The 110,950-nt window shown below is 68.1% G+C and carries 114 protein-coding genes and 2 tRNA genes (2 of these 116 cut by a window edge); 60 read left to right on the plus strand and 56 right to left on the minus strand.

Features of this window, described 5'->3' with window-relative positions; translation table 11 throughout:
- Positions 1-905: the beginning of a helicase-related protein gene (locus J7346_RS04730; protein WP_209118284.1), read on the minus strand. Its footprint begins 1,600 nt before the window's first position; only the first 905 of its 2,505 coding nucleotides appear in the window; its start codon is at positions 903-905; the stop codon falls past the left edge of the window.
- Positions 906-1,199: 294 nt separating this feature from the next.
- Here J7346_RS04730 and J7346_RS04735 point away from each other — a divergent pair.
- The 4 genes from J7346_RS04735 to J7346_RS04750 all read left to right on the plus strand — a co-directional run bounded on the left by J7346_RS04735 (position 1,200) and on the right by J7346_RS04750 (position 4,364).
- Positions 1,200-1,276: transfer RNA gene (locus tag J7346_RS04735), tRNA-Arg, on the plus strand.
- 124 nt (positions 1,277-1,400) lie between these two features.
- Positions 1,401-2,123: a hypothetical protein gene (locus J7346_RS04740; protein ID WP_209118286.1), complete on the plus strand. Its 723-nt coding sequence runs from the start codon at positions 1,401-1,403 to the stop codon at positions 2,121-2,123.
- A 402-nt stretch (positions 2,124-2,525) separates the two neighbouring features.
- A complete protein-coding gene (locus J7346_RS04745) occupies positions 2,526-3,614 on the plus strand; it encodes a PA0069 family radical SAM protein (RefSeq protein ID WP_209118288.1) in 1,089 nt (362 codons plus the stop codon).
- A gap of 27 nt (positions 3,615-3,641) precedes the next feature.
- Positions 3,642-4,364 carry a DUF805 domain-containing protein gene (locus J7346_RS04750; RefSeq protein WP_245157658.1) on the plus strand — a complete coding sequence of 241 codons (723 nt, stop codon included), beginning with the start codon at positions 3,642-3,644 and terminating at the stop codon, positions 4,362-4,364.
- Between the two features lie 3 nt (positions 4,365-4,367).
- Here J7346_RS04750 and J7346_RS04755 read toward each other — a convergent pair whose 3' ends face one another.
- The gene (locus J7346_RS04755) at positions 4,368-5,603 is read right to left on the minus strand and encodes a class I SAM-dependent RNA methyltransferase (RefSeq protein WP_209118292.1); all 1,236 of its coding nucleotides are present in this window, start codon (positions 5,601-5,603) and stop codon (positions 4,368-4,370) included.
- A gap of 148 nt (positions 5,604-5,751) precedes the next feature.
- Here J7346_RS04755 and J7346_RS04760 point away from each other — a divergent pair, with 148 nt between their 5' ends.
- Complete coding sequence (locus tag J7346_RS04760; protein ID WP_209118294.1) at positions 5,752-6,405, plus strand: hypothetical protein; 654 nt, start codon at positions 5,752-5,754, stop codon at positions 6,403-6,405.
- A gap of 90 nt (positions 6,406-6,495) precedes the next feature.
- Here J7346_RS04760 and J7346_RS04765 read toward each other — a convergent pair whose 3' ends face one another.
- The 6 genes from J7346_RS04765 to J7346_RS04790 all read right to left on the minus strand — a co-directional run bounded on the left by J7346_RS04765 (position 6,496) and on the right by J7346_RS04790 (position 13,664).
- Complete coding sequence (locus J7346_RS04765; RefSeq protein ID WP_209118296.1) at positions 6,496-7,224, minus strand: TlyA family RNA methyltransferase; 729 nt, start codon at positions 7,222-7,224, stop codon at positions 6,496-6,498.
- Positions 7,225-7,419: 195 nt separating this feature from the next.
- Positions 7,420-10,131, minus strand: coding sequence for a valine--tRNA ligase (locus tag J7346_RS04770; RefSeq protein WP_209118298.1), 2,712 nt, complete (start codon positions 10,129-10,131; stop codon positions 7,420-7,422).
- A gap of 12 nt (positions 10,132-10,143) precedes the next feature.
- The gene (locus J7346_RS04775; protein WP_209118300.1) at positions 10,144-10,443 is read right to left on the minus strand and encodes a hypothetical protein; all 300 of its coding nucleotides are present in this window, start codon (positions 10,441-10,443) and stop codon (positions 10,144-10,146) included.
- An 82-nt stretch (positions 10,444-10,525) separates the two neighbouring features.
- Positions 10,526-11,215, minus strand: coding sequence for a DUF2497 domain-containing protein (locus J7346_RS04780; RefSeq protein ID WP_209118302.1), 690 nt, complete (start codon positions 11,213-11,215; stop codon positions 10,526-10,528).
- A gap of 142 nt (positions 11,216-11,357) precedes the next feature.
- On the minus strand, positions 11,358-12,899 hold the full coding sequence (locus J7346_RS04785; protein ID WP_209118304.1) for a TolC family outer membrane protein: 1,542 nt from the start codon (positions 12,897-12,899) through the stop codon (positions 11,358-11,360).
- 135 nt (positions 12,900-13,034) lie between these two features.
- On the minus strand, positions 13,035-13,664 hold the full coding sequence (locus J7346_RS04790) for a protein-L-isoaspartate O-methyltransferase (protein WP_209118305.1): 630 nt from the start codon (positions 13,662-13,664) through the stop codon (positions 13,035-13,037).
- 129 nt (positions 13,665-13,793) lie between these two features.
- Between J7346_RS04790 and J7346_RS04795 the strand changes: the two genes are divergently transcribed.
- A tRNA-Cys gene (locus tag J7346_RS04795) sits at positions 13,794-13,867 on the plus strand.
- Between the two features lie 22 nt (positions 13,868-13,889).
- On the opposite strand, the gene J7346_RS04800 is transcribed toward J7346_RS04795, so the two are convergent.
- Entirely contained in the window at positions 13,890-14,324 is a 435-nt protein-coding gene (locus J7346_RS04800; protein ID WP_348521452.1) for a DUF983 domain-containing protein, read from the minus strand.
- A 136-nt stretch (positions 14,325-14,460) separates the two neighbouring features.
- Between J7346_RS04800 and J7346_RS04805 the strand changes: the two genes are divergently transcribed.
- Positions 14,461-17,316, plus strand: coding sequence for a hypothetical protein (locus J7346_RS04805; RefSeq protein WP_209118307.1), 2,856 nt, complete (start codon positions 14,461-14,463; stop codon positions 17,314-17,316).
- 18 nt (positions 17,317-17,334) lie between these two features.
- On the opposite strand, the gene J7346_RS04810 is transcribed toward J7346_RS04805, so the two are convergent.
- From J7346_RS04810 to J7346_RS04820, 3 genes are all read right to left on the minus strand, one after another.
- Positions 17,335-17,613 carry an HU family DNA-binding protein gene (locus tag J7346_RS04810; RefSeq protein WP_209118309.1) on the minus strand — a complete coding sequence of 93 codons (279 nt, stop codon included), beginning with the start codon at positions 17,611-17,613 and terminating at the stop codon, positions 17,335-17,337.
- 112 nt (positions 17,614-17,725) lie between these two features.
- Positions 17,726-18,523: a flagellar type III secretion system pore protein FliP gene (gene fliP, locus J7346_RS04815; RefSeq protein WP_209118605.1), complete on the minus strand. Its 798-nt coding sequence runs from the start codon at positions 18,521-18,523 to the stop codon at positions 17,726-17,728.
- Positions 18,524-18,546: 23 nt separating this feature from the next.
- Positions 18,547-18,837, minus strand: a complete 291-nt coding sequence (locus J7346_RS04820) for a flagellar biosynthetic protein FliO (RefSeq protein ID WP_209118311.1) — start codon at positions 18,835-18,837, stop codon at positions 18,547-18,549.
- Positions 18,838-18,993: 156 nt separating this feature from the next.
- Here J7346_RS04820 and J7346_RS04825 point away from each other — a divergent pair, with 156 nt between their 5' ends.
- Genes J7346_RS04825 through fliE form a run of 3 tightly spaced genes read left to right on the plus strand, consistent with a single transcriptional unit; the run spans position 18,994 to position 20,159 of the window.
- Entirely contained in the window at positions 18,994-19,395 is a 402-nt protein-coding gene (locus J7346_RS04825; protein ID WP_209118607.1) for a flagellar basal body protein, read from the plus strand.
- A gap of 58 nt (positions 19,396-19,453) precedes the next feature.
- Positions 19,454-19,840, plus strand: a complete 387-nt coding sequence (gene flgC / locus J7346_RS04830; protein WP_209118609.1) for a flagellar basal body rod protein FlgC — start codon at positions 19,454-19,456, stop codon at positions 19,838-19,840.
- Positions 19,841-19,853: 13 nt separating this feature from the next.
- Positions 19,854-20,159 carry a flagellar hook-basal body complex protein FliE gene (gene fliE, locus J7346_RS04835; RefSeq protein ID WP_209118313.1) on the plus strand — a complete coding sequence of 102 codons (306 nt, stop codon included), beginning with the start codon at positions 19,854-19,856 and terminating at the stop codon, positions 20,157-20,159.
- Here fliE and J7346_RS04840 read toward each other — a convergent pair.
- Positions 20,140-21,279: an acyltransferase gene (locus J7346_RS04840; protein WP_209118315.1), complete on the minus strand. Its 1,140-nt coding sequence runs from the start codon at positions 21,277-21,279 to the stop codon at positions 20,140-20,142. The two genes, fliE and J7346_RS04840, sit on opposite strands and share 20 nt — an antisense overlap.
- Positions 21,280-21,409: 130 nt before the next feature.
- Here J7346_RS04840 and fliQ point away from each other — a divergent pair, with 130 nt between their 5' ends.
- The 5 genes from fliQ (at position 21,410) to J7346_RS04865 (ending at position 27,550) form a co-directional block, all read left to right on the plus strand.
- Positions 21,410-21,673 (plus strand): flagellar biosynthesis protein FliQ, encoded by a 264-nt coding sequence (gene fliQ / locus J7346_RS04845; RefSeq protein ID WP_209118317.1) that lies wholly within the window; start codon positions 21,410-21,412, stop codon positions 21,671-21,673.
- A 4-nt stretch (positions 21,674-21,677) separates the two neighbouring features.
- On the plus strand, positions 21,678-22,448 hold the full coding sequence (fliR, locus tag J7346_RS04850; RefSeq protein ID WP_209118319.1) for a flagellar biosynthetic protein FliR: 771 nt from the start codon (positions 21,678-21,680) through the stop codon (positions 22,446-22,448).
- Positions 22,441-23,514 (plus strand): flagellar biosynthesis protein FlhB, encoded by a 1,074-nt coding sequence (gene flhB, locus J7346_RS04855; RefSeq protein WP_209118321.1) that lies wholly within the window; start codon positions 22,441-22,443, stop codon positions 23,512-23,514. Before fliR ends, flhB begins: the two co-directional genes overlap by 8 nt.
- A gap of 70 nt (positions 23,515-23,584) precedes the next feature.
- Entirely contained in the window at positions 23,585-25,657 is a 2,073-nt protein-coding gene (locus J7346_RS04860) for an ATP-binding protein (protein ID WP_209118323.1), read from the plus strand.
- A 69-nt stretch (positions 25,658-25,726) separates the two neighbouring features.
- Entirely contained in the window at positions 25,727-27,550 is a 1,824-nt protein-coding gene (locus J7346_RS04865) for a DUF885 family protein (protein ID WP_209118325.1), read from the plus strand.
- 6 nt (positions 27,551-27,556) lie between these two features.
- On the opposite strand, the gene J7346_RS04870 is transcribed toward J7346_RS04865, so the two are convergent.
- The 3 genes from J7346_RS04870 to J7346_RS04880 all read right to left on the minus strand — a co-directional run bounded on the left by J7346_RS04870 (position 27,557) and on the right by J7346_RS04880 (position 29,387).
- Positions 27,557-27,904 (minus strand): hypothetical protein, encoded by a 348-nt coding sequence (locus J7346_RS04870; protein ID WP_209118327.1) that lies wholly within the window; start codon positions 27,902-27,904, stop codon positions 27,557-27,559.
- Between the two features lie 13 nt (positions 27,905-27,917).
- Positions 27,918-28,211 carry a hypothetical protein gene (locus J7346_RS04875; protein ID WP_209118329.1) on the minus strand — a complete coding sequence of 98 codons (294 nt, stop codon included), beginning with the start codon at positions 28,209-28,211 and terminating at the stop codon, positions 27,918-27,920.
- 72 nt (positions 28,212-28,283) lie between these two features.
- On the minus strand, positions 28,284-29,387 hold the full coding sequence (locus J7346_RS04880; protein WP_209118331.1) for a DUF1176 domain-containing protein: 1,104 nt from the start codon (positions 29,385-29,387) through the stop codon (positions 28,284-28,286).
- Between the two features lie 134 nt (positions 29,388-29,521).
- On the opposite strand from J7346_RS04880, the gene J7346_RS04885 reads away from it, so the two are divergent.
- The 5 genes from J7346_RS04885 (at position 29,522) to J7346_RS04905 (ending at position 33,196) form a co-directional block, all read left to right on the plus strand.
- Positions 29,522-30,733 carry an NADP-dependent isocitrate dehydrogenase gene (locus J7346_RS04885; RefSeq protein WP_209118333.1) on the plus strand — a complete coding sequence of 404 codons (1,212 nt, stop codon included), beginning with the start codon at positions 29,522-29,524 and terminating at the stop codon, positions 30,731-30,733.
- A gap of 193 nt (positions 30,734-30,926) precedes the next feature.
- A complete protein-coding gene (locus J7346_RS04890) occupies positions 30,927-31,508 on the plus strand; it encodes a DUF2939 domain-containing protein (protein ID WP_209118334.1) in 582 nt (193 codons plus the stop codon).
- 101 nt (positions 31,509-31,609) lie between these two features.
- Positions 31,610-32,158, plus strand: coding sequence for a DUF2939 domain-containing protein (locus tag J7346_RS04895; protein ID WP_209118336.1), 549 nt, complete (start codon positions 31,610-31,612; stop codon positions 32,156-32,158).
- 72 nt (positions 32,159-32,230) lie between these two features.
- Positions 32,231-32,584, plus strand: coding sequence for a hypothetical protein (locus J7346_RS04900; protein ID WP_209118338.1), 354 nt, complete (start codon positions 32,231-32,233; stop codon positions 32,582-32,584).
- An 81-nt stretch (positions 32,585-32,665) separates the two neighbouring features.
- Complete coding sequence (locus J7346_RS04905) at positions 32,666-33,196, plus strand: hypothetical protein (protein WP_209118340.1); 531 nt, start codon at positions 32,666-32,668, stop codon at positions 33,194-33,196.
- Between the two features lie 24 nt (positions 33,197-33,220).
- Here the strand turns inward: J7346_RS04905 and J7346_RS04910 are convergent, their stop codons facing one another.
- The 3 genes from J7346_RS04910 to alaS all read right to left on the minus strand — a co-directional run bounded on the left by J7346_RS04910 (position 33,221) and on the right by alaS (position 38,307).
- The gene (locus J7346_RS04910) at positions 33,221-33,859 is read right to left on the minus strand and encodes a hypothetical protein (RefSeq protein ID WP_209118342.1); all 639 of its coding nucleotides are present in this window, start codon (positions 33,857-33,859) and stop codon (positions 33,221-33,223) included.
- Positions 33,860-34,159: 300 nt separating this feature from the next.
- Positions 34,160-35,557, minus strand: a complete 1,398-nt coding sequence (locus tag J7346_RS04915) for a WG repeat-containing protein (protein WP_209118344.1) — start codon at positions 35,555-35,557, stop codon at positions 34,160-34,162.
- 101 nt (positions 35,558-35,658) lie between these two features.
- A complete protein-coding gene (gene alaS / locus J7346_RS04920; protein WP_209118345.1) occupies positions 35,659-38,307 on the minus strand; it encodes an alanine--tRNA ligase in 2,649 nt (882 codons plus the stop codon).
- Between the two features lie 148 nt (positions 38,308-38,455).
- Here alaS and J7346_RS04925 point away from each other — a divergent pair, with 148 nt between their 5' ends.
- Positions 38,456-38,806: a DUF393 domain-containing protein gene (locus J7346_RS04925; RefSeq protein ID WP_209118347.1), complete on the plus strand. Its 351-nt coding sequence runs from the start codon at positions 38,456-38,458 to the stop codon at positions 38,804-38,806.
- A 139-nt stretch (positions 38,807-38,945) separates the two neighbouring features.
- Here J7346_RS04925 and recA read toward each other — a convergent pair whose 3' ends face one another.
- Positions 38,946-40,025 (minus strand): recombinase RecA, encoded by a 1,080-nt coding sequence (gene recA, locus J7346_RS04930; protein WP_209118349.1) that lies wholly within the window; start codon positions 40,023-40,025, stop codon positions 38,946-38,948.
- Positions 40,026-40,892: 867 nt separating this feature from the next.
- Positions 40,893-41,066 carry a DUF1328 domain-containing protein gene (locus tag J7346_RS04935; protein WP_209118351.1) on the minus strand — a complete coding sequence of 58 codons (174 nt, stop codon included), beginning with the start codon at positions 41,064-41,066 and terminating at the stop codon, positions 40,893-40,895.
- Positions 41,067-41,225: 159 nt separating this feature from the next.
- Between J7346_RS04935 and J7346_RS04940 the strand changes: the two genes are divergently transcribed.
- A complete protein-coding gene (locus J7346_RS04940) occupies positions 41,226-42,773 on the plus strand; it encodes a bifunctional GNAT family N-acetyltransferase/carbon-nitrogen hydrolase family protein (protein WP_245157659.1) in 1,548 nt (515 codons plus the stop codon).
- 2 nt (positions 42,774-42,775) lie between these two features.
- On the opposite strand, the gene J7346_RS04945 is transcribed toward J7346_RS04940, so the two are convergent.
- The 4 genes from J7346_RS04945 to J7346_RS04960 all read right to left on the minus strand — a co-directional run bounded on the left by J7346_RS04945 (position 42,776) and on the right by J7346_RS04960 (position 46,779).
- A complete protein-coding gene (locus tag J7346_RS04945) occupies positions 42,776-44,698 on the minus strand; it encodes a M20/M25/M40 family metallo-hydrolase (RefSeq protein WP_209118355.1) in 1,923 nt (640 codons plus the stop codon).
- 64 nt (positions 44,699-44,762) lie between these two features.
- Complete coding sequence (locus J7346_RS04950; protein ID WP_209118357.1) at positions 44,763-45,587, minus strand: protein-glutamate O-methyltransferase CheR; 825 nt, start codon at positions 45,585-45,587, stop codon at positions 44,763-44,765.
- Positions 45,588-45,620: 33 nt separating this feature from the next.
- Positions 45,621-45,992 carry a response regulator gene (locus J7346_RS04955; protein WP_209118359.1) on the minus strand — a complete coding sequence of 124 codons (372 nt, stop codon included), beginning with the start codon at positions 45,990-45,992 and terminating at the stop codon, positions 45,621-45,623.
- A 91-nt stretch (positions 45,993-46,083) separates the two neighbouring features.
- Entirely contained in the window at positions 46,084-46,779 is a 696-nt protein-coding gene (locus J7346_RS04960) for a histidine phosphotransferase family protein (protein WP_209118361.1), read from the minus strand.
- Positions 46,780-46,868: 89 nt separating this feature from the next.
- Here J7346_RS04960 and cysQ point away from each other — a divergent pair, with 89 nt between their 5' ends.
- The gene (gene cysQ / locus J7346_RS04965) at positions 46,869-47,648 is read left to right on the plus strand and encodes a 3'(2'),5'-bisphosphate nucleotidase CysQ (RefSeq protein WP_209118363.1); all 780 of its coding nucleotides are present in this window, start codon (positions 46,869-46,871) and stop codon (positions 47,646-47,648) included.
- Here cysQ and J7346_RS04970 read toward each other — a convergent pair.
- Positions 47,645-48,904, minus strand: a complete 1,260-nt coding sequence (locus J7346_RS04970) for a hypothetical protein (protein ID WP_209118365.1) — start codon at positions 48,902-48,904, stop codon at positions 47,645-47,647. The genes cysQ and J7346_RS04970 overlap by 4 nt on opposite strands.
- Before the next feature lie 105 nt (positions 48,905-49,009).
- Positions 49,010-49,519, minus strand: a complete 510-nt coding sequence (locus J7346_RS04975) for a YbjN domain-containing protein (protein ID WP_209118367.1) — start codon at positions 49,517-49,519, stop codon at positions 49,010-49,012.
- 250 nt (positions 49,520-49,769) lie between these two features.
- Here J7346_RS04975 and J7346_RS04980 point away from each other — a divergent pair, with 250 nt between their 5' ends.
- The gene (locus J7346_RS04980; protein WP_209118369.1) at positions 49,770-50,237 is read left to right on the plus strand and encodes a hypothetical protein; all 468 of its coding nucleotides are present in this window, start codon (positions 49,770-49,772) and stop codon (positions 50,235-50,237) included.
- A gap of 15 nt (positions 50,238-50,252) precedes the next feature.
- Here J7346_RS04980 and J7346_RS04985 read toward each other — a convergent pair whose 3' ends face one another.
- The 4 genes from J7346_RS04985 to J7346_RS05000 all read right to left on the minus strand — a co-directional run bounded on the left by J7346_RS04985 (position 50,253) and on the right by J7346_RS05000 (position 54,357).
- Positions 50,253-51,896: a peptide chain release factor 3 gene (locus J7346_RS04985; protein WP_209118371.1), complete on the minus strand. Its 1,644-nt coding sequence runs from the start codon at positions 51,894-51,896 to the stop codon at positions 50,253-50,255.
- 44 nt (positions 51,897-51,940) lie between these two features.
- Complete coding sequence (locus J7346_RS04990) at positions 51,941-53,458, minus strand: hypothetical protein (protein ID WP_209118373.1); 1,518 nt, start codon at positions 53,456-53,458, stop codon at positions 51,941-51,943.
- A gap of 77 nt (positions 53,459-53,535) precedes the next feature.
- A complete protein-coding gene (locus J7346_RS04995; RefSeq protein ID WP_245157660.1) occupies positions 53,536-53,943 on the minus strand; it encodes a hypothetical protein in 408 nt (135 codons plus the stop codon).
- 87 nt (positions 53,944-54,030) lie between these two features.
- Positions 54,031-54,357: a DUF1491 family protein gene (locus tag J7346_RS05000; protein WP_209118375.1), complete on the minus strand. Its 327-nt coding sequence runs from the start codon at positions 54,355-54,357 to the stop codon at positions 54,031-54,033.
- A gap of 56 nt (positions 54,358-54,413) precedes the next feature.
- Between J7346_RS05000 and J7346_RS05005 the strand changes: the two genes are divergently transcribed.
- Entirely contained in the window at positions 54,414-55,274 is an 861-nt protein-coding gene (locus J7346_RS05005) for a hypothetical protein (protein WP_209118377.1), read from the plus strand.
- Here the strand turns inward: J7346_RS05005 and J7346_RS05010 are convergent.
- On the minus strand, positions 55,271-56,986 hold the full coding sequence (locus J7346_RS05010; RefSeq protein ID WP_245157661.1) for a HAMP domain-containing sensor histidine kinase: 1,716 nt from the start codon (positions 56,984-56,986) through the stop codon (positions 55,271-55,273). The two genes, J7346_RS05005 and J7346_RS05010, sit on opposite strands and share 4 nt — an antisense overlap.
- Before the next feature lie 203 nt (positions 56,987-57,189).
- Here J7346_RS05010 and J7346_RS05015 point away from each other — a divergent pair, with 203 nt between their 5' ends.
- Complete coding sequence (locus J7346_RS05015) at positions 57,190-57,627, plus strand: SufE family protein (protein ID WP_209118379.1); 438 nt, start codon at positions 57,190-57,192, stop codon at positions 57,625-57,627.
- Positions 57,628-57,713: 86 nt separating this feature from the next.
- Here the strand turns inward: J7346_RS05015 and J7346_RS05020 are convergent, their stop codons facing one another.
- Positions 57,714-58,442: a DUF6456 domain-containing protein gene (locus J7346_RS05020; RefSeq protein ID WP_209118381.1), complete on the minus strand. Its 729-nt coding sequence runs from the start codon at positions 58,440-58,442 to the stop codon at positions 57,714-57,716.
- On the minus strand, positions 58,439-58,795 hold the full coding sequence (locus tag J7346_RS05025) for a chromosomal replication initiator DnaA (protein ID WP_209118383.1): 357 nt from the start codon (positions 58,793-58,795) through the stop codon (positions 58,439-58,441). The genes J7346_RS05020 and J7346_RS05025 overlap by 4 nt, the downstream gene beginning before the upstream one ends.
- A gap of 354 nt (positions 58,796-59,149) precedes the next feature.
- On the opposite strand from J7346_RS05025, the gene J7346_RS05030 reads away from it, so the two are divergent.
- Positions 59,150-59,857, plus strand: coding sequence for a response regulator transcription factor CtrA (locus tag J7346_RS05030; protein WP_209118384.1), 708 nt, complete (start codon positions 59,150-59,152; stop codon positions 59,855-59,857).
- 73 nt (positions 59,858-59,930) lie between these two features.
- Here J7346_RS05030 and J7346_RS05035 read toward each other — a convergent pair whose 3' ends face one another.
- Positions 59,931-60,371: a DUF2141 domain-containing protein gene (locus J7346_RS05035; RefSeq protein WP_209118386.1), complete on the minus strand. Its 441-nt coding sequence runs from the start codon at positions 60,369-60,371 to the stop codon at positions 59,931-59,933.
- A 176-nt stretch (positions 60,372-60,547) separates the two neighbouring features.
- Here J7346_RS05035 and J7346_RS05040 point away from each other — a divergent pair, with 176 nt between their 5' ends.
- Positions 60,548-62,824 (plus strand): glycoside hydrolase family 3 N-terminal domain-containing protein, encoded by a 2,277-nt coding sequence (locus J7346_RS05040; RefSeq protein WP_209118387.1) that lies wholly within the window; start codon positions 60,548-60,550, stop codon positions 62,822-62,824.
- On the opposite strand, the gene J7346_RS05045 is transcribed toward J7346_RS05040, so the two are convergent.
- Genes J7346_RS05045 through fliI form a run of 3 tightly spaced genes read right to left on the minus strand, consistent with a single transcriptional unit; the run spans position 62,816 to position 65,637 of the window.
- Positions 62,816-63,883, minus strand: a complete 1,068-nt coding sequence (locus J7346_RS05045; protein WP_348521453.1) for an endo-1,4-beta-xylanase — start codon at positions 63,881-63,883, stop codon at positions 62,816-62,818. The two genes, J7346_RS05040 and J7346_RS05045, sit on opposite strands and share 9 nt — an antisense overlap.
- On the minus strand, positions 63,876-64,283 hold the full coding sequence (locus J7346_RS05050) for a flagellar FliJ family protein (RefSeq protein ID WP_209118389.1): 408 nt from the start codon (positions 64,281-64,283) through the stop codon (positions 63,876-63,878). Before J7346_RS05050 ends, J7346_RS05045 begins: the two co-directional genes overlap by 8 nt.
- A 4-nt stretch (positions 64,284-64,287) precedes the next feature.
- The gene (gene fliI, locus J7346_RS05055) at positions 64,288-65,637 is read right to left on the minus strand and encodes a flagellar protein export ATPase FliI (protein WP_209118391.1); all 1,350 of its coding nucleotides are present in this window, start codon (positions 65,635-65,637) and stop codon (positions 64,288-64,290) included.
- A gap of 237 nt (positions 65,638-65,874) precedes the next feature.
- Between fliI and cysK the strand changes: the two genes are divergently transcribed.
- Together cysK and J7346_RS05065 are read left to right on the plus strand one after the other, a co-directional pair.
- Entirely contained in the window at positions 65,875-66,834 is a 960-nt protein-coding gene (cysK, locus tag J7346_RS05060) for a cysteine synthase A (RefSeq protein WP_209118617.1), read from the plus strand.
- A gap of 8 nt (positions 66,835-66,842) precedes the next feature.
- Positions 66,843-67,337: an NADAR family protein gene (locus tag J7346_RS05065; RefSeq protein WP_209118393.1), complete on the plus strand. Its 495-nt coding sequence runs from the start codon at positions 66,843-66,845 to the stop codon at positions 67,335-67,337.
- Between the two features lie 15 nt (positions 67,338-67,352).
- Here the strand turns inward: J7346_RS05065 and J7346_RS05070 are convergent, their stop codons facing one another.
- A complete protein-coding gene (locus tag J7346_RS05070) occupies positions 67,353-68,051 on the minus strand; it encodes a hypothetical protein (protein WP_209118395.1) in 699 nt (232 codons plus the stop codon).
- A 107-nt stretch (positions 68,052-68,158) separates the two neighbouring features.
- Between J7346_RS05070 and J7346_RS05075 the strand changes: the two genes are divergently transcribed.
- Together J7346_RS05075 and J7346_RS05080 are read left to right on the plus strand one after the other, a co-directional pair.
- Positions 68,159-69,388: a DUF2336 domain-containing protein gene (locus tag J7346_RS05075; protein WP_209118397.1), complete on the plus strand. Its 1,230-nt coding sequence runs from the start codon at positions 68,159-68,161 to the stop codon at positions 69,386-69,388.
- Positions 69,389-69,547: 159 nt separating this feature from the next.
- Positions 69,548-69,976: a MucR family transcriptional regulator gene (locus J7346_RS05080; RefSeq protein ID WP_209118399.1), complete on the plus strand. Its 429-nt coding sequence runs from the start codon at positions 69,548-69,550 to the stop codon at positions 69,974-69,976.
- Positions 69,977-70,041: 65 nt separating this feature from the next.
- Here J7346_RS05080 and J7346_RS05085 read toward each other — a convergent pair whose 3' ends face one another.
- The 4 genes from J7346_RS05085 to J7346_RS05100 all read right to left on the minus strand — a co-directional run bounded on the left by J7346_RS05085 (position 70,042) and on the right by J7346_RS05100 (position 73,809).
- Positions 70,042-71,148, minus strand: coding sequence for a DUF2336 domain-containing protein (locus tag J7346_RS05085; protein ID WP_209118401.1), 1,107 nt, complete (start codon positions 71,146-71,148; stop codon positions 70,042-70,044).
- Positions 71,145-72,134, minus strand: a complete 990-nt coding sequence (locus tag J7346_RS05090) for a hypothetical protein (RefSeq protein ID WP_209118403.1) — start codon at positions 72,132-72,134, stop codon at positions 71,145-71,147. Before J7346_RS05090 ends, J7346_RS05085 begins: the two co-directional genes overlap by 4 nt.
- Positions 72,135-72,221: 87 nt before the next feature.
- Complete coding sequence (locus tag J7346_RS05095) at positions 72,222-73,253, minus strand: ABC transporter substrate-binding protein (protein WP_209118405.1); 1,032 nt, start codon at positions 73,251-73,253, stop codon at positions 72,222-72,224.
- A 37-nt stretch (positions 73,254-73,290) separates the two neighbouring features.
- Positions 73,291-73,809, minus strand: a complete 519-nt coding sequence (locus tag J7346_RS05100; RefSeq protein WP_209118407.1) for a hypothetical protein — start codon at positions 73,807-73,809, stop codon at positions 73,291-73,293.
- A gap of 900 nt (positions 73,810-74,709) precedes the next feature.
- Between J7346_RS05100 and J7346_RS05105 the strand changes: the two genes are divergently transcribed.
- On the plus strand, positions 74,710-75,210 hold the full coding sequence (locus tag J7346_RS05105) for a hypothetical protein (RefSeq protein ID WP_209118409.1): 501 nt from the start codon (positions 74,710-74,712) through the stop codon (positions 75,208-75,210).
- The gene (locus J7346_RS05110; protein ID WP_209118411.1) at positions 75,207-75,596 is read left to right on the plus strand and encodes an HU family DNA-binding protein; all 390 of its coding nucleotides are present in this window, start codon (positions 75,207-75,209) and stop codon (positions 75,594-75,596) included. The genes J7346_RS05105 and J7346_RS05110 overlap by 4 nt, the downstream gene beginning before the upstream one ends.
- 9 nt (positions 75,597-75,605) lie before the next feature.
- On the opposite strand, the gene J7346_RS05115 is transcribed toward J7346_RS05110, so the two are convergent.
- The gene (locus J7346_RS05115; protein ID WP_209118413.1) at positions 75,606-77,441 is read right to left on the minus strand and encodes an ABC-F family ATP-binding cassette domain-containing protein; all 1,836 of its coding nucleotides are present in this window, start codon (positions 77,439-77,441) and stop codon (positions 75,606-75,608) included.
- Positions 77,442-77,551: 110 nt separating this feature from the next.
- A complete protein-coding gene (locus J7346_RS05120; protein WP_209118415.1) occupies positions 77,552-77,884 on the minus strand; it encodes a DUF559 domain-containing protein in 333 nt (110 codons plus the stop codon).
- A gap of 75 nt (positions 77,885-77,959) precedes the next feature.
- On the opposite strand from J7346_RS05120, the gene J7346_RS05125 reads away from it, so the two are divergent.
- From J7346_RS05125 to J7346_RS05160, 8 genes are all read left to right on the plus strand, one after another.
- Entirely contained in the window at positions 77,960-78,433 is a 474-nt protein-coding gene (locus J7346_RS05125; protein ID WP_209118417.1) for a YcgN family cysteine cluster protein, read from the plus strand.
- Positions 78,434-78,500: 67 nt separating this feature from the next.
- Positions 78,501-80,888, plus strand: a complete 2,388-nt coding sequence (locus J7346_RS05130; RefSeq protein WP_209118419.1) for a PAS domain-containing protein — start codon at positions 78,501-78,503, stop codon at positions 80,886-80,888.
- Between the two features lie 347 nt (positions 80,889-81,235).
- Complete coding sequence (locus J7346_RS05135; protein WP_209118421.1) at positions 81,236-82,564, plus strand: terminase family protein; 1,329 nt, start codon at positions 81,236-81,238, stop codon at positions 82,562-82,564.
- 28 nt (positions 82,565-82,592) lie between these two features.
- Positions 82,593-82,868: a hypothetical protein gene (locus J7346_RS05140; RefSeq protein WP_209118423.1), complete on the plus strand. Its 276-nt coding sequence runs from the start codon at positions 82,593-82,595 to the stop codon at positions 82,866-82,868.
- Positions 82,865-84,097 (plus strand): hypothetical protein, encoded by a 1,233-nt coding sequence (locus tag J7346_RS05145; protein WP_209118425.1) that lies wholly within the window; start codon positions 82,865-82,867, stop codon positions 84,095-84,097. The genes J7346_RS05140 and J7346_RS05145 overlap by 4 nt, the downstream gene beginning before the upstream one ends.
- A 24-nt stretch (positions 84,098-84,121) precedes the next feature.
- Entirely contained in the window at positions 84,122-85,288 is a 1,167-nt protein-coding gene (locus tag J7346_RS05150; protein ID WP_209118427.1) for a phage portal protein, read from the plus strand.
- Between the two features lie 38 nt (positions 85,289-85,326).
- Positions 85,327-85,563 carry a hypothetical protein gene (locus J7346_RS05155; protein ID WP_209118625.1) on the plus strand — a complete coding sequence of 79 codons (237 nt, stop codon included), beginning with the start codon at positions 85,327-85,329 and terminating at the stop codon, positions 85,561-85,563.
- Entirely contained in the window at positions 85,553-86,029 is a 477-nt protein-coding gene (locus J7346_RS05160; protein WP_209118429.1) for an HK97 family phage prohead protease, read from the plus strand. The genes J7346_RS05155 and J7346_RS05160 overlap by 11 nt, the downstream gene beginning before the upstream one ends.
- On the opposite strand, the gene J7346_RS05165 is transcribed toward J7346_RS05160, so the two are convergent.
- Positions 86,010-86,570: a hypothetical protein gene (locus J7346_RS05165; RefSeq protein WP_209118431.1), complete on the minus strand. Its 561-nt coding sequence runs from the start codon at positions 86,568-86,570 to the stop codon at positions 86,010-86,012. The two genes, J7346_RS05160 and J7346_RS05165, sit on opposite strands and share 20 nt — an antisense overlap.
- A gap of 173 nt (positions 86,571-86,743) precedes the next feature.
- On the opposite strand from J7346_RS05165, the gene J7346_RS05170 reads away from it, so the two are divergent.
- A complete protein-coding gene (locus J7346_RS05170) occupies positions 86,744-87,295 on the plus strand; it encodes a hypothetical protein (RefSeq protein ID WP_209118433.1) in 552 nt (183 codons plus the stop codon).
- Here the strand turns inward: J7346_RS05170 and J7346_RS05175 are convergent.
- The gene (locus J7346_RS05175) at positions 87,292-87,843 is read right to left on the minus strand and encodes a hypothetical protein (RefSeq protein WP_209118434.1); all 552 of its coding nucleotides are present in this window, start codon (positions 87,841-87,843) and stop codon (positions 87,292-87,294) included. The two genes, J7346_RS05170 and J7346_RS05175, sit on opposite strands and share 4 nt — an antisense overlap.
- Positions 87,844-87,910: 67 nt before the next feature.
- The gene (locus J7346_RS05180) at positions 87,911-88,600 is read right to left on the minus strand and encodes a hypothetical protein (protein WP_209118436.1); all 690 of its coding nucleotides are present in this window, start codon (positions 88,598-88,600) and stop codon (positions 87,911-87,913) included.
- A 338-nt stretch (positions 88,601-88,938) separates the two neighbouring features.
- Between J7346_RS05180 and J7346_RS05185 the strand changes: the two genes are divergently transcribed.
- The 16 genes from J7346_RS05185 (at position 88,939) to J7346_RS05260 (ending at position 102,584) form a co-directional block, all read left to right on the plus strand.
- A complete protein-coding gene (locus tag J7346_RS05185; RefSeq protein WP_209118438.1) occupies positions 88,939-90,183 on the plus strand; it encodes a phage major capsid protein in 1,245 nt (414 codons plus the stop codon).
- 145 nt (positions 90,184-90,328) lie between these two features.
- Positions 90,329-90,595 (plus strand): head-tail connector protein, encoded by a 267-nt coding sequence (locus tag J7346_RS05190; RefSeq protein WP_209118440.1) that lies wholly within the window; start codon positions 90,329-90,331, stop codon positions 90,593-90,595.
- Complete coding sequence (locus J7346_RS05195) at positions 90,592-90,900, plus strand: phage head-tail adapter protein (RefSeq protein WP_209118442.1); 309 nt, start codon at positions 90,592-90,594, stop codon at positions 90,898-90,900. The genes J7346_RS05190 and J7346_RS05195 overlap by 4 nt, the downstream gene beginning before the upstream one ends.
- On the plus strand, positions 90,897-91,295 hold the full coding sequence (locus tag J7346_RS05200; RefSeq protein ID WP_209118444.1) for a DUF3168 domain-containing protein: 399 nt from the start codon (positions 90,897-90,899) through the stop codon (positions 91,293-91,295). The genes J7346_RS05195 and J7346_RS05200 overlap by 4 nt, the downstream gene beginning before the upstream one ends.
- Positions 91,296-91,320: 25 nt before the next feature.
- Positions 91,321-91,731 (plus strand): phage major tail protein, TP901-1 family, encoded by a 411-nt coding sequence (locus J7346_RS05205; protein ID WP_209118446.1) that lies wholly within the window; start codon positions 91,321-91,323, stop codon positions 91,729-91,731.
- Positions 91,731-92,030 carry a GTA-gp10 family protein gene (locus J7346_RS05210; RefSeq protein ID WP_209118448.1) on the plus strand — a complete coding sequence of 100 codons (300 nt, stop codon included), beginning with the start codon at positions 91,731-91,733 and terminating at the stop codon, positions 92,028-92,030. The genes J7346_RS05205 and J7346_RS05210 overlap by 1 nt, the downstream gene beginning before the upstream one ends.
- The gene (locus tag J7346_RS05215; RefSeq protein ID WP_209118450.1) at positions 92,027-92,215 is read left to right on the plus strand and encodes a phage tail assembly chaperone; all 189 of its coding nucleotides are present in this window, start codon (positions 92,027-92,029) and stop codon (positions 92,213-92,215) included. The genes J7346_RS05210 and J7346_RS05215 overlap by 4 nt, the downstream gene beginning before the upstream one ends.
- The gene (locus tag J7346_RS05220) at positions 92,212-92,742 is read left to right on the plus strand and encodes a phage tail tape measure protein (RefSeq protein WP_209118452.1); all 531 of its coding nucleotides are present in this window, start codon (positions 92,212-92,214) and stop codon (positions 92,740-92,742) included. Before J7346_RS05215 ends, J7346_RS05220 begins: the two co-directional genes overlap by 4 nt.
- Positions 92,743-92,752: 10 nt before the next feature.
- A complete protein-coding gene (locus J7346_RS05225) occupies positions 92,753-93,367 on the plus strand; it encodes a DUF2460 domain-containing protein (RefSeq protein WP_209118454.1) in 615 nt (204 codons plus the stop codon).
- 3 nt (positions 93,368-93,370) lie between these two features.
- Positions 93,371-94,030, plus strand: a complete 660-nt coding sequence (locus tag J7346_RS05230) for a DUF2163 domain-containing protein (protein WP_209118456.1) — start codon at positions 93,371-93,373, stop codon at positions 94,028-94,030.
- Positions 94,027-94,467, plus strand: coding sequence for a peptidase P60 (locus J7346_RS05235; RefSeq protein ID WP_209118458.1), 441 nt, complete (start codon positions 94,027-94,029; stop codon positions 94,465-94,467). Before J7346_RS05230 ends, J7346_RS05235 begins: the two co-directional genes overlap by 4 nt.
- A 15-nt stretch (positions 94,468-94,482) precedes the next feature.
- Positions 94,483-98,244, plus strand: coding sequence for a glycoside hydrolase/phage tail family protein (locus tag J7346_RS05240; protein ID WP_209118460.1), 3,762 nt, complete (start codon positions 94,483-94,485; stop codon positions 98,242-98,244).
- A gap of 36 nt (positions 98,245-98,280) precedes the next feature.
- Positions 98,281-99,186, plus strand: a complete 906-nt coding sequence (locus J7346_RS05245; RefSeq protein ID WP_209118462.1) for a J domain-containing protein — start codon at positions 98,281-98,283, stop codon at positions 99,184-99,186.
- Positions 99,183-100,340, plus strand: a complete 1,158-nt coding sequence (locus J7346_RS05250) for a phosphoserine transaminase (protein ID WP_209118464.1) — start codon at positions 99,183-99,185, stop codon at positions 100,338-100,340. The genes J7346_RS05245 and J7346_RS05250 overlap by 4 nt, the downstream gene beginning before the upstream one ends.
- 74 nt (positions 100,341-100,414) lie before the next feature.
- Complete coding sequence (locus J7346_RS05255; protein WP_209118466.1) at positions 100,415-101,707, plus strand: adenylosuccinate synthase; 1,293 nt, start codon at positions 100,415-100,417, stop codon at positions 101,705-101,707.
- 67 nt (positions 101,708-101,774) lie between these two features.
- Positions 101,775-102,584, plus strand: coding sequence for a response regulator (locus tag J7346_RS05260; protein ID WP_209118468.1), 810 nt, complete (start codon positions 101,775-101,777; stop codon positions 102,582-102,584).
- A gap of 15 nt (positions 102,585-102,599) precedes the next feature.
- Here J7346_RS05260 and rpoH read toward each other — a convergent pair whose 3' ends face one another.
- The 3 genes from rpoH to J7346_RS05275 all read right to left on the minus strand — a co-directional run bounded on the left by rpoH (position 102,600) and on the right by J7346_RS05275 (position 105,071).
- Positions 102,600-103,487, minus strand: a complete 888-nt coding sequence (rpoH, locus tag J7346_RS05265; RefSeq protein ID WP_209118470.1) for an RNA polymerase sigma factor RpoH — start codon at positions 103,485-103,487, stop codon at positions 102,600-102,602.
- A gap of 230 nt (positions 103,488-103,717) precedes the next feature.
- A complete protein-coding gene (locus J7346_RS05270) occupies positions 103,718-103,993 on the minus strand; it encodes a GNAT family N-acetyltransferase (RefSeq protein ID WP_209118472.1) in 276 nt (91 codons plus the stop codon).
- A 70-nt stretch (positions 103,994-104,063) separates the two neighbouring features.
- A complete protein-coding gene (locus J7346_RS05275; RefSeq protein WP_209118474.1) occupies positions 104,064-105,071 on the minus strand; it encodes an RluA family pseudouridine synthase in 1,008 nt (335 codons plus the stop codon).
- 98 nt (positions 105,072-105,169) lie between these two features.
- Between J7346_RS05275 and J7346_RS05280 the strand changes: the two genes are divergently transcribed.
- Positions 105,170-105,805 carry a DUF2799 domain-containing protein gene (locus J7346_RS05280; protein WP_209118476.1) on the plus strand — a complete coding sequence of 212 codons (636 nt, stop codon included), beginning with the start codon at positions 105,170-105,172 and terminating at the stop codon, positions 105,803-105,805.
- Positions 105,806-105,811: 6 nt separating this feature from the next.
- On the opposite strand, the gene fba is transcribed toward J7346_RS05280, so the two are convergent.
- The 5 genes from fba to J7346_RS05305 all read right to left on the minus strand — a co-directional run.
- Entirely contained in the window at positions 105,812-106,897 is a 1,086-nt protein-coding gene (fba, locus tag J7346_RS05285; RefSeq protein WP_209118477.1) for a class II fructose-bisphosphate aldolase, read from the minus strand.
- Between the two features lie 91 nt (positions 106,898-106,988).
- On the minus strand, positions 106,989-107,537 hold the full coding sequence (locus tag J7346_RS05290) for a hypothetical protein (protein WP_209118479.1): 549 nt from the start codon (positions 107,535-107,537) through the stop codon (positions 106,989-106,991).
- Positions 107,534-109,510 carry a hypothetical protein gene (locus J7346_RS05295; protein WP_209118481.1) on the minus strand — a complete coding sequence of 659 codons (1,977 nt, stop codon included), beginning with the start codon at positions 109,508-109,510 and terminating at the stop codon, positions 107,534-107,536. Before J7346_RS05295 ends, J7346_RS05290 begins: the two co-directional genes overlap by 4 nt.
- An 83-nt stretch (positions 109,511-109,593) precedes the next feature.
- Complete coding sequence (locus tag J7346_RS05300) at positions 109,594-110,790, minus strand: phosphoglycerate kinase (RefSeq protein WP_209118483.1); 1,197 nt, start codon at positions 110,788-110,790, stop codon at positions 109,594-109,596.
- A gap of 40 nt (positions 110,791-110,830) precedes the next feature.
- Positions 110,831-110,950, minus strand: the final stretch of a protein-coding gene (locus tag J7346_RS05305) for a hypothetical protein (protein ID WP_209118485.1). Its footprint extends 267 nt past the window's final position; only the last 120 of its 387 coding nucleotides appear in the window; its start codon lies off the right edge, out of view; it ends in the stop codon at positions 110,831-110,833.

Consider the following 110,950-nt stretch of genomic DNA (forward strand, 5'->3'; position numbering starts at 1 on the left):
ACAGGATCGAACCGGTGCTCCACCACCTGTTCGACCAGATCGGGGTCGAGGTCCTGCGCCTGGGCCGTCACGCCAAAGGTGCCGTTCCGCATATGGCGCCCGGCCCGCCCGGCGATCTGGCCGATCTCGTGGGCGTGCAGATGCCGGGTGCGCCGCCCGTCGAACTTCTTCAGCCCGGCAAAGGCCACATGGTCGACATCCATGTTCAGCCCCATGCCGATGGCGTCGGTCGCCACCAGAAAGTCGACCTCGCCCGACTGGAACAGGGCGACCTGGGCGTTGCGGGTGCGGGGGCTGAGCGCGCCCATGACCACGGCCGCCCCGCCCCTCTGGCGTCGCAACAGTTCGGCGATTGCATAGACCTGCTCGGCCGAGAAGGCGACGACGGCCGACCTCTTGGGCAGGCGCGTCAGCTTGGACGGCCCGGCATAGCTCAGCTCTGACAGACGCTCCCGCTCGCGAATCTCGACATCGTCCACCAGCCGCCGGATCAGCGGCGCCATGGTGCCGGCGCCGAGGAACATGGTCTCGAACCGGCCCCGGGCATGCAGCAGCCGGTGGGTGAACAGATGCCCGCGCTCCGGGTCGGCCACCAGCTGGATCTCGTCCACCGCGACAAAGTCCACCGCCCGGTCCATGGGCATGGCCTCGACGGTCGAGACGAAATAGCGCGGCCGCTCGGGGACGATCTTCTCCTCACCCGTGATCAGGGCGACCGAGGCCGCGCCCCTCTGCTTCACGATCCGCTCATACACCTCGCGCGCCAGCAGCCGCAGCGGCAGGCCGATCATGCCCGAGGCATGGCCCAGCATCCGCTCGACCGCCAGATGGGTCTTGCCGGTATTGGTCGGGCCCAGCACCGCCACGACCCGGGCCGCCGACTGACCTGTGGGGCGATCATTCATGACCGGATAAAGGTGGGGCGGGTCGCGGCCGGACTCAACCGGATAATCGCGGCAGGGCCTCGGGGACAGGCGATTAACGCGCGGAGCAGGGCCGGTGGAACAAGCGCGAAACGAATCAGGACCGAATCACTGACACCCCGCGATTCGGGGTTTGTTCACCGCAACATATTGTATCTTAATGCCGATTAACCACAATCGGAAAGCGCCGCTGCCGGTGATCCTGCAGGTTTTTCGATGCCGACATCGTCCGGGCGCTTCCCCTGTTTCGCGCGACCCGCTAGGTCCTCGCCCGACGGCCCCGTAGCTCAGCTGCATAGAGCAAGGCTTTCCTAAAGCCGAGGTCGCAGGTTGGAGTCCTGCCGGGGTCGCCAGTTGCTGCGAAGGTATCGGTATGGCTGACCCGCTCAGGCCCATCCGTTTCTGTGTGCGGGTGTGGCCATGCCATCCTCGACGGTCAGCCGATCGGGACTCCTTGGCGTCGCTGGGAGCGTGGAAATGAGCAGTAGCGACCTTGCAAATCGGGCGATTGAATCCAGCCGACGCCTGATTGGGATAATCGGCAAAACACTGCCGCAAAGACGGCTGGCGCATGACACCAACGGCCTTCTGATGAACTACGGCGGCTGGATGCAGGCTCACATGGAGATCGGTATCAGGCAGTGGCGTTTAGACTTAGATCCACGGCCCGAGTTTGTCGCGGGACTGAACGCGATCGAACAGGGCATTGCTGAGGCAATCGCACTGAACGCCACACCGCGCGACATCGACCAGCTTAATCTCTGGATCGCTCAGCCGATCGCGTATCTGATGGACCGAACGTTGCCAGTGTTGCAGGGGACGACCGGGATCAATCAGGACCTGCCGTCCCGGACCGCCTCTGACCTGCTGGGCGATGCGCTGTTTGATCGACCCTATCGCGACCAACTGCCAGCTCTGATGACCGCATTGGGACGTCGCAAGGCCGAGCATCTGGCCTTGGTCACCGCACAGAACCAGTTCGCCCTCCTGGATGCGGCGGGTGACGAAGCCCGCATCGCCGAACTTGCCGCAGAAGGGGATGCTCTCTACCTGCGCCGCGCCAAGGATGCCTATTTCGAGCCCGCAATCATCCTGGGTGGCGGCGAGGACAATCCGATCATGCTGGACTGGCAGCTGGCGGCCATCCTCAAGAAAGTCGGGTTCAAGAGTCACAGCCCCAATCTCTGGCTCTGGGACTGACAAACCCAGTGCTACCGTAAAGCCCCTCCGCGCTGTGGCTCCCTGACCACAGCTTTCTTCCCGCCCTCCCTGCGGGCTGTGGCAGGATGCGATCTGAGCGACAGGGAGGGCATTTGATCGTTCGGGAGGGTGCGGATAGCAGCTATAGCCTGTTCAGACCGTTCAGACTATTCAGACTATTCAGACGGTAATTTATGGAGTCCACCCTGGTGTACTGCCACCGGACTCCACACCGTCCACCGCCCCGAACCCCAATCCCCGCGCGGCTCTGCTGGGCCTATGGAGAAAGGGGAGTCTGGTTCCGCACACTCTCTCCGCCGCCGGCATTCCAGACGGTTCAGACGGTGTTTTGGCGAAATGCGAGTTCTTGCTTTGTTCCATCTTTCGCCCCATAATCCCGCCATGGTCGAAGCGACAGCCCGCAAGGCGCCCAGGGGCAGGGGCGCGCGTTCCAATGCCACCGGGCGGTATGAGGCCAATACGACCGAGGCCATGGACGACGGCTGGACCGATGATGACGCCGAGGTCGCCCCGCTGCGCACCGAACAGCTGATCGAGCGGCCCAAAACCATCATCTCGAAGAACACCAGCCCGGACGTCGGCTTTGATCGCTCCATCAATCCCTACAAGGGCTGCGAGCACGGCTGCATCTATTGCTACGCCCGGCCGTCCCACGCCTGGATGGGGATGTCGCCGGGGCTGGATTTCGAGAGCCGGATCTTCGTCAAGCCGGATGCCGCCCGCCTGCTGGAGCAGGAGCTGGCCCATCCGAAATATGTCTGCAAACGCATCCATGTGGGCGGCAACACCGACCCCTATCAGCCGGTCGAGGACGAGCGGCAAACGACCCGCAGCCTCCTGCAGGTCATGCAGCGCTTCAACCAGCCCTTCAGCCTGATCACCAAGTCGTTCCGCGTCACCCGCGACCTCGACATCCTCGGCCCCATGGGGCGCGAGAACCTGGCCCAGGTGTTCGTCTCGATCACCACGCTCGACCGGTCGCTGGCCCGGGCGATGGAGCCGCGCGCCTCGACCCCCGAGAAGCGGCTGGAGGCAATCAAACGCCTGTCCGATGCCGGCGTGCCTGTCGGCGTCGGCTTTGCGCCCGTCATCCCGGGTCTGAACGACCATGAGCTGGAAGATGTGCTGAAGGCGGCGGCGAAGGCGGGGGCGACCCGCGCCATGTATGTCACCCTGCGCCTGCCGCTCGAGATCAAGGACCTGTTCCGCGAATGGCTGGAGGATGCCCGGCCGGATCGTGCAAAACGCGTCATGTCGCTGATCCGCCAGACGCGCGGCGGCAAGGACTATGACGCCGACTGGTCCCAGCGGATGAAGGGCACCGGCCCCGTCGCCCAGCTGATCGCCACCCGTTATCGCGCCGCGGCCAAACGCTATGGCCTCGACCAGCCCTATCCCCTGCTGGACCTCAGCCGCTTCAGGGTCCCGCCCGAGTTCCGGCCCCAGATGGACCTGTTCGACGTGGCCTGAGGCCGATTGGCGGGCTAAGCTTCCGCCATGACACCGGAAAGGCCAGCGCTGTTCAGCCTTCAGGGACGGGTGGGCCTTCGTGATCTTCGCCGGGCCCGTATCCGGCTTGTGCTGGCCTTCATCGTCAGCCTTGTCGCCCTGGTCGTGTCGTGGGCGACGCTGGTCACGCTCAATGACAGCCATGGCTGGACCCGGATCACCCCGGAGTGGAGCTTGCTGTCCCTCCTGCCGCTGGCGGTCGTCTTCGCCTCCCACGTCACCCTGATGGTGCGCCGACTGCACGACCATGGACGCTCGGGCTGGTGGCTGCTGCTCATGCCCGCCGCCCTGAGTGTGCCCGCCGTCTTCGGGTGGTTCGCCTATCTGGCCCGGGATGCGGGCTTTCTGGCGGTGGGCCTGGCGTTTGGTGGTTTCGTGATCATGATCCAGGCCTTTTCTCTGGGCGCTGTCTATCTCAGCCATACTGCGGGTCAGGCCTCCGCCAACCGGTTCGGTCCGGCGCTCGGTGAGACCGTCCGCACCCACAACGCCGCCGGGCTGGAGATCTGGTTCAGGCGGTGGCGCGGCTATCCGGTGCACTGGAAGGGCTGGGCGATCATGACGGCGGCTCTGCTGGTGATCCTCCCGGCCTTCTTCGCAGCTGCCTGGCTGACCGGGGCAACAGGGCAGCCGTGGGCGTTTCTGCTCATGATCCCGCTCATGCCGCTGGTGATCTACGGGAACCTCTTCATCCTGTCCCGCTCGGGCTGATCCTCACCGCCGGAAGGTGCCGACCAGTTCGACGTGGGCCGACCACAGGAACTGGTCGACGGGCGTGACCTTTTCGAGCTTAAAGCCCGCGTCGACCAGCACCCGGGCGTCGCGCGCGAAGGTCACCGGATTACAGGACACGCCGACCACGGTGGTGGCCTTCGAGGCCGCGATCTGCTCGACCTGGGCCTGGGCGCCGGCGCGGGGCGGGTCGAACACCACGGTGTCGATGCCCTTCAGGTCATGCGGCGTCAGCGGGCGGCGGAACAGGTCGCGGGCCACGGCCTCGATCGGCGACAGGCCCTTCAGCCCCGCGCGCCCGGCCTTCAGTGCGGCAATGCCGCCCTCGGCGGCGTCGGCGGCCAGTACCGGGGCGACCGACGCCAGCGGGAAGGTGAAGGTGCCCGCCCCGCAGAACAGGTCGGCGATGCGTTTCGCGCCCTTCACCCCGTCCAGCACCCGCTCGACCATGGCGGCCTCGGCCTCGGGCACGGCCTGCAGGAAGCCGCCGGGCGGCAGGGTCACCTCGGCGCCGCCGAAGCGGACGCGCGGCGCGCGGCGCATGGCCAGCACCTCACCCGCAAGGCTCAGCCGTGCCAGGTCGGCGGCCTCGGCGGTGCGGATGGCCTCCATCCGCCGGTCGCCCGACAGCCCGCCCGAGCGCCGCTCGACGCCGGTGATGTCGACGTCCAGACCCGTCTCAGTCAGGGTGACATGCAGGGTGGGGGCCGACTTCGGGTGATCCAGCACCGCCGATGCGATCCGCCGCAGCCGGGGCAGGGCCTCGACCAGACGCGGGTCCGACACCACGCAGGTCTCGATGGGCACCAGCGACCAGGACTTCCTCGCCTTGAACCCCAGCACGACCGCGCCGTCGCCGAGCCGCCGGGCATGCAGCGCCAGCCGTCGTCGCGTGGCCGGGGGGATGCCGACCGTGGGGCGGAGCTCGGTCTCCAGACCCTGCCGGCCCAGCGCCAGCCGAACCTGTTCGCCCTTCCACGCCAGATAGGGTTCGCTCTGCCAGTGCTGCAGGGCGCAGCCGCCACAGGTGCCGAAATGGGGGCAGGGGGCCGCCCGCCGCTCGGGCGAGGGGGTCAGAAGGGTGACGTCGCCCGCACGCCCGTCGCGCACCTCGGCCTCGACGACCTCGCCGGCGAGGGTCAGGGGCACAAACACCGGGCCGGGGGCCACCCCGTCGCCCTGGGCGCCCACATGGGAAATCGTCAGCCGTTCACGCATGCCGCCTCCAAGCAGCTTTCGGGCGTGAGGGCAACGCGCCCAAACCTGAACGAAGATGAACAGCCCGCTCAAATGCCGTTCAGTCGCGCCCCCCTACAAGGAGGGTGACAGGGGGCCAGACGGCTCCGGGAACTTCAAGGAGCCGACCATGCGCAAGACATCTTTCCGCGCCGGTATTCTGGCCTCGGCCGTGGCCGCCGGGGGCCTGCTGGCCGCCACGCCGACCCTGGCCCAGAGCTACGGCTACGACCGGTCGTACGGTTACGACCAGCCCTATGCGCAGCAAGCGTACTGTGAGTCCGATCGCCAGCAGCGCCAGGCCGCCGGCGCCACCTTCGGGGCCGTGATCGGCGCCGTCGCCGGCTCCCAGATGGGCGCCCGGGGCCGCCGCACTGAAGGCAGTGTTCTGGGCGGTGTGGTCGGTGCCATGATCGGCGCCGGTGTGGGCGGCGGAAGCGCCGACTGCGCCCCCGCCCGCGATCCGCGCCGGGCCTACCCGTCGGATGGCTATGGCAACGGCTATGGCTACGACAACCGGGCCTACGACAGTCGCAGCTATGACAGCCGCGCCTATGACCGGAGCTACGGCTATTCGGACAACCGCTATGGCTATGAGGATCGCGGCTACCCAGACCGCCGCTACGACGATCGCGGCTATGACGATCGTCGCTACGACACCCGCGCCCGGGGCGAGGACTGCCGCCTGAGCGAGAGTGTCATCCGTCTTCCCGATGGCCGTCAGGAGGTGCGCTACGTCCGCGCCTGCCGCGACGCCTGGGGACAGTATCGCGTCGTCGACTAATTTCAGCCCCCCTGTCTGTCGACGACGTGGAGGGACGCCGCCGGAGGAGCAATCCACCGGCGGCGTCTCCTCAATTCATCCCACCCCTTTTCAGGCGGGCCCTGTCGCCCACAGCAGATATTCGACATTGCCGTCGCCGCCGGTGACAGGGCTTTCGGCGGTCGCCTGAAGGGTCCAGCCCAGAGCCTCGAGGCCTGCCGTGACGCGCGCCAATGCCGCCTCGCGAACGTCGGGATCGCGCACCACCCCGCCGCGCCCGACCGACTTCCGGTCCTCGGCCTCGAACTGCGGTTTGACCAGGGCCACCAGATCGGCCCCCGGCGCCGCCAGCGACAGCGGCACGGGCAGCACCTTCAGCAGGCTGATGAAGCTGGCATCACAGACGATCAGCTCGGGCGCCGGGTCAATCTGGTCCGGCGTCAGGTCACGGGCGTCGGTGCGCTCCAGCACCACCACGCGCGGGTCGGCCGCGATCCGGTCGTGCAACTGGCCATGGCCGACATCGACCGCATGCACCCGGGCCGCTCCCCGGATCAGGCAGACCTCGGTAAAGCCCCCGGTCGAGGCCCCCACATCCAGCACGCTCCGTCCCTCGACCACGACCGGCCACAGGGTCAGCGCGTGATCCAGCTTCAGCGCCCCGCGCCCGACAAAGGGATGCGCCGCCTCGGCGGTGATCACGGCATCGTCGGCGACGGCCAGCGAGGCCTTGGTCACCACCCGGCCGTCGACCGTCACACCCCCCGCCTCGATGGCGGCGCGGGCGCGGGCGCGGCTGTCGAACAGGCCCCGTGCGACCAGGGTCTGGTCCAGTCTCATGAGCGGCGTCCTTCCGGGCAGGAGACCCAAATAGTTCTTTCCTTCTCCCGATGGGAGAAGGTGGCGCGTGAGCGCCGGATGAGGGGCGGCGGTGTCATTCGGCGACAGCCGTGGCAGGGCCGGTGCGACGGCTCACGCCGAAGGCGACGGTTAGCCCCTCACCCCCAACCCCCTCTCCCACGGGAGAGGGGAGGCCTACAACGTTTCCAGCCTCTGCAACGCAGCCTTCAGCCGCGCCTTGCCGGCTTCGGCCTCGGCCAGCTTGTCGCGCTGCTCCTGAACCACCTCGGACGCGGCGCGCGAGACGAAGTTCGGGTTGTTCAGCTTCTTGCCGAAGTGGCCGATGTCGCTGTCAAAGGCGGCGATCTCCTTGGTCAGGCGCGCACGCTCGGCGGCGATGTCGACCAGACCGGCCAGCGTCAGGGCCGCGCTGGCACCGCCCGCGACGAAGGTCACGGCCCCTTCGGGTGCGGTCTCGACCACCGCCACCTCGGACACGCGCGCCAGCGTCATCAGGATATCGCGATAGCGTTCGACCCGGGCGGTCGTGGCGGCGTCCGGCGCGATGAAGCTGAGCGGCGGGCGGGCGGTGGCGACATTCATCTCGCCCTTCAGCGAGCGGATCGCCTCGACCGTCTCGATCAGCCAGCTGACCTCGGCCGCCGCTTCCGCGTCGATCAGGCTGTCGGCCAGATCAGGCCAGGCCGCGCCGATCAGCAAGGGCTCGCGCCGCGCCGCGCCATTGTCGGCGGTCTGGGCCCACAGCTCTTCGGTGATGAAGGGCATGACCGGGTGCATCAGCTTGATGGTCTGGTCCAGCACCCAGGCGGTCATGGCCCGCGTCTCGTCGCGCGCCGCCGCGTCCGATCCCTGGAACACCGGCTTGGCCAGCTCCAGATACCAGTCGCAGAACACGTTCCAGACAAAGCGGTAGAGCGCGCCCGCCGCATCGTCGAAGCGGCCGCCCTCGATGGCCGACGCCACCTCGCGCTCGGCCTTGACCAGTTCGCCGCGGATCCAGCGGTTGATGGTGGCCTCGGCCGACGCCGGGTCAAAGCCCTCGACCCGGGCGCAGCCGTTCATCTGGCTGAAGCGCGCCGCATTCCACAGCTTGGTGCCGAAGTTGCGATAGCCCTCGATCCGCTGACGGCTCAGCTTGATGTCGCGCGTGCCCGACAGGATGGCCATGGTGAAGCGCAGCGGGTCGGCGCCCAGATCGTCGATGATCTCCAGCGGGTCGATGACATTGCCCTTGGATTTGCTCATCTTCTGGCCCTTCTCGTCGCGGACCAGACCGTTGATGATCACGCGGTGGAAGGGCACCTCGTCCATGAAGTGCAGGCCCATCATCATCATCCGGGCGACCCAGAAGAAGATGATGTCGGCGGCAGTGACGAGGTCCGAGGTCGGATAGAAGCGCGCCAGATCCTCGGTCTTCTCAGGCCAGCCCATGGTCGAGAACGGCCACAGGGCCGAACTGAACCAAGTGTCCAGCACATCCTCGTCCTGCGTCAGGGGCTTGCCGCCCGCCTGGGCGAGGGCCTCCTCCTCGGTCTCGGCCACGATGATGGTACCGTCGGCGTCGTACCAGGCCGGGATGCGGTGACCCCACCACAGCTGGCGCGAGATGCACCAGGGCTCGATGTTCCGCAGCCATTCGAAATAGATCTTGGAATAGCTGGCCGGCTCGAAGGTGGTCTTGCCCGTCTCGACCGCTGCAATGGCCGGCTGGGCCAGGGTCTTGGCGTCAACGTACCACTGGTCCGTCAGCCACGGCTCGATGATCACGCCCGAGCGGTCGCCGTGCGGGACCATATGTTTCGTCTTCTCAATGGCCTTCAACCAGCCCTCTTCCTCGGCGCGGGCGACGATGGCCTTGCGCGCCGCAAAGCGGTCCATGCCCTCATAGTCGGCGGGCACATCGGGACAATCCGCCGCCGTGATCCGGGCCAGCGAGTCCATGACGTTGAGCGTGGCGAGCCCGGCTCGCTTGCCGACCTGGAAGTCATTGAAGTCGTGCGCCGGTGTGACCTTCACCGCGCCCGATCCCTTGCTCGGGTCGGCATAGTCGTCCGCGACGATGGGGACGCGGCGCCCGGTGATCGGCAGGACCACGGCCTTGCCCACCAGCCCGGCATAGCGCGCATCGTCCGGGTGCACCGCCACGCCGGTGTCGCCCAGCATGGTCTCGGGCCGGGTGGTGGCGACGACGATGTAATCGCGCGTCTCCCACTCCGTCGCCTTGCCGTCGTCGTCGAAGGTGACCGGGTGCTCGTAGGTGACGCCGTCGGCCAGCGGATAGGCGAAATGCCAGTAGGCGCCGTCGACCTCCTTCTGCTCGACCTCGAGGTCCGAGATGGCCGTCTGGAAATGCGGGTCCCAGTTCACCAGCCGCTTGTCGCGATAGATCAGGCCGTCGCGATACAGCTGGACGAACACCTTGCGGACGGCGGCGTTCAGCCCTTCGTCCAGCGTGAAGCGCTCGCGGGACCAGTCGCACGAGGCGCCCAGCCGGCGCAGCTGGCGCACGATGGTGCCGCCCGACTCGGCCTTCCACTCCCAGACCTTGTCGATGAAGGCCTCACGGCCCATGTCGCGCCGCCCCTGATTGCCCTCGGCGGCCAGCTTGCGCTCGACCACCATCTGGGTCGCGATGCCCGCGTGGTCCGTGCCCGGCAGCCACAGCACTGCCTTGCCCTTCATCCGGTGATAGCGGGCCAGGATGTCCTGCAGGGTGTTGTTCAGCGCATGGCCGATGTGCAGCGAGCCCGTCACGTTCGGCGGCGGAATGACGATGGAATAGGCCTCGGCCGCGCCCTCTGTCTTCGGGGCGAACAGGCCGCTCTCTTCCCACGCCTGGTACAGGCGGGGCTCGGCGCTTTGCGGTTCGAAATTCTTCTCAAGCATGATGGGGGCCGGTCAGGAAATTTGGGGAAGGACGAAGTTGAAGTACGCAGCGGCGATGATGACGACGACCAGCGGCCAGCAAAAAAGGACGATGTTCCACTGCTTCATGCGTCGCAGCTTCGGATCATTATCAAGCGGCTCGCGCTGTTCGGCGGGTACCTGTGCTCCGGATGCGAATGCACCCCAGGCTTCGTCATTCATGAGGGCGCGCCTGCGTCTGTTGGCCATCACGAAAATAACCAGCCAAGCCGCCCCTGCAGGGAACATCGACAGCATGAGCAAATAGACAAGGATGGTGAGCAGATCAGCCAAGGTCATTTCGACGAATTGAAAAAGGGGGCGGCCCCGCCGGAGCCGCCCCCTTCAGTCTTTAGGACGAAGTCAGGGTCAGAGGCTAGCGGGGCGCACCGTTCAGCCGCGATACGCGGTCGACTTCCTTGCGTACCTCGGCCTCGACGATGCCTTGCAGGTTGGCGTCCAGCCACTCCTTGAGCATTTCGCGCAGCATGGGGCTCAGCAGGCTGCGGACCAGTTCGTCGATGGTCGCGCTGCTGCCGGCGCTGTTCGCACCACCGGACGCCGCGGCGGGTGCCGGACGCAGGGCGGCGGCCAGACCGGCAAAGGCACCGGCGGCCGAGGCGGCCGTCGCGTCGCTGACCAGGGCGTCGTCATCCGGGGCCGCAGGCTGCGGGGCCTGGGCGGCGGGCGCCGGTTGCGGCGCCGGCTCGGGCGCGGCCTCGTCGACGGGGAAGGGGTCGGCCGAGCCGATATCCAGATCGCCCAGCGTCTCTTCTGCGGGGGGGGGGTCCTCGGCCGGGCTCTCGGCCGGCGGCTCGTAGCGCTGGGTCAGCTCCAGCACGTCGTCGTCGTCGGAAGGCCCGGGCGCGGGCTCGGGCTCAGGGTCCGGGGCGGCCTCGGCAACCGGGGCCGGCTGGGGCGCGGGTTCAGGCGCCGGGGTCGGCTCGGGCGCCGGTTCAGGCGCAGCGGCCGCGGTCTCGGCCGGCGCGTCGTCTTCCGAGATGATCCGGCGGATCGACGCCAGGATCTCCTCCATCGTCGGTTCCTGGGCGGTCGGATCAGTCATGTGTCTTAACCCCTGGCATGGTCGCTGGGTCGCGCAAGCGCGGCAGCGGACGGGACCGCAACAGTCCCCGTGTGTCCTGTCGTCGCATCAACGCGGCGCGGAATCAACGGACCTTTTTCGCCTGTTGGGTTAAAATCCGGACCTAGTTTCGCGGCGACGTCTGGATGGTGTCACCCTTCAGACGGCTGTCGATGGGCGCATCCTCGGCGTCGTTCGCGGGCCGGATCCCCGGGGCGGCGAAGCGATCAATGGCTTCGATCACGCCATCCCACGGCAGACCGCCGCGATTGCGCACGCGCTCATAGTTGTCCGACGGATCATAGACGTCCTCGCCGGGCAGCAGCAGGCTCACGTCCAGACGGCCCATGGCCAGCAGCAGCTGGGCCATGGCGACATATTCGTTGCGGCGGGCGGTCACCAGCGCGACCTGGGCCGAGCGCAGCTCCAGCTCGCCGTTCAGCACGTCCAGCGTGGTCCGCAGGCCGACCTGGGCCTCCTGACGGACGCCCTCGGCGGCGACGGTGGCGGCGCGGACGGCCTCTTCACCCGCGCGCAGGGTCGACCGGGCCGAGATCAGCTGCGCATAGGCCGAGCTGATCGACTGCAGCACGCTGCGGCGCTGGCCCTCGATGCTGATCTGGGCGGCATTGGCGCGCTCCAGCGCCTGGGCCACCCGCGAGCGGTTCAGGCCACCGGTGAACAGCGGCACCGACAGGGTGGCGCCGGCCTGGAAGGTCGTGCGATCGGCCAGGTCGAAGCTCGACAGCTCATTGGTCGAACCGCCGTAGGAGGCGTTGACCCGCACCGACGGCATATATTCGGCCCGCGCCAGCGCCACATTGGCCTCGGCGGCGGCCAGCGCATATTCGGCCGCGCGGATGTTGGGGTTTTCGTCGAGCGCGATGTCGAGCGCGACGTCAAAGTCGTTGGGCACGCCCGGCAGGGGCGGCAGGGGCGCCAGACGGCCCGGCTGCTCGCCCACGATGGCGGCATAGGAGGCGCGGCTGACCGACAGCTGGGCCTGGGCATTGGCCAGATCGGCCTCGGACTGGGCCAGGCGCGCTTCGGCCTGGGCGACGTCGGTGCGGGTGATCTCGCCCACCTCGAAGCGGGCCGAGGCCTCGTCCAGCTGACGCTGCAGGACGGTCAGGTTCTCCTGACGGATGCGGACGATCTCCTCGTCGCGCAGCACATCGGCATAGACCTGGATGACGGTGGCCAGCACCTGTTGCTCGACCGAGCGCAGGTCCTCGCGGCCCGCCAGGATGTTGGCCTCGGTCGCGGAAATGCCCAGCGAGATACGGCCGCCCGAATAGAGCGTCTGCGACAGGCCCACGCTGGCGCTGCCCGAGGTGCTGTCGTTGGTGTTCGACGGGATATTGATCGTGGTGTCCGGGATGCTGTCGTTATTGGTGTCGACTTCCTGCGGCCCACCGGCGGTCCGGCTCTGGGTGTAACCGGCTGAGGCGCTGATATCGACCGAGGGGCGCAGGCCGGCCCGGGCCTGGACGATCGATTCGTCCAGCGCGCGCTGGTTGGCCCGCTGGCCCAGCAGGGTCGGGTTCGTGCGGTACGCCATACGGAGAGCGTCGGGCAGGGTGTCCTGGGCGAAGGCCGGCATGGCCAGACCCGAACCCAGGGCCAGGGCCGCAAGCGAAATCAGCGCACGGGTGCGATTGAGCATCTTCATATCCTGCCTGACGCGGTTGGGCCGCATCGTGTCATTCTCGGTGACGAGCGTAGTGCGAGATCGTTGTGCCCGACGCCAGTTAAGTTTTTTTCACGCGGCACCCGGCGCATTCCGTCGCCGCACGGGATGTCAGAGGTTGAAGGCCGGCTCGGGCCGCAGTTCCTCCAGAACCGGCGGGGTGGCGTCGAACAGCTGGCGTCGCGACCAGCCGTCTTCCGTGCGGACGTGCAGCATGGCCTTGCCGACCGGTCCGGTACGCTCCACCAGAACGGCGCGACCGCCGACCTTCAGCGCGTCCAGCCAGGCGTCGGGGCGAACCGGCACGGCGGCTTCCGACACGATCAGGTCCCAGCCCTCGCCCTGCGGACGGTCCAGCGCGGCCTCGACCAGCGTCACGCCCGCCGTCTCCAGGGTCGCCTTCGACAGGGCCAGGGCTTCGGCGTCCGAGTCCTGCAGGGTCACGTCGAGGCCCATTTCCGCCAGCACGGCGGCGGCATAGCCACCCGCCATGACCAAGGCCCGTTCCAGCGGCCTGGGCGCGGCGGCCATCAGCAGTTTCGACAGGTCGCGCGGCAGCATCAGCCGGCGGGTCGCGGTGACCGGAACCTCGGCGTCGGCATAGGCGGCAAAGGCCCGGTCGGGGGCGCACAGCGTCTCGCGCGGCACCGTCATCAGGGCCGCCTGGAGGCTGCGGTCGGTGACGTCATTCACGCGGACCTGACTGTCCACCATCGCCTTGCGTGCCGTCTGGAAGTCCATGCCTGCGTCGATCCCGAAGAGAAGCCTGAAGAAAACTTGGGCCGCTTATAGGAGTGTGCGTTGCGGGGGACAATCCGATCTGATAGCGAACGCGCCTCGCGATCTTGTGGTGCGGCCTGCCCGCATCATGGCCTGATGGCGGAGTGGTTACGCAGCGGACTGCAAATCCGTGCACCCCGGTTCGATTCCGGGTCAGGCCTCCATCGCGATCCCCGGATCGCAGATCTAGCGGCGACGCTCGCGCCAGCGCGACCCTTCGCCATGCCCGCCGATGCTCGAAAACTCGGGCGGGGCGGCCTTGCGGGCATACTGCTCGGCGACCAGCCAGGCCTTGAACGGCCTCAGACTGCCCAGGCTCAGGATCAGGATCAGCGGCAGGGTCACCAGCAGGTGCACCCAGATGGGCGGGTGCACGCCCAGCTCCAGCGCCATCAGGGCAATCATGCCCAGCACGCCGACGATCGACATGACGAAAAAGGCCGGGCCGTCCGCCGGATCGGCAAAGCCAAAGTCCAGTCCACAGGCGGGGCAGGACTCCCGCACACTCAGATACCCCTTCAGCAGCGGGCCGTCCCCGCACCGGGGGCAGCGGCAGCGCAGCACCACCTTCCACATATCGGCCCGTTCAGGCGCTTCGGCGGTGGTTTCGGTCGGGGTCATGGTGGGTCCTCTCTGCGGGCTACTTGCGCCGCCTCAGCGGGGGCGGCAACCCCGGCGCGGTGTCGCATGCCGGGGCGGGGTCCGGGTCAGGAACCGTTAACCGTGAAGCAACGCCTTGTTGCGAGTGTGGCGCACCATGTCCGGAACCAAGGCCACCAAGGGCGTCCTGCGGTCGACCGTGGCGCTTGCCGCCGCGGGATCGGTTGCGCTTGCCCCGTTGATGGGGGTGGCCCAGGAAGCGCCCGCCTCTGCGGTCACCGAGCCGCTGGCCATCCGGATCGGCACCACCGAGGCCTATACCCGTATCGAATTCGCCGGCGTGGTCGGGGCCCGCTCGCGCGTCAGCATCGACGGCCGCACGGTGGTCGTGCGGGTCGGCACCACGGCGGCGCCGGACATTTCCCGCCTGAAAGTCGATCCACCCGCAGGCCTCAGCTCGGTCGAGACCCGCGCTGTCCAGAACGGTACCGAACTGGTCCTGACGCTGGCCGAGGGGGCGACCGCCACCCAGGGCCAGGCCGACGGCGCCGTCTGGGTCAATCTCTACCGCCCCGGCGAGACCCCGGCGCCCGCTGCGCAGCAGGGCACGGCCACGGTCGGCGTGCGCGCCGCGCCCTCGGCCGATTCCGTCACCCTGACCTTCACCTGGGACCGGCCCGTCGGCGCCGCCGTCTTCCGTCGGGGCGAGGCGGTCTGGATCGTCTTCGATCAGGCCGCCAGTCTCGACATGCCCGGTGCGAAGGATCTGGGTCCGGCAGGCGAGGCCCGCTGGGCGCGCGGCCCTGACTACACCTCCATCCGCATCGACGCGCCCCGCAACCTGCAGGTCGGCGCCTCGGGTCAGGGCAGCGTCTGGACCGTCACCCTCGGCACCCGCGCCGTGCCCGCCGGCGGCGTCCGTGTGGATCGCGACGAGGAGGGCCGTCCCGCCCTCGTCCTGACCATGGCGGGCGCCACCCAGGCCATCTGGCTGACCGACCCGCTGGTCGGGGATCGCTTTGCCGCCGTCACCGCCCTGGCGCCGGGCAAGGGCTTTGGCGGTCGCCGCCAGACGGTCGACCTGACCGTGCTGCCTTCAGCCCAGGGGCTGGGCATCGAGACCCCGACCGATGATCTGAAGATCGAGGCGTCGGGCGACCGCGTGCGCATCAGCCGCCCGGGCGGCCTGACCCTGTCACCCCCTTCGGCCGCGCTCGAGACCGCGTCCCTCGCCGAAGACACCCCGAAGAAGGCCGACTTCCCGGCCCTGATCCTTGAGGAATGGGCCCACACGGGCGAGGACGGCTTCATCGGCACCCACCGGCGCCTGCAACAGGGTGCGGCCGAGGAAGCCCAGGCCGCCGGCGGCAATCCCCGCGCTCCGGTCGAGGCGCGGCTGGCGCTGGCCCGCTTCCTGATCGGCTCGGGCCTGCACTATGAGGCGATCGGCGTCCTGAACGCCATTGTCGATACCTCCCCCGGCATGCTGGGCGAAGCCGAGGTCCGGGGCCTTCGGGCGGCCGCCCGCATCGCCATCGGTCGCACCGATGATGCCGCCGTCGATCTTGCGGGAGCCGCCCTCGCCAACGATCCGTCGGCCCATGCCTGGCGCGGCTATCTGGCGGTCCAGCAGGGCGACTGGACCGGCGCCCGCGAATCCTTCGCCAAGGCCTCGCGCGTCATCGACGACTTTCCCCCGGTCTGGCGCGCCCGCTTTGGTGCCGCCCACGCCGAGGCCGCCCTCCAGACCGGCGATATCGAGGCCGCCCGGGCCCTGATCGCCTATGCCCTCAGCCAGGACCTGCCCGCCAGCGAGCAGCTGTCGGTGCGGCTGGTCCAGGCCCACCTGTTCCAGCTCCAGGGACAGACCGACCGGGCGCTCGCGGTCTACAAGGCCGTCGGCCGGGCCCCGCTGGACCAGGTGGCCGTGCCCGCCCGGCTGGAGGCCGTCCGCATCGAACTGGCGCGCAAGACCCTCTCGCCCGTCGAGGCCGCAAAACAGCTCGAGGGGCTGCGCTGGCGCTGGCGGGGCGATGCCACCGAGCTGGAGGTGATCCGCACCCTCAGCGAACTCTACATGTCCCAGGGCATGTACCGGGAGGCCCTGACCGCGCTGCGCAGCGCCGGCTCACGCCTGTCGCGCCTGCCCGGCGCCGCAGCCCTGCAGGCGGATCTGGCCAGGGTCTTCCGGGCCCTGTTCCTTGAGGGCGGCGCCGACGGCATGCCGCCGATCCAGGCGCTGGGCCTGTTCTATGATTTCCGCGAGCTGACCCCGATCGGGGCCGACGGCGACGAGATGGTGCGCCGTCTGGCCCGTCGCCTGATCGACGTCGACCTGCTGGACCAGGCCGCCGAGCTGCTGAAGCACCAGGTCGAGAACCGGCTGGAGGGCGTGGCCCAGGCCTCGGTCGCTGCCGACCTGGCCGCCGTCTATCTGATGGACCGCCAGCCCGAGGCCGCGCTCCAGACCCTGTGGGCCACCCGCACCACCCTGCTGCCTACGCCGCTGGCGTCCGAACGCCGCGTTCTGGAGGCCCGCGCCCTGCTGGGCCTCGGCCGGTTCGATCACGCGCTTGAGGTGCTGGGCAAGGATACGAGCGCCGAGGCCAATTCCACCCGGGCCGAGATCTACTGGAAGCAGGAAAAATGGGGCGAGGCCGGCGCCCTCTATGAGCAGGGTCTGGGCACCCGCCACACCGACACGGACACGCCGCTGACCCGCGATGAGGAAAACCGCCTGCTGCGCGCCGCGGTCGCCTACTCCCTTGCGGAGGACGACGCCGCCCTGTCGCGTCTGTCGGCCAACTGGTCGCCCTTCATCGAAAAGGCCCGGTCGCCGGATGCCCTCAGGGTGGCGCTGGCCGGCCTGAACGGCATCGAGGACGCCGCCACCGTGCGCGAGATCGCCGCGCTGGCCGCCCGCACCGACACCTTCACCGGCTGGGTCGAACGCATGAAGGGTCGCTTCAGAAACGAAGACGGCGGCGAGGTTGCCCCCGCCGCCGCCGGTTAACAGGTCCGAAGGTCGGACTTAGCTGTTCACCGCATCCTTGAGCGGCTTGGACACGCGGAAGCGCACCGCCTTGGAGGCCGGGATCTTGATGGTGGCGCCGGTGGCCGGGTTACGGCCTTCGCGCGCGGCGCGGGCCGCGGTGTCGAACACGCCGAAGTTCGAGATACGGACGTCGTCGCCGTTCTTCAGGCTCTTGTGAATGTTGTCCACGATAGCGGACAGGACACGGCCGGCATCGGCCTGGGAAACACCGGCATCCTTTGCGACGGCGGCGATCAGTTCAGCTTGAGTGGTCATTCGGGTCGTTTCCATTTTTTCGCCCGCTGCGGGCGATGACGGCCCGATCAACGCGCGTTTCCGGCGACTTTGCAAGTCAGGGGGGGCTTCATCGCCTGTGGATGAAAGCCTGTCAGCCCGCGCCGGAGGCCCTCTGGAAGCTCTCCACCAGACTGCCCGCGACCAGCCGCCAGCCGTCTACCAGCACGAAAAAGATCAGCTTGAACGGCAGGGAAATCACCACCGGCGGCAGCATCATCATACCCATGGACATGAGCACGCTGGCGACCACCAGATCGATCACAAGGAACGGAACAAAAAGAAGAAATCCGATCTCAAAGGCCCGCTTCAGCTCACTGATCATAAAGGCGGGGGTGACCACCCGGAGCGGTATGTCGGCTGCGGTTTCCGGGCGTTCGATGTCCGACAGGCGGGTGAACAGCGCGAGGTCGCCTTCATCGACCTGCGACAGCATGAAAATTTTTACGGGCTCGGAGGCCGCATCGAAGGCCTGCGGCAGCTCCATCTCCTGATCCAGCAAGGGCCGGATGCCCGAATCATAGGCCGCCTGCCAGGTCGGGGCCATGACGATGGCGCTCAGAAACAGGGCCAGGGAGACCAGCACGGCATTGGGCGGCGACTGCTGCATGCCCAGCGCCGTGCGCAGCAGGGACAGCACCACGACAATCCGCACGAAGCTGGTCGTCATGATGACGATCGACGGCGCCAGCGACAACACGGTCATCAGGCCGACCAGCTGGACGACCCGCTCGGTCAGGCCGGCGCCGGTGCCCAGATCGATATTGATGGCACTGCCCGAGGCCACTTCCTGCGCCAGCGCCGCAACCGGCCAGATCAGCGAGGCCAGCGTCGCCAGCAGCGAGAGCAGGGCGGCACGCTTCAGCTCCTGCCGGTTCGGCAGGACGAACAGGGCCGGGCGGGCCGCGGCGCGGCTCACGCCTGCGGTCCCGACGAATAGGGGCTGCTCTGGCGCGGTTCGATCAGTTCGCGCCCTTCGCCCAGCAGGATCAGCCGCTCTTCCTGGTCCACGCGGACCAGCACCAGCCGGCGGGCGGGGTCCAGCACCAGGGTCTCGACCACCTTCAGGCGGCGTTCGCCCCGCTCGGCCCCGAAGCGGGCCAGCAGCTGCGGCGCATAGCGGCGCCCGGCCCAGGCAGCCAGGCCGATCAGCCCCAGGGTGAAGGCCAGGCCGAAGATCGCCCGGGCAAGATCAAGGAAGGACATGGCGGCTCGAATCGACACGCCCGCACTCGCGGGTCGGCGCCAAAGGTTAACCGTGAGGGTTAACGTCGCGTTTAGATAACCCGTGATTAACCATGCAGGCGGCAGTTTATGCCCAGCCCGCAGTCTCGCGGGGCCCTGACCCTCAAGGAGGCCGACATGGGTGTGGCCGACCTGCCCCTGCTGAACCAGATCAAGGGGCGACTGACCTGGCTGGACGAACGCCAGCGTGTCATCGCCCAGAACGTCGCCAACTCTGACACGCCCGGCTATGTGGCGCGCGACCTGGCTTTGCCAAAGGACTTCTCGGCCGCCATGAGCGCCGGGCCGGTCACCCTGGCCCGGACCCAGGCCGGACACATCGCCCCGCCGTCGCCGGCCGCCCGCTATGCCGCGGTCGAGGCCCCCGACTCGGAGACCACGCTCGACGGCAATGCCGTGGTGGTCGAGGAGCAGATGCTGAAGATGACCGAAAGCCGCATGGCCTATGAGGCGGCCATCGGCTTCTATCAGAAGTCTATGACCATGCTGCGGATGGCCGCGCGGCCGCCGGGCCGCTGATCCCGTGCTGAAGGACGATTGAGCCATGCCCGATCCCGTTCCCCCCAGAAATCCCGCCATGGCCGTCGCCGCCGGTGCCATGAAGGCCCAGCAGTCGCGCATGCGCGTGATCGCCGAGAACATCGCCAACGCCGACTCGACCTCGCCCGTCGCGGGCGGCCAGCCCTACCGTCGTCAGGTGCCGGTCTTCCAGTCGCGCACGGTCGATGGTGCGACCGGCGTGGTGCTGGCCGAAGTGCGGCCGGACCAAAGCGACTTCAAGATGGAGTACGACCCCTCCCATCCGGCGGCCAATGCCGACGGCTATGTGATGCGGCCGAACGTCAACACCCTGGTCGAGGCCATGGATATGCGCGAGGCCCAGCGCGCCTATGAGGCCAACCTCAATATCATCGAGACGGCGCGCGCCATGGAGAGCCGCCTGCTCGAGATCCTGAAGAAGTAGGGGATAGGCTGCTATGAACCCGCTTGCCGCCGCACGCGCCTATCAGGCCATCCAGGGCGCCGGTTCGGTCAACCCCGGCGGGGCGGCCGGTCCGACCGACGGGCCCGGCTTTTCCGATCTGGTCCAGAACGTCATCGCCAGCGCGACGACCCAGACCCGTGCCGCCGAGACCCAGATGACCCAGATGGTCCAGGGGCAGGGCAGTCTGATCGATGTGGTCACCGCCATCAGCTCGGCCGAGGCCTCACTGGAAACCGCCATGGCGGTGCGCGACCAGATGATCCAGGCCTATCAGGAAATCATGCGTATGCCGATCTGACGGGGGCGGGCGCCGGCTGGCGCCGTCCGCGGGTACGCGCCTTCAGCCAGTCCTGCAGCGGGCCGTCGACCATGTGGTGGAAGGCAAAGGCGAAGGCCACCGCCAGCGCCACGCCCATGGCCCAGATCGCCCACTGCACCGGCTCTGACAGGTTCAGGCGCGCAATGGCGACATTGGCCACGCCGAACCAGGCGATGCGCACCACCTCATTGCTGATGAACATCGAGAACGACACCAGCGCGGCCCGCTCGACCAGCCGCGACGGCCGCCGCACCGGCATGGCGCCGGCCGCGAGGATGATCAGCGAGATCATCACCAGACTGGGCAGGGCGTTCTTGCCGTAGAACTGCAGGGCCACCAGACCGACAGTGGCCAGGATGCCGACCCAGCCCGCCAGCTTCGGATTGATCCAGACCCGGTGCGCGAAGGCGGCCAGCGCCATGCCCAGGAAGAACAGCGGCAGGGCGCGGAAGAAGCCGAACTTCATCGGCATCTGATAGACCGGATAGCCCAGCAGGGCGTGCGCCAGCTGGTTGGCGACCAGATAGGCGGAAATGCCCAGCACCAGCCAGGTCCATGGCCCCAGCCGGGCACAGCCGCGCACGATCCAAGGAAACGCCAGATAGCAGCCGATCAGGGCCGAGATCGACCAGGTGGGCGCGTTCCAGCCCAGACCGCCGGGAATGCCGAACGCCTGCACCAGTCCCAGCTGCGCGGGCAGCTGGCTCCACAGGAACCATTCCGGGTTGCGCGGCGCCAGTCCGACCAGACCGCTGCCGACCACCAGGGCGACCAGCGCCAGCCCCATCATCAGATGCGCCGGCACGACGCGCAGCACCCGCCGCGTCAGGAAGTCAGCCGGGCTTACATCGCCCGAAGCGACGCTTCGCGAATACAGCCGCATCAGCACATAGCCGCTGTCGATCAGGAACAGATTGGTCAGCAGAAAGCCCGTGTGCTCGAACGCCGGGTGCAGGCTCTCGGCCAGCGCGATCGGCCCGGCCCCCTGGAAGTGATGCAGGATGATCAGGAAGGCCACGATGAAACGGATCGCGTCCAGCCATCCGCCGCGCGCGATCGGAGTTGTCTCGTTTCGGGTCGAAATCCAGCGTTCCAGCATGGTCGTGGCTCCTTTGTCCCCGTTCACGCAAGGGCGGGGCCAGCCGGAGCGGCGCCTTCGTTAGGGCGGTGTTAACCACGCTCCCGGCACTTTCTGCCGGGTGCGCGTACCGGTACGGAGAGTCTGAGTCATGAATGGTGCCGAGGTCATGGACGTGGGGCGCGACGCCCTGTGGCTGACCATCCAGCTGTGTGCGCCGGCCCTGATCGTCGCCCTGCTGGTCGGTGTCGGCATCGGCCTGTTCCAGGCCCTGACCCAGATCCAGGAACAGACCCTGGTCTATGCGCCCAAGATCCTTGCCATCTTCGTGGCCCTGCTGCTGTTCCTGCCGATGATGGGGGCGCTGCTGGGCAGCTTCATGCAGACGATCGCCGCCCGCATCGCAGGCATGTAGCCGGGTGGACGGCTACGCCACCGCCGATCAGGTCTGGGGCGCGGCCCTCGTCTTCGCGCGCCTCGGCGCCGTGCTCATGCTGCTGCCGGGCATCGGCGAGACCTATGTGCCGCCGCGCATCCGCCTGTCGCTGGCGCTGGTCATCACCCTAGTCGTCTGGCCGGTCGTGGCGCCGGTCCTGCCGGCCCTGCCCGAAAGCGTCGGCGGCATGGCCGGCTGGGTCATCCGCGAGGTCGCCACGGGACTGATGATCGGGGCCATCCTGCGCGCCTTCATGACGGCGCTCGCCACGGCGGGCGAGGTGGTTTCGCTCCAGACCACGCTCAGCTTTTCCCAGAGCGCCAATCCGCTGCAGGCCCAGCCCGGCTCGACCATCGCCGCCTTCCTGACGCTGGTCGGGGTGACCCTGCTGTTCGCCACCAATACCCACCACCTGTTCCTCGCCGGGCTGGCGGGGTCCTATGAGCTGATCGCGCCGGTCCGTCCCCTGATGACCGCCGACTTCACGACGCTGGCGGTCCGCACCCTGGGCGACAGCTTCATGCTGGGCGTCCAGCTGGCGGCCCCGGTGATCGTCTTTGCCATCATCTTCAACCTGGCCTCGGGGCTGGTCGGGCGGGTGATGCCTCAGTTCCAGGTCTTCTTCGCCACGGCCCCGCTCAGCATCCTGCTGGGGCTGTCCATCTTCACCCTGTCGCTCGGCGTGGTCGGCACCGTCTTCATCGACCGCTATCGCAGCCTCGCCCAGATCTTCGCCGGAGGCGCCGGTGGCTGAAGATCAGGATCCCGAGTCCAAAACAGAAGAAGCCACCCCGCGAAAATTAGAGGACGCGCGAAAAAAGGGTGACGTCGCCAAATCGCCCGATGTCGCCTCGGCCCTCTCCCTGCTGGGCGCCGCCGCCGTCCTGCTGATGGCCGGCGGACATTTCGCCGGTCAGCTGGCCGAGAGTCTCGTGCCTTTCATCGCCTCGCCCCACACCCTGATGGGCGGGCTGGATGCAGGGGCCGGGGTCGAGATCGGCAGCCGCGCCCTGTGGTCCGCGGCCCCCTTCCTCGGTGCCCTGATGATGGCGGTCATCCTGGGCGGCGTCGGTGGCAATCTGGCCCAGTCGGGCCTGGTGTTCAGCGCCGAGAAGCTGAAGCCGAAATGGAGCAAGCTCAGCCCGATCGAGGGGGTGAAGCGCATCTTCGGCCCCGACGGCCTGATGAATTTCGTCAAGACCTTCATCAAGCTGCTTGCCGTCATCGGCATCTGCTGGATGGTGCTGAAGCCGCACCTGCGCGAGCTGGAAAACATGGCCGCGATGTCCCCGGCCAGCATCCTGCCCTTCGCCCGGGACCTGGCCCTGTGGCTGATGGTGGCGACCCTGCTGTTCCTGGCGGTAACGGCGGGCGCCGACTTCCTCTGGCAGAAGATGCGCTTTGCCAAGCGCATGCGGATGAGCCGCGAGGAACTGAAGGAAGACTACAAGCAGACCGAGGGGGACCCGCACGTCAAGGCGCGCCTGAAACAGATCCGGGCCCAGCGCAGCCGCCAGCGCATGATGCAGAATGTGCCCAAGGCCACGGTCATCGTCACCAACCCGACCCACTATTCCGTGGCCCTGCGCTACGAGCCGGACCAGGGCGATGCGGCCCCCGTCTGCGTGGCCAAGGGCGTCGACACCCTCGCCATGAAGATTCGGGAGGTGGCACGCGAGCACGATGTGCCGATCGTCGAGAATGTGCCGCTCGCCCGCGCCCTCTACGCCTCGGTCGATGTCGACGAGACCATCCCGCGCGAGCATTTCGAGGCCGCCGCTCAGGTCATCGGCTTCGTCTTCCAGAAGCGGCGTCGCTAGGCGGGTGACGTCCGTACGCGGTGGATATGGCATAAGGGGACAGGCGATTCGCCTCGCAGGAGAGAGCGGGATGACCACCCCGGCCCGGCCGCAGGCCCAACGCGCGCCCATCGATCTGACCCTTGTGCTGATGGCGATCGGCTGTGCGCTGGTGGTCGGGGCCATGGCCTATCCGGCCTTCCGCACGAATCCGCTGAGCGCGCCCGGCCTGATCCTGATCCTGGCGGCGGGGGGCGTGGCCCTGATCGGGCTGATGATCTTCACCCGCAGTGAAGCGCGCAAGCCGACCGGCGACACGGCCGTCGAAATGCTGGACGCCCTGGCCGAGCCCGCCGCCCTCGTATGGTCGGACGGACGTGTGCTCGCCTACAACGCCGCCTGGAGCGAGGCCGATGGCGCCACCTCCAGCCTGCCGCGTCGGGGCGGCAAGGCGGCCCAGGCTCTCTATGCAGCCTTCGCCCAGGCCCGCTCCGGCGAACAGGGCCGCGCCCTGATCGCGCTGGGCAGTCGCGACGTCGAGGCCCTGATCGGTTACGCCGGGCCGGGCCGTTTTCTGGTCCGCTCGGCGCCCGAGACCCTGCTGGCGCCATCCCCTGTCCAGGAAACCACCGAAGCCGCCCGCCCCCGCACCACCGGCACCCTGCGCGAGGGGCATGCCATGGCGGCCGGTGCGCCGTTCGGCTCGGCCATCATCCGCCACGACGACCTGTTCGCGGGTCGCGTCGAGCAGCCCAATGCGGCGCTCGCCCTTCTGACGGGACCGGCCTCGGCGCGTGACGCCGCCTTCGGGCACCTGTTCGATCCGGCGGGCGTGGCCGAGGCGCGCACCCGTCTGGCCGCCGGGTCGGCCGGGCCGATCGAACTGGTGGCCCGCGCCCACCCCGACCGCATCCTGCACCTCTATGTCGCGCCCGAGGATGACGCCCGGCGCGTCTGGCTGTTCGACGCCTCGGCCCAGAAATCGATGGAGCTGCAGCTGTCGCAGGCCCAGAAGATGCAGGCCGTGGGTCAGCTCGCGGGCGGGGTCGCGCACGATTTCAACAATCTGCTGACCGCCATCCAGCTGCAGCTGTCGGGCCTGCTGGAGCGTCACCCCGTGGGCGACCCGTCCTATGACGGACTGAACGAGATCCGCCAGACGGCCATCCGGGCCGCCGATCTGGTGCGCAAGCTGCTGGCCTTCTCGCGCAAGTCGACCGTCCGGCGCGAGCGGCTGGATCTGGGCGAACTGGTCGGCGAGTTCGCGGTCCTGCTGCGGCGCCTGCTGCGCGAGGATGTGCGGCTCGAGACCGACCACGGCCGCGACCTGCCGGTGGTGCTGGCCGACAAGAGCCAGCTGGAAACCGCCGTCATGAACCTGGCCGTCAATGCACGCGACGCCATGCGCGGCGTGGTCGAGCCGGGCGCGGGCGTGGTCACCATCACCACCCGGCGCCTGACCGCCGACGCAGCCCGCAGCATGGGCTGGCATGAGGCCCCCGACAGCGACGTGGCCCTGATCGAGGTCTCCGACACCGGCCCCGGTGTCCCGCCGGAAATCCTCGACAAGATTTTCGAGCCTTTCTTCACGACCAAGGCGGTCAATGAGGGCACGGGCATGGGTCTGGCGACCGTCTACGGCATCGTCGAACAGGCGGGCGGCCACATCAATGTCACCAACCTCGATGGCGCGGGTGCGGCCTTCCGCATCTTCCTGCCCGCTGCGGCTCCGGCCGAGCTGGAGGCCGTCGCCCCGGTCGAGGTCAAGGTCAAGGCGCCGCGCGACCTGTCCGGAGCCGGTCGCATCCTGTTCGTCGAGGACGAGGCCGCCGTGCGCGGCATCGCCGCCCGCCTGCTGCGCCAGCGCGGCTATGAGGTGATCGAGGCCGGCGACGGCGAGGAGGCTCTGGTGCTGGCCGAGGAGAATGCCGGTCAGATCGACATGATGATCTCGGACGTGATCATGCCGGGTCTGGATGGCCCGAACCTGCTCAAGAAGGCCCGCCCCTACCTGGGCGACATCCCGGTCATGTTCATCTCCGGCTATGCCGAGAGCGACTTCTCCGACCTGTTGCAGGACGAGGCGGGCGTCTCCTTCCTGCCCAAGCCGCTCGACATCAAGACCCTGGCCGAGCGCGTCAAACAGCACCTGCACGCGGAATAGCGCCGCCCCCTTGCCGGATCGCGGGTGCGATGCCCTTATGCGCCCCGGCCTGACCAAAGGGAGCCCGCCATGATCGACCGTCGCCGCCTTCTCATGACCGCCGCCGCTGCCGGCGCCGGTCTCGCCGCCTCGGGTCAGGCCCTGGCCCGCGCCCTGCCGGGCGCCGATCCCGTGGCCGAACTGAACGGCTGGATGGACCGGGTCTTCCAGGACCTGGTCATGACCTCGCCGGAAATCCTGACGTCTCTGGGTCTCGACAAGGGCGCGCTGGCCCCGGCCAGGAGCCAGCTGGATGATCGCTCCCAGGCGAAGATCGAGGCCGACAAGGCCAAGTTCAATCGCTTTGCCGACGAGCTGAACGCCATCGACCGTTCGGCCCTGACCGGCCGCGACGCGGTCAACTACGACACCGTGAAATTCTTCGGGGAGACGGTCCAGATCGGTCAGGACTTCCCCTACGGGACCGGCAATTCGCCCTACACCGTCTACCAGCTGGGCGGCGCCTACCAGAACATCCCCGACTTCCTCGACAGCCAGCACCAGATCGAGACGGCCGAGGACGCCGAGGCTTATCTGGCGCGCCTCGCGGCCTTCCCGACGGCGCTGGACCAGGAAACCGAGCGCATGCTGGCGGACTTTGCCGCCGGGGCCGTCCCGCCGGACTTCGTCATCGACAAGACCCTGCTGCAGCTGGCCAATCTGCACGACACGCCGGCGGCCGAGTCGATCATGACCACCTCGGTCGAGCGCCGCACGTCGGAGAAGGGCATTGCCGGCGACTGGGCTGCCCGCGCCGAACGGATCGTCGCCGGAGAAATCTACCCCGCCCTGCTGCGCCAGGCCGACGCCTTCAAGGCACGCCGCGCCGGGGCCGTGCACGATGCGGGTGTGTGGCGCCTTCCCGACGGCGAGGCCTGGTACAGCTATGGCCTGCGCAATTCGACCACCACCACCATAACGGGCGAGGAGGTCCACCAGATGGGCCTGGAGCAGGTGGCCGAGCTGACCGCCCGGGCCGACGCCCTGCTGCGCGCCGAGGGCATGACCCAGGGCACGGTGGGCCAGCGCATCGCCGCCATGAGCCAGGACCAGCGCTTCATCTATCCCAACACCGATGCGGGCAAGGAGCAGCTGCTGGCCGACCTGAACCTGCAGATGCAGGACATGCAGGCGCGGCTGCCCGACTATTTCGGCCGCATTCCCAAGAGCCCGGTCGAGGTGCGCCGCGTGCCGGTCTTCACCGAGGCGGGCGCGCCCGGTGGCTACTATCAGGGGCCGGCGCTGGATGGTTCGCGTCCCGGCGCCTACTACATCAACCTGCGCGACACGGCCGAATGGCCGAAGTGGACCCTGCCGACCCTGACCTATCACGAGGCATCGCCGGGCCATCACCACCAGATCGCCCTGCAGCAGGAGAATGACGACGCGCCCATGCTGCTCAAGATCCTCGGCTTCTCGGCCTATTCCGAGGGCTGGGGCCTGTATGCCGAGCAGCTGGCCGACGAGATGGGCGTCTACGCCGACGATCCCTGGGGCCAGATCGGCTATCTGCAGTCGTTGATGTTCCGCGCGACCCGGCTGGTGGTCGACTCCGGCCTCCACCACAAGCGCTGGAGCCGCGAACAGGCGATCCGCTATATGGTCGATACGCTGGGCGATCAGGAAAGCGCCGTGACCACCGAGGTCGAACGCTACGCCGTCTGGCCGGGCCAGGCCTCGTCCTACAAGATCGGCCACACCGAATGGGTGCGCCTGCGTGAGAACGCCAAGGCCGCCCTGGGCGACCGGTTCGACATCAAGGGCTTCCACGACACGGGTCTGGCGGTCGGCGGCGTGCCCCTGACCGTTCTGGAAGAGGTCATCACCGACTGGGTCGCGGCCCGGAAGGCCTGACCGGCCTCAGTCGTCGCGATCGCGATCACGGTCCCGACCGTGGTCGCGGTCGCGGTCGTGGTCCCGGTGACGGCGGCGGTCGCGGCGATCCCGCCGGTCATGATCGCGGTCATAGTCCGGGACCACATAGACCGGCGGATAGTAGTTCAGGTCTCCGGGGCAGTAGCGCTGCTCGATGCCATAGGGATTGCCCGGCGGTTTGGCGTAGTAGCAGTTCCGGTTTTCCCACTCGAGCTGGGCGTTGACGTCCTCGAGACCCATCAGGATGCCCTCCATGATGTCCGGGTCCGAACAGGCCGAGGTGCCGAGGGCTGCACTTCCGGCCAGCAGGACCATCAGGCGTCTGGCAGTCATGGTCGTCTCCCGTTCACTGTCGGGGCGGGTGCGGGCGATGCGGGCGATGGGGCCGGTGAGGGCGATCCCGGTAATCCCGGTCGCCGTAGCAGACCTGGTACGGATACCCCCACGCATCGATGCGGGTATAGCAGTCCGCGTCGAGGATCAGCGCCAGCGCCACCAGATCGGCGCCGATCGACACGCCCTGCCAGAACAGCGGATCGGACAGGGGATCGTCACTGGCACAGGCGGACGCCAGCAGGCCACAGGCGGCCAGCGCCACAGTGGCCCTGGATCGCACAAAACGCATCGGTGTCGGTGTCATGGTCAAGCCTCCCATGACCCGAGATTAGTCCGCCACCGGACACAGGGGCTGTGACGGAATCTGATACCCACGCTATCCGGGGGTGCGGCTGTCCCAGGTCAGCGGCCACAGGTCTGGCGTCACGCCGAAGCAGCGCTCCATCTCGCTTTCCCGCGCCAGCACAAAGCCGCGCGCGGTCCAGACCCACTCGTGCACCGTGCCGCAATCGCCGATGCCGCGCCCCTTGCCAAAGGCCGACAGTCGCCGCGTGGCCGGGTCGTAATCGGGGTTGATCGGCGTCTCCATCGCCTCGCCCGTGGTCGGCAGGCTGACGATGCGGGGCGACGCTCCGGCACTGTCCGTCAGCGCATAGAGATAGCCGGTGTTATAGGTCCCCATGAAACACGGCACGCCCCACAGCACGGTGTCGGCATCCAGCCGGTATTGCTGCGTGGACGACTGGAAGTCGGGGCTGAAGTCCGTATCGCCCCGGCATTCCCGGACCCTGGCCATCGCCTCGACGGCGTCTGGCAGGGCCGTGCCCTCTTTCATGCCGGTCTGGGCGACGGCGGGGGCAGGCGTCACGATCGGCAGGGCCGGCGCGGCGGGCACCCGTGCGGCCGGGGCATCGCCCTTGCGGATCAGGGCCGTGACCGTATCCAGCCGCCCCTGCCGTTCGTCGATCCAGAGCAGGGCGGCGGACACGCCCGAGACCGAGAATTCCAGGGTATCCTCGCCGGTGCCGATGGCAGCTGTCCGGGCTCCCGCCAAGGCCGCGATCAGGGCGCGCGCCCGCTCGGCAGCGACGCGGGCGACGTTGTCCCTCACATCCAGTCCGTAGGCGCGCCCGTCGAGGGTCAGCGTGCGCTGGAGGATTTCGGCATTCATCCCCATCCCCATCTCGACCACTGGCACTGCCTCCGGTCCGGCGGGCATGACGATCCGCAGCCAGCCTGTGCCGCTCTCCATCCCGCCGAAGGCGGTACAGGTACCGTCGTTTCCACAGACCACGCTCCAGTCGCGAAACGCCCTGGTCTCCGGACGGGCCGTCGCCGCAGCGGGGGTGGGCGAGGGCGCCGCCGCGCCGTCCGCCGGGGCTTCGGTGCCCGCGTTGGTTTGCCCCTCCGGTTCGCCCTGACAGGCCCCCAGCAGCGCGATCAGGCTGACCCCGAGGCTCGCAAGCAGTGTTCGGCGCATGGGAGGTCTCCTTCGATCCGGCGGTTTCACCGTGAGGCAGCGACAACGCGGGCACAAGGGCGGGGTTTCGCGCGGGCGCGGGGCTCGCTATACCGCCCCCACAAATTTCCTTCCCGCAAAGACAGAGAGCGCACATGGCCAAGATCAAGGTCGACAACCCCATCGTGGACATCGACGGCGACGAGATGACCCGGATCATCTGGCAGATGATCAAGGACAAGCTGGTCTTCCCCTACCTCGACCTCGAGCTCGACTATTACGATCTGGGCATGGAACACCGCGACGCCACCGACGACCAGGTGACGATCGACGCCGCCCACGCCATCCAGAAGCACGGCGTCGGCGTGAAGTGCGCCACCATCACCCCCGACGAGGCCCGGGTCGAGGAATTCGGCCTGAAGAAGATGTGGAAGTCGCCGAACGGCACCATCCGCAACATCCTGGGCGGCGTGGTCTTCCGCGAGCCGATCATCTGCTCGAACGTGCCGCGTCTGGTGCCGGGCTGGACCCAGCCGATCGTCGTCGGCCGTCACGCCTTCGGCGACCAGTACAAGGCCACCGACTTCCTGATGCCGGGCGCCGGCACCCTGTCGATCAAGTTCGTCGGCGACGACGGCAAGGTGATCGAGCACGAGGTGTTCAAGTCGCCGGGCTCGGGCGTCGCCATGGGCATGTACAACCTCGATGCCTCGATCCGCGACTTCGCCCATGCCTCGTTCGGCTATGGCCTGGCGCGCAACTACCCGGTCTATCTGTCGACCAAGAACACCATCCTCAAGGCCTATGACGGCCGCTTCAAGGACATCTTCCAGGAGGTGTTCGACGCCGAATACGCCGAGGAGTTCAAGAAACGCGGCCTGACCTATGAGCACCGCCTGATCGACGACATGGTGGCCGCGGCCATCAAGTGGTCGGGCGGCTTCGTCTGGGCGTGCAAGAACTACGACGGCGACGTCCAGTCCGACATCGTCGCCCAGGGCTTCGGCTCGCTGGGCCTGATGACCTCGGTCCTGATGACGCCGGACGGCAAGGTCATGGAGACCGAGGCCGCCCACGGCACCGTCACCCGCCACTATCGCCAGCACCAGAAGGGCGAGGCCACCTCGACCAACTCCATCGCCTCGATCTTCGCCTGGACCCGCGGCTTCAAGCACCGCGCCAAGCTGGACAACAACGCCGAGCTGGACCGTTTCGCCGACACCCTCGAGAAGGTCGTCGTCGACACCGTCGAGTCGGGCTTCATGACCAAGGACCTGGCCCTGCTGGTCGGCGACCAGCAATCCTGGCTGACCACCGAAGGCTTCCTCGACAAGGTCGCCGAGAACCTCAACAAGGCCATGGCGTAAAATCCTCCCCTGCGGAGCGGGGGAGGGGGACCGCGTCAGCGGTGGAGGGGGCAAGCTTCCCCACCGCCGCCGCCTGACCGGATCCGCGTCATACGGCTTGCATCAGCCCCGCCCGACTCGCGTCGGCGGGGCTTTTGTTTGTGACCGGGCCGGGTTCGTGCATTCTGGGGCTGACACAGCCACGGAGAGGCACGTGAAAATCATCGGCAATCTGATCCTGGCGGCGGTGGTGCTGCTGGTCATCAGCTTCTTTGCGGCCCCGGGCGTGGCCTTCTTTGCCCTGCGCGGGGCGGCCGACAGTCGCGATGTGGCCGAGCTGGACCGGCTGGTCGACTATGGTGCCATGCGCAAGGCGCTGGGCCCGCAGCTGACCGGGCGCGTCGAGACCACCCCGCCGCCGCCCTCCATCCTCGAGGATCCGATCGGCGCCGTTCAGCGCCAGTTCCAGCGCGGGCCGGTGGCCGAAGGGCCGCGCGCCGACGCCTATCTGACGCCGGCGGCGCTGGGCGCCCTGACGCGGGGCGAGGGCCGCGAGGCCGCGCGCCGCTCGGAGGATACCGGCACGGTCGAGGCCGATGCACCCTCCGGCGGACCGCTGCCGCGCCCGGTCTACTGGGGCATGGACCGCGCCCGCATGGCCGTGACCGGCGAAAGCGGCGGCGAGACCGTCTTCACCTTTGCCCGCACCGGCTTCTTCAGCTGGCAGCTGGTACACGTCAGTTTGCCGGAACAGACCGTTCCCATGGTCGGTCAGAGCGGGCGCAAGGGCGGCTGACCCGTGGCCCCGGGCCGCGACTCACGGCAACCCTGACCGCAGGGGAGCGTTAGGGTGAAGGTGCCGGTGGGGACCGGACCCGTGGGAGTTTCGAGGGGACCATGCGTAAACTTGTGACCGGCCTGGCCGGACTGGCGCTCGTCGCCTTCGCCGGGGCCTGGGCCCTGTCGCCCGTCTTCGCCATGCAGGCGCTGACCCGTGCCGCCGAACAGGGGGACGAGCAAGCCCTCGACCGGCTGGTGGACTTTGCGGCCGTGCGCCAGAGCCTCAAGGACGAGCTGAACGCCCGCATGATGGCCGAGATGCGGGCCGATGACTCGGGCGTGGACCCGGCCTGGGCGGGGCTCGGCATGCTGCTGGGCCCGGCCATCGTCTCGGGCGCCATCGACGCCGTCGTCACGCCCCAGGGCGTCGCCACCATGGTCCGCACCGCAGAGGCCCCCGAGCCCGAGGACGTCCTCAACCGCCCCGAGGCCAGCCCCGGCAAGACCGAGGACGATGTGCGCAAGTCCTGGACCTATCGCGGCGCCAACCGCGTCGAGGTGCGCCTGACCACCACCGACCGCCCGGACCAGCCGCTGATCCTCAACATGGACCGGCAGGGCCTGTTCGGCTGGCGCCTCGTCGAGATCGACCTGCCGGACGCCTAGGGTCTGCCTTCCGGTGCCGGGCCGATGTCGGCCCCCATAGCGGACCCGGGCTGAAGGCCATAGTGTGCGTCCATGAGCAATCCTGCGGAAGTCGTTAGAGAACACCTCGCAGCCGTTGCCGATTACGACTGGGACGGCGCGAAAAGGACCATGTCTGCCAATGCCGACCTCACACTTGACGGTGTGACGGACTGGGAATGGACGATCTTCAATCTCTACAGGCAGGTCACTCAAGCGTGGGATTTCACGGTGTCCGCCGTCCGACTCTCCGGCGGGGACGATGGCGTGGTCACTGGGATGATCCGGCTGGTGAACCACGGCTGGATCAAGGACGTAAGGTGCAGATATCAGGTCACCCAAGACCGGATTATCTCAATCACCTTGTTTAGTAGCGCGCCGGCGAAGGTATCCCTGCCATTGGCCTAGGTGATATCCGCTATCCGCTCTCACGCGACAGTCCGCGCCCGACCCATTGCGGCCATCGAAAATCGCCGCGATGATAGCGGTATGACCTGTCGTCGGATCGCGGTTGCCGCATGCGCTTCGCTGGTGCTGAGCTGCGCAACAGCCTCATCCTCACCCTCGCTTGATCGACTGATTGGCTTCGCCGACCCCTCAACCTGCGAACCCAGCGAGGCATTTGGTGCCCTCCTGAACAGCCTGGTCGAGCATGAGCGGGACGGCGAAAGCTACACGCCCGTGCTGAAACCCCCTCTGGTCCCTGCGGCACTCAGGGACCAGTTCGGAACTCCGGAGTTGACGATTGGCGGGAGCGAGTATCGGGCGACGCTTCCGGTTCGCGGCACCTGGCAGGGCCTTCCCCTGCGCTCAGTCGCGGTCGTTGGCTGGATTGAGAGCGAGCAGGGCTTCGAACTCTTGTTCGATGCGAACCGTGCGGAGGTTCTTGCAACGGTCAATCAACTTGGGTTCGGCATTCCCCCATCCGGCAGTGACTATCGAGAGGATGACGTCCTGGGCCTCCATGTCGGAGTATCCGAGCACGAAGGTGGGGCTACACTTTACTGCATCCCCGGCTGAACGTCCGCTTCCTCACCTCAGGCGTCAGTCGGTCTCCGACCCTTGGCGGACGCTTGGGTCCGGGAATCGAACCATGGGGGAGGCGATCCTGAGCGTATCTCCATCGAGACGGAGAAAAACCTTGATGAGGCCGACGGACGTGCGGGCGCTGTCATCTGGATCTGTAGAAGCCAGCCCGTTGCTCCCGACGAGTGCGCCATAGTCGGTGCTCCAGTCGAAGTACGAATTGGCATCGGGCGCGAGCTGCCTCGCCTCCTGCTTCCATGAGTTCACGTCGATTCGACGCATCTTTCCGGTCTCGTCTGCGCTTAGGACGACATCGTCATTGTAGAGGCCCGTCCCGAGGCTGTTGCTCTGGAAGACAACCAGACCGCTGGTCACAATCTCTGGAACCTCGTACCACTGCGCGTGCGTACTTTCCTCATGGGCGACCAGGTGCAGCTGGCCGCTCTCGTCCCGCTTGATCAGGGCAACAGCACAGTAGCCGCCCTTGCAATATTCGTCCGCGCCCGAGCGCGGAAGGCCTGTTCCCTGCAACTGGTAGAAGAGGCCCCTGTCCCAATCGGTCGTGTGATCAATGACACGCCCCGATGAATAGACGACGCATCTCGGTTCAGAGGTGCCGAGACAAGGGCCGGAGATTTCGGCCGGCGGCGGGCTCAACTCGCCCGAACGCGAGACTGGAGCCGGTTGGCATGCCGACACCCATAGTGACCCAATGACTATCGCGAGAGCCCTCATCGCTCTTCCTCAGAACTGAAAACTCAGACGACCAATCGTATCCGGCGCTCAGGTCAGCGTCCCTCCCACTGGCGATGGCCGGCTCCCGACCGAAAGCGGACATCGGCGCCGTCCGCTTCCCGGATCCGCAGGACACCCGGACAGCCTGGCAATGACGTATCCTTGGCCCTCACCCGGAAATGCCGCGATCGGGCATTTCCGGGCGGGGGACACCGGGCCCCGTCAGTAGGGGCTGTCGCACTGCTGGCCGTTGACCGAGGCCAGTTCCTTGCCGTCGCGGGACACGCGGCCCATCTCGACCGCGCTGCCGGTGCCGCGCACGAAGAAATAGTCGCGGCTGCCCGTGATGGGGCGCAGGTCGTCGTACATCGGGTTGATCACATAGGTGCCCGAGGCATCGATCATGCCGAACTTCTCGCCGGACGAGACCACCGCCCGCCCGTTGCTGTCGAAGTCCGAGATCGCCCGGAACTGGGGATTGATCTTGTAGGTGCCCGAAGCGTCGATCACGCCCCAGCGATAGTTGTTGCGATCACCCTGCACCGCGACCGTGGCCACCACACCGCCGGGACCGTCGGCGAACTCGCCGACCATGTCGAACTGCGGATTGATCTTCAGATTGCCCTCGGAATCGATGAAGCCCCAGTCCTCGCCGACCAGCACGGGGGCCAGTCCGCCGGGGCCGAAGCCGCCCGCCTGCTCCCACTGCGGCTGGATGACCAGCTCGCCCGAGGTGTTGATATAGCCCCAGCGGTGGGTCTCGGTCTCTTCCATGAAGTCCGGGCGCTCGGGCCGCTCATAGCTGTAGCCCCAGGCGGCGGCGCGCTGTTCGGCACTCTGCTGGCGCTGCTCCCAGACCTCGGCGGCGCGGGTGTTCTCGGTGCGCTCGACCGTGGTCACCAGAACCGGCGCCAGGCCGTTTTCACCGAACTGGCCGACGGCGGTGTACTGGGGATTGATCACCCATTTGCCGCTCTCGTCGATGAAGCCCCATTTCCGGTCGGTCGAGGCCGCCGCGAGGCCCTTGGTGAAATAGACGATCTCGGTCATGTCGTCCTCGCTCGACATGGCCACCGAGTCGAACTGCGGATTGATGATGTAGGCCCCCTTGCGGTCGATGAAGCCGTACTGGTCGCCCGATTTGACCAGGGCGCGGCCCTTGGGGTCGAACGGACCCATCTCGTCGAACTGGGGATTGATGATGTAGGCGCCCTTGCGGTCGGCCGTGCCCCATTGTCCGCCGACCTCGACCAGCAGGGTGTCGCCGCCGTCCAGCATCAGGATGGAGTCGAACTGCGGATTGACCACATAGCTGCCCTTGCGATCGATCAGACCCCATTTGCCGCCGTTGCTGACCGGGGCGACGCCGTCCCTGGTGAAGAAGCCCGCGCCGTCGAACTGCGGATTGATGACGATCTTGCCGTCCTCGTCGACGAAGCCGCAGTTCTCGCCATAGGCCACCGGCATCAGGCCCAGATCGATCTCGGTGGCCATGCCACCGCCGCCCTTGCCGCCGAACGCGCCCATCGACCAGGCCGCTGCGCCCACGCCCAGCAGGGCCACGACCGCAACCCCGGCCAGCAGTCCCTTGTTCTGCAGCAAGCTCTTCTTGTCCGTCATCTGACTAGTCCCCCAGATCATCAAAGGGGCCGTCTGTATGTTCGCCCCCGTACACAGGGACAAACGTAACGGACTGACAGGTCAGATCAAGTTTTGGCCGATCAGAGCTTCTCGAGCGTGTCGCGGATAGCCTGAAGCCCGGCCTCGGCCTTGCTGGCGTCGGGCGCGCCGCCCTGTGCGAAATCCGGCTTTCCGCCGGCGCCCTTGCCGTCCATGGCCAAAACAGCTTCACGCGCCAGATCGGCGGCATTCACCCGGTCGGTGCTGTCGCTGGTCACCGCCACGGTCACGGCCGCCTTGCCGTCGGTCGTGCCGATCAGGGCGACGACGCCCGAGCCGACCTGTTTGCGGAAGTCCTCGGCCACGCCGCGCAGGCCCTTGCCGTCCACGCCGTCCAGGATGCGCGCGATCAGCTTGATGCCGTTGACCTCCTCCGGCGCCGCATTGCCGCCGGAACCGCCGCCCAGGGCCAGCTGCCTCTTCAGCTCGGCGACCTGTTTTTCCAGCGCCTTGACCGATCCTTGCAGGCTCTCGACCCGGGCCGGCACATCCGCCGGCTGGATCTTGAAGTCGCGGGCCAGACCGCGCGCCACCCGGGCCTGGGCCTCCAGATACTGGCGGGCGGGCTCGCCGGTCAGGGCCTCGATCCGGCGCACGCCGGCGGCGATGCCGCTCTCCGACACGATCTTGAACAGGGCGATGTCGCCCGTGCGCGCCACGTGGGTGCCGCCGCACAGTTCGACGGAGTAGGGCGTGTCGCCGGTCAGGCTGCGGCCCAGCGTCAGCACGCGGACCTCCTCGCCGTATTTCTCGCCGAACAGGGCCACGGCCCCGGCCTCGATCGCCGCCTCGGGCGCCATCAGCTTCGTCTCGGCCGGCAGGTTCTGGCGGATGACGGCGTTCACCTCATCCTCGATCCGGGCCAGTTCCTCGTCGGTCACCGGGGCGTTGTGGCTGAAGTCGAAGCGCATGCGCTCGGCGTCGACCATCTGGCCCTTCTGCGCGACGTGCGGGCCCAGCACATTCTTGAGCGCGGCGTGCAGCAGGTGCGCGGCCGAGTGGTTGGACCGGGTCGTCTGGCGCGCGGGCGCCGTCACCGAGGCCTCGACCCGGTCGCCGCTCTTCAGCGTGCCCGACAGGATGCGCACCCGGTGCACATGCAGGTCGGCCGCGGGCTTTTGCACGTCCAGCACCTCGGCCCGGCCGCCGTCCCAGCTCAGCGTACCGCGGTCGCCCGCCTGTCCGCCGCCTTCGCCGTAGAAGGGGGTGCGGTCCAGCACCAGCTCGGCCTCGGCGCCCTCGGGCGCTTCGTCGGCGGCCTCGCCGTCGACCACGAGTGCCAGCACCTCGCCGGTGCCGTCCACGCTGTCATAGCCGGTAAAGTCGGTCGGCCCCAGCCGGTCGCGCACGGCCAGCCATTCGGCCGCCGAGGCGGTCTGGCCCGAGCCCTTCCAGTGTTCACGCGAGCGGTCGCGCTGCTCGGCCATGGCGGCCTCGAAGCCCTCGATATCGACGGCGAAACCGCGGCGGCGCGCCTCGTCCTGGGTCAGGTCCAGCGGGAAACCATAGGTGTCATAGAGCGTAAAGGCCGTGCCGCCCGGCAGGGTGCCGCCCTCGGCCAGGTCGCGCGTGGCCTCCTCGAACAGGGTCATGCCGCGGCCCAGCGTGGTGCGGAAGCGGATCTCTTCCTGCTTCAGCGTGTCCTCGATGAAGGCCTGGGCGCGGACCAGCTCGGGATAGGCCTCACCCATCTCGGCCACCAGCATCGGCACCAGACGGTGCATCAGCGGATCGGCCGCGCCCAGCAGGTGGGCGTGGCGCATGGCCCGGCGCATGATGCGGCGCAGCACATAGCCGCGGCCCTCGTTCGACGGGGTGACACCATCAGCGATCAGGAAGGACGAGCTGCGCAGGTGGTCGGCGATCACCCGGTGGCTGGGCGCGCGGTCGCCCTCGGCGGCCACGCCCGTCGCCTGTTCGGACGCCGCGATCAGGGTGCGGAACAGGTCAGTCTCATAGTTGGAGTGCACGCCCTGCAGCACGGCAGCAACGCGCTCCAGCCCCATGCCCGTGTCGATCGACGGCTTGGGCAGGTTCAGGCGGGTGCCGTCTTCCTGCTGCTCGAACTGCATGAACACCAGGTTCCAGATCTCGACCCAGCGGTCGCCGTCTTCCTCCGGTGTTCCGGGCGGTCCGCCCCAGATGTGGTCGCCGTGGTCATAGAAGATTTCGGTGCAGGGGCCGCACGGGCCGGTGTCGCCCATCGACCAGAAATTGTCCGAACCGGCGATGCGCGCGATGCGGCTTTCCGGCAGGCCGGCGATCTTCTTCCACAGGTCAAAGGCCTCGTCGTCATCGACATAGACGGTGGCCATCAGCCGGTCCTTCGGAATGCCGAAGTCGCTCGTGACCAGCTTCCACGCCGCCTCGATGGCGTGCTCCTTGAAGTAGTCGCCGAACGAGAAATTCCCCATCATCTCGAAGAAGGTGTGGTGCCGCGCCGTGTAGCCGACATTGTCCAGGTCGTTGTGCTTGCCCCCGGCGCGCACGCATTTCTGGGCGCTGGCCGCGCGGCTGTACGGGCGCTTCTCCTGACCGGTGAAGACGTTCTTGAACGGCACCATGCCGGCGTTGACGAACAGCAGGGTCGGATCGTTCTGCGGGACCAGCGGCGCGGACTGCACCTTGGTGTGACCATCGGCGGCGAAATAGTCGAGGAAGGTCGAACGGATCTCTTTGAGGCTGGACATCAGGGCGGGCTCGGTCAGTCGGGAGGAAACGGGGAGGCAGCCGTCATATAGGGGATCGCGCCCGATTGCATCACCTGCCCGTGATCGGCGGTGCGGGCGCGACATTGCGGCGGGCGACGCCCGGCCGGGGGAGGGCTAGGGTCCAGCCATGAACGAGGTGGTGGTCTGGTATGACGGGGCATGTCCCCTGTGTCGCCGCGAGATCGGCCTGATGCGGCGTCTCGACCGGCGCGGGGCCCTGACCTTTGTCGATGTCGCCGAGCCGGGCGCGGCCGAGGCCTGCCCGCTCAACCCCGCCGAATTGCTGTCCCGCTTTCATGTGCGCGAGGACGGACAAATCCTGTCGGGCGCCGCCGCCTTTGCCGCCATGTGGCGCGCCATTCCGCTCCTCAGACCCTTTGGCCTGATGGCCCGCAACCGGCACGTCCTCGCCGTGCTCGAGGCCTTGTATGTGCGCTTCCTCAAGGTTCGACCGCGCCTGCAGCGCCTGTTCGCCTGACCGCGCTCTCAATGACGAAGCCGCCCGACCGGGGGGTCGAGCGGCCTCTTTTCCCCGGACGGGGTCGCGGGGTCGGTGGCGGGTCGCGAGGGACCCGACCGGGGAAGTCGGTCGCGAGGCTTGACGGGCCTAAGGGCGATCAGCCCTCAAGGTCCTGCCCTTCGTCGGGCTCGGGCGCGCCCAGCAGTTCGTCGTCGATCTTCTGGGTCGACTGACGCACGGCCTTTTCGATCGCGTCGGCGACATCGGGATTGGCCTTGAGGAATTCGCGTACATTCTCGCGGCCCTGACCGATGCGCTGGCTGTCGTAGGAGAACCAGCTGCCGGCCTTTTCGATCACCCCGGCCTTGACGCCCAGATCGATGACCTCGCCCAGCTTCGAGATACCCTCGCCATACATGATGTCGAAGATCACCTCGCGGAACGGCGGGGCCACCTTGTTCTTGACCACCTTGACCCGGGTGGTGTTGCCGACCACCTCGTCGCGGTTCTTGATGGCGCCGGTCCGGCGGATGTCCAGCCGCACCGAGGCATAGAATTTCAGCGCATTGCCGCCCGTGGTCGTCTCGGGCGAGCCGTACATGACGCCGATCTTGTGCCGGATCTGGTTGATGAAGATGACGATGCAGTTGGTCCGCGAGATCGAGGCGGTCAGTTTGCGCAACGCCTGGCTCATCAGACGGGCCTGAAGACCGGGCAGGCTGTCGCCCATCTCGCCCTCGATCTCGGCCCGCGGCGTCAGGGCGGCGACCGAGTCGACCACCACAATGTCCACGGCACCCGACCGCACCAGGGTGTCGGTGATCTCCAGCGCCTGCTCGCCATTGTCCGGCTGGCTGACCAGCAGGTCATCCAGGTTCACGCCCAGCTTCTGGGCATAGACGGGGTCCAGCGCATGCTCCGCGTCGACGAAGGCCGCCACGCCGCCCGACTTCTGCACCTCTGCCACCGTATGCAGCGCCAGCGTCGTCTTGCCCGAGCTTTCCGGGCCGAAAATCTCGATCACCCGGCCATAGGGCAGGCCGCCGATCCCCAGCGCCATGTCCAGGCCCAGCGAGCCGGTCGAGATGCTCGCGATCTCGGTCACTACCCCGCCCTTGCCCAGTTTCATCACCGAGCCCTTGCCGAACGCCCGGTCAATCTGGGCCAGCGCCGCTTCCAGAGCCCGCGCCTTGTCGCCGTCTTCCTTACCCACCAGTTTCAGTGCCGCCTGTGCCATTGCCTTCGACTCCCTTGCCATGATTCCCATCCGACTTCGGGAGAGACCCGCCGCAGGGGCAGATGTCCGCCCCCGGCCCGCTCCCGGTGACCGGCATATGTGCATGTTTTGTTCCGGTTGCCAATATGTTCTTTTCGGCAGGTGCGACCGGGATTGACGTAGCGGGCCTCTTCGCGGAACAGTTTCATCACAGCGACCACGGCGCCTTCACGGCGAACACTGCGGCCGGATCCGGCACACCCCCTCTGTGCCCGCTGTGACCTCGCTGTGTCCGCTGTGATGAACCTCTTCCTTCTCTCCTCGTCACCCTCGGGCTTGATCCGAGGGTCGGTGCGGGCACTCCGTCGGCCGTTGCGGGTGACACTGATCCTCGGGTCAAGCCCGAGAATGACGATGGGTTGAGGGCGGCAACTGCGATGACCGGCCCCAAATTCCCTCGCCCTTTCAACACCCCCACCGTTTCCCGCCCCGACTTCCCCGCCCTGGTCCAGCCGTGTGCAAACCTCCTCCGGTCCCGTCGCACGGAGGGCTCGTAAGGCCTGCGACCTTGCAAGCGGCGGGAGCGATGGAGCGGGGTCGGGCACAACGTGTCCGAACACCCTCGATCTCCGCCTCCGGGTGCGAGATCGAGGCAAGGGTCGAGGGGGATACTCGGCCGTTCCGGGAGATGTCGCAGGACATCCCCGCCCGCCGGGGGCGCTGCGGTAAGGCCCGAATACGGCCACCCGACGCAAGCTTCCGGAAAACCAGCGCGCGGAGCGTCGGCCTTCGTCGAAACGGTATTTCTTGTTCTCATCCGGGCGAAGGCCCGGCGCTCCGCCAGCCCTCCACCTCTCGCCGCCTTCGGCGAGAGGCGTCCGGGCGTGCCTATTTGGCCTTCTTGTAGATCGTCATGCCGAGGATGGCGAAGGCGACGGTGACGATGACGGCCAGCCAGAACAGGATGACGGCGATGTCGACGAAGGCGCCGGCAAGACCGCCGAATCCCAGGACGGCGAGGATCAGTGCGGCGACGGCGAAGATGATGGCCCACTTGAGCATGGAAAGCCCCTTTCAAAGGTCTGAACAGCATCGCAACGCCACCCCGTCGGCGTCGTTCCGGTAATTCGGCCCGGCAGGACACAGGGCCCGATGCTGCACCCGCGAGAAAAAAGTTACCGATCCGGTGATCGAATGGCCAAGCTTTGCGTTGGTGGGGGCATGACAAAGACCAACAAGCCCGCCGTCCTCAACATCCGTAACGCTCGTGCCTCTGACGTGGAGGCCATCGCTGCCCTCGTCTCCAAGGTCTACAAATCCATGCCGCCGTATACGACCGGCATGCTGCGGGGCCAGATTTCCGTCTTCCCCGACGGCCAGTTCGTGGTCGAGTACGAGGGCGACATCGTCGGCTATGCGGCCGGCTTCCGCATCGACGAAAAGACCGCCATGGGCCAGCACACCTGGTCGCAGATCACCGGTGGCGGCTACGCCTCGCGTCACGATCCGCATGGCGACTGGTTCTACGGCATGGAGGTCTGCGTCGATCCCGACCGGCGTCGCCTACGCATCGGCCAGCGCCTGTACGATGCGCGCCGCGACTTCTGCGAGGCCAAGAACCTGAAGGGCATTGTGTTCGGCGGGCGCATGCCCGGCCTGTCGCGCAAGAAGGCCACCTATGCCGAGCCCGAGGCCTATCTCGACGCCGTCTCGGCGCGGAAGGCCAACGACCCGGTGATCGGCTTCCACCTGCGTTCGGGCTTTGAGCCCATCGGCGTGCTGAAAGGCTATCTGGCGTCGGACACCGCCTCCATGGGCCACGCGGCCCACATGGTCTGGCGCAACCCCTATTACGTCGAGGAGCGGGGCAAGGGTTCGGCCTTTGCGGTCAAGGAGAACGTCCGTATCGCGACCGTCCAGCTGCAGGCCCGCAAGGTGTCCAGCTTCGACGAGTTCATCTCGAACGTTGAATATTTCGTCGATGTGACCTCGGACTACCGCACCGACTTCGTCGTCTTCCCCGAGCTGTTCACCCTCCAGCTGCTGTCGCTGGAGAAGAAGAAGCTGACCCCGGCGGAATCGATCGAGGCCCTGACCCGCTACACGCCGCGCTTCGTCGAGGCGCTCCGCAAGATGGCGGTCGAGTACAACATCAACATCATCGGTGGCTCGCACCCGACCCAGACCGACGACGGCGACATCCAGAACGTCGCCTATGTCTTCCTGCGCGACGGCTCGGTCCACGCCCAGGAAAAGATCCACCCGACCCCGAACGAGCGACACTGGTGGAACATCAAGGGCGGCGACATGGTCCACGCCATCGACACTGACTGCGGGCCGATCGGGGTGCTGATCTGCTACGACTCCGAATTCCCCGAACTGGCCCGGCGGCTGGTCGACGAGGGGGCGCGCATGTTGTTCGTGCCCTTCTGCACCGACAACCGTCAGGGCTATCTCAGGGTGCGCTACTGCTCGGCGGCGCGCGCCATCGAGAACCAGTGCTACGTCGCCCTGTCCGGCAATGTGGGCAATCTGCCGAACGTCGAGAACATGGACGTCCAGTATGCCCAGTCCTGCATCCTGACGCCCTGCGACTTCCCGTTCGCGCGCGACGGCATCGCCGCCGAGGCCTCGGAGAATGTCGAGACCATTACGGTCGCCGACCTCGACCTGTCGGATCTGGCCTGGGCCAAGGCGCAGGGCACGGTGCGCAATCTGCGGGACCGGCGCTTTGACCTCTACAAGACCGTCTGGACCGACGGCGGCTGACCTCAGACGCCCGGCACGAACACTGTGCCCGCCCCCGACACGGCAAGGGCCGCGACGATCAGGACCGCTCCTGCGACCGTCAGCCCGCGCCAGGGGCCCGCGCCCCGACTGTTCGGGGTCATCAGCGCCAGGGGCGCCGAGAGGCTGAGCCAGAGGAGGGCGATCAGTGCCAGAATGCCCGGCAGGTCCATGCCGATGCCGAGGAACACCGGGTGCGCCATGGCCAGCAACCACGGCCCGACGATCACGGTCGCCAGCGCGGGAAGCAGGGCGATGCGGGCCCGGCTGAGATCCGGGTCGATGATCGCGACCAGGGCTGCGACGCCGACCGCCACAGTGCTCGGCCACAGCAGCAGGAAGGCCGCCTCGGGCAGGACAAACTGCGCCAGCGTGCCCATCAGCATGGGCAGGGTGATCAAACCCAGCCAGCGCGGCCAGACACTGGTCGCCGGCGGCGCGACCGGAATGGCGGCCACGATGGCCACAACCGTCATCGCAGCGCTCACGGGCTGCCACCCGGACATCACCTGGATCAGCAGGCCCATCAGGCCGACGACGGCCATCCACACCAGACGGCCCCGGCCCACGGTCCCCGCCAGGGTGACGAGCGCGGCCCCCACCAGCGCCAGACCCGTCGCGACCTCCATCCACGGCAGCCGCTCCAGCAGGGTGTAGTAGACGTCCGCCGACTGCACCCGCCCGGTCATCGGCCCGGCCAGCAGGCGGACCGTCTGGGCCAGCACGAAGGCACCCGCCAGAAAGGCGAGGGCATCGGCCACCCCGCGCAACAGGCTCGCCAGCGCGGTCCGGCTCCGGAAGATGGCGATGGCCAAAAACACATGGGCCAGCACCACGAACAGCCATCCCCACGGCGCGGCCATGACGATCATCGTCCGCCCGAACAGGTCGGCATAGACCCGGTCGGGGCCGGGGGCAGGCAGGGTGTCGGCTCTCAGCAGCCGGTCGGTCACCTCCAGCGCCTGCGAGCCGATGTGTTGCAGGCTGCCGCGGTCGAGCGCTTCGGGCGTCGAGGTGGGGCTGTGGTACTGGTCGGCCCGCCCGATGAAGGCAAAGTTCAGGCCCGCCAGCCCCCGGTCACGCGGCACTGAAAAGTCGGTGTCGTTCGACATCAGCCGATAGACGGCCACTGCCAGCGGATTGCTGGTCACGCCCCCGTCGATGTGGGGCGCGGCGTCTGCCAGCAGGCCCACGCTGCCGGCATTGCCGGGGCCGGTCTCGAACATCATGGCGCGCCCGCCGCCGCCGCGCGCCTCCAGGTTGACGACAAAGCCGATGCGGGCCCGGTCGGGATAGTCGCCGAAGAAGATGCGGGCGCCGTCCAGGCCCAGCTCCTCGGCATCGCTCAGCAGCACGATCAGCGATCGCTCGGTCGGGCCCCGGGCCTTGATCGCCCGCACGGCTTCGAGAACGGCGGCGACGCCGGTGGCATCGTCGGCGGCACCCGGCGATCCCGGCACGCTGTCGTAGTGGGCCATCAGCACGATGGGCGCGGCCCCCGGATCGCGGCCCGGCAGGACGCCGACCAGATTGCGCGCCTGATAGCCGGCCTCGGCGGGCGACAGCTCCCAGCGCTCCATGCGCCGGATCGAGCCGGGCGACAGCGGGCCCTCCATGATCACCGGGTCGAGGCCCAGCGCCTGCATCCGGGTCAGCAGATACGCCCGGGCCTCGGTGTGCGCGGGGGTGCCCGGCGGTCGCGGAGAGCGGGCCAGCTGTTCCACGTCTGCGAACGCCCGACCTGCGGAAAAGGCCGTCGCCTCCGCCGTTGCGGGTCGGGGCGCCGGTGTCCGGGTCAGCAGGGCTGCCAGCCCCAGTCCGACCAGCAGGCAGGCCAGCATCAGCAGGCCGAGGGCGGGGCGACCCCGCTGCACCGAGGTCCGGGATTTCGGATGCCATGCCGTCATTGTCGTCCCCCGGTGAAGGCTCTCGTCCGACCCTAACGCAGCCTCCGGGCAGGCGTAAGCCGGATCAGGCCGCGTCCTGCAGGAAGGTCGGGGATTTCACATGCAGGCCCCGGCGACCGCTGACCGGCCGGAACGCCAGGCTCTCGCCGTTCAGGTTCTCGCTGGGCGCCAGGAACAGGCAGCCATCGTCGACCAGCCGCCGCTCCAGCCCCTGCAGCACCAGGGCCCGGGCCGCCGGCTCCATGCCGATCAGCACATGACGACAGAAAATAACGTCGAACCGGGGCGCTTCATCGTCGGCCGAGGGCGTATCGAGCAGATTGAGCCGCTCGAAGCGGACGACCTGCTTGAGGGTATCGTCGGCGGTCCACAGCTCGCCCTCCGGCCGGAACCAGCGCACCATGGTGCCGGCGGCCAGCCCGCGCTGGATCTCGAAGCCGGTGTAGGCGCCCTTGTGGGCCTTCTGCAGGGCGATGCGGTTCAGGTCGCTGCCGACCACCTCGACGTCGAGGTTCAGGTCGAGGGCGCACATGGCCAGAGACCAGGCTTCCTGGCCTGTAGAACAACCCGCTGACCAGATACGCAGGGTCTGGCCCCGACGGGCCTGCGAAAGGGCGGGCAACAGTTCCTGGCTCATGGTCAGGAAGGCTTCGCGGTCGCGCCGGAACCAGGTCTCGCCGTTCAGCTGGCTTTCGATCACATCCCACGCCAGGCCCGCGACCGGCTTGCTCCACAGGGTGGCCAGCATGGTGTCCACGCTGTCGAACCCGGCCCGGCGCGCCACCGGGCCCAGCCGGTGCTCGGCCAGATTCATCCGGTCCCGCCGAAGCCGGTTGCCGGTGCGCGTCGCGACCAGGGTCTGGAGTCTGTCGAAGTCCTCGGGGCTCATGCCGGAGCCGGGGGACGGGGGAGGTGGCGCATGTCAGACAGCCCCCACCTCGGCAAATTTCGCGTGCAGGATCTCGCCGTCGAACGGCTTCATCACATAGTCGTCGGCGCCCGCGGCCAGCGCCTCGGTGATCCGGTCCACGGCCGTCTCGATGGTGCAGAACAGCACCTTGGGACTGCCGCCGTCCGGCATGGCGCGCAGGCGGCGCAGGAAGGTCAGCCCGTCCATGACCGGCATGTTCCAGTCCAGCAGGATGACGTCGGGCATGGCGCCCGTGCAAAATGTCAGGGCCTCGGCCCCGTCGGCCGCCTCGTCGACGTCGAAGCCCAGAGCCTCGACGATGCGACGCGACACCTTGCGGATGATGCGGCTGTCATCGACGATCAGACACAGTCTGGAGCTCAAGATCGGATTCCGTTCGGATTCGGGGCGGATGGGGGCCTTATGATCGCAAATCGGCGGTTAACGAGGCGTTGGCGAGCGGCGTTAAGACCTCTTAACCAGACGTTGCCAGAGGCAGGGTGACGACCAGTTCAACGCGGCCCTCGTCGGTCGTGACCTTCAGGGTGCCGCCCTGGCCCCGAACGGATCGCCACAGCCAGTGCGGCTGGATCCACTGACCGGGCAGGCCGTCGCTCAGTTCGGCCCCGGACAGGCCTTCGATGGCTTCGGGTTTCAGGCGGGCGCGCGACCCTTCCGAGACCGTGGACAGGATCAGGGCTCCACCCTCCTGCCGGGCGGAGATCGTGGCCGTGCCGCCCGTCGGCAGGGCGCCGACCGCCACATAGGCCAGATTGACGAGGATGCGGGCGTGCGGCTTGGCATAGTCACCCTCGGGCACCTGCCAGTCGATGGTCGCCCGACCGCCGGACAGCAGGTCGGTGACCGTGGACTGCAGTTCGGCTGCGGAGAAATTCTGGTTCGATGTGGCTGCGCCATAGGCCACGCGGGCGTAGCGGACCAGCGCCACCAGCTTGGCAGCGCTCTGCTGCATCAGGTCCAGCGCATCGGCGTGCATGTCGGCCGAGTCGGGATCGGTCATCAGGTCCAGTGCCGAGGTCATGGCCCCGGCCGGGCTGATGAAGTCGTGGCACAGCTTGGCGACGATCTGGGTGGCCAGTTCGGTCTCGTCCCGGTCGGTGACCGCCCCGGAGGGATCCGCGGACGGGGTGGCGAAGGCGGGGGTCGTCATGGGCAGCGCAAACTCCGGATCAGGTCGCGCGACAGGCTGACCTGATTTGCCGGTTCGGGAAACCGCCCGGATCGTCTATCACCCGCCCCATGCACGATTCCCTCACGGCTGATTTCGACAGCGGGCGCCTGATCACCACCCTCTCTGATCTGGCCGAGGCGGCTTCGGCGGTGATCCTGCCCTACTGGCGCGCCGATGCCGAGGTGATCACCAAGTCGGACGACAGCCCCGTTACCCTGGCCGACCGCGAGGCCGAGGCCCTGATCCTGGCGCGGCTGGGCGACCTGTACCCCGGAGTGCCGGCAGTGGCCGAAGAGGCCTGCGAGGCCGGCGGTCGTCCGGAGGCGGCGGCGGACTGCTTCTGGCTGATCGATCCCCTCGACGGGACCAGGGGGTTCGTCCGGGGTGGCGAGAGCTTCAGCGTCAACATCGCCCTGGTCGAGGCCGGTCGGGTGGTGGCGGGTGCGGTGTCCGCTCCCGCGACAGGGGTGACCTGGGCCGGGGATGCGGCGGGCGCCCGGCGTCGCCGCTTCGGCGAGGCGTGGCAGACCATTCAGGTTCGGGACCGGCCCGACGCGGCCCAGGCGCTGGTGAGCCACAGCCTCACGGACAAAGAGGCCGAGGCCCTGTCGGCGCGGCACGGATGCGCGACCTGGACCGGCATGGATTCCTCGCTGAAATTCTGCCTGATCGCCGAGGGGCGTTTCGACGTCTATCCGCGCACGGGGCCGACGTCGGAATGGGACACGGCCGCCGGTCAGGCGGTTCTGGAGGCTGCGGGCGGTCGGGTCCTGGGGCCGGACGGCCAGACCCTCGCCTACGGCAAGCCCGGCTTCATGAACGGGCCATTCGTCGCCATGGGCGGCTAGACCGTCTCGGGTACGCGACCCAGCAGGTGTTCGGCCCGATCCGCGATCAGCAGGGCACCTTCGTCGCGAGCGGCGGCGGAGGCCTCGACCAGCACCAGACGCACCGGACCGGGTGACCGGTCCAGCAGGCGGGCCCGCGCGAGGGCGATCCGCGCAAGGCCGATCTGGTCCACGGCCCAGGCCGTCGGCCGCGGGCGGTCCAAGGCCAGCCGCGCGCGCAGCCGCGCTGCCAGCCGGTCAAGCGCCAGCAGGTCGCCGTTCGCCTCGGCTTCACGCACCTCGCCGTCCAGCCGTTCGTCGGCCAGGGCCAGACCCAGTTGGGTGCGGGTCGCGACCAGCTGATCCAGCACCTGCCCCTGATCGGCCTCGGGCGTCAGACAGGTGGCACCGGGGACCGACATGGAGCGGGCGAGGGTGACGGTGGCCCAGTCCATCGGGCTGTGGTCGGCCGTGAACTGGTCGCAGGCGGCATCGAACAGGGCGCGGCCCTGCTCCAGAGCCTCGGCACTGTCCGCCAGGGTGGCCAGCGCCGACAGGCCGGCCCCGCACATCGCCAGCGCGCGGGCGCGGGTCAGGGGGCGCCGCTCGGAGGGGCAGGCCTCGACAAGATCGCGTAGCTCGCGTCCGGCCTGATCCAGCAGGCGCGCATCGCGCTGCTCGATGCCGGTCAGGAGGGTGAGGGAAGCCCGGTCCAGCTTCACCGCGTCCAGCAGCGGACCGGATCGGCGCGACAGTTCGTGGACCGCCTGATCGAGGAAGGCCATGGCCTGCAGGTTGTCGCCCTGATCGGTCCGGGCCAGTCGCGTCATGACCTGGGCATGGATGCCGGCCAGTCGTGCCGAGGAGGCGCCCTGCGCCGTCTGGCCCTTCAGGTCCTGGATCAGCGATTGGGCGCGGGTCAGGGACTCGGGCCCGCCATAGAGGTCAAAGCTCAGCACCATGGTCTCGGCCAGGGCCATGACGGCTTCGGCGCGCTCGCCATTGTTGCGGGCGGCCTTGCGCGCATCCAGCGCCGTCAGCCGCGCCTGCTGCAGGCTGTCGGGGGCGCCGGACCGCCGCGCATGCTCGCGCCAGAGGGCGGCGGCCAGCAGCCAGGCCTGGTGGGGGCGTGAACAGGTGGTGCGGCCGGCGTCGATGGTCTGGCGCCGCGCCTCGCCGCGCAGCACCTCGACGTCGATCAGCTCCAGCCAGCCGAGATCCTGATCGGCCTGATGACCGTCGAACAACCGCCTGAGATCCCGCCCGAACTCGAACATGGGCCACGCTCCAAATCGTCCCGACGCGGGACGCTTTGCCCGCCGTAGACCCTGTCAAAGCAAACGCGGGGCCGCGGCGGCGGTTCGCTGCGGCCGGGCAGGAAATTAGAGGCCGAGTTCCTCGATCATCCGGTCGACCAGAACGTCGCTGATCGCCAGGAACTCCGACAGCTCGCGTTCGATGTGGGCGCGGGTCACACCGCCATCCGTGATGACGTAGCGCTCGATGGCGATGCCGTTGTCGTACAGCACCACCTTGGCGATGCTGTATTCGCGGTTGAAGGTGTTGGCGAGCGTCTCCAGCGTCGGGCGTTGCTCGGGCGAATAGCTCCAGCTGGCGGTCATCACGAGGCCGAGGCAGCCGTCCGGCATGGACTCCGTCTCACAGACCCGCTGCTCGACGGTCATCAGAAACCCGTCGCTGACCGTGACTGTGAAGACGCCCGGCTCGGTCTGCTTGACCTGCTCATAGTTCTGGGCGTCCAGCAGGTTCTGCACATCGGCGTTTGTCAGGGCGAAAAAGACCTGTTCAGTGCCGCGACGGCTCTGGGCTTCTGCGGGGAGGGCGAGGCCCAGACCCAGGGTGGCCAGCACGACCGCGATGATGAAACGCATGATGATCCCTCCGTTGTTGGGAGCGATCCTAACCGCAGGACAGCGGCCCTGACCAGATGACGAAGGCTGACAACGTCAGCCTACTCCTCATCGGAACGCTCGATTAACCCAGAAAACACGCATCCCGTGAACGGATGGCTGCGAGTGTCGTGCTCCCAGTTTTCTTACCCGGCGGCGGCCCAGAAATGTTCGACAGAGAGGCCTTCAACAGGGGGCGCACCGTTCGCCAGACCTATCGCTCGGATGGTCAGTGGACCGGGTTTCTCTTCGTGGTCGGGCCGTGTTCGCGGTGTCAATCGTCGCGCAGCTGGCCGCGTCCCCGTCCTGGGTCTGGCCCGGCATGGCGGCGTTGTATCCGGGATTTATGGCCAGCTGCGTGCCGGACGGCCAGCAGGCCGGCATGATGATTTCGAGAATTGCGGCGGCTCTCTCCGTGACGGGGGGCGTCATCTACTACCTCATCACGATATGGCGCGCCGGTGCCGCACAAATCCCGGCCCGGGTGGGGATCGGCAAGCGCCCGGCCTACACCTTTGTCGCCTTTCTGGTCCTGGCGATCTTTGCGTTCGCCCTGCCGGAAAATCACCGGGGGGTTGCCCTTGGCTGCGATGACGCGCTTCGCGACCCGCTGTTTTTCTGGCTGATGGCCCTCGCGGCAACCGGGGTCGCCGCAGGCTGCCAACTCTTCAGCAACGCCCTTCACATCCGCCCGCGCTAGCGGGCGCCATAGACGTCAGCCCCGTTCCTTGGTCTTCAGGAAGCGGACCTTGGAGAAGCGTTCGCCGACATAGCCGGTTTCCCAGCTGGACTTGGCGAGGAAGACCGGGTCGGCGTCGATATCGCTGGCCATCTGGGGGCGGTACTTGCCCATGAAGTCCTCGATGTCGGCCTTGGTCCCGCCCTCGGCCGGGGCGACCCAGCGGGCCTCGGCGTAAGGGCTGGGCTCGAAGATCACGTCCAGGCCGTACTCCGCGCCCAGACGGTCGGCCATCACCTCGAACTGCAGCTGGCCGACAGCGCCGACGATGAAGTCCGCGCCCAGCTCGGGACGGAACAGCTGGGTGACGCCTTCCTCGGCCAGACCTTCCAGCGCCTTCTTGAGGTGCTTGGCCTTGAGTGGATCCTTGACCCGCACGCGCTGCAGGATTTCCGGGGCAAAGTTGGGCAGGCCCTGGAAGCGGACCATGCCGCTTTCCGACAGGCTGTCGCCGACGCGCAGGACGCCGTGGTTCGGAATGCCCATGACGTCGCCGGCGTGGGCTTCCTCGGCCAGTTCACGGTCCGAGGCGAAGAACATGATGGGTCCATTGACCGACAGCGACTTGCCGGTGTTCTGCACCTTCAGCTTCATGCCGCGCTTGAAGCTGCCCGAGGCCATGCGGAACATGGCGATCCGGTCGCGGTGGTTCGGGTCCATATTGGCCTGGACCTTGAACACGAAGCCGGTCACCTGGTCGTCGCCGGGCAGGACCGTGATGTCCTCCGGCGCCGGGGCGTTTCGGGTCTCGGGCGGGGCGGCCTTTTCGGCCTTGAGGGGCTTGGGCGACGGTGCCCAGTCGCCGATGGCCTTGAGCAGGGCCTCGATGCCGAAGTGGCGCAGCGCCGAGCCCCACAGCACGGGCGTCATATGGCCCTCGAGGAAGGCGTTGACGTCAAAGGTCGGATAGCCCTCGCGCACCAGTTCCAGCGCGTCGTTCAGGTCGGCCTGCTCGCCGCCCTCGAAGTAGCGGTCGGCCTGATCCAGCGGCAGGGCCTCGGGGTGATCCGGCTCATCGGCCGAGCCGGCGGGCTTCCTCGCATAGGGCTGGAAGGTGCCGGTCGCGACCTCGACCATGCCGCGCAGGCGGTTGCCGCTCTCGGCCGGCCACCAGATGGGCGCCGGATCCAGCTGGAGGCGCGAGGCGATCTCGTCCAGCAGGGCCATGGGGTCCTGGGCCTCGCGGTCCAGTTTGTTGATGAAGGTGATGATCGGGATATCGCGCAGGCGGCAGACCTCGAACAGCTTCAGCGTCTGCGGCTCGATGCCCTTGGCGGCATCCAGCACCATGATGGCGCAGTCGGCGGCGGTCAGGGTGCGGTAGGTGTCTTCCGAGAAGTCCTCGTGGCCCGGCGTGTCCAGCAGGTTGAACCGCTTGCCGTCGTGCTCGAACGTCATGACCGAGGCCGAGACGGAGATGCCGCGCTCCTTCTCGATCTTCATCCAGTCCGAGCGGGTCCGCCGGTTCTCGCCCCGCGCCCGCACGGCGCCGGCCGCACGAATGGCCCCGCCTGCCAGCAGGATATGCTCGGTCAGGGTGGTCTTGCCCGCGTCAGGGTGGGCGATGATGGCGAAGGTCCGGCGACGGGACGCTTCCTGGGCGAGGGAGGCTTGCGACATGGCGCGGGGGGTTAGCCTGTCCGGCCCCTGAAGTCACGCCGGGATCAGTCCGTCGCGGCCCCCGCCTCCGCTTCATCTTCGCCGCCGTCTTCACGGACCACGCCGTTGGCCCGGTCGATCAGCTTCTGGGCCTCTTCGGCAGCGCCGCCCCCGTGCGGGGCATTGGCAAGCGGTTCCAGAAGCGCGAGGGCCGTTGCCCGGTCCCCGGCAGCCAGGAAGGCATGTCCCGCGCCCAGCCGGATGTCGGACAGCTGGGGCGCAGCGATATAGGCCCTCTCCCAGATCGCCAGATCATTGGCATTCGGATAGCCGGGCGCCCCGCTCCGCGAGCGGCCGATCAGCAACAGGGTCAGATAGTTGCCGGGATCGGCGCCAAAGGCGGTCGCCAGGTAGCCGCGTGCCCGGTTCATCAACTCGGGCCGGTTCTCGGGATTATCGTCGGCATCGGCGAACCGGGCCATGGCCATGAACTGCAGGGCCTCCACATTGTCCGGGTCCATCTCCAGCAGACGGGTGAAGGCGGCCTCGCCCGCCGCCCGGTCGCCGATGTGCAGTTCGGCATGCCCCAGAACCAGCAGGGCCAGCGGATCGTCCGGATAGCGGCCGGCCAGGCGGCGCGCTTCGGCCAGGGCGACCTCGCGGTCCTCCTCGGACATGGGCAACTTCAGCCGTTGGCCCAGAAGCAACAGATCGTTTGCCGAGGGCGGCAGGCGGGTGATCTCGATCTCGAGATCGGGCATGTCGATGTTGTAGGTGTTGAGTTCGATCCGGCCATAAAGATGGTCACGCAGGGTGTTGCGCAGCTGATCGAGGGTCAGGCCGGTGGCCTGCTGCATGGCCGTCGAGGGGTCGACCCCCTGCCGGATCAGACCCAGATAGGCCTCCAGCTTCACGACCCGCTCGGGCGAGCTCATGAACCAGTGGGTCAGCAGCCAGGCGACCGGATAGTAGGTGGCCCGATGGATATCCCGTTCCACCTGCGCGTACCGGTTGGTCAGCAGAACCTCCAGCGGCAGCCACTGCATATTGGTCAGCCAGGAGGCACGGGCCTCGCTGTGGGCGCCCATCTGGATGCGATCAGGCCAGATCCGGGCCGTCATCACATATTCGGCGAGCCCCTCGACCAGCCAGCCGGGGTAGAAGGTCGAGAAATGCTGGTAGAAGAAGTGGTGCGCATATTCGTGCAGCAGGGTGACTTCCCCGTCGCCCCGCGTGGCCACGGCAAAAATGTCTTCCTCGCCGGTGTGATAGAAACCCGCCACCGACCCCCCGATTGCCGGCGCGACCTTGGCCAGATCACCCTGACGGCGCACCAGATAGATGGGCAGTTTGCGGGCCACAGGGCGGTCCAGAGGCACGCCGAACCGCATCCGCAGGAAGCGGTCGAACACCTCCAGCTTCATGGCGTATTCGCGCAAGGGTCGCTCACCGCCATCCGAATAGATGATGAAGTTCGGGGTTTCGGCCTTGAGCCAGTCGGCACGCGCAGGCGTTGCCCCGGCGCTGACGGCCAGCAGCAGGGCGGCGAACAGGGCAAGGCCCAGGCGATTGAAAAAGGTCATGAAGCGGCGCTCCCCCGAACGGATGGGGACTACGCTAGCGGGCAGGGACCAGATCAGGCAAGCGAAGGTGTAAGCCGTCAGGCCGCCATTCGGCCCCAGACGGCGCGGTCGACGGCCACAGTGTCGGCACGGCCCTTGCCGCATTTGGCCTTGAGCTGGGCCAGAACCTCACCGGGCAGGGCGCAGAACTGCGGCTCGACCAGCGCCGGGTCGCAGCCGGCCTCGGGTGCGGCGAACAGGGCGGCATTGATGTCCGGACCCCGGTCGTGGATCAGCCAGGCCAGACGGCGCGCCCGCGCCGGATCGTTGCGATGCAGAAGCGGATCTTCGGCGAACAGCTCGCAGCCCAGCTCCAGCAGATAGTCAAAGCCCAGCTTCTCGAAACGGCGCGCATCGGCGGGCGTGACCGGGCAGGCCTCGTCCAGATCGAAAACCACGTCGTTCAGAAGAAACAGCATAGGCACACCCACCATCACCAGGGTCATGATCGCCCCGTTGAGTGCACCCTAGCGATCAGCGTTTGAGGTTCCGTTCCCGAACGCGGTTAAGCATTTACGACCAGACGAACGCGGTCAGGCGACCTTTTCCGTCAGGAAGTGGCGGCCGTCGCGATCCTCGATCTCGACCACCCAGAGGTCGCCGTCGAAGCGCGCCTGTCGCTCGATATAGGCGTCGATCTCGCTCTCGACCTGGGTGTCGAGCGGCTGCATCCACAGCCGGTCACCCTCCGGCCCGGTGGCCTCGGAATACAGGCGGGCCGTGCGCGTCGCGCTTTCATAGACCTTGACCAGCACCGCCCCCGCACGCTCGTCGCCCTTGCGCGCAACCGTGGCGAAGGCGCCGCCCAGCTGGGCCCGGCGGATCAGGGCTCCGACCCAGACATCGGTGGCGAGAAGCAATTCGATAACCCTGCTTTGAAACGCGGCGGGAAGGTCTGGTCCTTAGGCTGTGCATCATGTCGAGGGAAGGAAAGACTGGTCGCCTGAGCACAGCCCTGGCTGTGGCGGGTGCCCTGCTGACCGCCGCCGGGCCCGCCCTGGCCGGCGGGACTGTGCCCTATTACGAGCGCAGCTTCGTCCTCGCGGCCCACGAGCGGTGTGGTCTGTTCAGCGATGAGCTGGGTGCGGCCCTGACGGTATCGACGCGGCAGGCCCGCAGTGCCGCTCTGCGCGCCGGACAGGATCCCTCCCAGGTCACCGCCACAGCCCGCCGCGCCGAAGCCCGTGCGGCCACAGTGCCCTGCGACGACCCTGAACTGACCATGGTGGCCGACCGGGTTGAAATGGCCTTTGACGGCTGGCGGCGCATGCCGGCCCTGACCTTCCCGGGGCTGGAGCGGCCCTGGGTGGCTGACCGGCGCGCCTATTCTCAGGAGACCTGGGCGCTAAGCCAGGCCTCCCGGGTCGGGGCCTCGCCCGTCACCTTCGGCCAGACCGGCACCGGTACGCCGATGAAGGCGGTGGTGTCCTTTGTCGGTCGCTCGCGCCCCTATGCGGCAAGGGTCGTGATGCGCGACACCGGCGTGCTGGCCCGCCCGTGGCTGGGTCAGGCCGGAGCCCTGCCGCCCGCACCGTCCCGCCGGGCGGTCATGGCCATGTCCCAAGTGCCGGCGCCCCGCATGCTGCTGGCACCTGACCGCAAGGCGGGTGAAGCCTGGCTGTTCCCGGCGCGGCTGGGTCTTGAGCTGGAAGCCCTGGACCCGCGCGAGAGCTTCTGGGTCGAATTCCTGTTCCGCGACGGTAGTGTCGCCCGCGTGCCGTTCGAGGTCGGCGACATCGCCGCCGGGCGCGCCTTTCTGGAGATGGGACCGCTCTAGCTGTCCAGCGTCTGCGACGCGGCGGGCGCGAAAGCGATGATCTCGGCCCCCGCATGCTCGACGTCGGCCGCCCCGATCCGGTGGACGGGCAGGCGCACCGTGACGGCCGTGCCCTCGCCGAGGGTACTCTCGATCGACAGGCGCCCGCCATGCAGTTCGCTGAGCGCCCGGGCCAGCGACAGGCCCAGACCCGTGCCTTGCGCGCGCTGCTCGCCGCCGCCCGCCTGCTCGAACGGGCGGCCCAGACGCTTCAGGTCCTCGGGCGCGATACCGGTGCCGGTGTCGGCCACGATCAGCTCCAGATAGGGGCCCACCCCCTCGACGGTCACGGTCACCGAGCCTTCGGCCGGGGTGAACTTCACCGCATTCGACAGCAGGTTCAGCGCGATCTGCTTCAGGGCACGGCGGTCCGCATCGACCGGCAGGGGCACGGCAGGCAGCACCGCCGACAGGTGGACCGCACCTTCGTCTGCCTGGGGCCGGACCAGAGCCATGGCGTCCGACAGCACTTCGCGGGCGTCGAACCGCTCTAGGCTGAGCTGATAGCGCTCGGCCTCGATCTTGGAGACGTCGAGCACGTCATTGATCAGGTCCAGCAGGTGCCCGCCCGCAGAATGGATCGACTCGGCATAGTCGGCGTAGCGATCCGGCAGGGGGCCGAACAGCTTCTGGCGCATGATGTCGGCGAACCCGAGCACGGCATTCAGTGGCGTGCGCAGCTCATGGCTCATGGTGGCGAGGAAGCGCGACTTGGACCGGCTGGTGGCCTCGGCCTCGGCCCGGGCGGTGTCGAGGGCGACCTCGCGCACATGGGCCTCGGTCGCGTCGAAGGCCTGGGCGATCAGGCGCGGCTCGCCGTCCGGGCTGTCCATCCGGCGAACCAGCAGGGCGACCCGTCGGTCCAGCGCGGTGCGGGGCGTCAGCCGGACCTGAACCTCGCCCCCGTTGGCGGCCGACTGGAGGGCGGTGGTCAGGCTCTGCCGATCGGGCGCGTGGATGGCGGCGATCAGTCCGTCCGCCAGCAGGGGCGCGACGGGCAGGGAGATCGGCGGCACCCCATAGGCCGCGAGGATGCGGGCGTTGGGATCGAGGATCAGCGTCAGGCCCGGCTGGGACAACAGGACGGCCTCGACCCGGTCGACTGCGGCCTGGGCCTCGACCAAAGCTTCCTCGCGCCGCTCCCAGGCCAGTTTCAGGGCGACGGCCATGGCGCCCGCGGCCGACAGCGCCGTGAAAGCAGCGGTAAAGGGCAGGGCGACACCGGCATCTCCCATCAGGGCGGCGGCCATCCCGATCAGGGCCGTCAGACCCGAGGCGACCGTGCCCAGCAAGGCCAGCCGCAGGCCGCCGCGGTGCCCGGCGCCCAGCAACAGACCGGCCGCCACGGGCATCAGCAGATAGCCGGACAGGCTGCCGCCCACGCCACCCGACAACAGGGCGGTGATGACCGAGGCCAGGCTCCAGATGCCGAGGATGGCCAGACGCGCCCGCGCGCCGTCGCGCCACAGCAGGGTCAGGCCCGCGAGGCCGGGGACCGCCATGGCCAGCATGCCGAAGAAGGCCGGGCCGCTCAGCCCCGGGCCGGGCTCGATCGCCCGGAGCGCCAGTGCGGCCAGCGCCGTACCCACCGCCCAGGCCGCGTGCGAGGCGGTCAGGGCGGGCAGATCGCGCGGGCGGCGATCGGTCCGGGATGGGGCGGGGATGGGCTGCAAGGGAGGTCCGACAGGGTGAACAGAACAGGCCGGGGTCCGGCACCTCCAGCCTACCGGGCGGCGCGAGTCGCTGCGAGGACGCTCCCGTCTCAGGGGATTGCCGGACCGGGGACGGGTGTCGAATTCTGGGGAACAACGATCCGTTAACGATTAACGGACAGCCCCTGATTGCGAAGAGGGGTGGACAGACCTATTCCAGAGCCATGCCGCCGCCCGTTCCCACCGAATCACTCGACGACGTCCTCGCCGATCTCAAGGACTCCTTTGACCTGCTCGGCGACTGGGAGCAGCGCCTCGCCTATGTGATCGAACTGGGGCAGGGGCTGGATCCCCTGCCGGAGGCGGATCGCCTGGAGGCCAATCTGGTGCCGGGCTGCGCGGCGCGCGTCTGGCTGGCGGTCGAGGACGGGGGCGAGCGCCTGTGGTTCCGGGCCGATTCCGACAGCGCCATCTCCAAGGGCAATATCGCCCTGCTGCTCAGCCTCTATTCCGGGCGGACGCGGGCCGAGATCCTCGATTTTGACGCGCGCGCGGCCCTGGACGCGCTGGGCCTGCCGCAGGCCCTGACCCGGCAACGCGCCAACGGGCTGAACCAGATGGTCGGCCGGATCCGCGAGGCGGCGCTGGTGCCCGCCGGTTGAACCCGTGTCTTGGCGGTTCGGCGAATTCAGACGGTGAAAAACTACAGTCTGAATGGTCCGAATAGTCTGAATCGGCATCCTGTCGGTCACCCGGCATAGTGATCGACCAGGGCTTGCAGCGCCTGCTTCAGCACCGTCTTGCCTTGCCTGCGGCGGAGGCCCAGCTGGCCCTCGGCGGCCTGCAGGGCGGATCCCCGGATACAGACGGCGTCCAGCATGGGCGACAGGCGGGGGCCGGCCGCCTCGAGCGCTGCGGCGACGCGGCGACCGGCGGCCAGGGCGGCGTGACCCGGCTCGACCCGCGCGGCCGTACCACCGCCCGACCGGGGCAGGGCGTCCCACCTCTGGGTCAGCGACGGTCCCTTCAGGGCAAGTTCCGCATCGCGGGTCAGGCGGAGACCGGCGGCGACCTCCTGCGGGCTCAGCCAGGGCCGGCCGGCCGCATCGCGGCGCCGGGCCAGCCAGGCGATGGCGCTGTCGCCCTGATTGACCCGCACGGGAAGCCGGGTGCCGTCGGGCAGCAGCCGGGGCTCCAGCGCCTCGATCCGTCCCGGTGCGCCGCCGGGTGTGCCCGACGTGTCGGATCGCACGGCGCGCCGGACCTGCCAGCCGCCCCCGGTGCGAACCGCCAGCCCGGGACTGTGGGTGAGCGCCACGAACTCGGCCTCGGTGAGCCGCATCACCACGCGCGATCGCCGATCCGGGACGAGACGCATGGCATAGGCCCCGGCGGGCTGCTGCTCGATCCATGCCCCCTTGTCGGCCAGAAGGCGCCGGGCCCGCGCCAGGCGGGCGCTGTCGACGGCACCGCTCATCGGGGCAGGGCCACGGGAGCGTCGCCCAGCAGGCCCTGGGCGAAGGCCTCCAGCCGGTCGAGCAGGGTGTCGAGGGCAGGGCGGTCGCGGGCGTCCTCTGCCCAGCGGCAGGCGCTGGATACAGTGGCCCGGTTGACGCCAAAGGCATGACCCACGCGCTCCAGCGGCCAGCCATAGGCGACATAGGCGAGGTAAAGCGCCAGCCACCGGGCGCGACAGGCGCGGGGGTTGAGGCGGTCCGGGCCGCGCATCTGCTCGGCACTGACGCCGGTGCAGGCGGCAATCAGATGAAGCGCCAGACCTGCACGGATGCGGTCGGCGTCGGTCACGGGAACACGGTAGGTCTGGCTCATGGCCCTTTCCTTTCTCTCAGGGATCAGACCGGCAGGATGAGGCCGCGCCCGGTCGGGATAGGAAATAATACCTAGTATACGTCAGATTGGGTCGCACGCGGCGCTGCGACCGATACCCGTGCCCCCGGATTTCGCGGCCATGTCGGAACGGTCACCCAGTCAGGGCGGGGCGTGAAGAAAAATTTCGCGCGCTTGACTCGCGGACTCTCGACGTCGATTCGCAAATCAGCCTACGATTCGCCTCAATGGTACGACGTTAACTGTTCTTAAGGTTTTGGACCGTTAACGTCGGAACAAGGTTACCTGTGCGTGCTGCGACAGGACCACAGTCAAGCTTTGCCGCGGAGGGCAATCATGCGCGTCCTGTTGATTGAAGACGATCACGCCACGGCCCAGAGCATCGAGCTGATGCTCAAGTCCGAAGGCTTCAATGTCTACACCACCGATCTCGGTGAGGAAGGCATCGATCTGGGCAAGATCTATGACTACGACCTGATCCTTCTGGACCTCAACCTGCCGGACATGAACGGCATCGAGGTTCTGCGTCAGCTGCGCGTGGGCAAGGTCAACACCCCGGTCATGATCCTGTCGGGAACCAGCGAGATCGAGACCAAGGTCAAGACGTTCGGCGGCGGCGCAGACGACTATATGACCAAGCCCTTCCACAAGGACGAACTGGTCGCCCGCGTGCACGCCGTGGTGCGTCGCTCGAAGGGTCACGCCCAGGCCATCATCCACACCGGCGAGATCGCCGTGAACCTCGACGCCAAGACGGTCGAGGTCGACGGTCACCGCGTGCACCTGACGGGCAAGGAATACCAGATGCTGGAGCTGCTCTCGCTCCGCAAGGGTACGACCCTGACCAAGGAAATGTTCCTGAACCACCTGTATGGCGGCATGGACGAGCCCGAGCTGAAGATCATCGACGTCTTCATCTGCAAGCTGCGCAAGAAGCTGGCGACGGCGGCGAACGGCAAACACTACATCGAAACCGTCTGGGGCCGTGGCTATGTGCTGCGCGACCCGCAGGAAGGATCCGGATCGGTCAGCGCCGCGGCCTGATCCTCGCCAGACAGGACAGAAAAAAGGCCCGCTCCGGCTTCCGGGGCGGGCCTTTTCCATTTGGGCCGGCCGATCAGAAGTAGGTCATGGCCTCGGTCATAAGGATGTCCTCCGACCCCACCGTGAACTTCAGGGCGTCGAAGCTGGGCATCCCCATCATGGGCGCCCCGCCGCTGGAGAAGGCGAAGCCTTCGGCCGGCATGCCGGACGGGCTCATATCGAACTGCTCATTGTCGTTGGCGTCATGCATGACCATCAGGGCGTAGGTCCCCGGCGCGACGTCGGTGAAGACCAGATAGACCTCTCCGGCCTCGTTCACTTCGGTTTTGGCGGTGTACTCGCCGTGGGCAACCATGAAGGTCTGCTGGCTGGACAGGGTCGCCAGCATATGACCGCCGCGGGCCTCGACACCGGTCAGGGTGACGCGCACATCGGCGGATTGGGCAAGCGCGGTGGCCGGCAGGGCCAGGCAGGCGGCGGCGACCGCAAGGGAGGACAAGAGGGGCAGGCGCATGGAAATCTCCGGTTGGGTAACTTGCCAAGCACTTTAATATACAAAGTAGATGGACGCAAGGCCGGCACGCGACAGGCGGGTTGTGCCTTTTCCCCAGAGCGGGTCGTGGTTGAGGTTCCCGTGCGGAACGGTCTCGGCTATGACGGTGTAACCGATTACACGCGAGTGCCTGCCTGATGTCATTTCCCGCCTCCCGCACGTCCGAAGCCCGCCTGTCGTCGGAAGCGACCCGGCCCGGAACGGCAGGCAAGGCGGCGCCCCATGCGGAGCGGATCGAGAGCCTGATCTCGGCCATGACGCTGGAGGAAAAGGCCGGGCAGCTGACCATCATGCCGGCCGCGCTGGCACCGGCTCCGGCCAATGCCGCCAACCCCGCCGCCGTGCCCGGCTCGATCGAGGAACAGGCCCAGGCCGTGCGCGAGGGCCGTCTCGGCGCGGTATTCAACGGCGACTCGGCCGACTGGCATCGCCGCATGCAGACCGTGGCGGTCGAGGAGTCGCGGCTGGGGATCCCCCTGCTGCTCGCCGCAGACGTCATCCATGGCTTCCGCACCATCTTCCCGGTGCCGCTGGCCGAAGCGGCCGCCTTTGACGCCGACCTCGCCCGCCGCACGGCCCGGGCCGCCGCGGAAGAGGCGACCGCCACCGGCATCGCCTGGAATTTCGCGCCCATGGTCGACATCTCGCGCGACGCCCGCTGGGGCCGGGGGGTCGAGGGCGGGGGCGAGGATGTGTTGCTGGGCTGCACCCTCGCGGTCGCCCGGGTGGAAGGATTCCAGGGAGACAAAGGGCTGACGGATGCCGGCGCCATGCTGGCCACGCCCAAACATCTGGCGGGCTATGGCGCCGGAACGGGCGGCCTCGACTACAACAGCGTTGATGTTTCCGAGCGAACGCTCCGCGAAATCCACTTCCCGCCGTTCCAGGCGGCCTTCGAGGCCGGGGCCCTGTCGACGATGGCGGCCTTCAATGACGTGGCGGGGGTGCCGGCCCACGCCAATGCCTGGCTGATGAAGGATGTGCTGCGCAGCGAGTGGGGCTTCGAGGGCTTTGTCGTCTCGGACTATACGGGCGACTTTGAGCTGATCGCCCACGGCCTGGCCGAGGACGAGCGCGACGCGGCGCGGCTGGCCTTTCAGGGCGGCGTCGACATGAGTATGAGCAGCAACCTCTATGCCGAGCATCTGCCGGACCTGGTGCGCTCGGGCGTGATCGCCGAGGCCGACGTCGATGTGGCGGTGCGCCGGGTGCTGACGCTGAAGGCGCAGCTGGGCCTGTTCGACGATCCCTACGGACGGCTGTCGCCAGAGCGCGTCGAAGCCAACGACCAGCCCCGCTATCGGGACCTGGCGCGCGAGGCCGGTCGCAAGTCGATCGTGATGCTGAAGAATGACGGCGGGGTGCTGCCGCTCCGGCGCGATCAGAAGATCGCCCTGATCGGTCCCTTCGCCGAGGGTCGCGACCATCTGAACGGGCCGTGGGTGCTGTTCGGGGACCCGGCCTATGCGGTGCCGGTCGACGAAGGCTTCCGCGCCGCCATGGACGACCCTGCGAACCTGACGGTCGTGCGGGGTTCCGAGGCCGAGGCTTCGCTGGAGGGCGGGATCGAGGCGGCGGTCGAGGCGGCCCGGGGCGCCGATGTCGTCGTCATGGTGGTCGGCGAGGGCGAGCGCATGTCGGGCGAGGCCCAGTCGCGCATCGACATCTGCATTCCTGAGCCCCAGCGCGATCTGATCGCGGCGGTGACGGCGGTCGGCAAGCCTGTGGTTCTGGTGCTGAAGTGCGGCCGGGCCCTGGTGCTGGACGAGACCGCGAAACAGGCACAGGCTCTGGTCGTCGGCTGGTTCCTGGGCGTCGAGACCGGGAATGCGCTGGCCGATGTGCTGTTCGGCGCGCACGAGCCCAGCGGCCGCCTGCCGATCAGCTTTCCCCGTCACACCGGCCAGTCGCCCTTCCACTATGACCGCAAGGTCACCGGGCGCCCGCCGCTATCGCTGGAGCATGGCGAGGAGTTCAAGGCCCGCTACCGCGAGACGCTGAATGTCGCCGAATGGCCGTTCGGCCACGGCCTGACCTATGGCGATCCGGTCTATGAAGGGCTGGACGTCGGCGACGGCACCCTGGCGTGGGACGGCGAGCTGGAGGTGTCGGCCACGATCACCAACCGGGGTGCTCGCGCGGCCGAGGAGCTGGCGCAGCTGTACATCCACGACCGGGCGGCCAGTGTGACCCGGCCGATCCGGCAGCTGAAGGGCTTCCAGCGCGTGCGGCTGGAGGCGGGGCAGAGCGCGCGGGTGCGCTTCACCCTGACGCGCCGCGACCTGATGTTCGTCGGGCGCGAGCTGTCCTGGACGGTCGAACCGGGCCGGTTCACCGTCTGGATCGGGCCGAACGCCGAAAGCGGCCTGGAAGGCACGTTCGAACTGCTGGCCGGCGACGCCGCCTCAGCCTGAGGCCAGGGCCCCGGCGACCGCGTCATAGAGCGGGGTCGCGGTGCCGGACGCATCGAACAGCAGCGGACTGTCGCGCCCGTCATCGCGTTCGTCGCGGCGCAGCCAGCTGTCCGTATCCCGTGCGCCCCAGACGGTGAAGGCATAGCGCTGCTCCGGCGGCAGAGCCATGAAAGCCTGGGCCAGCTCTGTGACGCGGGCGGTCTGTCGGGCCTGGCGTTCGCCCGCGCTGCGCAGGTCGATGCGGCTGTCGGAGCGCAGGGAGGCATCCAGTTCCGACACATGGACGGGCAGGCCGAAGGCTCCCGCCTCGCGCAGGAAGGCGGTGATCTGTCCGTCGGGGATGTCGATATCCAGATGGGACTGGCTGCCGATGCCGCCCAGCGGGGTGCCGGCCTTGAGCAGGCGTTCGACCAGTTTCAGGAAAGTCGCACCCTTCCGGGGCAGGTTTTCCAGATTGTAGTCGTTGAGGAACAGGATGGATTCGGGATCCGCCTCATGCGCGACGTCGAAGGCCCGGCGGATGTGGTCGATGTCCCCCAGCCCCTCGGACCAGTGGTGGGTTCGCAGGCCGTCGCCGTCCTCGGCCACCGCCTCATTGACCACGTCCCAGCCGACGGTCCGCCCACGGTAGCGGGTGACGACCTCGCGGATGTAGCGGTCGTAGTCGGCGGCAAAGGTCTTGCGGTCGAGGCCGGCGAAGGCCTCGGCCCCTTGCGAGTACCAGATCAGGGCATGGCCATGCAGGCGCAGGCCGTTGTCGGTGGCGAAGTCCGCGCACCGGTCGGCGAGGGTGAAGTCGAGGCTGCGATCCGGCCTGAGGATCGCCTCCATCTTCATTTCCCACTCGGGCGTGAACTGGGAGAAGTGGGTCAGGACCACGTCGCGCCAGCCGGCGTCGTCGAACTGTCCCGACATGCCGCAGACGCCGACGGGGCAGGGCGCCAGATCCTTCAGGGGGCTGACGGGACCGAGCGGAGGGGTGGAGGGGGCGCTGCCACAGGCGGCGAGGGCCAGCGGGGATGCCAGCAGATGCCTGCGGGTCAGCCGGAAATCAGGCACGGCGCCTGAGGCCGAGGGCGTCGAAGGCGGCGGCTTCGCGGCGCTCGGCCGCGGCCAGACGCTCCAGCCGGGAAATCTCGGCCACGTGCTCGAATTTCTTGAGTTCCTCGAAGGCGCCGGTCAGGGCGTCGCGAGCGCCTTCTTCCTCGGCCTCAAGCTGGCCCAGGTCAGCCTGGGCGGTGGATTTGCGGTGTTTCCAGCCGTCCAGATAGGCCTGCAACAGCATGTTGGCGTCGGTATCGCTGCGGGCCCGCTCGCGCTCAAGCTCGACCTCGGCATCCAGAACGGCCAGTCGCATTTCAGCGGAGGCGCGGCGAGAACCGATCTCGGCCAGGCGCTTCTGAAGGGTTTCGACCTCATAGGTCGAGATGCGGATCAGGGACCGGGCCCAGGTGGTCATGACGTCACTCCACTCGCTCTGCCAGACCCTGGTTCAGAATGCTTTCCAGATGACTAAAGGCGGTCGCGAGATCGCAAACCTCCTCAGGTTTCTGGGACAGGAAGGCTTCCAGCGCCGGATTGAGGGCGATGGCCCGGTCGGTGATCGGATCGGCGCCGGCGCGATAGGCCCCGATCTTGATCAGCTCTTCCATATTGGCATAGGCGCTCAGGCACTGGCGGGCCCGGCGGTTCAGTTCCTGCTCGGGCGGGGTCTGGCACCCCGGCAGGGTCCGGCTGACGGATTTCAGCACATCGATGGCGGGGAAGCGGCCCCGCTCGGCGATCTTGCGGTCCATGACGATATGGCCGTCCAGGATACCGCGCACGGCGTCGGCGATGGGCTCGTCGTGATCGCCGCCGTCCACCAGCACGGTGAACAGGGCGGTGATGGCGCCCGTGGGCCGCCCGTCGGCATGGACGGGCCCGGGGCCGGCCCGCTCCAGCAGCTTGGGCAGTTCGGAGAAGACGGTGGGCGTATAGCCCTTGGTGGTCGGGGGCTCACCGGCGGCAAGACCGATCTCGCGCTGGGCCATGGCGAACCGGGTGACCGAGTCCATCAGGCACAGGACCTGCTTGCCCTGGTCGCGCAGATATTCCGCACAGGCCAGGGTCATATAGGCCGCCTGGCGCCGGGTGAGGGCGGGCTCGTCCGAGGTGGCCACGACCACGATGGCGCGGGCCAGACCCTCGGGCCCCAGGGTCTCCTCGATGAACTCGCGGACCTCGCGGCCCCGCTCACCGATCAGGCCGACCACCACGGCATCGCACTCGGCGCGGCGGGCCAGCATGGACAGCAGGACCGACTTGCCGACGCCGGAGCCCGCAAAAATGCCCATCCGCTGGCCGCGACAGGTGGTGGCGAAGACGTCCAGCGCGCGCACTCCGGTGTCGAGGCGATGACCGACGCGCCCCCGGGTGTGGGCCGGCGGCGGTCCGGCGCGCAGCGCATAGGAACGCGACCCCTGTTCCAGCGGGCCCTTGCCGTCGATCGGCTGGCCGAAGGCATTGACGATACGGCCCAGCCAGGCGGCGGTGGGGCGGACCACGCCGGCGGTCTCCACGATCCGGATGTCGGCGCCGGGGGCCACGCCCTCGACCGGGCCGAAGGGCATCAGCAGCGCCTTGGCCTCGCGAAAGCCGACGACCTCGGCGGGCAGGGGGGGCAGGCCGTGGCGCTCGATCTCGGCCCGGGCGCCCACCGCCAGTCGCGTCAGCCCGCCGCGCGACTCGATCAGCAGGCCGCTCACCCCCGCGACCTTGCCGGTAACGACAAGGGGATCGACGGCCTGGACTGCGGCGACGAGAGATTGCAAGGCGGGCCCCGGAAGCTGGCCTCCAGCCATCGGCCAACGTGGTTAACGATTGGCTAACCGCGCTCGAATGGCGGGCGTGGGCTGTGGGTCGGTCCCGCCCGTTCCTGTGTCTCGCCCTCAGGTCGGCTCCCGGATCGCCTGTAGCCCTTGCATGACGGCGGATCGTGCCGATCTGAAGGGGCCTTTTCGAGTCCGGAGACCTCCCCCATGACCGGTTCCATCCCCGCTTCGCCCGACATGTCCCGCCACGCCCGCGCCGGTCGCGGCAAGGTCTATGGCTCGATCCTCGAGACCATCGGGGACACCCCGCTGATCGAACTGCCGCGCCTGTCTGAAGAGTTGAAGCCCAAGGCGCGCGTGCTGGCCAAGCTGGAGTTCTTCAATCCGCTGAGCTCGGTGAAGGACCGGATCGGTCTGGCGATGATCGAGGCGCTGGAGCAGGCCGGCAAGCTGAAGCCCGGTGCGGTGCTGATCGAGCCGACCAGCGGCAATACCGGCATCGCCCTGGCCTTTGTGGCGGCGGCCAAGGGCTATCGCCTGATCCTGGTCATGCCCGAGAGCATGTCGATGGAGCGCCGCAAGATGCTGGCCCTTCTGGGGGCTGAACTGGTGCTGACCCCGGCGGACAAGGGGATGAAGGGCGCCATCGCCACGGCGCATGAGCTGCTGGAGAAGACCCCGGGCGCGGTCTCTCCTGCCCAGTTCGACAATCCCGCCAATCCCGCCATCCACCGGGTCTCGACCGCCGAGGAAATCTGGGCGGATACCGACGGGGCCGTGGACATGGTGATCGCCGGGGTCGGGACCGGAGGCACGATCACGGGCGTGGGCCAGGTGCTGAAGGCGAAGAAGCCGTCGGTGCAGATGGTGGCGGTTGAGCCCACCGACTCGCCGGTCCTGTCCGGAGGCGAGCCCGGGCCGCACAAGATCCAGGGTATCGGGGCCGGCTTTGTGCCCTCCATCGTCGATCGCGACGTGATCGATTCCGTGGAACAGGTCAGCAATGACGAGGCCTTCCACATGGCGCGGCGCGCGGCCCGTACCGAGGGGCTGACCGTCGGCATCAGCTCGGGCGCCGCCCTGACGGCCGCCTTCCGTCAGGCCGCCCGGGACGAGAACGCCGGCAAGACGATCGTCGTCATCATCCCGAGCTTTGCCGAACGCTATCTGTCGACGGCGTTGTTCGAGGGGCTCTAGGGCGTCCTATGAGGGAAGAGGATCTGCCCGACCCTGAGGCGTTCAGTCAGTTCCACCCCTTCATCAAGGGGGTGTTCAGCCAGTGGCATCCCACGCGCTTCACTGTCGGGGACGAGACCTTCGTCAATGCCGAGCAGTGGATGATGGTGCAGAAGGCGCGACTGTTTGCGGACCACGGGGTTGCATCTGCCATTATGGCCACGGACGACCCGGCCGTGCAGAAGCGACACGGTCAAACCGTCTCGGGCTTCGACGACGATGTCTGGCGCGCTCACAGGGTGCGCATCGTGCATCAGGGCAATCTGGCCAAGTTCAGCCAGAACGAAGGAGCCGGCCGCCAGTTGAAGGCCACGGCTCCGGCCATGCTGGTCGAGGCCAATCCGCGCGACTGGAACTGGGGAAACGGCCTGGCGCTCGACGACCCCGGGAATCACGATCCCGGAGCCTGGAAGGGCAGAAACCTGCTGGGCCGCGTTCTGACTCTGGTCCGCGACCAGGTCTGAGCCTTGGCCGGGGTTCTAGGGCGCGTAGAGCCCGGCCAGAAGGCCGATGCCGATGATGGGCAGGATGCCGAGGGAGGCGAAAATCTGGATGGCGAGGGTCAGGGCCACCCCCTTGGCCACGCCCGGACCCCATGACTGGTACCAGCGTCCGCCCCCCATCCGCAGGAAGGTGACCACGCTGGCGACCAGCAGGAACAGCAGCCAGTAGCCGCTGAAAACGGGATCAAAGGCGAACGGGCTGAGCGGCAGGCTCAGGATGGTCAGGGCGTTCAGAAAGGCGAATGTGGCCCGAAAGGCCCGGCGCCAGCCGAGGTCATCAGGGTCCCACCAGCGAAGCAGCGGCGCGCAGACCAGGGCGTAGACGGTCAGCAGGATGGGCACCATGGTCAGGCTCATCCAGTTGTCGGCGTCGGCCATGAAGCCCTCGCGAGACTTGCCCGAGGCCTCGATCACCGGGTCGATCGCCTCTGCCGGGAAGGCCTCGAGATAGATGCCGGTTCCTCCCTTCAGGAACAGCACCAGCATCAGCAGGCCGCACAGGGTCAGATACAGCCGGAGCGGCCGGGCATAGTGGCCTCCGCCATCCGGGCCTTCGACCATATAGGTTTCAAGCAGGGCGCGCGGGCGGATCAGGCTGTCGCGCAGGGTTCGCCATTCCGCCCGGCCGAAGCCCGTGGCGTCCTCGCTCAGCTCATGCAGTCCGCGGTCGTTCATGGCGTGCCCCCCGCCTCTTCAAAGCCCAGCCGGCCGAAGGGTGCAAGAGCCATGACGCGGGGCGTCTTGACCGGCGGTTAACCGAACCGGGCGAGGATTGGATCGACATGACCCAGCCCCTTTCCAGCCCGCAGGATGGTGCGCCCGAGGCCGGGTCGGACTCGACCTGGAAGGCGCGCCATGCCCTGCTGAAGCGGCTGGCGGATGTGGTGTCCCTGCCGACCAGCCGGATCAATGCGTTCGAGCGGGCGGTGACCGGCGATCTGCTGGTCGAGATGGCGCGACTGGCGACCCCGTCCGACCGGATGAAGATGGCCCATCGGCTGGCGCCGCTGTCGGAGCTGCCGAACGGGTTGATGCGGCTGCTGCTCCGGGATGAGCCGGCCGTGGCCGGGGTGCTGATCGAGAATTGCGCGGGGCTGACCGACGCAGACCTCTTGTCCTGTGCACGTGATACCAGCCATGACCACCACATCCTGATCGCCGCCCGGCGGGGGGTCTCGGAGGTCGTCTCCGAGGTGCTGATCGAGGGCGCGCATGCCGATGTGGTCGAGGCGCTGCTGCGCAACACGACCGCGCGCCTGTCCCAGACGGCGATCGAGATGGCGGTGGCGCTGAGCCGCAACCAGCCGAAGCTGTGCGAACACCTGTTGCGGCGGCCGGAGCTCAGGCCATCGGGCGCCTATGTGATGTTCTGGTGGTGCAATGCGCAGGACCGGCGCACCATCCTGCAGCGCTTTGCCGTGTCGCGGGAGGTGATGCAGGAGGTGTCCGAGGACATCTTCGCCCTCGCCGCCGCGGAAGGCTGGCAGGACCCGGTGTCGCGCAAGGCGCTGCAGTTCATCGAGCGGCGACAGCGCAACCGCGGGGCCATCGACAAGAGCCCCTACGACAGCCTGGAAGACGCCATCGTGCAGATCGAGCGCGCGGGCATGGGGCGCGAGTCGGCCGCCGAGATCGCCTATCTGTCCGGGGTCAAACCGCTGACCGGCGCCAAGATCCTGGGTGATCCCGGAGGCGAACCGGTGGCTATCCTGTGCAAGGCGACGGGGCTGGACCGGCAGTATCTGACGGCGCTGTGGCGGTCGATGAAGCGGCCCGAGACCCTGCCGGACGGGCGCGTGGATCCGACCTGGGAGCGGGTGCAGACCACCTTTGAGATGCTGGCGGTCGACCGGGCGCAGACGGTTCTGCGCTACTGGAACTGGTCGCTGACCTCGGCCATGACGCCCGCTCTGCTGAAGGCCATCCGGGATGGGGAAGTCGACGAGGTCGATGAATACTCCATGCCCGAACGCACTGCGATGATGGCGCTGGCCCAAGATTTCGGGCGCTAGTTTCGCCGCACGCGTCTTGATTGAGCTTAATAGCCGCTCACCAAATCAGAAAAGCCGCACAGAGAATTGCATGGCGACGCCGATTGTTCTATCAGCGCGCCATCAGGGGCGATTCCTGCAAGGTTGTATCGCCTCGCTCTGTAAACGTCTGGATGATCGATGGAAGAAAAAGCCGAGCTGCTTGAAATGACGGCGGACATCATTTCCGCCTATGTCAGCAACAACATTCTGCCGCCGGAAGCCGTTCCTGCCCTGATCGGGTCGATCCATTCGACCCTGTCGCAGCTGTCGGGTGACGGTCCCGAGCCGGAGCCGGAAGTCAAGGATCCGGCCGTGCCGATCCGCAAGTCGATCACGCCGGACTATCTGATCTGTCTGGAAGACGGTCGCAAGTTCAAGTCGCTGAAGCGTCACCTGCGCACGAAATACGACATGAGCCCGGAGGAATACCGGTCGAAGTGGGGCCTGCCCAAGGACTACCCGATGGTCGCGCCCAACTATGCCAAGGCCCGTTCGGAACTGGCCAAGCAGATGGGACTGGGCCAGGGCGGCCGTAAGCCGGCCCGCACCGCCCGCGCCAAGAAGTAGGGCGCCAGCCTCAAGAGACAAATCGGCCCGCCGGAGTGATCCGGCGGGCCTTTTGCTGTGTGGGATCAGGCGGCGCGGGCCTCGCGGCGCATGCGCCAGAAGCGCAGGGTGCGGCGGGCGGCGTCCGGCGCCAGCTCCTCGTACATCCTGCCATAGCTGTGGGCCTTGGCCATGGCCGACCCGTCGTTGTTCAGCAGGACCACGGCGTAGGTCAGGAACAGGGCCCGATCCAGACCGGCGGACCGGCAGACCACGGCCAGGGCATCCAGATCGCACCGCTCGATGATCTGGCGGGCGGTGTGGAAATCGATGTCGGCCAGCTGGGCCAGGGCGATCAGGAAGCAGGTCCGGCCGCCCGAGCGCAGGAAGCGGGCCAGCATCTGGGGCGTCAGCTGATTGGCCGCGTGGAGTTCCTCGACATAGGCAAGGCTCTCGGCATAGTCCGCCGGCAGGGCACCGTCCTGGGTGGCGAGGCGGGTCCGGCCGGCCTCCAGCGCACTTTCGAGGACGGCGGGGTCAAGCCGGGCGTTGCGCTCGAGGATGGTGTGCCTGAGGCGGGCCTCGACGATGAAATACATCTCGTTCAGCAGGTCCGGCGGCAGGGCCTTGCGCTCGACGGTCGCGGCATGGAGCGCCGGATTGGCGCGGGCGCGCTCTACGGCCTTTTCGCTGGCGGCGCGGGACAGCTGGGCCCCTTCGTTGGACAGCAGGCGCTCAAGAGTCTCGTCATCGCCATGGTCAACGATCGCGTCCGACACGGCCTCGGACACATCCTTGCGGGCGGAGACCGCGCGCAGGTGATCCTGGCCCCGGGTGCGGGCGACCTCGATCAGGTCGCCGTCGGTCAGGACCGGGGAACTGGTCAGGACCGGCGTCGCCACTTCGGCCTCGTCAAGGGCGAGTCGGCGGATCAGGGCGCGAGGGGCCGCGGCAGTCTCGGCGAAGCGCTGGGCCAGTTCCGCCCGGACGGCGGTCTCCATTTCCGCCGAAAGTTCAGCGAGGACCGTGCCGTACAGATCTGTCTCGGTGGAGCTGTGGGTGTCGGTGCCGAAGAAGACGTCGGTCAGCTCGCGCAGCAGGGCGCGGCGCTTCTCGCTGGAAGGCTCGCGCGCCATGGCGATCAGATCGGGCAGGCGCGACTGGACGGCGCCCTCGGACTCCATGGCCGTCATTGGCGCGCCCCGGCGCTACGGGCCGATTCCCCCGTGGTGCGGCGCACCGTGCCGTCCGGATTGCGGACCAGCTGGGGCGGCTCGGGCGGGCGGGCCAGGGACGGCGAGCTCGGGGTCTCTTCCAGCTCGATCGGCAGGGCGTCCAGATAGACCTGTTCCGGCATGGGCGTCCGGTCGGGCTGACGGCCGTTCTGGCGATGGACGGAGTAATAGCGGGCGCCCTGGGGGGCAGCCTGAGGCGTGCTATCGGTCTGGTAGGTCGGCTGCGGCTGTGCCACCGGGGCGACCGGTTGCGACAGGGCCGGGGCCGGGGCCGGCGCGGCGGCGGGAGTAGGGGCCTGTCGGGACTGGCCGACCGACCAGATGGGCGCATCCGCGCGGGGGGCCATGGGATCATCGGCCCATTCAGGCGGGCGCGTCGGGGCAGGGGCGGGAGCCGGCACCGGCACAGGCTCAGGCTGCGGGGCCGGACGCTCGACCGGTGCGGGGGCGGGAGCCTGTCGCACCGGCGGGGCAGACGGAACGACCGGACGAGCCTCGGCAACCGGGGTGCGCACAGGTTGGGGCGGAGGCGGGGGAGGCGGTGCCGACACCGGCACGCTCTGCGGCGCGGCGAAGAAGGCGTCGGCCGGGGTCAGGCCGGGGCGACCGTCGGCGCGAATGGTGCGCAGCGGCAGTCTGGGCGTGGCCGGGCGCAGCTCGGGCACCGAAGCGTAGGACTGGGTTCCCGCATGGGGAATGACGGCCGAGGCCGGGCGCAGGGCCGGGATATCGTCCCGCGCGGCCGGCGTTTCGGCGCGAGCCATGGCGACCGGCGCCGGGCGACCGTTCCAGTCGAGATAGCGGAGCGTCGGGGCATCCCGGGCCGGGGCATCCTGGGCCTGAACCATGGCCGGTCCGGCCAGCACACCGAGCAGCAGGGCCGCGGTCGCGCCGAGCCCGTGACAGACGCGCGCTGTCGGGAAAATGGCTGGGTCGCGTGGCATTCCGCACTCCGGCAGGTCTGGCATGCGACAACCCTAGGCGGTCCAGGTTTAATCGCCCGCTAACAACGGTCGGAATCCCGAAGCCGGTCAGGTCGGTAAATAAAGCGGCGTCCAGGCGTCACGCCACGCCAGCTCCGGCTGTGCCAGGCCGGCCTCGACGGCGCTATCAAAGAAGGCCTGCCAGTGCGCTTCGGACATGGTGCCGATGCCAGAGGCGGAGTCGCCCCCGGTGACGATGGCGGCTGCGCGAAGGGCGTCATGCGCGGCGCCGAGGGTCTGGTCTCCCCGACCACGAAGGGCCTTGCGAATCAGGGCATGAGCCGGTTCCGGATCGCCGTTGATGTAGTCCTTCCAGCCTTCGATCGAGGCGGCAATGAAGGCCCGGAGCGCCGCCTCATTGTCGCGGGCGAAAGCCGTAGGGGCGAGCAGCAGGTCGCCGTAGGAGGCAAATCCGTCCTCGGCCAGCAGGCGGGCTGTGGTCGCGGGTCCCTCAGTCGCGGCGATCTGGACGGGTTCGCGGGCGACGTGGCCGAGCATGACGGCCCGGGGATCGGCGAGGAAGGCGTCGAGGTCGTAGTCGGCGATCAGATCGTCCGGATAGTCGAGACGGGCCTGAAGCCAGGGCCAGAGGGTGTCACGATCGGCGTTGGCTACCTGGAGCGCCGATGGCGGCGGAGGCGCAGCCTCTCCGGAGGTCGCAGGCGCATGGCGGACCAGGGCCCGCGGCGAGGTCTGGAAGAAGGCCGCGACGGCCTTCACGGGGGCGCCCTCCTCGACGAGGCGAAGCGGAATGAACCCGTCGTCGACAAGACCCAGCTCGGCCCGACCGGTGGCGAGCGCGCGGGGGACATCCTGCCCGAAGCCGGGGCGAACGAGCTGGACGTTGAGGTCCCGGGCCTCGTAGAGGCCGGTCGCAAGTGCCTGATAAAAACCGCCGAGATCGACCGTGGCGGGACCGTCGACCACGAGGCGCAGGCGGACGCGACCGTTCTCGTCCACCGGGGGTTCGGGGTTACCGCAGGCCGCGAGGGCGGCCGCCGTTCCCACCGCCACGCCGCCGGCCAGCACGGCTCGACGGTTCAGCAAGACAGGGCGGACGGGCAGGCGGCGCATGGCCATGGTTTAGGGGGGGAATCCCGCGAAGGAAAGGGAGGGGTCAGTGCCGATGCTGAACGACGAGCTCTCCGGCAAGGACGCGCAGGAAGACCGGCGGGCGGTCCCCGAACAGGGCGCTCATCTGGGCCGCCTGGGCCTTGAGCGTCCCGTTCATGAAGCCGCCCTCGGCGTCCGGGTCAGACACAAGGGCGCCGGTGACCGGATCAACCTTCAATCCGCCGAACATGGTGGAGAAGTCGAACGGATTTTCGCCGGTCTTGGTACCCCCGCCCTGCGCCGTGATCTGGCCCATTCCCGATGCCATGTCGCTCATGGCCAGGAGCGAGGCGGTATTCTGTTCATACGCCGCCGCATAGCCCACCGTCTCGGCGCAGAGGTAGCCCAACAGGAATTCCGCCGCGTCGGTCGCCCCGCTGCTCACGGCCACGGCATCAGCGGCGCGTTCCCGGAGGCAGGCCTCGGCATTGGTGTAGGCCGGGGGGCGCTCCTGGGCCTGTGCCGCGTCCGGCATCAGGGCCGGGATGGCGAGGGCGGCGGCGATGGCGAGGGTCAGGCGCATGGGGCTCTCCCGTTCTAGTCGAACGGCAGTCTGTCATCGCAAGCAGCACGGGGGAAGGGCCGGAAAGCCTGGGCCGGAATTGAGCGAGGGCACGAACCGCCCGGTCGAACCGTTGCGCTTCGTGCCCTCGCCAAGTCCGGGTTGGACTTGGCCGTTGAGGTCGGGACCCTGGCCTGGGCGTCAGCGGAGCGAACCCCGGTGACGGTCGGCTGTATCCTGCGGCTCTGGTTCGGTCGCGTCCCGCAGGTCTGGCCTGCGCCGTCTTCCGATCCCGATCCGGTTCCCCGAGGTGTGGGCCGAAACCCTGCCTCGAAGCCTTGATCCGGTCCCGTGTCCGTTGCGATCCGGAGATCGCCCATTACCCGGGATCCGAGAGCCGGACCGGTTCGCCTTGAGCCCGGGTCTCCCCGGTTTTCCGCGCTGCCGTGTCCCTCGGCCTGATCAAGCTCGCTCTGATCTGTGGATGTGGCAAGCGATCAGAAACGACCGTCTGTGGGCGGGCTTGGGGATAAATCGTGTCCCCAAGAGGATTTTCCGTGAGGCTCGTGCAAAATCCTTTGCATTGTGAAGGTCCTGTGACTTTTGCACAGAAGGTATCGGTGGCCCCAAATTATGTTTGAATTTTCCGCCCGGATCATCGCACCTAAGAGAAATTAACAACCCATGCGTGTTGCGCGGGGTGGCTGAAGCGGGAGGTGACCTCTGACCATTCCATCGAAATGGCCATGGGCGGCCAGTCTCGAGTCCTGCGTCCGCGTCCCGGGCGGCCATGTTCGGGAGGCCTGGGCCTATCTGGAGATCTCCCAGGCTGATCTTGCCCTGGTCACAAATCTTCTTTGCGCGGGGCTGGATGATCAGGCGCCGGCCGAATGGGTCGTCGATGAAGATGGCTGTCGACTCGTGCTCGACAGCCCCTTGGTTCGTCTGGTGCAGACATTCGAAAGAGATGAGTCAGGGGCACTGAAGGTGAACTTCGAGTTGCTCGCGCTGGCGGGACATCTTCAGGACAACGGCCGGACGAAGGTCGCTTTGCGCAATGCCGCCGTCGTTTATGACTATCTGAATGTCGCCTACTGCGCGGCCTTCGCGGATTTCGATATCGGAGGCTATGCCTGGGCGCGGCTGGGTGCCTTTCCGGTGGACGCGGAGCAATGCCGACTGGATTTGCTCAAGCGTCTGGAGGCCATGGCCAAACGTGGAGGTTGCACGGTTGCCCAGAAGCGCGAGCTTGAAAACCTGGTGAGGGAAACCCCATCTGAAGTCCTGATGTACGATCTGGCGCGCACGGTGGACAACGGTCAGGCTCTGGGGAAGATCTTGCTTTTAGGGTACAAGTGGGATGCGATCTGGCGAGTCACGGACGAGGCCCAGAGAGCACGAGTGATCGGAGCGCTAACATGACGACTTCAGCCTATAAGGCGGCGCCTCGCTACGAGATGCCCAGCGGTTTCGTCGATGCCGTCGGCGCCGCGGGCGATACCTTCGGCGCGCCCGAGAACGACTTGAGCAGGGTAGGAAAGGCGGCGACCAAATCCGAGTTGGTCAACGCGATGGCGGCCAAGTCCGGTCTGACCAAGGCGGTCTTGTCCAAGGCGTACGACGTGCTGGTTGAGGTCATGGTCGAGGAATTGACTCACGGTCGAACGGTTCGTGTCGCCAAGTTCGGCAGCTTCAAGAAACGACGGAATTATTCGCGCACCCCAAAACGGGCCCAAGACACAGCCAGCGTGGACTTCGTCGCGGGTTCACATCTCGTGACGGCTCTCGAGGAATCCGACCGGGCCTGAGCCCCCTCCTTATTGGCCCGCGAGCGCAGCCTTCTTTTCTTCCAGCTCCAGCCACTCGGCCTCGATCGCCTCAAGCTGGGCCCGGGCGCGGGCGGCGTTGGTCATGGCACGGTCGAAGGCTTTGGGATCGCGGGCGTAGAGGTCGGGGTCGGCCAATGTGGCGTCGTGGCGCGCGATGTCGGCCGGCAGGGTTTCCATAAGGCCCTCGATCTCCTTGAGCCGATGGGCGTCCTTGAACGAGAGTTTGGCAGGCTTCTTCGGAGCCGCAGGAGCCGCCACGCTGGCAGGTGCCGGGTTTGCGGCGGCGCGCCGGGCGGCCTCGGCGTCCTGGGGGCGCGGGTTGACGCCGGCCTGCAGGAAGCCGGGATTCTGGCGTATGAAGTCGGTCCAGCCGCCGGGGGTCTCGACGATGTCGCCGCGGCCGTTCATGGCAATGGTGGAGGTGGCGAGGCGGTCGACGAAATCGCGGTCGTGGCTGACCAGGATCAAGGTCCCGTCATACGACTCGAGCAGCTCTTCCAGCTTGTCGAGAGTGTCCATGTCGAGGTCGTTGGTCGGTTCGTCGAGCACCAGCATATTGGCCGGCTTGGCCAGCGCCCGGGCCAGCAGCAGGCGGTTTCGCTCGCCGCCCGACAGGGTCGAGATCGGCTGGCGCAACTGGCCCTCCTGGAACAGGAAGTCCTTGGCATAGGCGGCCACGTGTTTGGACACGCCGCGCACGAGGATGGAGTCGCCGCCGCCGGGGGTGAGCGCGTCCCACAGGGTCGTGTCAGAGCGCAGCCCCTCGCGCGACTGGTCGAGGTAGACCGGCTCGAGGTTGGCGCCGAGCTTGACCGTGCCCTGGTCGGGGGCCAGCTCGCCGAGCAGGATCTTGACCAGGGTGGTCTTGCCCGCGCCGTTGGGGCCGACGATGGCGAGCCGGTCGCCGCGAACGATACGGGTGGTGAAGGGCTTGATGACGGTTCGGTCGCCGAAGGTCTTGGAGACGCCCTTCAGGTCGGCCACCAGCTTGCCCGACAGGGCGCCCGAGTCGACGCCGAGCTGCAGGTCGCGGGGCACGTCCTTCAGCCGTTCGGCGCGCTCGGCCCGCAGCGCCGCCAGCGACCGGGCCCGGCCCTCGTTGCGGGTGCGGCGGGCGGTGATGGAGCGGTAGAAGGTCTCGGTCTCGCGCTCGATGGTCTTGGACAGGCGGCGCAGGGATTCGGCCTCCTCCTCGGTGACCTTGGTGGCCCATTCGTCGAAAGCGTTGAAGCTCTTGTTCAGACTGCGGACGCGGCGGCCTTCCAGCCAGTGGCAGGTCTGGGTGACGCGATTGAGGAAGGCACGGTCGTGGCTGACGACCAGCACGGCGCAGCGGGCCGAGATCAGCTCTTCCTCGAGCTTTTCGATGGCCAGAATGTCGAGGTGGTTGGTCGGCTCGTCGAGGAGCATGAGATCCGGCTCTTCGGCGAAGGCCTTGGCTAGGGCGGCGCGGCGGATCTCGCCCCCCGACAGATTGACCGCCGGCTTGGCCGGGTCGAGGCCGAAGGTGGCGAGCCAGGATTCGGCGGTCCAGGGCTCGGCCTCGCCAGAGGTGGCATAGTCGAGCAGGGTATCGCCCGTGATGACGGGTTCCTGGGGTACATTGGCAAAGCGGATGCCGGACTGGACCGCCCGCTCGCCCGAGTCGGGTTCGACCTGGCCCATGATGATCTTCATCAGGGTGGATTTGCCGGCACCGTTGCGGCCGACGAGGCAGGCGCGGGTGCGCGGCTCGATCGCGATGTCGACGCCGTCGAACAGGGGACGGGGGCCGTCCTGGAGACGGACGTCCTTGAGGGCGACAAGAGGAGGGCGCGCGGCCATGGTGACACCTGGATCCTCCCCTGCGTAGCGGGGGAGGGGGACCACGCAAGGCGTGGTGGAGGGGGCGGAAACGAGGGCTGACTTAAGGGGTTCGGTCGAGAGTTTCCACCCTAGTCTGTGTTGAGATGTCCCAGAATGCACTCCGCCGCCCCGTCAGGGTCGCGCAGGACTTCGGATGCGGGAATGCGAAGCGTCTGGATGCCCAGACCCAGAAGATGTGCGTCGCGCCTGGCATCCTGATCCGCTCGGGCCTCGTGCTGGAGGCCATCGACCTCGATGGCGAGGCGGGCGCTGGAGGAGAAGAAGTCGAGAATGAAGGGACCGACCGGGTGCTGGCGACGGAAGCCTCGTCCCCGTAGTCGCTGCCAGAGGAGAACTTCCGGCAGCGACATTTTCCGACGGAGACGTCGTGCACGTTTCTGGGTAAGAACCGGAGCTCTCATGGATCAGTTAGTGCACGCTTTCGCCCCCACCACCACTCCGTGGTCCCCCTCCCCCGTTGCACGGGGGAGGATCTGATGAAGCCCTTCTGGGAAACGAAGACCCTGGAACAGATGTCGCCTGCGGAATGGGAGGCGCTGTGTGACGGGTGCGGGCTGTGCTGTCTCGTGCGGTTCGAGGACGAGGACACGGGTGAGGTCGTGCCGACCCGGGTGCACTGCAAGCTGTTCGATCCGGCGACCTGTGCCTGTTCCAACTATGCGGAGCGGGAGCGGCATGTGCCGGACTGTATCAAGCTGACACCGGGCAATGTGGCGCAGCTGAAGTGGATGCCGCTGTCCTGTGCCTACCGGCGGCTGGCCGAGGGGCGGAATCTGGCGGACTGGCATCCGCTGGTCTCGGGCGATCCGGAGACGGTCCATACGGCCGGGGTTTCGATCCGCGGGCAGACGGTATCGGAACTGACGCTGGACGAGCCGGAGGACGCCCTGGCCTATGAGGCGCCGGAGTGGATGGCGGAACGCGGTCTGGATACCGGCGGTCGCCGCTAACCAAAATTTCGGCTTTTTGTCCGACACTTGTCGGATGGGAGAAAAACGCCGCAAGAGCGCCTCGATCATGTCCGGCTCGCGCGAGCTGGATTCCCCGCTCGACCGGCTGACCACCATGGTCTGTCGGCTGTACGACATGCCGCATGCGATGATTGCCGTGATCGACGGCAGCCAGACGGTGTTCCGCTCGAATGTTGGCCTGGGCCAGGCAGAGATGCGGCGCGAGGTGACGGCGACCGATATTCTGGTCGCGCAGGGGCCGGGGGCCAGCCTGATCGTGCCCGATGCCCGTGAACACCCGACTTTGAGACATCACCCCCTGGTGGTGGGGGAGCCCTGGCTCCGCTTCTTTGCCGGAGCGACCATCAGCAATGCGGCGGGGGAGGCCATCGGGGCGGTCGGCGTGATGGATATCCGCCCTCATCCCGAGTTCGATGAGAGCCAGATGGACGGCCTGGCGCAGGCCGGTGCCCTGGCCGTCGACTTCCTCGAGCGGGCCGAAGAGTCGCGGCGTATGACCGAGCGACTGGAACTGCTGCGACTGGCCGAGGAGATGGCGGGGGTGGGGCAGTGGCGGCTGGACGCCGAGACCCTGCGGGTCACCTGGTCCGACGAGGTCTATCGCATCCACGGCGTCACCCGGGACAGTTTCGACCCAAGCTACGATGACGCGATCGGTGCCTATCATCCGGACGACCAGCCCGTGCTGAAGGCGGCGGTGGCGCATGCCCTGCAGACGGGCGAGGGGTACAAGCTGCGGCTCCGCCTGCGTCGCGCGGACGGCGAGATCCGCTGGGTCATGAGCCATGCCGATACCCAGAAGAATGCTGAAGGCGCCGTGGTGGCGCTGCTGGGCGTGTTTCGCGACGTCACGGAACAGGAGCATGCCCACCGCACGATCACGGCCAGCGAACACGCTTTCCGCACCCTGGCCGAGCGCACCCAGGACGTCATTGCCGTCTTCGGCATGGACGGCACCATCAGCTATGTCTCGCCGGCCATCGGCCCGCTGATGGGGTGGACGCCCGAGGAATTGGTCGGTCGCCGGACCTGGGACGTCATGCATCCCGATGACCACGGCCCGATCGCTGCGGCCTATAGTGACTTCATCGCGGCCGGACCGGGCGCGGCCTCGCCGCAACTGCGCTATCGCGGCATTCGCAAGGACGGCAGCTACACTTGGCTGGACGCTCACCCCAGCATCCTCTGGAGCGACGACGGGCGGCCGCTGGAGATCCAGGACAATATCCGCGACGCGACTGAAACCAAGCGGCTGGAGGATGACCTCAAGGCCGAACGCGACCGGGCCGAGGCCGCCGCGCGCACCAAGACGGAATTCCTGGCCAATATGAGCCACGAGTTGCGGACGCCGCTGACCAGCGTGATCGGCTTTGCCGGCCTGCTGCAAAAGTCTGAGGCGCTGGGGGTGGATGAGCGCCGCTATGTCGACCGCATCGCCACGTCGTCGGATGCCCTGCTGGGCGTAATCAACGACATTCTGGACTATTCCAAGCTGGAGGCCGATGCGGTGGGGCTGGACCCCACAACGTTCGATCCGCGTGGGCTGGTCGATGCGGCCGCCGGGATTGTCGAGAGCCAGTGCCAGGAGAAGGGACTGGTGCTGGTTCGCGAGCTTTCGGACACCTTGCCGCCGGGTCTGGTCGGCGACGAGGGGCGCTTGCGACAGGTGGCCCTGAACTTCCTGTCCAATGCGGTGAAGTTCACCTCGCAGGGCGAGGTCCGGATCGCGGCCCGATATGAGGACGAGCGGCTGAGGGTGGCGGTGTCGGACACCGGGATCGGTATCAGCGCCGAACAGGCCAGCCGTCTGTTCCGACGCTTTGTGCAGGCCGATGCCTCGACCACACGCACCTTTGGCGGGACGGGTCTGGGACTGGCGATCTCGCGCCGGCTCATCGAGATGATGGGGGGCGAGGTCGGGGTCGACAGCCGACCGGGCCAAGGCTCGACCTTCTGGTTCGAGGTGCCCTTGCAGTCCATGGACGCCGCGGAAAGGTCGGCGGACAAGGCTGAAAGCATCGAGGTGGATCGGGCCCTGCGCATCCTGATGGCCGACGACGCGCCGGCCAACCGTGAGCTGGTGTCGGTGATCATGGCGGGCCTCGGTCTGTCGCTGGATGTGGTCGAGAACGGCGCCGAGGCGGTCGAAGCGGTCCGGAACGGCGCCTATGACCTCGTGCTGATGGACGTCCATATGCCGGTCATGGACGGGCTGATGGCGACCCAGGAAATCCGCGCGATAAGCGGCCCGACCGGACAGGTCCCGATCATCGCCCTGACGGCCAATGTGCAGCCGGAGCAGGTGGCCGTGTGCCATGCCGCGGGGATGGATGCCCATGTCGGCAAGCCGATTCATGTGGCCGAGCTGATGGAGACTATCAGCGCCGTGCTGGACCCTTCTTCCGCGGAAGAGGCCGTGTCGCTGGTGGGCTGAGAGCGGCAGCCAGGCGAGTTGGCAGGATTAATGCCACTGAATACAACATCTTGAATATTTGTCGCGGGCATTTGCGCGCCTGAGGACGCTGGTCGGCTAGGGTTCATCCATGGCCGGAAAAAGCGACGACGGCGGCAAGGACGGGGCCCCGGCCCTGTCCGCCATACTCAATGCAGAAATCGAACGGATCGCGGCGCTGCTGCCGCAGGTGCCCCTGTCACCCGAGGACGTGGCCGGGCTGGACCGACATGCACGGGCGATCGCCAGCGTGGCACGGGCGGCAAAGCTGGTCGGCAGTCTGATGACGGCGGCCGCGAGGGACGGGGTGAGCCCGGACGGGGAGGGGGATGACGAGACCGGTGACACCGACGACCCCGCCACGATGGACGCCCTGCGGGCCGAGCTGCGATCCCGCATGGCGCACCATCGGGCTGCCGTGGGACGACTCCGTGCAGCCCGAGGACTTGACCCGGAAGGAACTGGAGCGGGCGATTGCGAGCCTGCCGCTGCTCCACGATCACCAGGTCGGACCGCCGGTGGACTGGCGAACCTGGGTGCTGCTGGGCGGGCGGGGGTCGGGGAAGACCTATGCCGGAGCATGGTGGCTGAACCGGATGGCGCTGGGTGAAACCCGGGTTCTGGCCCTTGTGGGGCCGGCGCTTCATGACGTGCGCGAGGTGATGATCGAGGGGGCGTCGGGGCTACGAAACCTCGGGCCTGCCGACCAGAGACCCGTGTGGGAGTCCAGTCGACGTCGGCTGAAGTGGAGGAACGGATCGGTCGCCTATGCCTATTCGGCCGAGGATCCCGACGCGCTGAGAGGACCGCAGTTTCATGCGGCCTGGGTGGATGAATTCTGCGCCTGGCGGACGCCGGAGCGCACGCTGAACACACTGAGATTTGCGCTGCGGCTGGGCGAGGCCCCGCAGCTGGTGGTGACGACCACGCCCCGCCCGATGCCCGCCTTGAGGCGGCTGCTGGCCGAGCCGGGGCTGGAGGTCAGCCGGGCCGGAACAGCGGTGAATGCGGGCAATCTGGCGCCGGGGTTTCTGGACCATCTGAAGGCGCTTTACGCGGGCACCCGGCTGGAGGCCCAGGAGCTGGACGGCCGGATCATCGAGACCGACGGGGCCCTGTTCCGGGCCGAGGATCTGGCGCGGGCGCGCGGCAGTCGTCCTGTGACGCTGGACCGGGTGGTGGTGGCGGTGGATCCGCCGGCGGCGGCCCATGGCGACGCCTGTGGAATCGTGGTGGCCGGGCGGCGGGATCGCCGGGCCTATGTGCTGGCCGACGAGACCGTTCGGGGCCGCTCGCCCGCCGCCTGGGCCCGGATCGTGGCCGAGGTGGTGCGACGCGAGCAGGCTGCGGCCGTGATCGCCGAGGTCAATCAGGGCGGAGACATGGTGCGGACCCTGCTGGTGCAGGGCGGGTGCCGGTGTCCGGTCCTGTCGGTGCATGCGACGCGCTCGAAGCGGGCGCGGGCCGAGCCGGTCGCGGCCCTCTATGAACAGGGGCGGGTGGTGCACTGCGCGCCCCTGCCCGCACTGGAAGAAGACATGATGGCCCTCGGCAGCGGGGAGGCGGGCGCCAGCCCAGACCGCGCCGACGCTCTGGTGTGGGCGATCACCCATCTGATGCTGGAAACCCGGGCCGAGCCGCGACTGCGCGCGCTGTAGCCCCTCATCGACCCTGAAGGAGACCGCCATGACGTCGAGCCCCGACGCCTATCGCACCCATGCGCCCACTGCGGCGGCCCCGGCCCGGATGGCCGCGACCGTGACACCCGCCGACGGCGCCGATCTGACCCCCTGGGCCAAGGCGCTCTATGTCGGGACAGCGGGGGACCTGACCCTGATCCCGGCGGGCGGGGCGGTCGCCGTCACGCTGAAGAACCATCCTGTCGGCTACGTCGCCGTACAGGCGCGCCGGGTCCTGCAAACCGGGACGACCGCCGCTGACATCGTGGCGCTGTCGGAATGAGGTTGGGCGTCGATCTGACACCCGGCGGCCTGGCCCTGCGGCAGACGCCGGGCGGCAGCGGAGGGCCGGAGCCCGGCTTCGTGCTGGATCTGCGAACCGACCAGCATGTTTGGGACGGGACGCCGCTGGAAGGGCTAACGGCCCTGCCGGGGTGGAGCTACAGCCGGGCAGGCACGGCCTGGGGGCGGCACGCCGACGGAACCTACACAAGCTTTCCGGCGCATACCCCGCGTCGAACCGACATGGGTCTGTGGTGCGAACCGGCATCGACCAATCTGTTCCCGCGGTTTGCGCCCTCGCAGGGCCAGCTGGGCGGCAACGGCAATGTCGCGGATACGGCGCCGCCCGGCGCTCCGCCCCTGTCGGGCCTGAACTGGCTGGCCCTGAACAATGCAGGGGCCGCCGCCTATGCCTATCAGTCGGTCATCCTGGCGGCGGCGACGGCCTATACCGTGCAGGTGTGGGTGGAGACCCCCGACGGCTCGCCGCCCGCCGTTGGCGCCACCAGTTCGACCGGCGACTTCTGCCTGCTGGTCGGGGGGGCAATCCTGAGCGGTCCCGCAGGCATGGAGCCGCTCGCAGGCAAGGTCTGGCGGGTCTGGAGCACCGTGACGACCGGAGTCGGGCCCTCGGCGAACAGCGGGCTGGTGCGCTACGCCGGCCAGACGACGCGCGCCCTGAAGTTCACAGGCTTTCAGCTGGAAGCCGGGGTGCTGGCGACCAGCCCGATCGTGACGACGGGCGCTGCAGCCAGCCGGGCTGCCGACGTCGCACGCCTCACGGACCTCGAGGCCTTGGGTGAGGTGACCCTGGCCGCGAAATTCACCCTGCACGGCCGGGTGGCTGCGACCGGTACCGACCTGCGCATCGCGGCCTGCCTGGACAGTGGAACGAGTGACAACCGCCTTGACCTGGGGGCCATGGACGGGGCCGTCGGCGGCCGGGCCGTCAGCGGCGGGGTCGAGCAGGCGCGCTGCACAGTGCCGGGACCGGTCGTCAGCGGGGCAGGTCAGGGCGTGGCCCTGCGCGCGAAAACGAATGGGTTTCGGCTGGCCAGAAACGGCAGCCTGTCGGCGGCGGACAGCAGTGGCATCGCGCCCGGCGGTCTGACGCGTCTGACGCTGGGGGGCGGCGGTGACGGTACGGGCCAAATGGGCGGATGCCTGACGCGTCTGGTGCTGCGACCGGATGCCCGGCCCGACGCCACCCTCGTGGCGCTGAGCGCCTGAGCTTTCACGATCAAGGAGACTGAGATGGTCTGGTCCCGCTGGCGCCTGCGCCGGGGTACGACAGTCGTGCCCGAAACCAAGGAGAGCCGGACGGGGCCGCTGATCGCCCTGACCGGAGGCGGGCGTCCGCGCTGGACGCCGCGCGACTATGCTGCTCTGGCGCGCGAGGGGTTCGGCAAGAACCCGGTCGCCTATCGCGCCATCCGCATGATCGCCGAGGCGGCGGCCTCGGTGCCGCTGGCGGTGTTCGACGGCGAGGTGAAGTGCCGCGACCACGGTCTGGCGCAACTGCTGGCCCGGCCGAATCCCGAACAGTCGGGGCCGGAGTTCCTGGAGGGTCTGTACGGGGCCCTGCAGACCGCGGGCAATGCCTATGTCGAGGGGGCCGGCGGGGATGACGCGGGTCTGCCGGAGGAGCTGTGGTCGCTGCGGCCCGACCGGGTGAAGGTGGTGCCGGGACGGCATGGCTGGCCCGAGGCCTATGACTATGGGCTGGACGGGCGGTCGGTCCGGATCGGGCGTGAGGCCGACGGCTGGATGCCGGTGATGCATCTGAAGCTGTTTCATCCGACCGATGACCACTACGGCTTTTCGCCGCTGGAGGCCGCGGCCTTTGCCATTGACGTGCACAACGCGTCGGGGGCCTGGAACAAGGCGCTGCTGGACAATGCGGCGCGGCCGAGCGGGGCGCTGGTCTATGCCAGCCGGGACGGGGAGCGGCTGACCACAGAACAGTTCGAGCGGTTGAAGGCCGAGCTGGGTGAGGCGCATGCGGGGCCGGCCAATGCCGGACGGCCGCTCTTGCTGGAAGGCGGGCTGGACTGGAAGCCCATGAGCCTGACGCCGGCCGAGATGGACTTCATCGCCGGCAAGCATGCGGCGGCGCGCGAGATCGCCCTGGCGTTCGGGATTCCGCCGCAGCTGCTGGGGATCCCGGGGGATGCCACCTATGCCAACTATCGCGAGGCCAATGTCGCCTTCTGGCGGCAGACGGTGGTGCCGCTGGTGAGGAAGGCCGCCGGGGCCCTGACGGCCTGGCTGTCGCCGCGTCTGCCGGGATGCCGGATCGAACCGGACCTGGAGGCTGTGCCGGCGCTGTCGCCCGAGCGCGATGCGCTGTGGGCCCGGCTGAATGCGGCGAGCTTCCTGACCGAGGACGAGCGCCGGCAGATGGCGGGAGTGGGCCTGTGACGGGGGAACTTAAGCGCGCGGCGCTGGCACTGGGGAGCATGCTGATCCTGCAGACCGTCGGCGGTCTGATCTGGGCGGGCGGGGCGGCAGCCCGGATCGAGACGCTGGAGATGCAGGTGGGCGAGCAGCGGCTGGTGGCCGAGAGGCTGGCCCGGCTCGAAGAACAGAGCGTGGCGACGCGGCGGGCGGTGGAGCGGATCGAGAGGGTTTTGGTGACGAGTGGCGAGTGGCGTGTGACGAGCGCGTCCGGCGAGGAGCAGGCTGATGGCTTCTGACGCCCGGGCGGTGGATGACGAACCGAGACTGCCCTCGCCACTCGCTACTCGTTACTCGTCACTGCGTATCACCGGCTATGCCTCGCTGTGGGGTGTGGCGGATCTGGCGGGGGATGTGGTGGTGCCGGGGGCGTTTGCCGCCAGCGTCGCGCGGCGAGGACCGGGCGGGGTGCGGATGCTGTATCAGCACGGCGAGCGGACGCCGGTCGGCCTGTGGACCCGGATCGAGGAGGACGACCGCGGGCTGAAGGTCGAGGGTCGGATCCTGGACGTCACACCCGAAGGCCGGATGGCGGCAGCGCTGGTGCGGGCCGGGTGCCTGGATGGCCTGTCGATCGGCTTTCGCGCGGTGAGGGCGCGGCGCGACGGGCGGCTGCGCGTGCTGGCGGAAGTCGACCTGTGGGAGGTGTCGCTGGTGACCTTTCCCATGCTGCCAGGGGCGCGGTTCACGTCAGGCGAAGGCTGAAGACTCCGATAAAGAGGAGGGCCGAGATCAGCAGCAGGCTGAGCAGGATGCGGTGCCACCTGCGGCTGGACGAGAAGGCCAGAACCACGCAGGCGACGGTGAAGAGAACGTGGAAGATGTGAGCCGCGTGGCGGAGCGTGCCGAGGTTGGTGGCTGACTCCACGAGATTGTGCAGCTCGAACGCGGCGAGCGGCAGATAGATGAAGCCGCGATTGCGAAAATAGTGATCCTCCAGATTGCCGGGCCGTCCCGCGGGTGGAAACACTGAGGCGGCGCTGAGGAACAGAAGGGCCGGGCGCAGGAGCACGGTCGCAAACAGGAAGAAGTTGGTGCCCCAGACATCGCGGTTGGCGACGATGAAGAGGTACCACCAGAACTGGACCGTCGCGAGCAGGACGAGGAGACCGGCGAGGAACGGCAGGAGGGCCAGATCCTCGCGCGGTCGATCAATGGCGGCGGCACGCCCGCCGACCAGCAGGTCGCGGATGCCGAGCCCCAGGATGATCGACATCAGGACAAGAAGGTGTGCCGAGCTGTTCATTGTCTCCCCCCGACGAATGGCTGCCCTGTCAGGAGACTAGTGGCAGGTCCCGCCCGTTTCCAGTTTGTGGGGATGTGGCGCTGATTTCACCATCTGCTCAGGGTTCGCTCAGGACGCTCAGGGACGAGGGGGGGCACGGTGACGGCTCAACTTCAGCCCCGGGAGAGACGGACATGAGTGGAGAGACGGTGAAGCTGGTCAACGGACAGACGAACCTGTTGCGGACGGTGATGTGGGGCGGGGCCGCGGCCCTGTTGCTGGCGCCGGCGGTGGCGATGCAGTTCACGACGGAGGTTCGGTGGAACCTGTATGATTTTGCCCTGATGGGCGTGTTGCTGGCCGTGGCGTGCGGCGTCGGGGAACTGGTGCTGCGCGCGTCGGAGAGCCTGATGTTCCGGATGGGCGCGGCGGTCGCGATCGGCACGACCTTTGGGCTGGTCGTCGGCAATCTGGCGGTCGGCCTGATCGGGGCCGAGGACAATCCGGCCAATGTCTGGGTGTGGCCGCTGGTGGTCATGGCCGCCGTGGGGACCCTGGCCGCCCAGTTCCGGGCGCGAGGCATGAGCCTGCTCATGCTGGCGCTGGCGGCGGGGCAGGGCGGACTGGCGGTGTATGCCCGTGCAACGGAGCAGGACCTGCCACCGGGCGTGACCCTGATCTTCATGGCCGGGTGGCTGGTCGCGGCGGCCCTGTTCGACCGGGCCGCGCGCGAGCGTCGGGCCTAGGGCAGATACTCTGCGGGGATCGGCGAGGCCTCGGTCTCGCCGGTCCAGTAGATGCTGAGGATCCACCAGCGGGTGCCATCGTACACGAGCTGGAAGCTGTTGATGCCGCGCGCGAAGGGCTCGGCATCATCAGCCGAGCGCCGGCTGTCGTAGGTCGAGAAGACGTGCGCCATGGAACCGAACTGCTCGGTGCGGCTGGCGATTTCCCGCTCGTGGAAGCCGTCGCGTTCGAGGACGGGCCCGGCGCGGGTGACGTATTCCTCGGGCGTCCAGACGCGCACGACCATATTGCCGGCCGGATTGAAGCCGGAGGGCACCAGACGGGCGGTGGGGTGGAAGAGGGAGCGGAAACGGTCCCAGTCGCGGCCCACGCCGGCGTCACCGGAGATGACCTCATAGACGGCGTTGATGATGGCCTCGGGCGAGGCCACGTCGGCGGGATCGGCAGCGGGGGCCGGGGCGACCGCCGGGGCGGCCTCCTGAGCCTGAACCGCGAGCGGTGAGGCCATCGCGAGAACGAGCGCGGCGGCGAGTGTGGATGCACGCATGAGATTTCCCTCCCTCAGGAGAGGGAGACTGCCGCACCGGGCGGCGGATGGGAAGACAGGAGATACCCTACTGCCGCCGGCGGAATGTGCGGCGGTCTTCGACCCGGTCGCAGTAGATGTTGGGCTCGTCGGGGCTGTAGACCGTAAGGACACGGCAATCCCGGCCGGGGGCGAAGTAGGTGAGGATGACCTGATCGTCTGCGTTGGTCAGGGTGACCATCCGCATGCCCCGCTCGAAATGGGTCTCGGCGCCGACATTCTCGAACGCGTTGCGACGGATTGGTCGGCGGTACTCACCCTCCGGCGTCCAGGCGAATACGGAGGTGTCCTTCTGACGGAAGGAATCCATGCCGAGCAGGCGGGCCATTCGCCGTTGAATGGCCGACCGGCTTTCACCGTGAGCCGCGATCGAACACATGTTGAAGAAGGCTGTGACCGGGCCTGCACGAATGAAGGCGGCAGGGCGCACGAGAAGCTGGACGTCGTCTCCATCCACCTCGCGGGCCCAGACAAAATTGTAGCTGGCATGGCTGTCGTTGCCGAGGGGTCTGAAGGCCTCGGCCCGCTCCTGGGCGGGGACGTAGCCGTAGTCGACCGCGTATTCCTCGGCCCATTCGAGGTTGCCGTCCGGTTCGAGACAGAAGTCCTGAAACTCCTCGACCATGTCGAAGGCGGGGGCGTTCGATTCCTGGGCCTGAGCGACGACGGGTGATGCGAACGCCAAGGCCAAGGCGGTAGCGATCAGGGAAGCATGCATGAGATCTCCCTCCCTCAGGAGGATGAGACTGCCGCACCGGGGGCCGAATGAAAAGATCGCTGAATCTGCCTGGCGCTAAAGCCCGGGACCTATCCGAAGTGCATTTCTGAAACAGGGCCAACCCACGACGCACAAGCTCAACACGACGAACCCGAACCAGATTCTCTCGGCGGTCCATTTGGCCGGTTCCGGCAAGAGCAGCGCTGCCCCGACACAAGCAACAGACGCAAGAAGGTAGAGCCCCGCAGCAAGGGGCCGCCGCTTCTTAGAGGGGGGTGGGCGCTCGTCCATCCGCCTACCCTAACCGCGACGAGCGGTTTTCTGAAACTGGAGACACCATGAAAGAGACCAAGACCGTCTCGGGCATGCCCGAGACGCGCGCCGCCATGCATGAAGTCATGGCCGCGTTCGAAGCCTTCAAGGGCGCCAATGATGCGCGGCTGGCCGAGCTGGAGAAGAAGGCGTCGGCTGATACGTTGCTGGAGGAGAAGGTGGCGCGCATCGATGCGGCGGTGGGCTCGGCGCAGGCGCGTCTGGACCGGGCGCTGAGCGGTGCAAGGCGACCGGTGCTTGAGGCCGCCCCCTCCGGCGGCTTTGCCGCCACCTCCCCCACGAATGGGGAGGAGACGAAATCGGCGTTTGCGGCCTATATGACGGGCGGTTCGACCCTGGGGCTGGAGCTGAAGGCCGGGCTGTCGTCGGGGCCGAGCTCGGGCGGCTATGTGGTGCCGCCGGAGACGGAGCGGGCGATCGAGCGGCGGCTGATGGCGGGCTCGCCGATGCGCGAGATCGCGACGGTGCGGACGGTGGGCTCGGGCGTGTTCCGCAAGCCGGTGTCGACCGCGGGGGTCGAGGCCGGCTGGGTGGCCGAGACGGCGGCCCGGCCCGAGACGGATCCGGCGACGCTTGCGCTGCTGGAGTTTCCGTCGGCGGATCTCTACGCCTGTCCGGCCGCGACCCAGAGCCTGCTGGATGACGCGCTGATCGACCTGGACGAATGGCTGGCCGCCGAAGTGGAGGATGCCTTTTCCGCCCAGGAGACCGAGGCCTTCGTCAACGGCGACGGGGTGAACAAGCCGCGCGGTTTCCTCGACTATGATCTGGTCGAGGACGGCGATCAGGAGTGGGGCGAGATCGGCTATGTCGCCAGTGGGGCGGCCGGGGCCTTTCCGGCCTCGAACCCGACCGACCGGCTGATCGATCTGGTCTATGCGCCCAAGGCGCTGTACCGGCCGAATGCGCGCTTTGTCATGAACCGCCGGACGGTCTCGACCGTGCGCAAGTTCAAGGACGGCGACGGCAACTATATCTGGCAGCCGGCGCAACGGCCCGGGGATACGGCCAGTCTGCTGGGCTATCCGGTGACCGAGATCGAGACCATGCCGGACATCGGCGCGGACGCCCCGGCGATCGCGTTCGGCGACTTCCAGCGCGGCTATCTGATCGTCGACCGGGCGGGGGTGCGGGTGCTGCGCGACCCCTATTCGGCCAAGCCCTATGTGCTGTTCTACACGACCAAGCGCGTGGGCGGCGGGGTGCAGAATTTCGACGCCATCAAGGTGATGAAGTTCGCCGCGTCCTAGACGCGGAGTGACGTGTGGCGAGTGACGAGTGGCGAGAGCCGCTCGTCGCTGGCCGGACGGGTAACACGCGAGCTGTCGCAAGTGAGCAGGCGAACTCGCCACTCGCTGCTCGACACTCGCCACTTTCAAGCGAAGCGAGAAATCAATGACCGCACCGGTGACCCTGGCCGAGGCGAAGGCCTTTCTGCGCGTCGGGCATGATGGCGAGGATGGTCTGATCCAGACCCTGTTCGAGGCCGCGCAGGCGCGGATCGAGGGCGAGGTGGGCGAGGCACTGGATGCCGCCAGCCCGGCGCCCTTGAGGCTGGCGGTGATGATGCTGACCCTGATCGCGTATGAGCGCGGGCTGGGAGAGGTGTCGTCGGCCGCTGTCGAGGCCTGGATCGCGCCCTATCGGACGGTGCGGCTGTGACGGCGGCGACGCGGCGGGTGTTGGCGGAGCTGTTCGCCGTCACCCTGTCTGACACGCCCTACGGCGGGCAGGCCCGGTCCTATGACCCCCTGGGGACCGTGTGGCTGGCCCTCGGCCCGATGCGGGCCCGCCAGAGGTCGGGCCCGGACGGGCAGAGACGCATCGAGGGACGGCGGGCCATCAGCGCGCCCGATCCGCGTCTGACGGCGGGGCGGGTGCTGGAGTTCGAGGGGGCCAGCTGGCGCATCGTCGCGGTGGCGACGGTTCGCACCGATGTCGAACTGGATCTGGAGCGGCTGTCATGAGCGATGACCTGGCGCTGCAGAAGGGTTTGATCGCGCGGCTGAAGGCGGATGCGACGCTGACGGTCCTGATTGAGGGCCGGGTCTGGGATGTTGCGCCGCCCGAGGCCGCCTGTCCGCACATCCGGCTGGGGCGGGGCACGGTGCGCCCGCTGGCCGGCGGGGGTGGCGCGATGGAGCACCAGCTGAGCCTGATCGTCGTGTCGCGCTTTGCCGGCACCGAGGAGGCGCGGGCCGTGGCAGCGGCGGTGCGCCTGTGCCTGGGCGGCGCGATCATAGAGGCGGACGGTGTGCGCAGCCTGGCGCTCGAAGTGCCGCAAAGCGACGTCCTGGCCGCCGACGACGGGGCGGTGACCTGGGCGCTGATCCGCCTGAGGGGCGTGACCCAGGCGGTCTGATCCCAACCCAATCAAGGAGAATTTCATGGCAGCCCAGAGCGGCAAGGACCTGTTGCTGAAGATCGAGACGGACCCGGACACCTTCCTGACGGTGGCCGGGTTGAGGGCGCGGACGGTATCGCTGAATGCCCGGGCCGTCGATGTGACGGATGCCGACAGCGCCGGGCGCTGGCGCGAACTGCTGGCCGGGGCAGGGGTGCGGACCGCCGCGATTTCCGGTCAGGGGGTGTTTCGCGACTCGGCGGCGGATGCCCGCATCCGCGAGGCCTTCTTCGCCCAGAGCACCGACCGCTGGCAGGTGATCGTGCCGGACTTTGGCCGTCTGCAGGGCCGGTTCGTCGTGTCGGCGCTGGAATATGCGGGGGAGCATGACGGCGAGGCGAGCTTTGCGCTGAGCCTGGCCAGTGCGGGCGAGCTGACCTTCGAGGCCCTGTGATGCGGACCGCCAATGGGGCGCGCGGCGAGGTGCTGGTCGAACTGGACGGAGCGCCGCGACGGCTGTGCCTGACGCTGGGCGCGCTGGCCGAAATCGAGACGGCGCTGGAGGTGTCGGGCATCGAGGCTCTCGCCGAACGCCTGAGGCGACCGACGGCGCGGGATCTGATGGCGGTGCTGGCAGCGCTTCTGAACGGCGGTGGTGAAGCCGAGCTGGCGGCGCGGCTGGAGCAGGCCTCCGTCTCGCCCCAGGCGGCGGCGGAGGCCGTGGCCCGGGCCTTTGGAGCTGTCGGGGAATGACGCCGGACTGGACGGCGCGGCTGGAAGCCGCCGTCCGGCTGGGCCTGTCGCCTTCCGTTTTCTGGCGCCTGTCGGTGGCGGAATGGCGGGCGCTGACACGGACGCAGGGGCAGGGCGCGCCCTTGGGTCGGGCGGAATTCGAACAGTTATGCCGGGCCTGGCCGGATGAGGGGGAGAGACAATGACGGACAGCTTTGGCCCGTCGGGGCTGGAGACCGTGCCGCTGGAGGCCGCCGAGGCCGCAGCGGCGCTGGAGGGCCTGAAGGCGCCGGCCGAGCGGGCGGCCCGCTCGATCGAGCAGGCGTTTGACCGGGCGGGCGAAAGTCTGGCGGCATCCCTGACGCGGGCCGCAGCGGACGGCGAAGTCACCCTGAGCGAGCTGGCCCGCGCAGTCCTGTCGGCGGCCAATGCGGCGGTCGGGACCCTGATGGGCGGGGGCGGCCTGGGCGAGGCGCTGGCGCAGGCGGTGAGCGGGTTCGCAGGAACACGGGCGAACGGCGGGCCGGTGGTGCCGGGCGGTGCCTATCTGGTCGGCGAACACGGACCCGAGGTGTTCCGGCCGGTCCAGAGCGGGACTGTGGATGCGGTCCCGGGCGGCGGGCTGGTCGTCAATCTGACGCTCGAAGGCGGGGCGCCGGGACTGTTGCGGTCCGAGACCCAGATTGCCCAGGCCCTCGCCCGCGCCGTGGCGCTGGGTGCGCGCCGGTATTGAGGGGAGCACGATGAGTTTTCATGAGGTGAGCCTGCCTGCGCGCCTCGCGTTCGGCTCGACCGGGGGCGTGGAGCGCCGGACCGAGGTGGTGACGCTGGCGTCCGGTCACGAACGGCGGTCGACACCGTGGGCCAGTGGAAGGCGGCGCTATCTGATCGGCGCGGGGCTGAGGTCGCTGGACGACATGGCGGCGCTGACAGCCTTTTTTGAAGCGCGACAGGGACGGCTGTACGGCTTCCGGTTTCGGGACTTTGCCGACTTCAAGTCGTGTGCGCCGGGCAATGAGCCCGGGCCGGGCGACCAGCAAATCGGGGTCGGTGACGGGGTCGAGACGAGATTCCGGCTGTCCAAGGCCTATGGCGTACACGCCCGGCCGATCACCAAGCCGGTCGAGGGGACGGTGCGGCTGGCGATCGACGGTGTGGAGGTTGTCGGCGGCTGGGATGTCGACCTGACGAGGGGCGAGGTGACCTTTGACGTGGCGCCCGCGGAGGGGGCCCCGATCACCGCCGGCTGTCAGTTCGACACGCCGGTCCGGTTCGACGCCGACCGGCTGGAGATCACGCTGGAGACCTTCGGCAGCGGGCGGATGGTGGCGATGCCGCTGATCGAGATCCGGATCTGATTCATGCGACAGATTCCCGAAGAGATGGCCGCCCGGATCGAGTCCGGCGCGGCGACGCTGTGTCATGCCTGGCGGGTCACACGGGCGGACGGGGTGCAACTGGGCTTCACCGACCATGATCGGACGCTGGAGGTGGACGGCACGGTCTGTTCGCCAGTCGACGGGTTCGAGGCAGGCGTGCGCGAGGACGAGGCGGGGTTTGAACCCGGGAGCCTGACCCTGGGTGGGCCTTTGGCCGAAGAGGGCGAGGGCCTGACGGACGCCGCGATTGACGCTGGCCTGTTCGACCGGGCGCGGGTGGAACTGTGGCGGGTCGACTGGTCAGAGCCGGAGCTGAAGGTGCGGCTGTGGGTCGGGAGCATCCGGGGCCTGCGCAGGGACGGCGGGCGGCTGACCGTCGAACTGGAGGGGCCGCTGGCCGCCCTCGATCGTCGGATCGGTCGGACCTATGGCCGGTTGTGCGACGCGCGACTGGGGGACAGCCGGTGCGGTGTGGATATAGCCGACCATCCCGGCGCCCGGTGCGACAAGCGGTGGGAGACCTGCACCGGGACCTTCGCGAACGGGATCAATTTTCGCGGCTTTCGGGACATTCCGGGCGACGACTTTATCGCGGCGCGGCCTGCGGACGGAGGGCGGCACGACGGCCGCAGTCGTCGATGAGGACGGCTGCACTGGCGGCAGCGCGCGGCTGGCTGCGCACACCTTATCGGCACCAGGCGAGTCTGAAGGGACAGGGCGCGGACTGTCTGGGTCTGGTGCGGGGCGTGTGGCGCGAGGTGATCGGGCCGGAGCCCGAGACGCTGCCGCCCTATTCCCCCGACTGGGCCGAGGTGGGCGGGGCCGAGACGCTGCGGGATGCGGCGCGACGGTGGCTGATCGAGATCGACGTCCCGGCGGCGCAGCCGGGCGATGTGCTGCTGTTCCGCATGCGGGCCGATGTTCCGATCAAGCACTGCGGGATCCTGAGCGCGACCGGCGGACCCGGGTCGCGGCTGATCCACGCCTATTGGGGGCGGTCGGTGATCGAGAGCTGGATGGGCGACTGGTGGCTGAGGCGGCGGGCGGCCGCCTTCACCTGGCCGGTCCGGGCGGACTGAAATCGAGGAGAGACGATGGCGCAGGCGGTACTGGGCGGACTGGGGCAGGCGCTGGGCGGCGGCGTGGGGCAGGCGATCGGCCGGGCGCTGGGCAGCATGCTGGACCAGCGACTGGTGGCCAGTCTGGGGCCGGTCCGCCAGAAGGGGCCGAGGCTGGACGCCCTTTTGCTGCAGTCGACGGCCGAGGGTGCGCCCATGGCGCTGGCACTGGGGCGGGCGCGGGTGACGGGCCAAGTCATCTGGGCGGCGCGGTTTCTGGAGCAAAGGCACGAAGAGAGCGCCGGCAAGGGCGGGCCGAGGGTCGAGTCCTACAGCTATTCGCTGAGCTTTGCCGTAGGGGTCTGTGAAGGGCCGATCGACGGTATCGGCCGGATCTGGGCTGACGGCCAACCGCTGGACCGGACGGGCGCGACGCTTCGCATCCATCGCGGAACCGACGACCAGATGCCCGACCCCTTGATCGAGGCGGTCGAGGGGGTAGGCGCGGCGCCGGCCTGTCGCGGCACAGCCTATGTGGTGTTCGAGGACCTGCCGCTCGCCCCCTTCGGCAATCGGGTGCCGCACCTGTCCTTCGAGGTGTTCCGGCGGCCGCAGGGCGGCGCGCCCACGCTGGCGGACCGGCTGGAGGGCGTGTGCCTGATCCCGGGGGCGGGAGAGTTCATCCTGGCGACCGAGCCCGTCTTGCGCCGGACAGGGCTGACCCGGACCGAGGCGGAGAACATCAGCACGGTCGAGGGGCGGCCGGACCTGATCGTGTCGCTGGACCAGCTGCAGGCGGCCTGTCCGAACCTGAAGCGGGTGAGCCTGGTCGTCGGATGGTTCGGGACGGACCTCAGAGCGGGACATTGTGTGATCCGGCCGGGTGTGGAGCGGACGGGCAAGCCGACGGAGCCGCTGGTCTGGTCGGTGGCCGGGCTGGACCGGGCGAGCGCCCATCTGGTGAGCGAGGTCAACGGCACCCCTGCCTATGGCGGCACACCATCGGACGAGAGCGTCCGACAGGCGGTGGGGGAGCTGAAGGCGAGGGGGCTGGAGGTCACGCTCTATCCCTTCGTCTTCATGGACATTCCGCCGGAGAACGGCTTGGCCGACCCCTATGGCGGGGCTGAGCAGGCGGCCCATCCCTGGAGGGGGCGGGTCACGGTCGAGAGTGCCGGGACGGCGGGCGCCGAGGTGGCGCAGATGTTCGGGACCGCCGACGGGTGGGGGCTGAGGCGGATGGCGTTGCACTATGCGGCGCTTGTGGCCGAGACCGGCGCCGATGGGCTCTTGATCGGCTCGGAGATGCGGGGCCTGACGACCGCGCGCGGTACTGGCGGGAGCTATCCGGCTGTTGAGGCCTTGTGCGATCTGCTGGCCGAATGCCGGGCCGTGGTCGGACCGTCGGTGAAGCTGTCCTATGCCGCTGACTGGTCGGAATATTCGGGGCACAGGCCGGACGACGGGTCGGGCGATGTGGTGTTTCACCTGGACCCGCTGTGGGCGCACCCCGCGCTCGATTATGTGGGCATCGACTGGTACCCGCCGCTGGGCGACTGGCGCGCGCGGGATTGCGGGCTGGATGCGGAGACCTATGCCGGGCCGGATGACCCCGCCTATCTGGCGATGCAGGTGGCGGGCGGCGAACATTTCGACTGGTTCTATGCCGACGACACGGACCGGGCGGCGCAGGTCCGGACGCCGATCGCTGATCTGGCGCACGGCGAGGACTGGGTGTTCCGGGCCAAGGATCTGGCGGGCTGGTGGAGCCATGCGCACTACGACCGGCCCGGCGGAGTAAGGTCGGCGACCCCGACGGCCTGGGAACCGGGCATGAAGCCGATCCGGCTGACCGAGTTCGGCTGTGCGGCCGTGGACCGCGGGGGCAATGCGCCCAATCTGTTTCAGGACCCGAAGAGCGCTGAGAATGCGCTGCCGCCCGGCTCGACCGGCGCGCGGGACGACCGGATGCAACGCCGGGTGCTGGAGGCGGTGCTGGGCCATTTTGCTGGCGAGGGGAATCCTGTCTCGACCGTCTATGGCGGGCCGATGGTCGAGGCGGCGGACGCCTGGTGCTGGGATGCCCGGCCGTGGCCGGCCTTTCCGGGGCGTCGGGACCTGTGGGCCGACGCCGGGGCGTGGCGGGCAGGACACTGGCTGAACGGGCGGCTGCTGGGCGATACGGAAGGTCTGCTGGGCGATCTTCTCTGGCGGGCCGGACTGGTCGACGGGGTGGAGATCGGACCGGTTGCGGACCGGATCGACGGCTATGTGATCGACCGGCCCATGAGCGTGCGCGAGGCGCTGACGCCGTTGGTAGCCGGGCTGGGACTCGGCATCACCGAGGTCGACGGACGCGTGAAGTTGAGGGCGGAGGGGGACGGGTCCGTGGTGCATCTGGCACCATCCAACCTCGCCTTGCCCGAGGAGGGTGGGGCGGACCTGCGCGACCGGACTGTCGACGAGACACCGGATCGGGTGAGGGTGCGCTATCTGAGTGCGACCCGGGATTATCAGACGGGGTCGGTCACACTGAGCCGCGACACGGGAGGCGATGCCGTTGCGGGGCTGGATGTCGATCTGCCGGCCGTCTGCGACGAGGGCCAGGCCCGCCGATGCGCGGCCCGGGTCGCCGCGGGGCTGGAGGTGCCGGAGCGGCGGACGCTCAAACTGGGGCCCCTGCAGGCGCTGATGCTGGAGCCGGGCGACAGGGTGCAGATCGGCGACGAGATGCCACTGTGGCGCGTCGAACGTCTGACCCTGGACGAAGAAGCGCGCGCTGTCCTGACGCCGGTGGTGACTCCGGAGTTCGAGGACGTGGAGGACGTCTGGACCGCGCCCGATGCCGGTGGACCGGCCGGGGCACCATGGTTTCGGGTGCTGGAGCTTCCCCCACTTTTTGGACGAGGCGATGCAGGCGGGAGGGTTGCTGCTGTGGCGGTCGAGCCCTGGTCGCCGCATACCGTCACGGCCGGCCCGGATGCCCTGAGCCAGACGCAACGGGCTGTGGTCAGAGCGCCGGCCGGTGTCGGGACCTTGACCGAACCGTTTGCCCCGGGGCCCTGCGGCCGGTGGGATGAGGGCCATGCGCTGACCCTGAAGGTGGAGGGCCGGACGCCGGAAAGCCGGGACGCGCTGGCGGTGCTGGGCGGGGCCAATGCGCTGGCAGTCGAGACGGACAGCGGCTGGGAAATGATCCAGTATCGGCACGCCGAGATGCTGGGCGAGGATGTCTGGCGCCTTTCGGGCCTGTTGAGGGGCCAAGGGGGCGGCGATCCCGAGGCCGCACTGGGTGCCGGCACAGGGGCGGCGGTGGTATTTCTGGACGACGGTCTGGCCGCGGTCGGGGCGGGGCAAGACGAATGGGGGCTGCCCCTGCTGTGGCGGGCCGGAGCGGGGGGAGCGACCCCCTCAGGGCCGTTTGTCAGCCAGTTGACCCATGTGCAGGCGGGTCGGGCCGAACGTCCGTGGGCCCCGGTGCACCTGAAGGCCGAGGTGCAGGGCGGCGACCTGCGGCTGAGCTGGATTCCGCGAGTCCGCACGGGGGGCGATAGCTGGGACGGAGAGCCAGCGGCTGTGGACCCGACCCGATTCCGCATCCGCATTCTGGACGGCGAGACCGAGCGCCGCGTGGTCGAGGTGACCTCGGCAGGGTGGATCTATGAGGCCGGGGATCGCGCAGTCGACTTTCCGGAGGGCTGCAGCGAAGGGCGGTTTGCCGTGGCCCAGGCGCGGGGCCGGGGCGGATGGGGGCCGGAAGCGCACGCGCCCCTTTGCGAAGGCGGTAGCATGCCCTAACTGATGGCCTTGAGCTATCAGGAGCGATGATCAGGCGTGGCAGGCGATCCCTATCAGGAACTTGGTGTGTCACGAGGCGCGAGCGCCGACGAGATCAAGAAGGCCTTTCGCAAGCTGGCCAAGGACTATCACCCCGACAAGAACCCGGGCGACAAGGCGGCCGAGGATCGGTTCAAGCGGATCACGGCGGCCTTTGACCTGCTGGGCGATGCGGAGAAGCGCGCCAAATTTGATCGGGGCGAGATCGATGCGGATGGCCGCGAGCAGTATCGCGGCTTCAGCGGCGGGGCGCGTGGGCAGGGCGGCTTCGGTCAAGGCGGCTTTGGTGGCGGCGGGGCGAGGACCACTTTCGACGATATCGACCTCGAGGATATTCTGGGCGGGATGTTCGGCGGCGGGGGTGCCCGGCCACGAGGCGGGGCAGGACGCGGCCCGACGCGGGGCCAGGACGTCAGGGCCAGTCTGGAGATCAGCCTGGAAGATTCGATCCAGGGCTCGACGCGGCGTATCCAGTTTTCGGACGGGCGCACCCTGGACGTGACCATTCCCAAGGGGGCGGACGACGGCCAGGTGATCCGGCTGAAGGGGCAGGGCGTGCCCTCGCCCCGGGGCGGACCTGCCGGGGATGCGTTGATCGAGCTGAAGATCGCGCCGCACAGCCTGTACCACCGCGAGGGGGCCGATCTGACCATGGATCTGGCCGTTCCGCTGGCCGACGCTGTGCTGGGCGGCAAGGTGGCCGTCCGGACGCCTGACGGTGTGGTGAACCTGACGGTGCCCAAGGGGTCGAACTCCGGTCAGGTCATGCGGTTGAAGGGCAAGGGCGCCTATGCCGGCGGTCGCCGGGGGGACCTGAAGGCGAGGCTGATGATCCAGTTGCCCGGCGAGGATGTGCCCGAGCTGACGAAAGCGGCCGAGGCTCTGCGGAAGCGGGCCCTGTGACCCGACCGATCAAACCTGATGCGAAGCCTGCACGGCCCTGGTTCTCGTCGGGGCCGACCGCCAAGCGGCCCGGCTGGTCGGCCGACGGCTTGCCCACGGATCTGCTGGGTCGGGGAATCCGCGCGCCCGAGGTGGTGGCCCGGTTTGCCGAGGGACTGGCCCTGACCAGCGAGGTTCTGGAGGTGCCGGAGGACTGGGCGCTGGTCTATGTGCCCGGGTCGGACACCGGGGCGGTGGAAGCCGCGCTCTGGAATTTGCTGGGTGCGCGGCCGGTGCAGGTCATGGCCTTCGAGAATTTCGGCAAGGTCTGGGCCACCGATGCGCGCGACCACCTGAACCTTCAGCCTGAAATCCTCGATGCGACCTGGGGTCGCTTCCCCGATGTGAGCCGGGTCGATCCCGCCGCCGATCTGGTCTTTCCGTGGAATGGCACGACCTCGGGCGTCCGGGCGCCGGGTGGAGACTGGATTTCGACCGATCGCGAAGGGCTGGTGATCTGTGACGCCACGTCGGCGGCCTTTGCCATGGCCCTGCCGTGGGACCGGCTGGATGTGGTGACCTTCAGCTTCCAGAAGGCGCTGGGCGGCGAGGCGGGCCTGGGCATGGCGGCCCTGTCGCCGCGCGCGATCGAGCGTCTGGACCAGTTCGTGCCGCCGCGGCCGGTGCCCAAGGTGCTGCGGCTGAGGAACGACACCGGCTTTGACCGGGCGCTGGCCACCGGGTCGATGATCAACACCTTCTCGGTCATGACGCTGGAGGACTGGATCGACGCTCTGGTCTGGGCGAAGGCCGAAGGCGGGCTGGGCGCCCTGATCGCCCGGACCGAGGCGAATGCCGCCGCGCTGGACGAATGGGTCGCGCGAACCGACTGGGTGGACTGGCTGGCCGAGGACCCGGCCACCCGTTCGACGACCTCGGTGTGCCTGAAGATCATCCATCCCCGCGTGGCGGCGATGGATGATGAGGCCCGGCGCGATCTCGTCACACGGATGAAGGCCCTGCTTGAGGACGAAGGCGCGGCCTTTGACATCGAGGGTCACCGCAATGCGCCGGCGGGTCTGCGCATCTGGTGCGGCTGTACGGTGGATGTCGAGGACGTTCGGGCTCTGACGCCCTGGCTCGACTGGGCGTTTGCGGTCGCGATGGCGGAATAATCCGCCGACTTCAGGCGACATCGGACGATTCCCCGGCTATAGGCTCGGCCCGCGTCGAAAGCGGAGAGTGACCCTTGGCGAATGTGACCGTGGTCGGAGCCCAGTGGGGCGACGAAGGCAAAGGCAAGATCGTCGACTGGCTGTCGAACCGGGCCGACTGGGTTGTCCGGTTCCAGGGAGGACACAATGCCGGTCACACCCTGGTCGTGGGCGATGTCACCTACAAGCTGAGCCTGCTGCCGTCGGGCGTGGTGCAGGGCAAGCCGTCTGTGATCGGCAACGGTGTGGTCATTGACCCTTGGGCGCTGCGCGACGAGATCGCCCGGATCGAGGGGCAGGGCGTCGAGATTACTTCGGACCTGCTGACCATTGCCGAGACGGCCTGTCTGATCCTGCCGCTGCACCGGGACCTGGATCAGGCGCGCGAGGCGCAGGCGGGCACCACCAAGATCGGCACGACGGGGCGCGGTATCGGGCCGGCCTATGAGGACAAGGTCGGGCGGCGGGCGATCCGCGTCGGCGACCTGACCGACCCGGAGGCGCTGGATGCCAAGATCGAGCGCCTGCTGGCGCACCACAATGCCCTGCGGAAGGGGCTGGACCTGCCGGAGGTCGATGTGCCCGCGCTCAAGGCCGAGCTGATGGCCATTGCGCCGGAGGTCCTGAAGTATGCGGGTCAGCCGGTCTGGCGGCTGCTGGACAAGGCCCACCGTGACGGCAAGCGCATCCTGTTCGAGGGGGCGCAGGGCTCGTTGCTGGACGTTGACCACGGCACCTATCCCTACGTCACCAGTTCGAACACGGTGGCGGGACAGGCGGCGGCAGGCTCGGGTCTGGGGCCGCGCTCGGTCGGCTATGTGCTGGGGATCGTGAAGGCCTATACGACCCGGGTGGGCGAGGGGCCCTTCCCGACCGAACTGTTCGACGACGACGGGCGGCGCATCGCCGAACGGGGCCGCGAGTTCGGCACGGTGACCGGGCGCGCGCGGCGCTGCGGCTGGTTCGATGCCGTGCTGGTGCGCCAGTCGATCGCCATCAACGGCATCTATGGCATCGCCCTGACCAAGCTGGACGTGCTGGATGGGTTCGAGACCCTGAAGATCTGCGTGGGCTATCGCGTGCAGGGAGAGACGCTCGACTATTTGCCCGCAGGTCTGAAGGCCCAGGCCGAGGTCGAGCCGATCTATGAAGAGGTGGAGGGCTGGTCGGAAAGCACCCAGGGCGCGCGCTCCTGGAAGGACCTGCCGGCGGCGGCCATCAAATATGTAAGGCGGATCGAGGAGCTGATCGGAGCACCGGTGGCCCTGCTGTCGACCAGCCCTGAGCGGGACGACACCATCCTGATGCAGGACCCCTTTCACGGCTGAGCCGGTTTCAATCCGGTTTTAACGCGTGGTTGTTAGGAGTGGGCGGTTCACTCCATGGGGAACTTGCGTGTTGATTACCGACCGGCGCTTTCTGGCACGTCTGGAGCCCACTGTGGGCCGGGTGCTGATCCTTGACCCCAATGCCCATGCTGCGCGCCTGATTACCGATCTGATGAAGGGTCTGGGCGCCCGCGAGGTGGCAGTCGAGGCCAGCGATACGCGCGGCCTGCAGATGGCCGGCGCCCTGGATCCCGGGCTGATCTTCATCGAACGGTCTGGCCCGCAACTGGACGGCGAGGAGTTTACCAAGGCGCTGCGGCGGTCGCACCTCGCCTGTCGCCGCGTGCCGGTGATCATGGTGACGGCGGAAGCGACCGCCTCGACCATCAAGGGCGCCCGGGACTCAGGCGTGCACGAATTTCTGCGCAAGCCCTTCACCAGTGCCGACCTGATCAAGCGGGTCGAGAACGTGGCGCTGAAGCCGCGCGACTGGGTCGAGGGCGTGAGCTATGTCGGGCCCGACCGGCGGCGCTTCAACTCGGGCGAATATTCCGGGCCGACCAAGCGCAAAAGCGACACGGTCAAGAGCGCGGCGGCCGAGGCCGTGGCGGTGCGCGACCAGGCCATGAAGATTCTGGCGGCGGCCCTGGACCAGTTCGACAACGACCCGCCGCAAGCTGTTCGCGCCATTCGCCAGCAGGCCGAGACCCTGAAGGCGCTGGCGCTCAGGGTCTCGGATTCCCGACTGGTCGTGGCCGTGGGCGCACTGGAAGTGACGCTGGCGCAGGGCGGCATGACCAAGGCGGTGCTGGCGGCACCGATCGGTCAGCTTCTGGCCCTGCCGAAGCCCGGGGAAATCACCAGGAAGGCCGGCTGACCCGAACGTCCGGGGTCAGGCGCCGACGAGATTGCGCTCGGTTGCGGCGGCCTGCATGGCCTTTTGCAGCTTCTCAAAGGCGCGGACCTCAATCTGGCGCACGCGCTCACGCGAAACGCCGTACTGGCCGGCCAGCTCTTCCAGAGTGACGGGGTCGTCCTTGAGGCGGCGTTCCGTCAGGATGTGCTTCTCGCGATCCGTCAGCTCTTCCATGGCTTCCTGCAGGAGGCCGACGCGGATGCCGCGTTCCTCGCTCTCAGCCAGCTGCGTCTCCTGGCTGATAGCCGTGTCGTCGGCCAGCCAGTCCTGCCACTCGCTTTCGCCATCGGCGCGAAGCGGGGCATTGAGCGAGGCGTCGCCCGACAGGCGACGGTTCATATCCGTCACCTCCTGCTCCGACACGCCCAGCTTGGTGGCGATGGCGGACAGATGCTCGGGATGCAGATCGCCATCCTCGAAGGCCGAGATCTGGCTCTTGGCCTTGCGAAGGTTGAAGAACAGCTTCTTCTGCGCGGCGGTCGTGCCCATTTTCACGAGCGACCAGCTGCGCAGGATGTATTCCTGGATCGAGGCGCGGATCCACCACATGGCGTAGGTGGCCAGGCGGAAGCCCTTGTCCGGGTCGAATTTCTTGACGGCCTGCATGAGGCCCACGTTGCCTTCGGAGATCACTTCCCCGATCGGCAGACCGTAGCCGCGATAGCCCATGGCGATCTTGGCCACGAGGCGCAGGTGGGAGGTCACGAGTTTGTGGGCGGCCTCGGTGTCCTGATGCTCACCCCAGCGCTTGGCCAGCATGAACTCTTCGTCCTTGCTGAGCATGGGGAATTTTCGGATTTCCGAGAGATAGCGCGACAGTCCCTGTTCCGGCGACATGATCGCGAGGCTTGGCTTGGCAGTCATAGGGTCCCTCCGACCTCAGAAACGAGCGGGTCCTGCGGAGACGGCCACGCGAATGTGCACCGACGCCTCACCCCTCAACAGTCGACGTGGGTATCCGTTGCGTTCTTGCCTAGAGGCGCTTTGTCACAGTCGCACCCGGGCGTGACACCGAAGCCACGATCAACCGCGAGGAGGTATAGCAGCACGTCCGTTGCTTTTCAATACGCTCTCGCAAGCGTCTCGATCCCGATTCAGGCGAGCAGGTCAGCCTGGTCCGGATGGCGGCGGATGTAGGCCGCCGAATAGCTGCATAGCGGGACCACCTTCAGACCCTCGCGGCGGGCTTCGTCGAGGACATGGGCGGTCAGGCGCGCGGCGATACCCCGTCCCTCCAGCGGAGGCGGGACCTGGGTGGTATTCAGCGTCAGTCGATCGCCGTCCCGGCTGTAGCCGATGAAGGCGGTTTCGCCCTCGAGGTCGAGTTCATAGCGCTGGTTTTCAGCATCGTGACGGATCGGGTCGGTCATGGGGCACCTTGGAGACGAGGGTTCTGAGGGAAGGCGTCCGGCACCGACATCGTTCCATGTCGGCCCACGACTACAGGGCCTCCAACCGATCCTGCAGGTCTCGCATATCTGAGGGCGGCTCGGTTTCGAACCGCAGGGCCTCACCGGACACGGGGTGAACAAAGCCGAGCACCGCAGCATGAAGGGCCTGGCGGTCGAGGCCCGAGGCGGAGATCGCGTCGCGGACGGACTGTGCGGGCGGGCCGGAACCGTAGACCGGATCTCCCAGAAGCGGGGCACCCCTGGAGGCCATATGCACCCGGATCTGGTGGGTGCGGCCAGTGTGGAGTGTGCAGGCAACTCGGGCGGCAAGCGGCGCGCCTCCCACCTTTGCAGGGTGACCAAAGGTGCGCTCGACGACGTAGTCCGTCACGGCCTCGCGCCCACCGGTCTTCAGGACCGCCATCTTCTTCCGGTCATGGGTCGAGCGACCCAGACGACTCTCGATCCGGCCCCGCTCCGGCGTCAGCGTGCCACGGGTCAGGGCGATATAGGTGCGCTGGATGTCGTGCGTGGCAAAGAGGGCCGACAGGCCCTGGTGCGCACAGTCGGACTTGGCCGCGACCATGACGCCGGAGGTCCCCTTGTCCAGGCGGTGGACGATCCCGGGGCGTGCGACTCCGCCGATGCCGGACAGGCTGGCCCCGCAGTGATGGAGGAGAGCGTTGACCAGGGTGCCGGTCTCGCTGCCCGGAGCGGGGTGGGTCGCCATGCCAGCAGGCTTGTCCACAACGACCAGATCGGCGTCCTCGAACAGGATGGTCAGGGGCAGGGGTTCGGGCTCGGGCTCGGCCGCGACCGGGGCCGGGAGCACTATCCGGTACCGCCCGGCTTCGGTGGCGCGGGCGCCGGCGGTCAGGCGCTGATCGTCGCGACTGATTGCCCCGCCGGACAGCAGCGCCTGGATGCGGGCGCGCGAGACCTCGGGCAGCGCGTGGCTGAGGGCCTTGTCCAGACGTTCCGGCGTGGCCTCAAGCTCGAGTTCGATGATGGAGGCGCCATCATTGTCGTCGTCGGAATCGGGGGACGGGTGGTTCATGAGCGACGAAGCCTAGCACGGGAGCAGAACCCGCTCCGACGGAATTTGCGCGACGACGGGACCTTGGGCATCTTCCCGTCGGCAAGGGAGAGGGCTCCATGAAATATCTGATCATCGGCGCGGTCGGGCTGGCGTCGCTGGCGGCACTCAGCGGCTGCGCGACCATGAGCGAGGACCAGTGCCTGGCAGGCGACTGGGGCCAGCAGGGCTACACCGACGGCTATGCAGGCTACTCCGAGAGCCGTCTGGAAGATCATACGCAAGCCTGCGCCAAATACGGGGTCGTGCCCAATTCCGCGGCCTATTTCTCGGCGCGTGAGGACGGGCTGCGCCAGTATTGCGTGCCGGAACGGGCCTTTTCGGAAGCGGCCCGCGGCAACAGCTATGCCGGGGTCTGCCGGGGGCCGGCCGAGGGCGCCTTCCTGTCTGCCTGGCGCGACGGCGAGACTCTCTATCGTGCCGAGCAAGCCGTTACCGAGGCGCGTAGCCGGATCGACAGCCTGGGCGCTCGTGCCACCGAACTGGACGAGAAGATCGACTACTTCCAGGGACAGGCGCGCGACACCAACCTGACCGACGAGGCGCGCGAGCAGGCGCGCAATCGCGTGCAGGAGCTCCGGCGCGAGCGTCAACAGACGCTCCGCGAATGGCAGGAGGCCCAGGACTATCTGGAGTATGCCGAACGCGAGGCCCGGGACGTCCGCTACTATTTGATCGGACGCTACGGCTTCTGAGAGAAATCAAGCGGCCTTTGACGAGGCCTTGCCGAAGTGCGGGTCCAGCTCGCCCGAGGCGTAGCGCTTGGCCATCTGGGCCGTCGACAGCGGCTTGATCTTGGACGCCTGGCCCTCACAACCGAACTGCTGGTAGCGCTCGATGCACAGCTTGCGCATGGCTTCCTTGGCGGGCTTCAGATAGGCGCGCGGGTCGAACTCGCCCGGCTTTTCGGCCAGCACCTTGCGGATGGCGCCGGTGATGGCCATCCGGTTGTCGGTGTCGATGTTGATCTTGCGCACGCCGTGCTTGATGCCGCGCTGGATTTCCTCGACCGGCACACCCCAGGTCTGGGGCATCTTGCCGCCGTACTGGTTGATGATGTCCTGCAGGTCCTGCGGCACCGAGGACGAGCCGTGCATGACCAGATGGGTGTCCGGCAGACGGCGGTGGATTTCCTCAATGACGTTCATGGCCAGCACCTCGCCATCCGGCTGGCGGGTGAACTTGTAGGCGCCGTGGCTGGTGCCCATGGCGATGGCGAGGGCATCCACTTTGGTCTCGCGGACGAATTCCACGGCCTGATCGGGATCGGTCAGCAGGGCGGAGTGATCCAGCTTGCCCTCGAAGCCGTGGCCGTCCTCGGCCTCGCCCATGCCCGTCTCCAGGCTGCCCAGCACGCCCAGCTCCCCCTCGACCGAGACGCCGCAGCTGTGGGCCATTTCGGTGACGCGGCGGGTGACGTCGACATTGTACTCGTAGCTGGCGGGGGTCTTGGCGTCCTCTTCCAGCGACCCGTCCATCATGACCGAGGTAAAGCCATACTGGATGGCGGTGGCGCAGGTGGCCGGACCATTGCCGTGGTCCTGGTGCATGCAGACCGGGATGTGCGGATAAAGCTCGGCCAGGCCGTCGATCAGCTTGGCCAGGATGATGTCATTGGCATAGCTGCGCGCGCCGCGACTGGCCTGGATGATGACGGGGGCGTTGACGGCCTCGGCCGCCTCCATGATCGCCAGACCCTGTTCCATATTGTTGATGTTGTACGCGGGCAGGCCGTAGCCTTCCTCTGCCGCGTGATCGAGCAGTTGTCGCAGCGTGATGCGCGCCATGGGTAGTCTCCTGAGCCTTTTATCTTTTGCCCCGCTTTAGCGCCGGACGGGCTCGAAGTCACGCCGTGTTACAAAGGAATCAGGCGCGGCGTCAGGACGGATCGCGGGGCCCATCGCCCCGCGCCACGGCAGCGAAGAGTTCGGCCATCTGGTCCGTATAGCGCCATGTCCGGCCGGTCTCGAGGTCGGTACCGACGATGTCGGCGACCCGCCAGCCTGCCTCTGTCATGACCAGTTCAAAGCGGGTCTCGCGCGGCTGGTTCGTGTTGAGGAAGCGCACGCGAACCTCGGCCCCCCAGCGCGTGGTGCGGGTGTCGTAGCGGGCGTTGGTCACATGAATATAGGGGCTGCCGACAGAGGGCTCCATGCCGACGCCGATGTTGTCGGTTACGGCGTCCAGCCGCAAGGAGGCCTCGGCCAGCTCCGGCGTCATCCAGGCCAGACGGGCCTCGCGTGAGCCGCCCGTCCCCTCCCAGTCCGGCGCCTCGAACAGGCTGCGGATGAGATCTTCGGGCGCACCGTGAGGCGACACCGGCGCGCCGGCCATGGGCCGCTGAGGCCAGAAATCGGCAACAGGCGCACAGCCCATGAGGGCGAGGCAGAGGGCGCCGGCAATCAGGGGCCTTGTCGGGTGCGTCATTCGAAATCCCTCGCATCGGTTTCGGCCTGATCCAGAAGTCCCGTGGCCGTCCATTGGCTTTCGCCCCGCGAGCGGATCTGGCGGACACGCCAGCCCGCATCCGTCTCCACCAGTTCGAAGGTGAGATCGACGGGGGTTTCGAAGTTGGTGAAGCGGACCCGCACCTCTACGCCGTAATCCGTCTCACGCGACGCATAGTCGAAGTTGGCGAGATTGGCGTCCTGACCGTCGATCAGGGGATCGAACCCGACGACAGCGCCCGCGCCGCCGTACGCGCTGGCGGCCTCGTTGACCTGATCGATGCGGCGGGACAGGGCGGGCGTCAACCAGGCCGATCGCTCGGTCCGCGATCCAAACAGGCTGAGCTCGTCGTCGTACACGCGGCGGATGATGGCCTCGGCGGCCGCAATACGCTCGGCCCGCTCCCGCGCCTCAGCTTCCTGTCTGGCCTGTGCGGCTGCGGCGGCCTCCTGCTGCAGGCGCGCCTCCAGCGCTGCCCGCGCGGCGGCAGCCTCTTCCTCAGTCGGTGTTTCGGGTCGGACAGGCTGTTGCGGTGTGGCGCGGGGGCGGTGGTCGCGCCCGAACAGGCTGGCGGTCGCCGATGCCATCGACTGGGTCATCGGCGCCAGGGGGCCGCGCGTGAGCAGGAGTTCGCTTCCCAGCGCGAAGGCGACGAAGGCGGCGAGGATCAGACTGAGCACGCTCTTGATGCCGGCCATCAGCCAGCCGCTGCGGGCCGCCCAGAGATTGATCCCGACGACCAGGGCAATCCCGGAGAAGATGGCGATTACGCCCAGCTCGAGATCGCCATTGCCTCCGTCGCGAAGGGCCTCGCTGAGGGCGATAAACAGCGTCGCGAGCCCCAGAAGTCCGAGCGCCCACAGCGCCAGGGTCGTCCGGTTTCGCGGCCGGGAGGCGATCGACGGCCCGGGCGAAGCCGGGGTTGCCTCGGGCGGCACCGGACGCGTTCGGCCCGCGGCCCGGTCCATCTCCTGCTGAATCCGCCAGGCGGCCAGTCCGGCGAAGCTGCGCGCCCGTTGGCCGTCCGGCCTGAGATTGGCAAAGAAGTCGTCCCACCCGTCGCTCGGCGCATCGACCAGACCGCTACGGCTCAGCAGGGTCTCGATCCCGTCCCAGGTGGCATTGCCCAGACTGACCTCGTGGCCGGTGCCGTGGCTGGCATTCTCCGCCGAGGCGGCGAGCGCGAAGACGAGGCGTTCGCTGACCCGGCTGGGGACCGAGAAGACCAGCGACTGGCCGTCGATCATCTCGATCCGGATGAAGGCGGCCTTGATGTCCTGGGTCGACCGGGTGCCGAAAGCGGCGTCCAGCGCCCACGAGGCCAGACCGTGGGCCACCGCCCGACCGAAGGCGCCCTTCCGGAGCTGTTCCGGCGTCAGGGCGTCGACGGACACGGAGCGGATGTTGCCATAGGGGATGGCGAAATCCATGACGCGGGCCAGCCCGTTCGGCTGCCAGGCGTTGATGAACTGGCCCAGCACCAGCGCACGGAAGGCATCGAGATGTTCGGTGTTGTGGAAGTGCCGCATCAGCAGGAACCGGTCCTGCCCCACCGCCATCAGATAATTGCCCTCCAGCTTGCCGGCGGCGGCCGGTCCATTCAGCAACTGGCCGACGGGGATGGTGCGTCCTGTGAAGCCGGGCAGGCGCGCCTCAACCTGTTCGCGCAGCCCCCGCCGCGTGTTCCAGCGAAACACCCAGCCCGCCCCCCAGACGATCAGGGCAACACCGGCGATCAGCAGCAGGATGCCGCGGATGGACTGGCGGTCGTCGTCGCTGGTGACCATACCCATCGCGGCCATGACGAGGAATATCACCACGAAGAAGGCGACAAAGGCGCCGCCCAGGAGCGCCGCAGAGATCAGACAACCCTGACCCTTCGCCACCGGCCTGACCCGTACGGCCGATCCGGTGATGAAGACGTCGGTCTTTTCGGTCGTCTCGTCGCTCATGCCCGCACTCCCTGACCCTTATGGTCAAGGTAGCCACAAGGGCGGTTCCCGAACAAGGAATTGCCACGCCGCGTCGGGTTTCGTCAGCCTCGCAGAGCCTCGACGCCGGGCAGGGGCTTGCCTTCCATCCACTCGAGGAAGGCGCCGCCGGCCGTGGAGACGAAGGTCATCTGATCGACCACGCCAGCATGGTTGAGCGCCGCGACCGTGTCGCCGCCGCCAGCCACCGCCGTGATCGCGCCGCTGGTCGCCAGCTGGCCGGCCGCCTGCGCCGCCTTGACGGTGGCAGCGTCGAACGGCGGCACCTCGAACACGCCGAGCGGCCCATTCCAGATCAGGGTGCGCGACAGGGCCATGGCCTTCACCAGGCGCTCGACCGTCAACGGCCCGGCGTCCAGGATCTTCTCGTCCTCGCCGATCTCTTCACGGGCCAGAACCGTGCGGGTTTCGACATCCGACTTCACATCGGTGGCCACCACGACATCCTGCGGCAGCAGCAGCTCACATCCCCTGGCCTCGGCTTCGGCCATGATCTCACGGGCGGTTTCGGCCATGTCGCGCTCGGCCAGCGAGCCGCCGATGTCGATGCTCTGGGCATAGAGGAAGGTGTTGGCCATGCCGCCGCCGATGGCCAGTCGGTCCAGCTTGCCGACCAGGTTCTTCAGCAGGTCCAGCTTGGTCGAGACCTTGGCCCCGCCGACGATACCCAGCACCGGCTTGACCGGATTGCCCAGCGCCGCATCCAGCGCCTCCAGCTCGCGCTTCATCGCCTCACCGGCATAGGCGGGCAGAAGGCGCGCCAGACCTTCGGTCGAGGCATGGGCCCGGTGCGCGGCGGAAAAGGCGTCGTTGACGTAAAGGTCGCCCAGCTCGGCGAGTTGCTGCGCAAAGGCGGGATCGTTTTTCTCCTCGCCCGCATGGAAGCGGACATTCTCCAGCAGGATCACCCCGCCCGGGTCCACGTCTGCGATGGCGGACCTGGCCCCTTCGCCCACGCAGTCATCGGCGAACCGTACCGGCGCTCCCAGCAGGCGCTCCAGATCATCGACGACGGGCTGAAGGCTCATCTCCGGCACGCGCTGGCCCTTGGGCCGGTCGAAGTGGGCCAGCAGCGCGACCTTGGCCCCGGCATCGCGCAGGCGCTGGATGGTCGGCAGGGCGGCGCGCAGCCGGGTGTCGTCGGTGACCTTGCCCCCCTCCATCGGCACATTGAAATCCACACGGACCAGTGCCGTCTTGCCGGCAAGGTCCCTGGCGTTGTCGAGGGTACGGAAGGTCATGGGGTGCCCCAAAATATGGTGAGCTGCTTTGGCAGCTCAATCAGAATGCGTTGCAGACAGGATAGGCGAGCTGCCAGTTTTGCCAACACAACCAGAGGAAGCCTCCGCCGATGATAGCGCTGGCTACCCATGTGAGAGGCGACCTTGGCTCACGTCGGAC

It is taken from the genome of Brevundimonas sp. A19_0 (assembly GCF_017744255.1).
Lineage (GTDB): Bacteria > Pseudomonadota > Alphaproteobacteria > Caulobacterales > Caulobacteraceae > Brevundimonas.

Coding starts and splice junctions, on each gene's coding strand:
- J7346_RS04740 (WP_209118286.1), top strand. CDS start 1,401: ATGAGCAGTAGCGACCTTGCAAATCGGGCGATTGAATCCAGCCGACGC.
- J7346_RS04745 (WP_209118288.1), top strand. CDS start 2,526: ATGGTCGAAGCGACAGCCCGCAAGGCGCCCAGGGGCAGGGGCGCGCGT.
- J7346_RS04750 (WP_245157658.1), top strand. CDS start 3,642: ATGACACCGGAAAGGCCAGCGCTGTTCAGCCTTCAGGGACGGGTGGGC.
- J7346_RS04755 (WP_209118292.1), bottom strand. CDS start 5,603: ATGCGTGAACGGCTGACGATTTCCCATGTGGGCGCCCAGGGCGACGGG.
- J7346_RS04760 (WP_209118294.1), top strand. CDS start 5,752: ATGCGCAAGACATCTTTCCGCGCCGGTATTCTGGCCTCGGCCGTGGCC.
- J7346_RS04765 (WP_209118296.1), bottom strand. CDS start 7,224: ATGAGACTGGACCAGACCCTGGTCGCACGGGGCCTGTTCGACAGCCGC.
- J7346_RS04770 (WP_209118298.1), bottom strand. CDS start 10,131: ATGCTTGAGAAGAATTTCGAACCGCAAAGCGCCGAGCCCCGCCTGTAC.
- J7346_RS04780 (WP_209118302.1), bottom strand. CDS start 11,215: ATGACTGATCCGACCGCCCAGGAACCGACGATGGAGGAGATCCTGGCG.
- J7346_RS04785 (WP_209118304.1), bottom strand. CDS start 12,899: ATGCTCAATCGCACCCGTGCGCTGATTTCGCTTGCGGCCCTGGCCCTG.
- J7346_RS04790 (WP_209118305.1), bottom strand. CDS start 13,664: ATGGACTTCCAGACGGCACGCAAGGCGATGGTGGACAGTCAGGTCCGC.
- J7346_RS04800 (WP_348521452.1), bottom strand. CDS start 14,324: ATGACCCCGACCGAAACCACCGCCGAAGCGCCTGAACGGGCCGATATG.
- J7346_RS04805 (WP_209118307.1), top strand. CDS start 14,461: ATGTCCGGAACCAAGGCCACCAAGGGCGTCCTGCGGTCGACCGTGGCG.
- J7346_RS04810 (WP_209118309.1), bottom strand. CDS start 17,613: ATGACCACTCAAGCTGAACTGATCGCCGCCGTCGCAAAGGATGCCGGT.
- J7346_RS04820 (WP_209118311.1), bottom strand. CDS start 18,837: ATGTCCTTCCTTGATCTTGCCCGGGCGATCTTCGGCCTGGCCTTCACC.
- J7346_RS04825 (WP_209118607.1), top strand. CDS start 18,994: ATGGGTGTGGCCGACCTGCCCCTGCTGAACCAGATCAAGGGGCGACTG.
- flgC (WP_209118609.1), top strand. CDS start 19,454: ATGGCCGTCGCCGCCGGTGCCATGAAGGCCCAGCAGTCGCGCATGCGC.
- fliE (WP_209118313.1), top strand. CDS start 19,854: ATGAACCCGCTTGCCGCCGCACGCGCCTATCAGGCCATCCAGGGCGCC.
- J7346_RS04840 (WP_209118315.1), bottom strand. CDS start 21,279: ATGCTGGAACGCTGGATTTCGACCCGAAACGAGACAACTCCGATCGCG.
- fliQ (WP_209118317.1), top strand. CDS start 21,410: ATGAATGGTGCCGAGGTCATGGACGTGGGGCGCGACGCCCTGTGGCTG.
- J7346_RS04860 (WP_209118323.1), top strand. CDS start 23,585: ATGACCACCCCGGCCCGGCCGCAGGCCCAACGCGCGCCCATCGATCTG.
- J7346_RS04865 (WP_209118325.1), top strand. CDS start 25,727: ATGATCGACCGTCGCCGCCTTCTCATGACCGCCGCCGCTGCCGGCGCC.
- J7346_RS04870 (WP_209118327.1), bottom strand. CDS start 27,904: ATGACTGCCAGACGCCTGATGGTCCTGCTGGCCGGAAGTGCAGCCCTC.
- J7346_RS04875 (WP_209118329.1), bottom strand. CDS start 28,211: ATGACACCGACACCGATGCGTTTTGTGCGATCCAGGGCCACTGTGGCG.
- J7346_RS04880 (WP_209118331.1), bottom strand. CDS start 29,387: ATGCGCCGAACACTGCTTGCGAGCCTCGGGGTCAGCCTGATCGCGCTG.
- J7346_RS04885 (WP_209118333.1), top strand. CDS start 29,522: ATGGCCAAGATCAAGGTCGACAACCCCATCGTGGACATCGACGGCGAC.
- J7346_RS04895 (WP_209118336.1), top strand. CDS start 31,610: ATGCGTAAACTTGTGACCGGCCTGGCCGGACTGGCGCTCGTCGCCTTC.
- J7346_RS04900 (WP_209118338.1), top strand. CDS start 32,231: ATGAGCAATCCTGCGGAAGTCGTTAGAGAACACCTCGCAGCCGTTGCC.
- J7346_RS04905 (WP_209118340.1), top strand. CDS start 32,666: ATGACCTGTCGTCGGATCGCGGTTGCCGCATGCGCTTCGCTGGTGCTG.
- J7346_RS04915 (WP_209118344.1), bottom strand. CDS start 35,557: ATGACGGACAAGAAGAGCTTGCTGCAGAACAAGGGACTGCTGGCCGGG.
- alaS (WP_209118345.1), bottom strand. CDS start 38,307: ATGTCCAGCCTCAAAGAGATCCGTTCGACCTTCCTCGACTATTTCGCC.
- J7346_RS04925 (WP_209118347.1), top strand. CDS start 38,456: ATGAACGAGGTGGTGGTCTGGTATGACGGGGCATGTCCCCTGTGTCGC.
- recA (WP_209118349.1), bottom strand. CDS start 40,025: ATGGCACAGGCGGCACTGAAACTGGTGGGTAAGGAAGACGGCGACAAG.
- J7346_RS04935 (WP_209118351.1), bottom strand. CDS start 41,066: ATGCTCAAGTGGGCCATCATCTTCGCCGTCGCCGCACTGATCCTCGCC.
- J7346_RS04940 (WP_245157659.1), top strand. CDS start 41,226: ATGACAAAGACCAACAAGCCCGCCGTCCTCAACATCCGTAACGCTCGT.
- J7346_RS04945 (WP_209118355.1), bottom strand. CDS start 44,698: ATGACGGCATGGCATCCGAAATCCCGGACCTCGGTGCAGCGGGGTCGC.
- J7346_RS04950 (WP_209118357.1), bottom strand. CDS start 45,587: ATGAGCCCCGAGGACTTCGACAGACTCCAGACCCTGGTCGCGACGCGC.
- J7346_RS04960 (WP_209118361.1), bottom strand. CDS start 46,779: ATGACGACCCCCGCCTTCGCCACCCCGTCCGCGGATCCCTCCGGGGCG.
- cysQ (WP_209118363.1), top strand. CDS start 46,869: ATGCACGATTCCCTCACGGCTGATTTCGACAGCGGGCGCCTGATCACC.
- J7346_RS04970 (WP_209118365.1), bottom strand. CDS start 48,904: ATGTTCGAGTTCGGGCGGGATCTCAGGCGGTTGTTCGACGGTCATCAG.
- J7346_RS04975 (WP_209118367.1), bottom strand. CDS start 49,519: ATGCGTTTCATCATCGCGGTCGTGCTGGCCACCCTGGGTCTGGGCCTC.
- J7346_RS04985 (WP_209118371.1), bottom strand. CDS start 51,896: ATGTCGCAAGCCTCCCTCGCCCAGGAAGCGTCCCGTCGCCGGACCTTC.
- J7346_RS04990 (WP_209118373.1), bottom strand. CDS start 53,458: ATGACCTTTTTCAATCGCCTGGGCCTTGCCCTGTTCGCCGCCCTGCTG.
- J7346_RS04995 (WP_245157660.1), bottom strand. CDS start 53,943: ATGACCCTGGTGATGGTGGGTGTGCCTATGCTGTTTCTTCTGAACGAC.
- J7346_RS05005 (WP_209118377.1), top strand. CDS start 54,414: ATGTCGAGGGAAGGAAAGACTGGTCGCCTGAGCACAGCCCTGGCTGTG.
- J7346_RS05015 (WP_209118379.1), top strand. CDS start 57,190: ATGCCGCCGCCCGTTCCCACCGAATCACTCGACGACGTCCTCGCCGAT.
- J7346_RS05020 (WP_209118381.1), bottom strand. CDS start 58,442: ATGAGCGGTGCCGTCGACAGCGCCCGCCTGGCGCGGGCCCGGCGCCTT.
- J7346_RS05025 (WP_209118383.1), bottom strand. CDS start 58,795: ATGAGCCAGACCTACCGTGTTCCCGTGACCGACGCCGACCGCATCCGT.
- J7346_RS05030 (WP_209118384.1), top strand. CDS start 59,150: ATGCGCGTCCTGTTGATTGAAGACGATCACGCCACGGCCCAGAGCATC.
- J7346_RS05035 (WP_209118386.1), bottom strand. CDS start 60,371: ATGCGCCTGCCCCTCTTGTCCTCCCTTGCGGTCGCCGCCGCCTGCCTG.
- J7346_RS05040 (WP_209118387.1), top strand. CDS start 60,548: ATGTCATTTCCCGCCTCCCGCACGTCCGAAGCCCGCCTGTCGTCGGAA.
- J7346_RS05050 (WP_209118389.1), bottom strand. CDS start 64,283: ATGACCACCTGGGCCCGGTCCCTGATCCGCATCTCGACCTATGAGGTC.
- cysK (WP_209118617.1), top strand. CDS start 65,875: ATGTCCCGCCACGCCCGCGCCGGTCGCGGCAAGGTCTATGGCTCGATC.
- J7346_RS05065 (WP_209118393.1), top strand. CDS start 66,843: ATGAGGGAAGAGGATCTGCCCGACCCTGAGGCGTTCAGTCAGTTCCAC.
- J7346_RS05070 (WP_209118395.1), bottom strand. CDS start 68,051: ATGAACGACCGCGGACTGCATGAGCTGAGCGAGGACGCCACGGGCTTC.
- J7346_RS05075 (WP_209118397.1), top strand. CDS start 68,159: ATGACCCAGCCCCTTTCCAGCCCGCAGGATGGTGCGCCCGAGGCCGGG.
- J7346_RS05080 (WP_209118399.1), top strand. CDS start 69,548: ATGGAAGAAAAAGCCGAGCTGCTTGAAATGACGGCGGACATCATTTCC.
- J7346_RS05085 (WP_209118401.1), bottom strand. CDS start 71,148: ATGACGGCCATGGAGTCCGAGGGCGCCGTCCAGTCGCGCCTGCCCGAT.
- J7346_RS05090 (WP_209118403.1), bottom strand. CDS start 72,134: ATGCCACGCGACCCAGCCATTTTCCCGACAGCGCGCGTCTGTCACGGG.
- J7346_RS05095 (WP_209118405.1), bottom strand. CDS start 73,253: ATGGCCATGCGCCGCCTGCCCGTCCGCCCTGTCTTGCTGAACCGTCGA.
- J7346_RS05100 (WP_209118407.1), bottom strand. CDS start 73,809: ATGCGCCTGACCCTCGCCATCGCCGCCGCCCTCGCCATCCCGGCCCTG.
- J7346_RS05110 (WP_209118411.1), top strand. CDS start 75,207: ATGACGACTTCAGCCTATAAGGCGGCGCCTCGCTACGAGATGCCCAGC.
- J7346_RS05115 (WP_209118413.1), bottom strand. CDS start 77,441: ATGGCCGCGCGCCCTCCTCTTGTCGCCCTCAAGGACGTCCGTCTCCAG.
- J7346_RS05120 (WP_209118415.1), bottom strand. CDS start 77,884: ATGAGAGCTCCGGTTCTTACCCAGAAACGTGCACGACGTCTCCGTCGG.
- J7346_RS05125 (WP_209118417.1), top strand. CDS start 77,960: ATGAAGCCCTTCTGGGAAACGAAGACCCTGGAACAGATGTCGCCTGCG.
- J7346_RS05130 (WP_209118419.1), top strand. CDS start 78,501: ATGTCCGGCTCGCGCGAGCTGGATTCCCCGCTCGACCGGCTGACCACC.
- J7346_RS05135 (WP_209118421.1), top strand. CDS start 81,236: ATGACGAGACCGGTGACACCGACGACCCCGCCACGATGGACGCCCTGC.
- J7346_RS05140 (WP_209118423.1), top strand. CDS start 82,593: ATGACGTCGAGCCCCGACGCCTATCGCACCCATGCGCCCACTGCGGCG.
- J7346_RS05145 (WP_209118425.1), top strand. CDS start 82,865: ATGAGGTTGGGCGTCGATCTGACACCCGGCGGCCTGGCCCTGCGGCAG.
- J7346_RS05150 (WP_209118427.1), top strand. CDS start 84,122: ATGGTCTGGTCCCGCTGGCGCCTGCGCCGGGGTACGACAGTCGTGCCC.
- J7346_RS05155 (WP_209118625.1), top strand. CDS start 85,327: ATGCTGATCCTGCAGACCGTCGGCGGTCTGATCTGGGCGGGCGGGGCG.
- J7346_RS05160 (WP_209118429.1), top strand. CDS start 85,553: ATGGCTTCTGACGCCCGGGCGGTGGATGACGAACCGAGACTGCCCTCG.
- J7346_RS05165 (WP_209118431.1), bottom strand. CDS start 86,570: ATGAACAGCTCGGCACACCTTCTTGTCCTGATGTCGATCATCCTGGGG.
- J7346_RS05170 (WP_209118433.1), top strand. CDS start 86,744: ATGAGTGGAGAGACGGTGAAGCTGGTCAACGGACAGACGAACCTGTTG.
- J7346_RS05175 (WP_209118434.1), bottom strand. CDS start 87,843: ATGCGTGCATCCACACTCGCCGCCGCGCTCGTTCTCGCGATGGCCTCA.
- J7346_RS05180 (WP_209118436.1), bottom strand. CDS start 88,600: ATGCATGCTTCCCTGATCGCTACCGCCTTGGCCTTGGCGTTCGCATCA.
- J7346_RS05185 (WP_209118438.1), top strand. CDS start 88,939: ATGAAAGAGACCAAGACCGTCTCGGGCATGCCCGAGACGCGCGCCGCC.
- J7346_RS05190 (WP_209118440.1), top strand. CDS start 90,329: ATGACCGCACCGGTGACCCTGGCCGAGGCGAAGGCCTTTCTGCGCGTC.
- J7346_RS05200 (WP_209118444.1), top strand. CDS start 90,897: ATGAGCGATGACCTGGCGCTGCAGAAGGGTTTGATCGCGCGGCTGAAG.
- J7346_RS05205 (WP_209118446.1), top strand. CDS start 91,321: ATGGCAGCCCAGAGCGGCAAGGACCTGTTGCTGAAGATCGAGACGGAC.
- J7346_RS05210 (WP_209118448.1), top strand. CDS start 91,731: ATGCGGACCGCCAATGGGGCGCGCGGCGAGGTGCTGGTCGAACTGGAC.
- J7346_RS05215 (WP_209118450.1), top strand. CDS start 92,027: ATGACGCCGGACTGGACGGCGCGGCTGGAAGCCGCCGTCCGGCTGGGC.
- J7346_RS05220 (WP_209118452.1), top strand. CDS start 92,212: ATGACGGACAGCTTTGGCCCGTCGGGGCTGGAGACCGTGCCGCTGGAG.
- J7346_RS05225 (WP_209118454.1), top strand. CDS start 92,753: ATGAGTTTTCATGAGGTGAGCCTGCCTGCGCGCCTCGCGTTCGGCTCG.
- J7346_RS05230 (WP_209118456.1), top strand. CDS start 93,371: ATGCGACAGATTCCCGAAGAGATGGCCGCCCGGATCGAGTCCGGCGCG.
- J7346_RS05235 (WP_209118458.1), top strand. CDS start 94,027: ATGAGGACGGCTGCACTGGCGGCAGCGCGCGGCTGGCTGCGCACACCT.
- J7346_RS05240 (WP_209118460.1), top strand. CDS start 94,483: ATGGCGCAGGCGGTACTGGGCGGACTGGGGCAGGCGCTGGGCGGCGGC.
- rpoH (WP_209118470.1), bottom strand. CDS start 103,487: ATGACTGCCAAGCCAAGCCTCGCGATCATGTCGCCGGAACAGGGACTG.
- J7346_RS05270 (WP_209118472.1), bottom strand. CDS start 103,993: ATGACCGACCCGATCCGTCACGATGCTGAAAACCAGCGCTATGAACTC.
- J7346_RS05275 (WP_209118474.1), bottom strand. CDS start 105,071: ATGAACCACCCGTCCCCCGATTCCGACGACGACAATGATGGCGCCTCC.
- J7346_RS05280 (WP_209118476.1), top strand. CDS start 105,170: ATGAAATATCTGATCATCGGCGCGGTCGGGCTGGCGTCGCTGGCGGCA.
- fba (WP_209118477.1), bottom strand. CDS start 106,897: ATGGCGCGCATCACGCTGCGACAACTGCTCGATCACGCGGCAGAGGAA.
- J7346_RS05290 (WP_209118479.1), bottom strand. CDS start 107,537: ATGACGCACCCGACAAGGCCCCTGATTGCCGGCGCCCTCTGCCTCGCC.
- J7346_RS05295 (WP_209118481.1), bottom strand. CDS start 109,510: ATGAGCGACGAGACGACCGAAAAGACCGACGTCTTCATCACCGGATCG.
- J7346_RS05300 (WP_209118483.1), bottom strand. CDS start 110,790: ATGACCTTCCGTACCCTCGACAACGCCAGGGACCTTGCCGGCAAGACG.